The organism is Streptomyces sp. A0592 (assembly GCF_004795115.1).
In the GTDB taxonomy this organism is placed as follows: domain Bacteria; phylum Actinomycetota; class Actinomycetes; order Streptomycetales; family Streptomycetaceae; genus Streptomyces; species Streptomyces erythrochromogenes.
This window is the reverse complement of the sequence record NZ_SSBM01000004.1, coordinates 1-115,343: the sequence shown is the minus strand read 5'-3', so window position 1 is coordinate 115,343 and position 115,343 is coordinate 1. Positions and strand designations below refer to the sequence as shown.

The 115,343-nt window shown below is 72.5% G+C and carries 91 protein-coding genes, 1 tRNA gene and 1 rRNA gene; 34 read left to right on the top strand and 59 right to left on the bottom strand.

What is annotated here, in order from left to right; translation table 11 throughout:
• Window positions 1–30: 30 nt before the first annotated feature.
• Together E6U81_RS39700 and E6U81_RS08085 are read left to right on the top strand one after the other, a co-directional pair.
• On the top strand, window positions 31–186 hold the full coding sequence (locus E6U81_RS39700) for a hypothetical protein (RefSeq protein ID WP_168714583.1): 156 nt from the start codon (window positions 31–33) through the stop codon (window positions 184–186).
• A 140-nt stretch (window positions 187–326) separates the two neighbouring features.
• Window positions 327–1,238: a CAP domain-containing protein gene (locus E6U81_RS08085; RefSeq protein WP_136229409.1), complete on the top strand. Its 912-nt coding sequence runs from the start codon at window positions 327–329 to the stop codon at window positions 1,236–1,238.
• A 29-nt stretch (window positions 1,239–1,267) separates the two neighbouring features.
• On the opposite strand, the gene E6U81_RS08080 is transcribed toward E6U81_RS08085, so the two are convergent.
• Together E6U81_RS08080 and E6U81_RS08075 are read right to left on the bottom strand one after the other, a co-directional pair.
• Window positions 1,268–2,371 carry a GTP-binding protein gene (locus E6U81_RS08080; protein WP_136229408.1) on the bottom strand — a complete coding sequence of 368 codons (1,104 nt, stop codon included), beginning with the start codon at window positions 2,369–2,371 and terminating at the stop codon, window positions 1,268–1,270.
• Between the two features lie 24 nt (window positions 2,372–2,395).
• Window positions 2,396–3,556 carry a citrate synthase/methylcitrate synthase gene (locus E6U81_RS08075; protein ID WP_136229407.1) on the bottom strand — a complete coding sequence of 387 codons (1,161 nt, stop codon included), beginning with the start codon at window positions 3,554–3,556 and terminating at the stop codon, window positions 2,396–2,398.
• An 80-nt stretch (window positions 3,557–3,636) separates the two neighbouring features.
• On the opposite strand from E6U81_RS08075, the gene E6U81_RS08070 reads away from it, so the two are divergent.
• The 3 genes from E6U81_RS08070 (at window position 3,637) to E6U81_RS08060 (ending at window position 7,344) form a co-directional block, all read left to right on the top strand.
• Window positions 3,637–4,878 carry a citrate synthase gene (locus E6U81_RS08070; protein ID WP_136229406.1) on the top strand — a complete coding sequence of 414 codons (1,242 nt, stop codon included), beginning with the start codon at window positions 3,637–3,639 and terminating at the stop codon, window positions 4,876–4,878.
• A 166-nt stretch (window positions 4,879–5,044) separates the two neighbouring features.
• A complete protein-coding gene (locus E6U81_RS08065) occupies window positions 5,045–6,646 on the top strand; it encodes a sensor histidine kinase (RefSeq protein WP_240803711.1) in 1,602 nt (533 codons plus the stop codon).
• The gene (locus tag E6U81_RS08060; protein ID WP_136229404.1) at window positions 6,643–7,344 is read left to right on the top strand and encodes a response regulator; all 702 of its coding nucleotides are present in this window, start codon (window positions 6,643–6,645) and stop codon (window positions 7,342–7,344) included. Before E6U81_RS08065 ends, E6U81_RS08060 begins: the two co-directional genes overlap by 4 nt.
• A 55-nt stretch (window positions 7,345–7,399) precedes the next feature.
• Here the strand turns inward: E6U81_RS08060 and E6U81_RS08055 are convergent, their stop codons facing one another.
• The 3 genes from E6U81_RS08055 to E6U81_RS08045 all read right to left on the bottom strand — a co-directional run bounded on the left by E6U81_RS08055 (window position 7,400) and on the right by E6U81_RS08045 (window position 11,771).
• Window positions 7,400–8,992, bottom strand: coding sequence for a cation acetate symporter (locus E6U81_RS08055; protein WP_136229403.1), 1,593 nt, complete (start codon window positions 8,990–8,992; stop codon window positions 7,400–7,402).
• A complete protein-coding gene (locus tag E6U81_RS08050; protein WP_136229402.1) occupies window positions 8,989–9,474 on the bottom strand; it encodes a DUF485 domain-containing protein in 486 nt (161 codons plus the stop codon). The genes E6U81_RS08055 and E6U81_RS08050 overlap by 4 nt, the downstream gene beginning before the upstream one ends.
• 176 nt (window positions 9,475–9,650) lie before the next feature.
• Entirely contained in the window at window positions 9,651–11,771 is a 2,121-nt protein-coding gene (locus E6U81_RS08045) for a DNA topoisomerase IV subunit B (RefSeq protein ID WP_136229401.1), read from the bottom strand.
• A gap of 447 nt (window positions 11,772–12,218) precedes the next feature.
• Here E6U81_RS08045 and E6U81_RS08040 point away from each other — a divergent pair, with 447 nt between their 5' ends.
• Entirely contained in the window at window positions 12,219–12,452 is a 234-nt protein-coding gene (locus E6U81_RS08040) for a hypothetical protein (RefSeq protein WP_030028922.1), read from the top strand.
• Between the two features lie 183 nt (window positions 12,453–12,635).
• Here E6U81_RS08040 and E6U81_RS08035 read toward each other — a convergent pair whose 3' ends face one another.
• From E6U81_RS08035 to E6U81_RS08005, 7 genes are all read right to left on the bottom strand, one after another.
• Window positions 12,636–13,562 carry a serine protease gene (locus tag E6U81_RS08035; protein ID WP_136229400.1) on the bottom strand — a complete coding sequence of 309 codons (927 nt, stop codon included), beginning with the start codon at window positions 13,560–13,562 and terminating at the stop codon, window positions 12,636–12,638.
• A 136-nt stretch (window positions 13,563–13,698) separates the two neighbouring features.
• Window positions 13,699–15,282, bottom strand: coding sequence for an RNA polymerase sigma factor (locus tag E6U81_RS08030; RefSeq protein WP_276615798.1), 1,584 nt, complete (start codon window positions 15,280–15,282; stop codon window positions 13,699–13,701).
• Window positions 15,283–15,668: 386 nt separating this feature from the next.
• Window positions 15,669–16,610: a FadR/GntR family transcriptional regulator gene (locus E6U81_RS08025; protein ID WP_276615797.1), complete on the bottom strand. Its 942-nt coding sequence runs from the start codon at window positions 16,608–16,610 to the stop codon at window positions 15,669–15,671.
• Between the two features lie 137 nt (window positions 16,611–16,747).
• Window positions 16,748–18,535, bottom strand: coding sequence for an ABC transporter ATP-binding protein (locus E6U81_RS08020; RefSeq protein WP_136229397.1), 1,788 nt, complete (start codon window positions 18,533–18,535; stop codon window positions 16,748–16,750).
• A 188-nt stretch (window positions 18,536–18,723) separates the two neighbouring features.
• Window positions 18,724–19,470 carry an NUDIX domain-containing protein gene (locus E6U81_RS08015; RefSeq protein ID WP_136229396.1) on the bottom strand — a complete coding sequence of 249 codons (747 nt, stop codon included), beginning with the start codon at window positions 19,468–19,470 and terminating at the stop codon, window positions 18,724–18,726.
• Between the two features lie 168 nt (window positions 19,471–19,638).
• Window positions 19,639–21,627 (bottom strand): glycogen debranching N-terminal domain-containing protein, encoded by a 1,989-nt coding sequence (locus E6U81_RS08010; RefSeq protein WP_136229395.1) that lies wholly within the window; start codon window positions 21,625–21,627, stop codon window positions 19,639–19,641.
• A 209-nt stretch (window positions 21,628–21,836) separates the two neighbouring features.
• Window positions 21,837–23,102 carry a DUF4192 domain-containing protein gene (locus E6U81_RS08005; RefSeq protein ID WP_136229394.1) on the bottom strand — a complete coding sequence of 422 codons (1,266 nt, stop codon included), beginning with the start codon at window positions 23,100–23,102 and terminating at the stop codon, window positions 21,837–21,839.
• Window positions 23,103–23,225: 123 nt separating this feature from the next.
• On the opposite strand from E6U81_RS08005, the gene E6U81_RS08000 reads away from it, so the two are divergent.
• Window positions 23,226–25,385 (top strand): RecQ family ATP-dependent DNA helicase, encoded by a 2,160-nt coding sequence (locus E6U81_RS08000; RefSeq protein WP_136229393.1) that lies wholly within the window; start codon window positions 23,226–23,228, stop codon window positions 25,383–25,385.
• A 215-nt stretch (window positions 25,386–25,600) separates the two neighbouring features.
• On the top strand, window positions 25,601–26,230 hold the full coding sequence (locus E6U81_RS07995) for a hypothetical protein (RefSeq protein WP_136229392.1): 630 nt from the start codon (window positions 25,601–25,603) through the stop codon (window positions 26,228–26,230).
• A 234-nt stretch (window positions 26,231–26,464) separates the two neighbouring features.
• On the opposite strand, the gene E6U81_RS07990 is transcribed toward E6U81_RS07995, so the two are convergent.
• The 3 genes from E6U81_RS07990 to E6U81_RS07980 all read right to left on the bottom strand — a co-directional run bounded on the left by E6U81_RS07990 (window position 26,465) and on the right by E6U81_RS07980 (window position 28,591).
• Window positions 26,465–27,103, bottom strand: coding sequence for a hypothetical protein (locus E6U81_RS07990; RefSeq protein ID WP_136229391.1), 639 nt, complete (start codon window positions 27,101–27,103; stop codon window positions 26,465–26,467).
• A 59-nt stretch (window positions 27,104–27,162) separates the two neighbouring features.
• Window positions 27,163–27,873, bottom strand: coding sequence for a ribonuclease HII (locus E6U81_RS07985; protein ID WP_136229390.1), 711 nt, complete (start codon window positions 27,871–27,873; stop codon window positions 27,163–27,165).
• Window positions 27,874–27,988: 115 nt separating this feature from the next.
• Window positions 27,989–28,591, bottom strand: a complete 603-nt coding sequence (locus tag E6U81_RS07980; RefSeq protein ID WP_136229389.1) for a TetR/AcrR family transcriptional regulator — start codon at window positions 28,589–28,591, stop codon at window positions 27,989–27,991.
• Window positions 28,592–28,733: 142 nt separating this feature from the next.
• Between E6U81_RS07980 and E6U81_RS07975 the strand changes: the two genes are divergently transcribed.
• Complete coding sequence (locus tag E6U81_RS07975) at window positions 28,734–30,287, top strand: MFS transporter (protein WP_136229388.1); 1,554 nt, start codon at window positions 28,734–28,736, stop codon at window positions 30,285–30,287.
• Between the two features lie 97 nt (window positions 30,288–30,384).
• Here the strand turns inward: E6U81_RS07975 and E6U81_RS07970 are convergent, their stop codons facing one another.
• The 5 genes from E6U81_RS07970 to E6U81_RS07950 all read right to left on the bottom strand — a co-directional run bounded on the left by E6U81_RS07970 (window position 30,385) and on the right by E6U81_RS07950 (window position 35,464).
• Window positions 30,385–32,097, bottom strand: a complete 1,713-nt coding sequence (locus E6U81_RS07970) for a DUF4173 domain-containing protein (RefSeq protein ID WP_136229387.1) — start codon at window positions 32,095–32,097, stop codon at window positions 30,385–30,387.
• A 222-nt stretch (window positions 32,098–32,319) separates the two neighbouring features.
• Complete coding sequence (locus tag E6U81_RS07965; protein WP_136229386.1) at window positions 32,320–33,234, bottom strand: ADP-ribosylglycohydrolase family protein; 915 nt, start codon at window positions 33,232–33,234, stop codon at window positions 32,320–32,322.
• 11 nt (window positions 33,235–33,245) lie between these two features.
• Window positions 33,246–33,905: a histidine phosphatase family protein gene (locus E6U81_RS07960; protein ID WP_136229385.1), complete on the bottom strand. Its 660-nt coding sequence runs from the start codon at window positions 33,903–33,905 to the stop codon at window positions 33,246–33,248.
• A gap of 72 nt (window positions 33,906–33,977) precedes the next feature.
• Window positions 33,978–34,583 (bottom strand): YdbC family protein, encoded by a 606-nt coding sequence (locus E6U81_RS07955; protein ID WP_063838155.1) that lies wholly within the window; start codon window positions 34,581–34,583, stop codon window positions 33,978–33,980.
• Window positions 34,584–34,615: 32 nt separating this feature from the next.
• On the bottom strand, window positions 34,616–35,464 hold the full coding sequence (locus E6U81_RS07950) for an arylamine N-acetyltransferase (RefSeq protein WP_346766133.1): 849 nt from the start codon (window positions 35,462–35,464) through the stop codon (window positions 34,616–34,618).
• An 85-nt stretch (window positions 35,465–35,549) separates the two neighbouring features.
• Between E6U81_RS07950 and E6U81_RS07945 the strand changes: the two genes are divergently transcribed.
• Entirely contained in the window at window positions 35,550–36,509 is a 960-nt protein-coding gene (locus tag E6U81_RS07945) for a DUF1152 domain-containing protein (RefSeq protein ID WP_136229384.1), read from the top strand.
• A 142-nt stretch (window positions 36,510–36,651) separates the two neighbouring features.
• On the opposite strand, the gene E6U81_RS07940 is transcribed toward E6U81_RS07945, so the two are convergent.
• Both E6U81_RS07940 and nrdR read right to left on the bottom strand, forming a co-directional pair.
• Window positions 36,652–39,543 (bottom strand): vitamin B12-dependent ribonucleotide reductase, encoded by a 2,892-nt coding sequence (locus E6U81_RS07940; protein WP_136229383.1) that lies wholly within the window; start codon window positions 39,541–39,543, stop codon window positions 36,652–36,654.
• 145 nt (window positions 39,544–39,688) lie between these two features.
• The gene (gene nrdR / locus E6U81_RS07935; RefSeq protein ID WP_030838121.1) at window positions 39,689–40,201 is read right to left on the bottom strand and encodes a transcriptional regulator NrdR; all 513 of its coding nucleotides are present in this window, start codon (window positions 40,199–40,201) and stop codon (window positions 39,689–39,691) included.
• Between the two features lie 468 nt (window positions 40,202–40,669).
• Between nrdR and lexA the strand changes: the two genes are divergently transcribed.
• Window positions 40,670–41,464 carry a transcriptional repressor LexA gene (gene lexA / locus E6U81_RS07930; RefSeq protein ID WP_136229382.1) on the top strand — a complete coding sequence of 265 codons (795 nt, stop codon included), beginning with the start codon at window positions 40,670–40,672 and terminating at the stop codon, window positions 41,462–41,464.
• A 74-nt stretch (window positions 41,465–41,538) separates the two neighbouring features.
• Here the strand turns inward: lexA and E6U81_RS07925 are convergent, their stop codons facing one another.
• The 5 genes from E6U81_RS07925 to E6U81_RS07905 form a co-directional block, all read right to left on the bottom strand.
• Complete coding sequence (locus E6U81_RS07925; protein WP_136229381.1) at window positions 41,539–43,509, bottom strand: ATP-dependent DNA helicase; 1,971 nt, start codon at window positions 43,507–43,509, stop codon at window positions 41,539–41,541.
• A gap of 54 nt (window positions 43,510–43,563) precedes the next feature.
• On the bottom strand, window positions 43,564–45,453 hold the full coding sequence (locus tag E6U81_RS07920) for an IucA/IucC family siderophore biosynthesis protein (protein ID WP_136229380.1): 1,890 nt from the start codon (window positions 45,451–45,453) through the stop codon (window positions 43,564–43,566).
• Window positions 45,454–45,551: 98 nt separating this feature from the next.
• Window positions 45,552–46,259, bottom strand: coding sequence for a GNAT family N-acetyltransferase (locus tag E6U81_RS07915; protein WP_136229379.1), 708 nt, complete (start codon window positions 46,257–46,259; stop codon window positions 45,552–45,554).
• A 33-nt stretch (window positions 46,260–46,292) separates the two neighbouring features.
• The gene (locus E6U81_RS07910) at window positions 46,293–48,644 is read right to left on the bottom strand and encodes an IucA/IucC family protein (RefSeq protein WP_136229378.1); all 2,352 of its coding nucleotides are present in this window, start codon (window positions 48,642–48,644) and stop codon (window positions 46,293–46,295) included.
• 21 nt (window positions 48,645–48,665) lie between these two features.
• On the bottom strand, window positions 48,666–50,117 hold the full coding sequence (locus tag E6U81_RS07905; protein ID WP_136229600.1) for a diaminobutyrate--2-oxoglutarate transaminase family protein: 1,452 nt from the start codon (window positions 50,115–50,117) through the stop codon (window positions 48,666–48,668).
• Window positions 50,118–50,285: 168 nt separating this feature from the next.
• On the opposite strand from E6U81_RS07905, the gene E6U81_RS07900 reads away from it, so the two are divergent.
• Complete coding sequence (locus E6U81_RS07900) at window positions 50,286–51,455, top strand: hypothetical protein (protein ID WP_136229377.1); 1,170 nt, start codon at window positions 50,286–50,288, stop codon at window positions 51,453–51,455.
• Between the two features lie 143 nt (window positions 51,456–51,598).
• On the opposite strand, the gene hflX is transcribed toward E6U81_RS07900, so the two are convergent.
• The 6 genes from hflX to miaA form a co-directional block, all read right to left on the bottom strand.
• The gene (gene hflX / locus E6U81_RS07895; protein WP_136229376.1) at window positions 51,599–53,104 is read right to left on the bottom strand and encodes a GTPase HflX; all 1,506 of its coding nucleotides are present in this window, start codon (window positions 53,102–53,104) and stop codon (window positions 51,599–51,601) included.
• A 133-nt stretch (window positions 53,105–53,237) separates the two neighbouring features.
• On the bottom strand, window positions 53,238–54,740 hold the full coding sequence (locus tag E6U81_RS07890) for a M1 family metallopeptidase (protein WP_136229375.1): 1,503 nt from the start codon (window positions 54,738–54,740) through the stop codon (window positions 53,238–53,240).
• 122 nt (window positions 54,741–54,862) lie between these two features.
• On the bottom strand, window positions 54,863–56,944 hold the full coding sequence (locus tag E6U81_RS07885) for an HD domain-containing protein (protein ID WP_136229374.1): 2,082 nt from the start codon (window positions 56,942–56,944) through the stop codon (window positions 54,863–54,865).
• A 140-nt stretch (window positions 56,945–57,084) separates the two neighbouring features.
• Window positions 57,085–57,960, bottom strand: coding sequence for a diaminopimelate epimerase (dapF, locus tag E6U81_RS07880; RefSeq protein WP_136229373.1), 876 nt, complete (start codon window positions 57,958–57,960; stop codon window positions 57,085–57,087).
• 52 nt (window positions 57,961–58,012) lie between these two features.
• Complete coding sequence (locus E6U81_RS07875) at window positions 58,013–58,525, bottom strand: hypothetical protein (protein WP_031146421.1); 513 nt, start codon at window positions 58,523–58,525, stop codon at window positions 58,013–58,015.
• 132 nt (window positions 58,526–58,657) lie between these two features.
• Window positions 58,658–59,596 carry a tRNA (adenosine(37)-N6)-dimethylallyltransferase MiaA gene (gene miaA / locus E6U81_RS07870; RefSeq protein ID WP_031146418.1) on the bottom strand — a complete coding sequence of 313 codons (939 nt, stop codon included), beginning with the start codon at window positions 59,594–59,596 and terminating at the stop codon, window positions 58,658–58,660.
• Window positions 59,597–59,771: 175 nt separating this feature from the next.
• Between miaA and E6U81_RS07865 the strand changes: the two genes are divergently transcribed.
• Both E6U81_RS07865 and E6U81_RS07860 read left to right on the top strand, forming a co-directional pair.
• Entirely contained in the window at window positions 59,772–59,981 is a 210-nt protein-coding gene (locus E6U81_RS07865) for a hypothetical protein (RefSeq protein ID WP_031146416.1), read from the top strand.
• Window positions 59,982–60,004: 23 nt separating this feature from the next.
• Window positions 60,005–60,250: an antitoxin gene (locus E6U81_RS07860; RefSeq protein ID WP_136229372.1), complete on the top strand. Its 246-nt coding sequence runs from the start codon at window positions 60,005–60,007 to the stop codon at window positions 60,248–60,250.
• Window positions 60,251–60,397: 147 nt separating this feature from the next.
• On the opposite strand, the gene E6U81_RS07855 is transcribed toward E6U81_RS07860, so the two are convergent.
• Together E6U81_RS07855 and miaB are read right to left on the bottom strand one after the other, a co-directional pair.
• Window positions 60,398–61,120, bottom strand: coding sequence for a hypothetical protein (locus E6U81_RS07855; protein ID WP_136229371.1), 723 nt, complete (start codon window positions 61,118–61,120; stop codon window positions 60,398–60,400).
• Window positions 61,121–61,177: 57 nt separating this feature from the next.
• Window positions 61,178–62,701 (bottom strand): tRNA (N6-isopentenyl adenosine(37)-C2)-methylthiotransferase MiaB, encoded by a 1,524-nt coding sequence (gene miaB, locus E6U81_RS07850; RefSeq protein WP_136229370.1) that lies wholly within the window; start codon window positions 62,699–62,701, stop codon window positions 61,178–61,180.
• A gap of 175 nt (window positions 62,702–62,876) precedes the next feature.
• Between miaB and E6U81_RS07845 the strand changes: the two genes are divergently transcribed.
• The gene (locus tag E6U81_RS07845) at window positions 62,877–63,872 is read left to right on the top strand and encodes a TAXI family TRAP transporter solute-binding subunit (RefSeq protein WP_136229369.1); all 996 of its coding nucleotides are present in this window, start codon (window positions 62,877–62,879) and stop codon (window positions 63,870–63,872) included.
• Window positions 63,873–63,878: 6 nt separating this feature from the next.
• On the opposite strand, the gene E6U81_RS07840 is transcribed toward E6U81_RS07845, so the two are convergent.
• Both E6U81_RS07840 and E6U81_RS07835 read right to left on the bottom strand, forming a co-directional pair.
• On the bottom strand, window positions 63,879–64,904 hold the full coding sequence (locus E6U81_RS07840) for an ROK family protein (protein ID WP_136229599.1): 1,026 nt from the start codon (window positions 64,902–64,904) through the stop codon (window positions 63,879–63,881).
• An 84-nt stretch (window positions 64,905–64,988) separates the two neighbouring features.
• Entirely contained in the window at window positions 64,989–66,125 is a 1,137-nt protein-coding gene (locus tag E6U81_RS07835; protein WP_206309874.1) for a LacI family DNA-binding transcriptional regulator, read from the bottom strand.
• A 408-nt stretch (window positions 66,126–66,533) separates the two neighbouring features.
• Between E6U81_RS07835 and E6U81_RS07830 the strand changes: the two genes are divergently transcribed.
• Window positions 66,534–67,787 carry a glycosyl hydrolase gene (locus E6U81_RS07830; RefSeq protein ID WP_136229367.1) on the top strand — a complete coding sequence of 418 codons (1,254 nt, stop codon included), beginning with the start codon at window positions 66,534–66,536 and terminating at the stop codon, window positions 67,785–67,787.
• 63 nt (window positions 67,788–67,850) lie between these two features.
• Window positions 67,851–70,004 carry an endo-beta-N-acetylglucosaminidase gene (locus E6U81_RS07825; protein WP_136229366.1) on the top strand — a complete coding sequence of 718 codons (2,154 nt, stop codon included), beginning with the start codon at window positions 67,851–67,853 and terminating at the stop codon, window positions 70,002–70,004.
• A gap of 17 nt (window positions 70,005–70,021) precedes the next feature.
• On the opposite strand, the gene E6U81_RS07820 is transcribed toward E6U81_RS07825, so the two are convergent.
• A complete protein-coding gene (locus E6U81_RS07820) occupies window positions 70,022–71,434 on the bottom strand; it encodes a HAMP domain-containing sensor histidine kinase (RefSeq protein WP_136229365.1) in 1,413 nt (470 codons plus the stop codon).
• A 12-nt stretch (window positions 71,435–71,446) separates the two neighbouring features.
• On the bottom strand, window positions 71,447–72,151 hold the full coding sequence (locus E6U81_RS07815; protein ID WP_031146393.1) for a response regulator transcription factor: 705 nt from the start codon (window positions 72,149–72,151) through the stop codon (window positions 71,447–71,449).
• 299 nt (window positions 72,152–72,450) lie between these two features.
• Here E6U81_RS07815 and E6U81_RS07810 point away from each other — a divergent pair, with 299 nt between their 5' ends.
• From E6U81_RS07810 to E6U81_RS07780, 7 genes are all read left to right on the top strand, one after another.
• The gene (locus E6U81_RS07810) at window positions 72,451–73,236 is read left to right on the top strand and encodes an amino acid ABC transporter ATP-binding protein (RefSeq protein WP_136229364.1); all 786 of its coding nucleotides are present in this window, start codon (window positions 72,451–72,453) and stop codon (window positions 73,234–73,236) included.
• Window positions 73,237–73,354: 118 nt separating this feature from the next.
• A complete protein-coding gene (locus E6U81_RS07805; RefSeq protein ID WP_136229363.1) occupies window positions 73,355–74,206 on the top strand; it encodes a glutamate ABC transporter substrate-binding protein in 852 nt (283 codons plus the stop codon).
• A gap of 83 nt (window positions 74,207–74,289) precedes the next feature.
• A complete protein-coding gene (locus tag E6U81_RS07800) occupies window positions 74,290–74,964 on the top strand; it encodes an amino acid ABC transporter permease (RefSeq protein ID WP_136229362.1) in 675 nt (224 codons plus the stop codon).
• Entirely contained in the window at window positions 74,961–75,854 is an 894-nt protein-coding gene (locus E6U81_RS07795; RefSeq protein WP_136229361.1) for an amino acid ABC transporter permease, read from the top strand. Before E6U81_RS07800 ends, E6U81_RS07795 begins: the two co-directional genes overlap by 4 nt.
• 185 nt (window positions 75,855–76,039) lie before the next feature.
• Window positions 76,040–77,626, top strand: a complete 1,587-nt coding sequence (locus E6U81_RS07790) for an FAD-dependent monooxygenase (RefSeq protein WP_136229360.1) — start codon at window positions 76,040–76,042, stop codon at window positions 77,624–77,626.
• Window positions 77,627–77,823: 197 nt separating this feature from the next.
• Window positions 77,824–78,363, top strand: coding sequence for a cysteine dioxygenase (locus tag E6U81_RS07785; RefSeq protein ID WP_136229359.1), 540 nt, complete (start codon window positions 77,824–77,826; stop codon window positions 78,361–78,363).
• Window positions 78,360–78,761: a rhodanese-like domain-containing protein gene (locus E6U81_RS07780; RefSeq protein ID WP_346766132.1), complete on the top strand. Its 402-nt coding sequence runs from the start codon at window positions 78,360–78,362 to the stop codon at window positions 78,759–78,761. The genes E6U81_RS07785 and E6U81_RS07780 overlap by 4 nt, the downstream gene beginning before the upstream one ends.
• Before the next feature lie 295 nt (window positions 78,762–79,056).
• Here the strand turns inward: E6U81_RS07780 and recX are convergent, their stop codons facing one another.
• Both recX and recA read right to left on the bottom strand, forming a co-directional pair.
• Entirely contained in the window at window positions 79,057–79,623 is a 567-nt protein-coding gene (gene recX / locus E6U81_RS07775) for a recombination regulator RecX (RefSeq protein ID WP_031146376.1), read from the bottom strand.
• A gap of 3 nt (window positions 79,624–79,626) precedes the next feature.
• Entirely contained in the window at window positions 79,627–80,745 is a 1,119-nt protein-coding gene (gene recA / locus E6U81_RS07770; RefSeq protein WP_136229357.1) for a recombinase RecA, read from the bottom strand.
• 237 nt (window positions 80,746–80,982) lie between these two features.
• On the opposite strand from recA, the gene E6U81_RS07765 reads away from it, so the two are divergent.
• Both E6U81_RS07765 and E6U81_RS07760 read left to right on the top strand, forming a co-directional pair.
• The gene (locus tag E6U81_RS07765) at window positions 80,983–82,053 is read left to right on the top strand and encodes a PP2C family protein-serine/threonine phosphatase (RefSeq protein WP_240803710.1); all 1,071 of its coding nucleotides are present in this window, start codon (window positions 80,983–80,985) and stop codon (window positions 82,051–82,053) included.
• 65 nt (window positions 82,054–82,118) lie between these two features.
• A complete protein-coding gene (locus E6U81_RS07760; RefSeq protein WP_136229355.1) occupies window positions 82,119–83,162 on the top strand; it encodes a S66 peptidase family protein in 1,044 nt (347 codons plus the stop codon).
• Here the strand turns inward: E6U81_RS07760 and E6U81_RS07755 are convergent.
• Window positions 83,152–83,835: a class I SAM-dependent methyltransferase gene (locus tag E6U81_RS07755; protein WP_206309873.1), complete on the bottom strand. Its 684-nt coding sequence runs from the start codon at window positions 83,833–83,835 to the stop codon at window positions 83,152–83,154. The two genes, E6U81_RS07760 and E6U81_RS07755, sit on opposite strands and share 11 nt — an antisense overlap.
• Before the next feature lie 84 nt (window positions 83,836–83,919).
• Here E6U81_RS07755 and E6U81_RS07750 point away from each other — a divergent pair, with 84 nt between their 5' ends.
• Entirely contained in the window at window positions 83,920–84,675 is a 756-nt protein-coding gene (locus E6U81_RS07750; RefSeq protein ID WP_136229354.1) for a Clp protease N-terminal domain-containing protein, read from the top strand.
• Here the strand turns inward: E6U81_RS07750 and E6U81_RS07745 are convergent.
• Together E6U81_RS07745 and E6U81_RS07740 are read right to left on the bottom strand one after the other, a co-directional pair.
• Complete coding sequence (locus tag E6U81_RS07745; RefSeq protein WP_136229597.1) at window positions 84,629–85,924, bottom strand: AI-2E family transporter; 1,296 nt, start codon at window positions 85,922–85,924, stop codon at window positions 84,629–84,631. The two genes, E6U81_RS07750 and E6U81_RS07745, sit on opposite strands and share 47 nt — an antisense overlap.
• A 152-nt stretch (window positions 85,925–86,076) precedes the next feature.
• The gene (locus tag E6U81_RS07740; RefSeq protein WP_037929867.1) at window positions 86,077–86,271 is read right to left on the bottom strand and encodes a DUF3046 domain-containing protein; all 195 of its coding nucleotides are present in this window, start codon (window positions 86,269–86,271) and stop codon (window positions 86,077–86,079) included.
• A gap of 243 nt (window positions 86,272–86,514) precedes the next feature.
• On the opposite strand from E6U81_RS07740, the gene E6U81_RS07730 reads away from it, so the two are divergent.
• Window positions 86,515–87,417, top strand: coding sequence for a hypothetical protein (locus E6U81_RS07730; protein ID WP_168714590.1), 903 nt, complete (start codon window positions 86,515–86,517; stop codon window positions 87,415–87,417).
• Here E6U81_RS07730 and E6U81_RS07725 read toward each other — a convergent pair.
• From E6U81_RS07725 to E6U81_RS07715, 3 genes are all read right to left on the bottom strand, one after another.
• Window positions 87,386–87,694: an AzlD domain-containing protein gene (locus tag E6U81_RS07725; RefSeq protein ID WP_030773269.1), complete on the bottom strand. Its 309-nt coding sequence runs from the start codon at window positions 87,692–87,694 to the stop codon at window positions 87,386–87,388. The genes E6U81_RS07730 and E6U81_RS07725 overlap by 32 nt on opposite strands.
• Window positions 87,691–88,413 (bottom strand): AzlC family ABC transporter permease, encoded by a 723-nt coding sequence (locus E6U81_RS07720; RefSeq protein ID WP_346766131.1) that lies wholly within the window; start codon window positions 88,411–88,413, stop codon window positions 87,691–87,693. Before E6U81_RS07720 ends, E6U81_RS07725 begins: the two co-directional genes overlap by 4 nt.
• A 163-nt stretch (window positions 88,414–88,576) precedes the next feature.
• Window positions 88,577–89,410, bottom strand: a complete 834-nt coding sequence (locus tag E6U81_RS07715; RefSeq protein WP_136229353.1) for an AraC family transcriptional regulator — start codon at window positions 89,408–89,410, stop codon at window positions 88,577–88,579.
• Window positions 89,411–89,490: 80 nt separating this feature from the next.
• On the opposite strand from E6U81_RS07715, the gene E6U81_RS07710 reads away from it, so the two are divergent.
• Window positions 89,491–94,080 carry an ATP-dependent helicase gene (locus E6U81_RS07710; RefSeq protein ID WP_136229352.1) on the top strand — a complete coding sequence of 1,530 codons (4,590 nt, stop codon included), beginning with the start codon at window positions 89,491–89,493 and terminating at the stop codon, window positions 94,078–94,080.
• 5 nt (window positions 94,081–94,085) lie between these two features.
• Here the strand turns inward: E6U81_RS07710 and E6U81_RS07705 are convergent, their stop codons facing one another.
• Window positions 94,086–94,793 carry an NAD(P)-binding domain-containing protein gene (locus tag E6U81_RS07705; RefSeq protein ID WP_136229351.1) on the bottom strand — a complete coding sequence of 236 codons (708 nt, stop codon included), beginning with the start codon at window positions 94,791–94,793 and terminating at the stop codon, window positions 94,086–94,088.
• Between the two features lie 211 nt (window positions 94,794–95,004).
• On the opposite strand from E6U81_RS07705, the gene E6U81_RS07700 reads away from it, so the two are divergent.
• The 3 genes from E6U81_RS07700 (at window position 95,005) to E6U81_RS07690 (ending at window position 97,493) form a co-directional block, all read left to right on the top strand.
• A complete protein-coding gene (locus E6U81_RS07700) occupies window positions 95,005–95,442 on the top strand; it encodes a TetR family transcriptional regulator (protein ID WP_136229350.1) in 438 nt (145 codons plus the stop codon).
• A 395-nt stretch (window positions 95,443–95,837) separates the two neighbouring features.
• Entirely contained in the window at window positions 95,838–96,632 is a 795-nt protein-coding gene (locus tag E6U81_RS07695; protein ID WP_136229349.1) for a DNA-formamidopyrimidine glycosylase family protein, read from the top strand.
• 63 nt (window positions 96,633–96,695) lie between these two features.
• On the top strand, window positions 96,696–97,493 hold the full coding sequence (locus E6U81_RS07690) for an SDR family NAD(P)-dependent oxidoreductase (RefSeq protein WP_206309872.1): 798 nt from the start codon (window positions 96,696–96,698) through the stop codon (window positions 97,491–97,493).
• Here the strand turns inward: E6U81_RS07690 and E6U81_RS07685 are convergent.
• From E6U81_RS07685 to E6U81_RS07645, 9 genes are all read right to left on the bottom strand, one after another.
• Entirely contained in the window at window positions 97,441–97,794 is a 354-nt protein-coding gene (locus E6U81_RS07685; protein WP_240803709.1) for a hypothetical protein, read from the bottom strand. The two genes, E6U81_RS07690 and E6U81_RS07685, sit on opposite strands and share 53 nt — an antisense overlap.
• A gap of 143 nt (window positions 97,795–97,937) precedes the next feature.
• Complete coding sequence (locus E6U81_RS07680) at window positions 97,938–98,315, bottom strand: helix-turn-helix transcriptional regulator (RefSeq protein WP_030664971.1); 378 nt, start codon at window positions 98,313–98,315, stop codon at window positions 97,938–97,940.
• A gap of 109 nt (window positions 98,316–98,424) precedes the next feature.
• A complete protein-coding gene (locus E6U81_RS07675) occupies window positions 98,425–98,943 on the bottom strand; it encodes a CinA family protein (protein WP_136229593.1) in 519 nt (172 codons plus the stop codon).
• Between the two features lie 44 nt (window positions 98,944–98,987).
• Window positions 98,988–99,644, bottom strand: coding sequence for a CDP-diacylglycerol--glycerol-3-phosphate 3-phosphatidyltransferase (gene pgsA, locus E6U81_RS07670; protein WP_076046833.1), 657 nt, complete (start codon window positions 99,642–99,644; stop codon window positions 98,988–98,990).
• Window positions 99,641–101,146 carry a 30S ribosomal protein S12 methylthiotransferase RimO gene (gene rimO / locus E6U81_RS07665; RefSeq protein ID WP_136229347.1) on the bottom strand — a complete coding sequence of 502 codons (1,506 nt, stop codon included), beginning with the start codon at window positions 101,144–101,146 and terminating at the stop codon, window positions 99,641–99,643. The genes pgsA and rimO overlap by 4 nt, the downstream gene beginning before the upstream one ends.
• A 126-nt stretch (window positions 101,147–101,272) precedes the next feature.
• A complete protein-coding gene (locus E6U81_RS07660) occupies window positions 101,273–102,169 on the bottom strand; it encodes a RodZ domain-containing protein (protein ID WP_136229346.1) in 897 nt (298 codons plus the stop codon).
• Window positions 102,170–102,387: 218 nt separating this feature from the next.
• The gene (locus E6U81_RS07655) at window positions 102,388–105,177 is read right to left on the bottom strand and encodes a DNA translocase FtsK (RefSeq protein WP_136229345.1); all 2,790 of its coding nucleotides are present in this window, start codon (window positions 105,175–105,177) and stop codon (window positions 102,388–102,390) included.
• A gap of 115 nt (window positions 105,178–105,292) precedes the next feature.
• Entirely contained in the window at window positions 105,293–105,976 is a 684-nt protein-coding gene (locus E6U81_RS07650) for a response regulator (RefSeq protein ID WP_030821150.1), read from the bottom strand.
• 274 nt (window positions 105,977–106,250) lie between these two features.
• Entirely contained in the window at window positions 106,251–111,779 is a 5,529-nt protein-coding gene (locus tag E6U81_RS07645; RefSeq protein ID WP_206309871.1) for a HAMP domain-containing protein, read from the bottom strand.
• A gap of 168 nt (window positions 111,780–111,947) precedes the next feature.
• Between E6U81_RS07645 and E6U81_RS07640 the strand changes: the two genes are divergently transcribed.
• Together E6U81_RS07640 and E6U81_RS07635 are read left to right on the top strand one after the other, a co-directional pair.
• The gene (locus tag E6U81_RS07640) at window positions 111,948–114,533 is read left to right on the top strand and encodes a SpoIIE family protein phosphatase (RefSeq protein WP_240803708.1); all 2,586 of its coding nucleotides are present in this window, start codon (window positions 111,948–111,950) and stop codon (window positions 114,531–114,533) included.
• 42 nt (window positions 114,534–114,575) lie between these two features.
• Window positions 114,576–115,088 carry a DinB family protein gene (locus E6U81_RS07635; RefSeq protein WP_136229342.1) on the top strand — a complete coding sequence of 171 codons (513 nt, stop codon included), beginning with the start codon at window positions 114,576–114,578 and terminating at the stop codon, window positions 115,086–115,088.
• A gap of 49 nt (window positions 115,089–115,137) precedes the next feature.
• On the opposite strand, the gene E6U81_RS07630 is transcribed toward E6U81_RS07635, so the two are convergent.
• Window positions 115,138–115,213: transfer RNA gene (locus tag E6U81_RS07630), tRNA-Thr, on the bottom strand.
• 5 nt (window positions 115,214–115,218) lie between these two features.
• A 5S ribosomal RNA gene (gene rrf, locus E6U81_RS07625) occupies window positions 115,219–115,335 on the bottom strand.
• Window positions 115,336–115,343 lie beyond the last annotated feature (8 nt).

Below are 115,343 nucleotides of genomic sequence, written 5' to 3'. Positions count from 1 at the left end.
ACGCGCGGCTTCGCCACGGCGGACCATGCGGTGGACGCCGCCGCGGTGCTGGAGCGGTACGCGCGCCAGTACCGCGCCGAGACGGCGCCGTGGAGTCCGCATCCGGACCGCTGTCCGTGTCACGCCTGCCTCACCGGCGAGGCCGGGTACGCGGACCACTCGGACGGGCCGGCCGCCGCCGGGTAGGCGCGGGTCGGGCCGGACAGCGGGATCGGGCCCGATCCGGCCCGACCAACCGGGTCACGCGGAAAAGTGTTATCGCCGCCCGCCCCGCGGGTCTCCCCAGTGTCAGGCCAAGTGGGCCGTCACACCTCTGAGGAGATGCGATGCAGTTGCGCGACGACGAGTTCGGGCAGGGCGTGGACAGGGCGGAGCCGGACCGGTCTTCCGGGCCGCGTCACGCGGGCCGGGTGGCGGGCGGCCGCCGCCGGACCCGCAGGAAGCTGCCCGTGCCGGCAGCGGTCGCCACCGTGGTCCTGCTGACCGGAGCCGGGAGTGCCTACACGCTCATATCCGGCGAGGCTCCTTCCCGCACCGCGGCGACGGCTTCCTCCTCGGCCTCTTCCTCCGACGCCGTCGGCCCCGCCCCTCTGGGCGGCGGCCCGTCGGCCGGCCCGGCCTCACCCACCGCCGGGGCGGGCGCGGCGGAGGAGACCCCCACAACCGGGGCGACACCGAGCGCGAGCGCCACCGCCGCCTCCCCCTCGCGTACGGCGGCGTCGGCCGAACCCGCGTCCAAGCAGTCCGCGGAGAATGACCGGCCCGCGCAGCCGACCCGCGGCCCTGCGGGCAGCGGTCCGGTGGGACCGGACCCGAAGGTGCCCGGGGTCCGTATCGCGACGCAGGAGGTCCGAACGGCCCAGTCGTTGTCGCTGCAGCTGCTGAACAGCGAACGGGCCACCGTGGGCAGGCCTCCGCTCGTGCTCAAGCAGGACCTCAGCGACTTCGCCCGCAAGTGGGCCGAGCACATGAAGAAGAACGGGTTCGGCCACTCCTCCCACGAGGAACGCGCCTACCTGAACACCGGCTCGCGTACCTGGACGGGCGAGAACATCGTGTGGTGGAGCGATGCCTCGATGACTGCCCAGGAAGCCGCCGAGAAGTTCCAGTCGATGTGGCGCCACAGCCCTGGCCACTACAAGGCCCAGGTCAGCGCGGAGTTCACGGAGGTCGGCGTGGGCCTCCACCACGACGCCTCCGGCTGGTGGGGCGTGCACAACTTCTCGGACGGCAAGTAGGGGGCCGGGCCGCACCCGGCACTCGGTGATCAGTACGCCGGGGGCATCGGAGGTGTCTCGGACGTGTCCGCCTCGGGGGCGTCGACCCAGTCCTCCGCGGGCCGGTCGACGTACCGCAGCACGCCCCACATGCTCTCGGGGCTCGCGTCCTGGGGGGCCTCCTCGCGGCAGGCGTCCAACTCCCGCAGCAGGCCCTCGCGGTCGGTGCCCGAGCCGATCAGGACCAGTTGCGTCAGGCGGTCTTCGCCCCTCCCCCAGGGCTGCGGGGCGAAGCGGAGAAAGCGGCCGACCGCCTGGATCTCGTAGCGCTCCTCGTGTCCGGGGACCCCGAACCGTACGAAGCCCTTGATCCGGTAGAGCCCGGCCGGGCGCCGGTCGAGGAAGTCCATGAACCGGCGCGGGGAGAGTGCCTGCTGCGAGGTGAACTCGATGCTCTCGTAGGCGGTGTGCGCGTGGGTGCAGTGGTCGTGGCCCTCGGCCTCCGCGAGCAGGTCCTCGAAGGACAGCTGCCCCCGGGTCTCGGTCCAGGGCCGGCGGTCGAAGAGCAGCTCCGGGTCGATGCGGCCGTGATCGGCGGCCACGACCGGGGTGCCCGGCGCGCAGAGCGCGGCGAGTTCGGTCTCGATCCTGGCCCGTTCGCCCGGGGCGACCCGGTCGATCTTGTTGAGCACCACCAGGTCCGCGACGGCGAGGTGGCGGTCGGTCTCCGGGTGCCGGGCCCGGGTGGCGTCGAATTCCGCCGCGTCCACGACCTCCACCATGCCGCCGTACCGGACGGCCGGGTTCTCGTTGGCCACCAGCATGCGGATCATCTCCTCGGGCTCGGCCAGGCCGCTCGCCTCGATGACGATCACGTCGATCCGGTGGACGGGCGCGGAGAGCTTCTCCAGGTACGCGTCCAGCTCGCTGCCGTCGACGGCGCAGCACAGGCAGCCGCCGCCGAGGGAGACCATCGAGTCCCCGACCTGGCCGGCCACCGACATCGCGTCGACCTCGATGGAGCCGAAGTCGTTGACCACGACCCCGATGCGGGTGCCGCCGCGGGCGGCGAGGAGGTGGTTCAGCACGGTGGTCTTCCCGGATCCGAGGAATCCGGCGAGGACGACGACGGGGATGGGCTGCCTGCTGTTCACCCGATCGATCGTAGCCAGGCCCGGTCAGTCCATCGGCGGCACCGGCTGCGGAGGGGTGGGTCCCGTGTACCGTGCGGCCGGTCGGATGATCTTCGAGTCGGTGGCCTGTTCCAGGATGTTCGCGCTCCAGCCGACGACCCGGGCCGCGCAGAAGGTCGGGGTGAACATCTCGCGCGGCAGCCCGCACAGCTCCATGACCACGCCCGCGTAGAACTCCACGTTGGTGTGCAGTTCGCGGCCCGGCTTGAGTTCGGCGAGGATCTCCTCGACCTGCCGTTCGACCTCCACGGCGAAGTCCACGAGGGGGCCGCCGAAGCCGAGGGCGATCTCGCGCAGCATGCGTGAGCGGGGGTCCTCGGTGCGGTAGACGGGGTGCCCGAAGCCCATGATCCGGTCGCCGGCCAGGACGCGTTCGCGAATCCACGGCCCGATCCGGTCCACGGTGCCGATCGCGTCGAGGGTGTCCAGGGCCCGGCTGGGGGCGCCCCCGTGCAGCGGTCCGGAGAGCGCGCCGACGGCCCCGGTCAGGCAGGCGGCGACGTCGGCGCCGGTGGAGGCGATCACCCGGGCGGTGAACGTCGAGGCGTTGAAGCCGTGGTCGACGGTGGATATCAGGTACCGCTCGACCGCGCGGGCCCGGGCGGGGTCGGGCTCCTCGCCGGTCAGCATGTAGAGGTAGTTGGCCGCGTACGGAAGGTCCGCGCGCGGCTCGACCGGCTCCAGGCCCTGGCCCAGCCGGTGCAGGGCGGTCAGCAGGGTAGGCACCGCGGCGCAGGCCGCCAGCGCGTCCGCGGCGCGGCGCTCGGGGGTGAGGTCGTACACCGGGCGGAAGCCGGCGGAGGCGCCGAGCAGCGAGAGGGCGGTGCGCAGTCCGGCCAGCGGGCCGGAGAGCCGGGTGGCGCGGGCCAGGTCCGGCAGGACCGCCCGCACCTCCTCGGGGAGCCGGCGCAGCGCGGCGGTCTCGGCGGCGAAGGCGGCCCGTTCGGCGGCGTCCGCCGGGAGGTTACCGCGGAACATCAGGTGCCACACGTCCTCGAAGCTGCGGCCGGCGGCGAGCTCCACGGCCGAGTACTGGCGGTAGTGGTAGAAGCCCTCGCGGCCCCGGACGTCGCCCAGCTCGGTGTCGGTGACCACGACTCCCGCGAGGCCCCGCGGTCCTTCGATGGTGCTGTCGGTGGTGTTCATGCATCGACCATCCATGATGGATTCAATCGCTGTCAATATTGATTGAATCAACATTTCAATGCATCTGTAGGGTGTTCGGCATGAGTGACCAGACGGACGGCGGCGGCAGCAGCAGGCTCAGCACGCAGGAGGCGGCGCGGGTGCTCGGCGTGAAGCCGGCGACGGTGTACGCCTATGTCAGCCGGGGCCAGCTCGCCAGCCGCCGCGATCCGGCTGGGCGGGGCAGCAGTTTCGACGCCGCCGAGGTGGAGGCGCTGGCCCGGCGCAGCCGCCGCGAGGCGGCGGCTCCCGCCGCCGGTGAGCTCACCGTCCGCACGGCGCTCACCCTGATCGAACCCGACCGGTTCTCCTTCCGGGGCGTCGACGCCGTGGCCCTGGCCTCGCGGTACCGCTACGAGGAGGTCGCCGAGTGGCTCTGGACGGGGACCCTGACCCGCGGGGCCCGGTTCACCGCTCCGGCGGAGGTGCTGGAGGCGGCCCGCCGGGCGGTGGACGCCCTGCCGGCGCACAGCGGCCCGGTCGACCGGCTGCGGGTGGCGGTCGCCGCCGCCGCGGTGGCGGACCCGCTGCGTTTCGACCTGTCGGAGGATGCCGTGCTCGGCTCCGCGCGCTGCCTGATCCCGACGCTGGTCGGCGCCCTGCCCGCGGCGGGCAGCGGGTGGGCCGGCGACGACCGCATCGCCCGGCAGCTGTGGTCCCGGCTGACGCCGCGGAAGCCGGACCCGGACGCCCTCGCCGTACTGGACCTGGCCCTGGCGCTGCTGGTCGACCACGACCTGGCCGCCTCCACACTGGCCGTACGGGTTGCCGCGTCGGCGCGCGCGCACCCGTACGCGGCGGTGTCGGCCGGGCTCGGCGCGCTCGAAGGACCGCTGCACGGCGCCGCCGGACGGCTCGCGCACCGGATGCTGGTGGAGGTGCTGGAGCAGGGCGGTGCCGCACCGGTGGTCGCCGAGCACCTGCGGGCGGGACGCCGGGTCCCCGGCCTGGGCCACCGCCTCTACCAGGGCGAGGACCCCCGGGCGGGGGCGCTGTTCGCACGGCTGGAAGGGCTGGAGCAAGCCGCCCCCGCCCTGGCGGCGGCCCGTGAGGTGGTGGCGGTGATGGCCCGTCAGGGCGGGCTGCACGCCAACGTGGACCTGGCGCTGGCGGTCCTGTCGGTGTCCTGCGGCATGGCCGCCGAGGCCGGTGAGACGGTCTTCGCGGTGGCCCGCACGGCGGGCTGGATCGCCCACGCGCTGGAGGAGTACCAGGAGCGCCCGCTGCGCATGCGGCCGAGCGGCCAGTACCACGGCCCCCGCCCGCCCCAGCCGATGCCTTAGCGGGCCGCGCCTCGTCCTCCCGGCCGAGCAGCACGGCCGGTTCACCCGCAGTGACGCGGGGAACACGGCCCGGGCAGGACGGGAGTGGGGTACCCGACAAGCGGGGCGCAAATGTTCCGCTTGTGCCGGGGCCGACCTACCGTTGCTGTCCATGCGGTTCCCCCTCATGAGCGCTCGGCGCCTCGGGCTGCCCAGACGGGCGGTCTCGCAGATCCTGCTGACCCAGCTGGCCATCGCGGCCGGGGTCGTCGTCCTGGCCACGGGACTGTTCCTCGCACCGCTCAGCGCCCAGCTCGACGACCAGGCCATGCGCCGTGCCCTGGCCATCGCGCAGAGCGCCGCGGCGGACCCCGCGATCGCTTCTGGCCTCCTGGACTCCGGTGCCTCGGCGGACAGCCCGGTGCAGGCCTCGGCCGAGCGGATCCGCCGGGCGACGGGCGCCGAGTACGTCGTCGTCCTCGACCTGGACGGCATCCGCCGCTCGCACCCGAGCCCCGACCGGATCGGACTGCCCGTCTCCACCGACCCGAGCGACGCCCTGGCCGGCCGCGAGGTCATGGAGATCGACGACGGCACCCTGGGGCGCTCCGCACGCGGCAAGGTCCCGCTCGTCGCCGCCGACGGCGAGATCGTCGGCGCGGTCTCGGTCGGCATCGCCTACGACAGCGTCCGCGACCGCCTGCTCGGGGCGATACCGGGCCTGCTCGCCTACGCCGGCGGCGCCCTGGCCGCGGGCGCCCTCGCCGCCTACCTCCTCTCCCGCAGGATCCAACGCCAGACCCACGACCTGGCCTTCTCCGACATAGCCGGCCTGCTCGCCGAACGCGAGGCCATGCTGCACTCCATCCGCGAAGGCGTGATCGCCCTCGCCCCGGACGGCCGGGTCCGGCTGGTCAACGACGAGGCCGCCCGCCTGCTGGGCCTCACCCCGGACTCCACCGGTACCTTCGCCGGACGCCCGCTGGACGACGTCCTCGGCGCCGGCCGCACCGCCGACGTGCTCTCCGGCCGGGTGACGGGCCGGGACCTGCTCACCGTCCAGGGCCCGCGGGTCCTCGTCGCCAACCGGATGCCCACCGCAGACGGAGGCGCCGTAGCCACGCTGCGCGACCGCACCGAGCTGGAGCACCTGGGCCGCGAGCTCGACTCCACCCGTGGTCTCATCGACGCCCTGCGCGCCCAGGACCACGAACACGCCAACCGTCTCCACACCCTCCTCGGCCTGCTGGAGCTGGGCCTGCACGAGGAGGCGGTGGAGTTCGTGACGGAAGTCGTCGGCGTGCACCGCACGACCGCCGAGCAGGTCACCGAGAAGGTCCACGACCCTCTGCTGGCCGCCCTCCTCGTGGGCAAGGCCACCGTTGCCGCCGAGCGCGGCGTCCCCCTGCGGCTGGCGGCCGCCACCCTCCTTCCCGACCGCCTGGTCGACCCCGGCGGGCTCGTCACGATCGTCGGCAACCTGGTGGACAACGCCCTGGACGCCGCCGCCGGCGGAGCGGCGCCCCTGGTCGAGGTGGAGCTGCGTGCGGAGGGCCGTACCGCCGTGCTGCGGGTGCGCGACAGCGGCCCCGGGGTCCCCGCCGCGCGCCGCGAGGACATCTTCACGGAGGGCTGGTCGACCAAGCAGCCCCGGGCCCACCGCGAGCGCGGGCTGGGCCTCGCCCTCGTACGCCGCCTCGCGGAGCGGCAGGGCGGCAGCGCCCGGGCCGGTGAAGCAGCGGACGGAGGGGCGGAATTCTCCGTCGTACTTCCGGAGGCCCTGCGGTGAACGAGACCCCGATCCACGTATTGGTCGTCGACGACGACATGCGTGTTGCCCGGATCAACGCGGCGTACGTGGCGAAGGTTCCCGGTTTCCAAGTCATCGCGCAGGCCCATTCGGCCGCCGAGGCCCTGGACTTCCTCTCCGCCCATCCGGTGGACCTGGTCCTCCTTGACCACTACCTCCCCGACGAGAACGGCCTGGACCTGGTCCGCCGCCTGCGCCAGCGTGGCGACGGGACCGATGTGATCATGGTCACCGCCGCCCGCGACCTCGCCACCGTGCAGGCCGCCATGCGCCTGGGAGCCCTCCAGTACCTGGTCAAGCCGTTCACCTTCGCCGGGCTGCGCACCCGGCTGGAGGCGTACGGCTCGCTGCGCCGCGCCCTGGAGACGGGCGGTGAGGCCGAACAGGCCGAGGTGGACCGGATCTTCGGCGCCCTCGCCGGCGCGGCGTCCGTGAACGAGCTGCCCAAGGGCCACTCCCCCACCACGGCGGAGCTGGTCCGCCAGGTGTTGCGCTCCGCCGAAGGCCCCCTGTCCACCCAGCAGATCGCGGACCGCGCGGGCATCAGCCGCCAGACCGCCCAGCGCTATCTGAAGCTCCTGGAACGCTCCGGCCGCGTCTCCCTGGCCCTGCGCTACGGCGAGACCGGCCGCCCGGAGCACCGCTACGCCTGGCTCCCGTCGGAGGGGCGGGCCTGACGCCCCCGACCTGCCCCTCCAGGCCCGTCCCTCCGGTCCGGTCCGGTTTCTCCGGTCAGACCGCTCCCGCGCCGGTCAGCGAACGGACTTCCGTCTCCGCGTGCTTCGTCTCGTCCGGCTCCTCGCCCGAGGTGACCGTGCCGAGCCAGCCGGCCAGGAAGCCCAGCGGGATCGAGACGATCCCCGGGTTCTGCAGCGGGAAGAACTGGAAGTCGACTCCCGGGAACAGCGACTCCGCGCTGCCGGACACCACCGGTGAGACCAGCACCAGCAGTACCGCCGGGACCAGCCCTCCGTACACCGACCAGACGGCTCCGCGCGTGGTGAAACCGCGCCAGAAGAGCGAGTACAACAGCACCGGGAGGTTGGCCGAGGCCGCCACAGCGAAGGCCAGCCCCACCAGGAACGCCACGTTGAGGTTCTGCGCGAGCAGCCCGAGGGCAATGGCCACCGCGCCGATACCCACGGCGGCGGCCCGGGCCACCGAGACCTCGCTGCGCTGCCTGGCGTGCCTGCGCTTGAGCGAGGCGTACAGGTCGTGGGCGACGGACGCGGACGAGGCCAGGGTGATGCCGGCCACCACGGCCAGGATGGTGGCGAAGGCGATGGCGGCGACGAAGGCGAACAGGACCGCTCCGCCGGTGGTTTCGGCGCCACCGCCGAGGAAGGCCGCGAGCAGCGGGACGGCCGTGTTCCCGGAGGCGTTGGAGGCCCGCACCTCGTCCGGCCCGACGAGGGCCGCGGCCCCGAAACCGAGGACGATGGTCATCAGGTAGAAGCTGCCGATCAGGCCGATCGCCCACACCACGGAGCGGCGGGCCGCCCGGGCGGTGGGCACGGTGTAGAAGCGCGACAGGATGTGCGGCAGTCCGGCGGTCCCCAGGACCAGCGCGAGACCGAGGCTGATGAAGTCGAAGCGGGCGGTCCAGTCCCCGCCGTACTTGAGTCCGGGGCTGAGGAACGCGAGGCCGTGCCCGCTGCGTTCGGCGGCGCTGGTGAGCAGCCGGTCGAAATCGCCGTGGAAGCGCAGCAGCACCAGCACCGTCAGCGTGATCGCCCCGCCCATCAGCAGCACGGCCTTCACGATCTGGATCCAGGTGGTGGCCCGCATGCCTCCGAAGGACACGTAGACCACCATCAGGGCCCCCACCCCGATCACGGTGAGGGTCCGGGCCGCCGCGCTCGAGTTCCCGAGCAGCAGCCCGACCAGGCTGCCCGCGCCGACCATCTGCGCGACGAGGTAGAGCACGGAGACGACGACCGAGGAGGTACCGGCGGCGATCCGCACCGGGCGCTCGCTCATCCGGGCGGCGACCACGTCGGCGAGGGTGAAGCGCCCACAGTTGCGCACCAGTTCGGCGACGAGGAAGAGCACCACCAGCCAGGCGACGAGGAATCCCACCGAGTAGAGCAGGCCGTCGTAGCCGAACAGGGCGATCAGGCCGGAGATGCCGAGGAAGGAGGCGGCGGACATGTAGTCGCCCGCGATGGCGAAACCGTTCTCCATCGGGGAGAAGAGCCGCCCGCCGGCGTAGAACTCCTCGGCCGAGCCGTGCCGGTTGCGGCTGACCCAGGTGGTGATGCCCAGGGTCACCGCGATGAAGAGGCTGAACAGCATCAGCGCCAGGGTCTGGTGCTCGGTGGTCACCGGCCCGCCCTCCTCGCCCGGTCCCGCTCCTGGCCGCGTTCCTGCTCGAAGACGGTCCAGCGCAGGTCGAGGGCGGCTCGGTCCCGGCGCAGCCGCGCATGCCGGGCGTAGGCCCAGGTGAGCAGGAAGGTGCTGAGGAACTGGCCGAGCCCCGCCAGCATGGCCACGTTGACCGCGCCCAGGACGGGCCGGGCCATCAGACCGGGCGCGGCCGTGGCGGCGACCACGTAGGCGACGTACCAGAGGAAGAACCCGGCGGTCGCAGGGACGACGAACCGGCGATAGCGGCTGCGGACCTCCTGGAAGGCGGCGCTGCGCTGCACTTCCAGGTAGATGTCGGATGCGCCGGGCGCCGGACCCCCGACCGGGGCCGGCCGCGGCGGGGACGGTTCCGCGCCCTCGCCCCAGCCGACGGCCAGTGCGTCGTACCAGGGGTCGTCCAGCCGGATCGTTCCGGCATCACGACCTTCGTACTTGTCCACCGAACTCTCCTTGTCCGCTGCCGCATTGGCCGCGTGCCCACAAGGATGTGCGGAATGGACGGTTTCCGGACTGGTGTACCGGTGCTCTTCACTCCAACAGGTGATGGAGCGAAGGGCACCGGTGTGCCGTGGCGCCCGCCTGTGTCAGGCGTCGCCGGCCACCGGTGCCCTTGTGCTCAGGCGTCGATGCGCGAGCGGTCCAGCGTCGCCGCGGAGCTCGTGATGAACTCCTTGCGCGGGGCCACCTCATTGCCCATGAGCAGGTCGAAGACCTGCTCGGCGGAGTCCAGGTCGCCGATGTTGATCCGGCGCAGGGTACGGAAACGGGGGTCCATGGTGGTCTCCGCCAGCTGGTCCGCATCCATCTCGCCGAGGCCCTTGTAGCGCTGGATCGCGTCCTTGTACCGGATGTTCTTGCGCTGGTACTCCAGAAGGGTCTGGCGCAGTTCGTTGTCCGAGTACGTGTAGACGTACTTGTCCTGGCCCTTCTTCGGCTGGACCAGCTCGATCCGGTGCAGCGGCGGGACGGCCGCGAAGACCCGGCCGGCCTCGACCATCGGCCGCATGTACCGCTGGAAGAGCGTGAGCAGCAGGCAGCGGATGTGCGCGCCGTCCACATCGGCGTCGACGAGCAGCACGATCTTGCCGTAGCGGGCGGCGTCGATGTCGAAGGTCCGGCCCGAGCCGGCCCCTATGACCTGGATGATCGCCCCGCACTCGGCGTTCTTGAGCATGTCCGAGACCGAGGACTTCTGGACGTTGAGGATCTTGCCGCGGATGGGCAGGAGTGCCTGGAATTCGGAGTTCCGGGCGAGCTTCGCGGTACCGAGGGCGGAGTCGCCCTCGACGATGAAGAGCTCGCTGCGGTCCACGTCGTCACTGCGGCAGTCGGCCAGCTTGGCGGGCAGGGAGGAGGTCTCCAGCGCGGTCTTGCGGCGCTGCGCCTCCTTGTGCTGGCGGGCCGCGATCCGGGTCCGGGCGGCCGCGACGATCTTCTCCATCACGGCGCGGGCCTGCTGCTTGTCGTCGCGCTTCGTGGAGGTCAGGAAGGCCTTGAGCTCCTTGGCGACCACGGCGGCGACGATCCGGGTGGCGGCCGAGGTGCCGAGCACCTCCTTGGTCTGACCCTCGAACTGGGGTTCGGCCAGGCGGACGGTGACGACGGCCGTCATGCCCTCCATCGCGTCGTCCTTGACCACGTCGTCCTCGGCCACGCGCAGCAGCTTGGCCGAGCGCAGCACCTCGTTGACGGTCTTGGTCACGGAGCGTTCGAAGCCGGCGACGTGGGTGCCGCCCTTGGGGGTGGCGATGATGTTCACGAAGGACTTGACGTTGGTCTCGTAGCCCGTGCCCCAGCGCAGGGCGATGTCCACGCCGAGCTCGCGGGTGACCTCGGTGGGGGTCATGTGGCCGCGGTCGTCGAGGACCGGGACGGTCTCCTTGAAAGTGCCCGATCCGGTCAGTCGCAGCACGTCGCAGGCGGCCTTGTCCTGGGCGAGGTACTCGCAGAACTCGCTGATGCCGCCGTCGAAGCGGAAGGTCTCCTCGGTCTTGCCGGCGCCGTCGATGCCCCGCTCGTCGCGGACGACCAGGGTCAGGCCGGGAACCAGGAAGGCGGTCTGGCGGGCGCGCTGGTAGAGCGTCTCCAGGGCGAGGCGGGCATCCTTGAGGAAGATCTGGCGATCGGACCAGTAGCGGATCCGGGTGCCGGTCTTGCCCTTGGCGATGCGCTTGACCTTGCGCAGGCCGTTCGCGGGGTCGAAGGGGCTGTCCGGGCCCTGCTCGGTGAACATGCCGGGGACGCCGCGGCGGAAGCTGATGGCATGGGTGGAGCTGCCCCGGTCGACCTCGACGTCCAGACGGGCGGAGAGGGCGTTGACCACCGAGGCGCCGACGCCGTGCAGGCCGCCGGAGGCCGCGTACGAGCCGCCGCCGAACTTTCCGCCCGCGTGCAGCTTGGTCATGACGACCTCGACACCGGACAGGCCGGTCTTGGGCTCGACGTCCACGGGGATGCCGCGGCCGTTGTCCCTGACCTCGACAGAGGAGTCCTCGTGGAGGATCACTTCGATGTGGTCGCAGTAGCCGCCCAGGGCCTCGTCGACGGAATTGTCGATGATCTCCCACAGGCAGTGCATGAGGCCCCGGCTGTCGGTCGAGCCGATATACATGCCGGGACGCTTGCGGACGGCCTCCAGCCCTTCGAGGACGAGCAGGTGCCGCGCGGTGTAGTTGGAACCGTCCCGGTCTGCTCCGGACAGCAGCGCGCTGGAAGGCACGGACGTGTCGGCGGTCACGCAGTTCGCTCCTCGCTGAATTTCTTTTCTGGCCCTGTCGGGCGCAGGGGTGGCTCGGGTACCCGTCGAAGGGTACCGAGGCCAGGTAGAGCCGATGCAACGCCACCCTCGCGCTTTCCTCAGCCTAGTCCAGATCCGCACGCATGTTCGATCCCCCGGGCGGGTGAAGGAAACATCACGTTCCCTTCCGCGCATGAACCATTTAGGGTTCGGGCACGTCCTCATGAACAACCTGGCACTCTCGCCGGGGAGGATGGAACTGCAACAAGCACACGACTGACAACGCGAAACCGTAAAGCAACGCAATACGGCTCCTTCGCCGCCAACCGGCAACAGCCGGCCAGCTTCGGAAGGAAGTTTCGAGGAAAAGCCGCGAGCGGGAACGTTTTCGGCCTGGTTGGATGTTGACCCTGGTACGACAGCTCGTCGAGCTAGAGAAGAGGCGACGTGACTACTGTTCTGACACCCGCGACCCCGCTGACGGCCGCTGACCGATGCGACCGTTGCGGCGCCCAGGCATATCTGCGCGTCGTCCTGCTGAGCGGCGGTGAACTGCTCTTCTGCGCCCACCACGGTCGCAAGTTCGAGCCGGAACTCAAGAAGATCGCCGCGGAAATACAGGATGAGACCGAGCGGCTCACGTCCGCTCCGGCTGCCCATGCCGAACCCGAGGACCGCTGACACACAGGCCTACCCTCGCATCCGACGAGCCAGGACCGGCCAGGCCGGTCGACGGGCGGCACCTCTGAGACCCAGGGGTGCCGCCCGTCCTCACATCCGCGGCCGCCCGCCCACGGGAAGGGCGGCGGCACGGGGCTTCACCGGCGCGTCGCGCCCGGCGGCCGGGACATCGCCCGACCGCCCCTAACCCGCACGATGGCCTTGCACGACCCCTGTGCGCGCCCCGGAGCCCCTCTGGGGCCCCCACGCGACGCTGCGTCCCCCGTCCTGCTGTTCGGCCCTCTCCGGGGCCGTCACGAAGCCGGCCAGCGGGGCGATGCGCGTGTACACACCCGGGCTGTCGGCCCGCCCGCAGCCCCGGCCCCACGAGACCACGCCGATGAGCCGCCCCTGGGCCACCAGCGGCCCGCCGCTGTCGCCCTGGCAGGCGTCCTTGCCGCCCCCGCCGTCCCCCGCGCACACCATGGATTCGGCCCGGTACTGTCCGTCCGCGTCCCCGGGGTAGGCGCGCCCGCAGACCTTGTCCGCGAGCACCGTCACGCGCGCGGCCCGCAGGGCGTACGCGTAGTCACCGAAGCCGCTCGTGTCCCCCCAGCCGTAGACCTCCGCCTGGGTACCCGCCCCGTACGCGGGGTGACCCGCCTCCGCCATGGGGAGCACGTGGTGCGCCGGCACGGCCTCCGCCAGCTCCAGCACGGCGAGGTCGCCGGCGTTGCTCTGGGGGTCGTAGGCGGGGTTCACCCGTGCCCCGCGCACCGCGATCTCCCGGCCGTCGGCCGCCCGGAGCTCCGTACGGCCGGCGATCACCCGGAAATCGGACACGGACTCGACGGGTCCGCCCAGCACCTGCCGGCCCAGGCAGTGCGCCGCGGTGACCACCCTGGTCGGAGCGACGACGACACCCCCGCAGAACTGCCCGTCCCGCGTACCCCCGAACCGGTCACGGCTGGCCAGGGCCACGACCCAGGGGCTGTCGGCCACCTTGACCGGCTTCCCGCCGATCACCACGCTGTCCGCGGCCGCCTGAGGCATCTGGGCGAGCGGCGCCGCGGCCGCTCCCGCCGCCAGGGTCAGCGCGCCCGCCAGGACACGGGCAAAGGGACGACGCATGAGGCCTCCTGACTCCGAGTGTGCATGACTCCACCCAGAGTGGGATGCCCGGTGGCCGAGCGCACCCGCGCGGCCACCGCCACGGCCTTCGTCGCCGGGCCTCGGCACCTTCCGCCGCCGAGGCCCGCCTGCCTGCTCAGTCCAGGTAGTCGCGCAGCACCTGGGAGCGGGACGGGTGGCGCAGCTTCGACATCGTCTTCGACTCGATCTGGCGGATGCGCTCACGCGTGACCCCGTAGACCTTGCCGATCTCGTCGAGGGTCTTCGGCTGCCCGTCGGTGAGACCGAAGCGCATGGAGACGACGCCGGCCTCGCGCTCGCTCAGGGTGTCGAGCACCGAGTGCAGCTGCTCCTGCAGGAGCGTGAAGCTCACGGCGTCGGCCGGGACGACGGCCTCGGAGTCCTCGATGAGGTCGCCGAACTCGCTGTCGCCGTCCTCGCCGAGGGGCGTGTGCAGGGAGATCGGCTCGCGCCCGTACTTCTGGACCTCGATGACCTTCTCGGGGGTCATGTCGAGTTCCTTGGCCAGCTCCTCCGGGGTGGGCTCGCGGCCCAGGTCCTGGAGCATCTGGCGCTGCACGCGGGCGAGCTTGTTGATGACCTCGACCATGTGGACGGGGATGCGGATGGTGCGGGCCTGGTCGGCCATGGCACGCGTGATCGCCTGCCGGATCCACCACGTCGCGTAGGTGGAGAACTTGTAGCCCTTGGTGTAGTCGAACTTCTCGACCGCACGGATGAGACCCAGGTTGCCCTCCTGGATCAGGTCCAGGAAGAGCATGCCGCGGCCGGTGTAGCGCTTGGCCAGGGAGACCACGAGACGGAGGTTGGCCTCCAGGAGGTGGTTCTTCGCGCGGCGGCCGTCCTCGGCGATGATCTCCAGCTCGCGCTTGAGCTTGGGCGCCAGCTTGTCGGAGTTCGCCAGCTTGTCCTCGGCGAACAGACCCGCCTCGATCCGCTTGGCGAGCTCGACCTCCTGCTCGGCGTTGAGGAGGGGGACCTTGCCGATCTGCTTGAGGTAGTCCTTGACCGGGTCGGCGGTGGCGCCGGCCACCACGACCTGCTGGGCCGGGGCGTCGTCCTCGTCGTCGGAGATGACGAAGCCCTTGTTCTCCCCGCCCTCGTCCTCTTCGTCGCCCTCGGCCTTGACCGCGTCGGGCCCCTCGTCCGGGCTCTCGTCCTCGCCGCCATCGTCCGCGTCCTTCTTGGCCGCGGTCTTCTTGGCTGCGGTCTTCTTCGCGGCCGTCTTCTTGGCGGGCGCGGCCTTCTTCGCGGCCGTCTTCTTCGCCGCCGCCTTCTTCGCGACGGGCTCCGCCGCCGCCTCCTCGACAAGGGCGTCCGGTGCCTGCGGGTCCGCCGCCTCGGCCGACGGGACCGCGGGAGCCGCGGGCTGCGCCGCCGTCGTCCTGGCCGCCGTCTTCCTGACGGGCTCGGTGGCCGTCCGCTTGGCCGGGCTCTTCGCTGCGACGCTCTTGCGGGTGGTGCGCTTGGGCGACTCCGCGGCACTGACCATCAGCGTCACACCCTCTTCCTCGAGGATCTGGTTGAGGCTGCGCAGAACATTCTTCCACTGGGTCGCAGGAATCTGGTCAGCCTCGAAGGCCCGACGCACGTCATCGCCGGCGATCTGCCCCTCGGCCTTGCCCCGCTCGATGAGCGCCATCACAGACTCGGAATCGGCGATCTCCGGCGGGAGCGTACGGGATGTGCTGGCCGACACGAACAACCTCTCGGAACGATGGAAACGGCTTCCGACCCCGGGCCTGGTGGTGCTGGACCGGAGCCGACGACCACCGACCGGGGATGGGCCGGCGGCGCGGGCAGGGGCCGGGGAGCTGCACAGCACCCCCAAGGGCTGCTGTCTTCCCTCCGTCGGCCATCACCTCTTAAGTCATCGCGCGACCTCGCGGAGCGTTACGCCCAATCTTCGTGGCCCGAGTCACACCCCGTATGCGCGGATGCCGGTCATACGGTCGCACCCCTCGGTTCCGGAAGGGCCGCGACGGCTCCGCAAGGGGCTCCGGAAGAGGGACGGGACCCGCACGCCGGTGTCGCCGGGCCCGGCCGGGCCCGGCGACGTGTCGCACACCCCTGCGCGCCCGCCCGTCAGTGCTCGCGCGGGGCGGGAACCACGCGCTCGACCTCCGGATGAACCGTCAGGAGCTGGCGCATCGCGTTCTCGGCGCCCACCGCGTCGCCCGCGGCGAGGGCCTCGACCATCCGTGCGTGGTGCGCGACGCAGGTCTCGCTCGGGCGGTCGCAGGAGGTCATCGGGCTGCCGGAGACCTGGAGGGCGGCCGAGACGATGCCGGAGAGGTGCTCCAGCATGCGGTTGCCGGCGACCTGGATCAGGAGCGCGTGGAACTCGTTGTCGGCGCGCGCGAAGGTGATCGAGTCACCCTGGCCGAGGGCGTGGCCCATGATCTCGACCATGTCGGCCAGGCGCTGCTGGATGTCCGGCCGGCCGTGGCCGGCGGCCAGGCGGGCGGCGAGCGGCTCGATCGTCCAGCGGAGCTCGCCGAGCTCGCGGCGCTGGTCGTCGCGCTGGGGCCCGAAGGCGCGCCACTCGATGATGTCGGGGTCGAGCAGGTTCCAGTCGGCGACGGGGCGGACCCGGGTGCCGACGTTGGGGCGGGCGCTGACGAGGCCCTTGGCCTCGAGGACCCGCAGGGATTCGCGGACGACCGTACGGGAGACCTCGAAGCGCTGGCCGATCTCCTCGGGGACCAGGGGGCGGTCCGCGCCGAGGTCGCCGGAGACGATCATCTGGCCGAGCTGCTGGACGAGTTGGCCGTGCAGTCCGCGGCCGCGGCTGCCTGCGGCGCGGCGGCCCACGCGGCTCAACTCGACGTCGGCGCCGTCCCAGTGGGGTGCTCCGACGCGGTCGGACCCGGGGGCCTCCGCATAGGGGTAGCGGTCGAGTTCGCCCGCGCCGGCGAGGCCGGAGTCGGCATGGCGGGCGGCGGTCATCATGGTGTGCGCAAGGGTACTCACGAATCCTTTGTCGGTCGCGCCTCCATGACCCTTGAGGTCTTTGGTGAAAAGCACACGAAAGGGTGATCGGTGCCACCTACGCAATTGACGACTTATCGTAAAGAACCGGGCCTATTGCGTGGAGTTGCGGTCCGCTTGACGCGACACGGACTGCAACGGTCCCGTCCGTGACCGCTCCGGCACCGGAACGATCACCAACGGACCCTGCTGCGCAGTCCGGTGAACCCATAGGCGCACAACAGGACCATCAGCGACAACACCAATGCGGTGGCGACGGGTTGGCTGATCACCCGCAGGGCCGCCACCAGCAGCCGGTCCACCTCGGGCGGCCACTGCACCCAGGGCAGGCCGCGCAGCCTGGGGCCCAGCCCGGTCACCGGGTACGCGGACGAGCCTTCCAGCGCCTTGCGCACCAGCGGAACCACTCCCACGGGTACGGCGAGCACCGCGGCCAGTCCCGCGGCGGCGGACCGGAAGACGCCGGAGGCCAGTACGCCGGCCCAGGCGCAGCCGATCAGCAGGCCGGCCCAACTCGCCGCGGGGGCAAGCCACTCCGCCGGGACGCGCAGAGGGCCGCTGTCGAAAACGAGTGCCAGGGCGGCGGCGTCGGCCGTCACCACCAGGGCGCCCAGCACGAGGGCGAGGGCGGCGCAGACGCCGAGTTTCGCAGTGAGCAGCCCCAGTCGGCGGGGCACGGTGCCGCGGTCGGCGGCGAGGGCGGGATAGCGGTACTCCTCGCCGAAGGCCAGTGCGCCGAGGAGTCCCGCGCCCAGGGCGGCGGGCGGCAGGGGCAGCAACGCGGGCCAGGCGGCGAGAAGCCGGCTCTGCGGGGTCTGACCGGCCCGGGCGAGCACGAGGGCGGTGAGGACGGAGACCACGACGACGAGGGCGGCGGTCAGGGCGGGGGTGGCGGTGCCGAAGACGCGGAGCAGCTCGTAGCGCAGGGGCCGCAGGGGTCCGCCCACGCGCCGCACGGCCGAGGCCGGCGGCTGGGAGCGGGTGCGCCGGGCAGAGCCGCCGGAGTCCTCGGCGCGCTCCGGTGCCGCGCCGGCGGTCACCGCGGTGGCGGCCGCGGCCCGGGCGTGCGGGACCGGCACCGTCGACGCACCGGCATCGCCGGTCTCGTCGGCGAGCTGGTGGACCAGTACGCCGTGGCGGAACGCCGCCTCGCCGACCTCCGCGCAGTTGCTGCCGTACACCGACAGCCGGCTGCCGCTCTCCTCGACGATCTCCACCGCTCGCTGGGCCGCGCGGGCCTCCCGTCCCAGTACGTCGGCCAGCCGGGCGGCATGCGGGGTGCGCACGGCGACCCGCGGCCTCAGCCGGGTCCGCGCGAACTCCGCGGCCTCCTGGTCGGCGACGAGGCGGCCCGCCTCGATACTGACGACCCGGTCGGCGCTCCGGGCCGCCTCCTTGGCGTCGGCGGTCGTGAAGAGCACGGCTCCCCCGAGGGAGGCGTGGCCGCGCAGCAGCCCGTACAGCCAGCCGCGTTCGCGGGGGGAGAGTCCTGCGGCGGGCTCGTCGAGGAGCAGAGTGCACGGATCGCCGAGCAGTGCCGAGGCCAGGGCGACCCTGCGCTCCATGCCGAGCGAGAGCGAGCCGAGGCGCTGGTCGCGCAGGCCCGCGATGCCGACGACCTCGAGCATGGTGTCGGCCCGGGAGGCAGGTACCCCGGCGGCGGCGCAGAGCATCCGCAGCTGGTTGCGGACGGTCCGTGCCGGGTTGCCGGGGACGTCTCCGAGCACTACTCCGACCTCACGGCCGGGGTGCGCAATCCGGTGCAGCGGCCGGCCGCGGAAGTAGGTGACGCCGCGGCCCGGTTCGAGTTCGAGCATGAGCCGAAGGGCGGTCGTCTTGCCCGATCCCGGCTCGCCGAGCAGGGCGGTCACATGCCCCGGGCGGGCCTCGAGGGTGAGGTCGTCCACAAGGGGCGGGGCGTCGGAACGTGGTTTGCTGGTGAGTCCGATGGCCTGGAGCATCGCTTCCCTCGCGGGGTGTGAGACCGCTTTGCGGCAGCGTGGGTACCGCAAGCAAGATAGCGCGATATGTCCGATTTTCGGCGCAACCGGTCCGATGGAATGCCGATCGTTCTGCCAGACTCGCCCCCGTCCGGCAGCGCGGTGCGGTAGCCGGCGGGTTCAGCACCGGCGGCGCGTGTGGCGCGGCGTCAGACCTCCGGGCGCAGCATCGGCGGGTTGAGCAGCGTCGCCCCGCCCGCGCGGAACAGCTGGGCCGGGCGGCCGCCCTGACGGGTCGTCGTTCCGCCGGCCGGCACCAGGAAGCCGGGGGTCCCGGTGACCTTGCGGTGGAAGTTGCGCGGGTCCAGCGCCACCCCCCAGACGGCCTCGTACACCCGCCGCAGCTCGCCGACGGTGAACTCGGGCGGGCAGAAGGCGGTGGCCAGCGAGGAGTACTCGATCTTCGAGCGGGCCCGCTCCACACCGTCGGCGAGGATCTGCGCATGGTCGAAGGCGAGTCCTGCGGAGCTCTCGTCGCCGACGGCCAGCACCTCGTCGACCGAGGCCCAGCGTGCGCTGTTGGCGTCGCCGCCGGCCCGGGGCGCGGGGAGGTCCGGAGCGAGCACCAGATGCGCCACGCTGACGACCCGCATCCGCGGATCCCGCTTCGGGTCGCCATAGGTGGCCAGCTGTTCGAGGTGCGCCCCGTTGCCCGCGCCCGGCATGGCGGGGTCGTGCGCGCACAGGCCGGTTTCCTCGGAGAGCTCTCTGGCGGCGGCCGCCGCGAGGTCCTCGTCCCCGCGGACGAACCCGCCGGGCAGGGCCCAGCGCCCCTGGAACGGCTGCTCACCCCGCCGGACGACCAGCGCGCAGAGCGCGTGGCGCCGCACGGTGAGCACGACCAGGTCGACGGTGACTGCGAAGGGCGGATAGGCCGACGGGTCGTAGGGCGACATGCCGCGATCATAGTCGTCTGCCTGACGATAAACAGCGCTTTGGTGACCTTGAGGGCAACAGCCCGCAGGCCGGCCGGTGCGCCGGGCGGGCGCGGCCCTCGATGTGCGCCGCCTGCGAGCCCGAGTCGGCAGAGCACAGCTCGTAGGGGGCGCGGGCCGCGGCCCGGCTCACCCTCCCAGTTGGAGCGCATCCGCGGCCTCCTCCACCATGCCGAGGCCGAGTCGGCTGATCCGGACGGCGAAGGGTTCGCCCGCCACCCGCAGGCCCGCGAGCCGGATCGCGCCGAGGGGAGCGCCGGGAAGGGGAGCGAGGGCGACGGTACCGGCGGGGGCGTCGGGGCGGACTCCGGCGAGGGCCGTCAGCACGTGGACCCCCGCGGCCGCGGCCACTGCGGCGGGGCGGCAGGCCGCCGGGTGCGGGATGGGGACGCTGCCCGCGGTCCGCTGCTCGGCGGCGAACATCTCCGGCAGCCGGTACCCGAAGGCCTCAGCCGCGTCCAGGAGGCCTCGGAGCAGGCCGGCCGCCTCCTTCTCGAAGCCCGCCGCGGCCAGGCCGGACACGGCCACCGCACTCTCGTACGCCCGTACCGCGCCCGAGCGATGGCCGAACGGGTTGTGTCCCGGTTCCTTGAGGGCCATGCTCCGCAGCCCCCATCCGCAGTCCATGGCGGGGGCTCCGAACAGCCGGGCCAGCTGCTCCGTGCGGATCCGGTCTAGGAGCCCGGGGGCGAGCCGGCCGCCGCCGAGCAGCCCGGTGTCGAGCAGATGGGCGGCGGCGCCGGTCAGCCGTGGCAGGGGCCGCCCGTCGGGATGCAGGGCCGACGCCGGCCGGCCGCCGTCCGGGCCGTCGATCCAGAACCTCTCGCGGAACCGCTGCCGCAGCGCGGCAGCCCGCTCCTGCCACTCCTCGGCTCCGGGTCGTCCGCAGCCGGCGAGGAGGTCCGCGCCGAGCACGGCGGCCCGGTGCGCGTGGGCCTGGGTCTCGCAGCGCCGCGGACCGGGCTCGGGATCGGCCAGGAAGCCGTCCTTCCCGAAGGCGCCGCGCAGCCAGTCGAGGCAGCGTTCGGCGGCCGGGAGCAGTCGAGCGACGTCCTCCTCCGGCATGCCCCAGAGGCGGGCTTCGGCAAGCACCGCGGGGAAGGCGAGGGTCGCCTCGGTACCGGTGCACGCGGGCGGCAGCTGCGGGCCCGCTCCGCGCAGGGGCCCCGGGATCCTCCCGGCCTCGGTCCCTGACCCCTCGGTCTGTGTCCGGGCGAGGATGCGCAGCGTTGCGGCGGCGAGCCCGGTCCCCAGCGGCAGTGCCATCCGGGCGGCCCACAGCGACTCCGCAGGTGCCAGGCCCAGCCGCCAGGGCACCCCGGCCGCCGCGAAGGCGTCGCCCGGCTCCTCGGGGTCTCGCGAGAGCAGCGCGCCCAGATCCTCGACGCTGGTGCGGAACCACGCCTCGGCCCTCGGGTCGTCCCCCTCGGCCCGGGCGTCGGCCAGCGGGTTGGCCACCTGGCCGACGGGGGCCCGAACCACCCGGTCGTGCGTGGTCCGCAGCTCGATGGTGCGGGATTCGCCGGGGCCCAGTTCGAGCTGCCAGCGCAGCAGGCCGGCCGCGGCCACGGCGTCGTCGGGCGCGGGGTCCGCCGCGGTGACGGCCTGCGCACCGCCGGTGCTCCAGCGCAGGCCGGCCGCGTGTACTCCGGCAGGCAGTTCGGGGCCGGCCCGGCCGGCGGCGACTTCGGCCAGTTCCGCCAGGTCGGTGCCGAGCAGTACCTCCACGGGGAGTCGCACCGGCCGGCCCGTGAAGCTGCGCAGGGTGATCCGTTCGGTGCCGTCGGCGTGGCGGACGCGTTCCACCCCGATGTCCGGGTCGGGTCCGGGTTCGGCTCCGGTGCGCACGGTGGCGGTGAAGGCGGCCCGGTCCGCACCGAGGCTGCGCCCCTGGACGGCGACGGGGTCACGGCCGCCGACGCGCAGCACGCACCGGGAGAGCAGCCTGCGCCCGGCGCGGTAGATCCCGTCGATCCCCCGCCCGGTCAGCTGGCCGTGTTCCGGCGAGATGACCAGACAGGGCGCGGCGACGCAGATGACGGCGCCGTGCACGGGCGGCAGCTCGGGCCTGCGGGCTGCGGGCACGCCGGTCGGGCGGGGAGGTGCGGGGTGAGACATGTGTCGCCTTGTCTGCGCTCCGGTGGGTTCAGCTGGGCGGCGGCGCGGCCGGGACGGCACCTCCCCCCAGCTGAACGCCCCCGCCCCCGCCCGGGTCACGGGCCGCTGCTCCGGCCGGGCGCGGCGGGGAGGGAGCCCGCTGCGCCGGGCCGGGGTCAGGGAGCCTGGGACCGGCCGCACGGGACGGCCATACGACGGCCGGCGCGCGCTCACTGCCCGCTCCCCGCGGTGCGGCGGGAGCCGCGGCGCGGCGCCGTGCGGCCCCGGCGGCCGGGCGGCCGGGTGGCGGCTGAGGAGCGGCTGCGCCGGGGTTCCCTGCGCCGCCGCTCCTGCCGGAGGCACTGCCGCAGCCCCTCGGGGTCGATCCCCTCGTTGCAGGCGTGGTGGAGCAGTTGGGCGAAGCGGTATTCGGCGTCGGCCCGCAGGGCCAGGCCGAGGATGATCCGGGCGGTCGGCTCGTCCCCAGTGGACCAGGAGACCCAGCCGGCCAAAGTGAGAGGGGCCGCGGCGTGCTCGCCGTAGGCGCCGACGCAGCGGCGGGCCAGTGCCCGCCACAGACGCAGGGCGGGGGCCGCCTCCTCGCCCTCCATCCACTCGGCCGCGATGTCCCGGACCTCGCGGTCCTGGAGGCCGAGGATCAGCGAGGCGGCCTCGTCGTGGCCGAGCAGCGCGTCGTCCCAGTCGTCGCCCTGGACGCCGCTCTCGACGGGCGGCGCCAGGGTCATGCGCCGCATCAGGGCCTGCGCCAGCGTGATGGTCTCGGTGCCGACCTCTTCGCGGGTGGCACCGTGGAGGATCCTCGGCATCAGGGCTGCGGCCGCCCGGTCCAAGGCCCGCTCCGCCTCCTCCGCCACAGCCCCGCGCAGTGGCGCCAGCCTGCGCTCGATCTCTTCGAGGGAGCCCCGGATCTGGAGCCCGGCGAAGGTCGCGGCCGCGGCCATCACCGAGGTGCCGACCGGGGTCAGCGGGCTGCCCTCGGCCGGGCAGCACCGCTCGTCGGGGCAGACGTAGGACCAGAAGCGGCCGTCCGACAGGCACAGGGCCTCCAGCACCGGCACGTCCAGCGCACCGCAGGCCAGCCGGATCCGCTGGGCGAACGGCCGCAGCCGGGTCATCACGCCCCGGCCGCTCTCCTCTGCGCGCGGCTCCTGGCAGAGGTAGACGACGATGCCGTCGGGCTTGGGCCCGCGTCGTTCGCTGCCCCGGATGAGGCAGTCCGCGACCTGCCGGGCGGTGTCCTCCCATTCGGCGGGAGCGGTGGGGATGCCGACGCGTAGCCGGCCGCCGAAACGCCCGCCCCCGCCGTGCACGGCCACCATGACGAGGGAGTCGGACGGGTGGAAACCGAGCATGTAGGGCAGCGCATCGGCCAGTTCGGCCGGGCTGCGCAGGGTGATCTGTGGTTCGCCGGCGGTTCCGGCCGGGGTGATGAAGGACCGGTCGGACGGGCGGCGGGATTCGCTGTTGTTCGTCATGCCACGAAGGTCCCGCGCATGATCCGATCCCGAAAGCCCTGTGGATAAGTGTTGACGCTTCAACTTCCACACGACTGGGGGCAGCATTGGCGCGATGTCGGAGGCATCGGGTTGCATGGGGGCATGAACGCAGACCTGAGGTCCTCGGCCGACTCCGTACTCGCCCGCCTCGTGGGGGACCCCACGGGCACCGCCCGGCTGCGCGAGGACCAGTGGCTCGCGATCGAGGCCCTCGTCGCGCACAAGCGGCGGGCGCTCGTGGTCCAGCGCACGGGCTGGGGCAAGTCCGCCGTGTACTTCGTCGCGACGTCGCTGCTGCGCGCGGCGGGCGCCGGCCCGACCGTAATCGTCTCCCCCCTCCTCGCACTGATGCGCAATCAGGTCGAGGCCGCGGCCCGGGCGGGGATCCGCGCCCGCACCATCAACTCCGCCAACCCCGAGGAATGGGAGGGGATCCAGGCCGAGGTCGCGGCGGGCGAGGTCGACGTCCTGCTGGTGAGCCCTGAGCGGCTCAACAACCCGGACTTCCGCGACCAGGTCCTGCCCAAGCTCTCGGCGGCCACCGGCCTGCTCGTGGTGGACGAGGCCCACTGCATCTCCGACTGGGGACACGACTTCCGCCCCGACTACCGCCGGCTGCGCACCATGCTGGCCGACCTCCCGCCGGGCGTCCCCGTCCTCGCCACGACCGCCACGGCCAACGCCCGCGTGACCGCGGACGTCGCCGAGCAGCTGGGCACCGGCGCGGGCACGGACGCGCTGGTGCTGCGCGGCCCGCTGGACCGCGAAAGCCTCAGCCTGGCGGTCCTGACCCTGCCCGACGCGGCCCACCGGCTGGCCTGGCTCGCGGACCACCTCGGCGAGCTGCCCGGGTCCGGGATCATCTACACGCTGACGGTCGCGGCGGCCGAGGAGGTCACCACGTACCTGCGACACCGCGGGCACACGGTGTCCTCGTACACCGGCAAGACGGAGAACGCGGACCGCCAGCAGGCCGAGGACGACCTGCAGGCGAACCGGGTCAAGGCCCTGGTGGCCACCTCCGCCCTGGGGATGGGCTTCGACAAGCCCGACCTGGGCTTCGTCGTGCACCTGGGGTCTCCGTCCTCGCCGATCGCCTACTACCAGCAGGTCGGCCGCGCGGGCCGTGGCGTGGAGCACGCGGAGGTCCTGCTGCTGCCCGGCCGGGAGGACGAGGCGATCTGGCAGTACTTCGCCTCGGTCGCCTTCCCGCCGGAGGAGCAGGTGCGCCGCACCCTCGACGTCCTGGCCCAGGCGGGGCGCCCGATGTCGCTGCCCGCCCTGGAGCCGCTGGTCGACCTGCGCCGCACCCGGCTGGAGACCATGCTCAAGGTCCTCGACGTCGACGGCGCCGTGCACCGCGTCAAGGGCGGCTGGACCTCGACGGGTGAGCCGTGGGCCTACGACGCCGAGCGCTACGCCTGGGTGGCCCGCCAGCGGGCCGCCGAGCAGCAGGCCATGCGCGACTACGCAGCGACCACGGGTTGCCGGATGGAGTTCCTGCGCCGGCAGCTCGACGACGAGGAGGCCGCGCCCTGCGGCCGCTGCGACAACTGCGCCGGGGCCCGGTTCGCGGCCGAGGTCTCCACCACCGCACTGGACACCGCGCGCGGCGAGCTGGGCCGTCCCGGTGTGGAGTTGGAGCCTCGCAAGATGTGGCCGACGGGGCTCGCCGCGGTCGGTGTCGACCTCAAGGGGCGCATCCCCGCCGGGGAGCAGGCCTCGACGGGCCGGGCCCTGGGGCGGCTGTCCGACATCGGCTGGGGCAACCGGCTGCGCCCGATGCTCGCCCCGCAGGCTCCCGACCAGCCGGTTCCGGACGACGTCACCCAGGCCGTGATCGCGGTGCTCGCCGACTGGGCCCGGGGACCTGGCGGTTGGGCCTCCGGAGCCTCCGACGCACCGGAACGGCCGGTGGGTGTGGTCGCACTGCCCTCGCGCAGCCGCCCCCAGCTGGTCGCCTCGCTGGCCGCGCGGATCGCCGAGGTGGGGCGAATGCCCCTGCTCGGCACGGTCGCCTACACCGATCAGGTACCAGAGTTCGGGCTGGCCTCCTCCAACAGCGCGCAGCGGGTGCGCGGTCTCCACCAAGCCCTGGCCGTACCGCAGGAGCTGGCGGCGGCACTGGCCGAGACCCCCGGCCCGGTGCTCCTCGTGGACGACCGCGCGGAGAGCGGATGGACACTCGCCGTGGCCGCACGCCTGCTGCGGCGCGCAGGCGCAAAGGAGGTGTTCCCGCTGGTGCTGGCGCTCCAGGGGTGACCCGATGCGTCATTCTCGGCGTGGCGGGGCAAGGATATGAACGGCATACCGGCGAATTCCGGTCGGCGTCGTCAATTGCTCGTTGCCGCATGCTCGGAAGCCACGCGAGAATTGGAGTGCTCCCGCTCGGCTCCTCGGCACCCTCCTGGGCCGCGCTGCGGCGCGCCCTGACTCCAGCCGTGCCCGTTCGCGGGCGTGTACCCGAAGGGAGGAACGTGACCTTCGGATTCACGCCGCCTTCGACCTCGTCTCTGGCAACGGCCACCGGCGGCGCGAGCCGGCACGGCAGACTGCTGGAACCGTCCGAGTGGATGTCGGCGGGCATTCCCCTGCTGCGCAATCCGCGCGAGGTCGTCAGCGGGCTGCACTCCCGGCACAGCCCGGTTCCTGCGACCGCCGTGATCGCCGTACTCGGACCGGAGGAACAGCTCGTGGCGAGCGCTTCCTTCGTGCAGCGCTCGGCGTCGGCCGACGGCTGGGAGTACCGCAACGCCCTGCTGTCCCGGCTGCGCCGGGTCCTCCCGCACGACCTGCGGCGACGGACCCCGGTGCGGACGGCGGTCCTCCTCTACTGCCGCGAGGGCGACGAGCGGTGGACCCCGGAGGACGGTGCCTGGATGTGGGGACTGCGGGACGCCTGCACCCTGCACGGGCTGCGCTGCGGCGCGTACATCACGCTCACCCGGGACGGCTGGCAGGTCCTGGGCGAGGGCCGTGGTGGCCGGCGGCCCAGTTCGGACTCCCGGCCGCAGCGGCTCGGCGACACCGTGGCCGAGTTCGCTCCGCTCGCCCTGCACACCGGTGGCGGCGCGGTCGAGGCCCTGCGCCGGACCGCCGCGCGCTGAAGCCGAAGCCGGCACCCGGGCCCGTTCGCCCCTCGTTCACGACGCGCAGCCCGCCCGCGGGCAGGCCTCACGGCCGTACACCCGGGACCGGGCGTACGGCGGCTCAGGCTTCGGGCACCCGCGCGGGCGTCGGTTCGGGCCACGGCTCGAACCTCGGCCCAGGTCCCGGTCCGGGCTTCAGCGGGGCCGGCTCGAAGCCCGCCCCGCCCCTCGCCCGTGCCGGGGTACAGGGCGTCAGACGCCCGCACCCAGCACAGAGTTGATCTGGTTCGCGTCACCGCACACGATCAGCAGCGCACCCGCCCGGGTGAGCGCGACCGGCAGGGAACCCAGGACGGTGTCGACCGGACCGCCGTTGGCCGCGAAGACCACGACGGGACGGCCGGCGGCACGCTCGACCTGCGCCGCGTCCGCGTAGAAGACGTCGTCCCCGGCGTCGTGCAGGGCCCAGTACGCGGCCTCGCCGAAGGACAGCTCGTGAGCGGCCCACGGGTGCGGGTCGCCGGTGGTGAGCACCAGGATGTCGCCGGGCGCGCGCCCGGTGTCGAGCAGCAGGTCCACGGCCTCTTCGGCCGCGTCCAGCGCACCCTCGGCGGACGCCGGGATCAGCTGGATCTGCGGCACCGACGCGGAGACGGACGGTGCGGTGGGGGCAGGGGCTGCGGGAACGGGTCCGGGGGTGGCCTGCGCCGCGCGCTGCGCGGGGGGTGCGGGCCGGGCGGGACCGGGGCGACCGGGCCGCGGGACGGCGGCGGGACGCGGACCAGGTACGGGGCGGGGGGTCTGCGCGGTGCGGCTCGCGGCCGGCGTGACGCGGGGACCCTGGGCACTCTCGTGAATCTGAGGCTCCTCGATGGCGGGGGTGAGAGGCATGAGTTGACATCTATCAAACACCGGTACGAAACGTACCGGTCGGTGGCACATGGGTGCGATCAGAAATCGAAGCCGAGTTGGCCTCCGTTTTCCAGCTCCATCGACTCCTCGCTGCGGCGCACCTTCTTCAGGTGGCGCCATCTGGGCAGCGCGTCGAGGTACGACCACGAGAGCCGGTGGTAGGGGGTGGGCCCCCGCTCCTCCAGGACCGCCCGGTGCACGGGCGAGGGGTATCCGGCGTTGGCGGCGAAAGCGAAGTCCTCGATTCCACCGCCCCGTTCGCCGAGTTCGGCCATCATGCGGTCGCGGCGGACCTTGGCGATGACCGAAGCCGCGGCGACGGCGATGCAGGACTGGTCGCCCTTGATCACCGTACGAACCCGCCAGGGCGGGCCGAGATAGTCGTGCTTGCCGTCGAGTATCACCGCGTCGGGCCGCACCGGCAGGGCCTCCAGCGCGCGCTCCGCGGCGAGCCGGAGGGCGGCCGTCATCCCCAGTTCGTCGATCTCCTCGGGCGTGGAGTGCCCGAGCGCGTACGCGGTGACCCAGTCCTCCAGGACGTCGAGCAGGGCGTCACGTCGCTTGGGGGTGAGCAGTTTGGAGTCGGTGAGCCCGGCGGGCGGCCGGCGCAGGCCCGTGATCGCCGCGCACACGGTGACGGGACCGGCCCAGGCCCCTCGTCCGACTTCGTCGACCCCGGCGATGACCTTGGCGCCGGTGGTTGCACGGAGGGAGCGCTCGACGGTGTGGGTGGGTGCTTCGTACGGCATGGCGCCAGCAAGGTTACGCCGCCCCGAGCCCACTGCACACCCCCACCCCGGTGCGACCGGCCTGCGATCGGCCACGGACCCCGCCCGGCCCCTCCCGCAGCCACCCCTCCCCGTCTCACACCCTGAGCAGCGGCACCATCACCTGGTCGATCAACTCGGCGATGTCAGCGTCCCCCCATTCGCTTCCGCACACCTTGGCGCGGTACATCAGCATCGCCGGAATGACATCCACGACAAACGGACCAGTAGCGTCCGGTCGCACGTCCCCCCGCCCGATTCCGCGCAGCACAAGCTCCCTGATCAGGCGCTGGGCGGGCTCCTGCAGCCCTGACCAGATGACCCCGTGAAACCGCTCCGCGGTCGAGTGATCGCATTCGTGAAGCACCGACCAGAGAGCCTGCCCGGCACGCGAGTGCATGACGTCCCTCGTGCGGGTGCACAACAGGTAGAGGTCCTCGCGGATCGAGCCGGAGTCGGGAATCTCACCGATCTCCGGCAGGCCGGTCCGCAGCGCGTCGGCCACGAGGTCCGCCTTCGAGGGCCAGCGCCGGTAGAGCGCGGCCTTGCCGGTCTGCGCACCGGCCGCCACACCTTCCATCGTCACCGCGTTCCAGCCGACCGTACTCAGCTGCTCCAACGCCGCGTCGAGGATGGCCCGTTCGAGTTCGGGACCCCGCCTGCGCCCTGGCGACGCCGATGACCAGCGCGAACCCACCATCTCCCCACCTCCGACCGGCCCGAGACGCCGTGCTGCATAGATTTTCAGCCTTAGTGAACGCTTGCGTGCACTAATTCCGGCTCCTACCGTGGATCCCGTAGTGAACGACAACGTTCACTATTTCACTTTGGGGGGATCCTCAGTGACAAGCTCTCAACTCGCCGCGCCCCGGATACCGGGGGCGGCGCGGCGGGAGGGACGCCCCGGTGTGGCGCTCGCCGTCATCGCCGCCTGCCAGCTCATGGTCGTCCTCGACGCGACCATCGTGAACATCGCGCTCCCGCAGATCCAGACCGCGCTCGACTTCAGCACCACCGACCTCTCCTGGGTGCTCAGCGCCTACACCCTCACCTTCGGCGGACTGCTGCTCCTCGGCGGCCGGGCCGGCGACATCCTCGGCCGGCGCCGGGTGTTCCTGGCCGGAATCCTGCTCTTCACCCTGGCCTCGCTCCTCGGCGGCTTCGCCCAGGAACCGTGGCAGCTGCTCGCCGCCCGGGCCCTCCAGGGCGTCGGTGGCGCGATCGCCTCCCCGACCTCGCTCGCCCTGATCACGACGACGTTCGCCGAAGGACCGGAACGGAACCGGGCGTTCGGAGTGTTCGCAGCCGTCTCCGCGGGCGGTGGCGCGATCGGCCTGCTGGCGGGCGGCATGCTGACCGAGTGGCTCGACTGGCGCTGGGTGCTCTTCGTCAACGTGCCGATCGGCATTCTGATCGCGGTGCTCACCCCGCTCTACATCAGCGAGTCCGAGCGCCATCCCGGCCGTTTCGACATCGCCGGAGCCCTCACCTCCACCGGCGGCATGGCCTCGCTCGTCTACGGCTTCATCCGCGCCTCGGAGGAGGGCTGGCGCGACCCGCTCACCCTCGGGTCGTTCACCGCCGCCCTGGTCCTGCTGGCGCTCTTCGTCGTCATCGAGTCACAGGCCCGCGAACCGATCATCCCGCTGCGCATGTTCGCCGACCGCAACCGAACCGGCACCTACGTCATCATGCTCGGCCTCGCCGCGGCGATGTTCGGCATGTTCTTCTTCATCGTCCAGTTCGTGCAGAACGTACTGGGCTTCTCCCCGATCCAGTCGGGGCTCGGCTTCCTGCCCGTCACCGTCGCCATCGTCACCGCCGCCGGCCTCTCGCAGCGCTTCCTGCCGCGTTTCGGCCCCAAGCCCTTCATGGTCATCGGGTCCGCGCTCACCGGCACCGGGCTGGCCTGGCTGACCCTCCTGCGGACCGACAGCTCGTACCTCTCCGGTGTGCTCGGGCCGATGCTCCTGTTCGGCTTCGGCATGGGCCTCAACTTCGTGACGCTGACCCTGACCGCCGTCTCCGGGGTGGACCCGAAGGAGGCCGGGGCCGCCTCCGGCCTGCTGAACGCCAGCCAACAGGTCGGCGGCTCGCTCGGCCTGTCCATCCTCGTCACCGTCTTCGGCACCGCCAGCCGCGAGGAGGCCACGAAGCAGGTACCGGCCTTCCTCGCCCAGGCGGACCCCCAGGCCGCGGCCGCCTTCGGGGAGACCGGACGGCTGCCCGATCCCTGGGGAGACCTCGTCCTCGCCCAGGGCATCTCCACGTCGTTCATGGCCGCCGTGGCGATGGCCGGCCTCGCCCTGGCCACCGCCCTGCTGGTGATCCGCGTGCGCAAGAGCGACCTGGAAGCCCTGGCCGGCGCCGCCGCGAAGGCCGGTCCGGCCGCCTGACCGGCCCCGGCACGTACCGGGCCGGACGCGGGGAGGCGGTGCCTCGCGTCCGGCCCGGTCGAGCGGCGCCCCGGTACGCCGGGGCCCCGGGGCGCGACTAGTACTCGGTCCGGCTGCCGAAGGTGCCCAGCCGCGAGCAGACCTCGTACGACGCCGTCACCGGGCGCTCGCGCAGGATCTGCCGGGCCCGGTACTCGCCCATGCTCAACGCGTGCCAGGGGACGTCGCCGGCCCGGGACAGGTTGTCGTTGATCCCGCGCAGGGCGCAGGACCGCTGGGGCTCGGGGAGCCGGTCCAGGGCGGGGACGGCGTCCGCCGACAAGGACTGGAAGTAGGCCAGGTCGATCTTCTGGTCCTTCTCGAAGCGGGCCACGTTCCGCTCGGCGACCATCCCGTCCGGCGACAGCAGGCCGAAGGCCAGGACCGCCGCGGCGGCGCTGCCCGCGACCGCCCGGGGCAGCCACCGCGCGCCGAACACCCCGGCCGCCATGATCAGTACGATGACCAGCCCGAGCCACAGCTCCATCGCGGCCACCGAGACGCGCAGCCTGGTCAGCCCGTACGCATCCACGTAGAGGTCCATGCGGCGCAGCGCGGCCGCCACCACGACGAGCGTCAGCGCGCACAGGACTCCGAGGACGATCCGGACGAAGCGTCGGTCGCCGGCCCCCGAGCGCGGGGCCCAGCGCAGGGCGAGCGCGATCACCGCGAGGGTGAGCAGGGTGGCCCACAGCAGTTGCCAGAATCCCTGTCGGGCGTACTCGGCATAGGTGAGGCCGGTGCTCTCCAGGACCTTGTCGTAGCCGCCGAACAGGACGGCCAGCTGCACGGCGTTGAATCCGGCGAAGAGCAGGTTGAGCACGATGAGCGGAAGGGCCCATTCGACCCGGGAGCGCGGCGTGCCCGGGGCCGTGCGGATCCGGTCCCAGCGCAGTGGGGCGGCCGCGGTGCGGGCAGCGGCGATCGCGATCACCGCACCGAGGACGAAGAGCATGAACCGGATCGGCCCGTCCTCGACCGACACGTCGGGTATCAAGCCGCCCAGGAGATCGGCGAAGGCGGCGTCCGCGGAGGCGAACAGCGCTCCGAAGAGGACGAGCAGGGCCACGGCCACGGCGGCCGCCTTGGCGACGGGCAGCCAGCGGTCCTTGCCGACCCCTCCGCGCGAGCGCAGCCCCTTGAGGACCCAGGCGACGCCGGACACGGTGGAGTCGACGAAGCCGAGCGGGCTGAGGAAGACCCCGGGCCAGGTGCGGCTGCCGTGGAGGGCGAGCGCCCCCAGCAGCAGGGCGGCCAGGATCGCGAGCGTGGAGGGCCAGGCGGAGTCGCGCAGGGCGGGTATCGCAAGGAGTGCGAGGCAGCCGATCACCCAGGCCAGCGTCCAGGGCCGGGCGGTACGGCCGGCCACGCGGGCGGCGACGTACGCGGCGACGACGGCGGGCACCACCGCGAGGAGCAGACCGGGGCCCATGCCGTCTGCCAGGAGGAGCGCGGCCGCGAGGCCGGATGCGAGGACGGCGACCAGGGTCGCGGTCCGGACGGGGGCGGCTTCGGCGGGGCGCACCAGCGTGGCCCAGGAGGGCTTCGCGGGCGACTTCGGGGGCGGCGGCCCCCAGGGACGCGGTTGCTGCGGGTGGTGCTGCGGCTGCCAGCCGGGCCGGCCGGCGTGGGCGCCCGGCTGGGGCCCGGCCGCAGCGGCGGGCGGGTTCCCGGCCGGGGCCGGCTGTGTGGGCGAAACCCCTGACGCGGGCTCTGCGTCGGCCGCCGCCTCGGTCCGGGCTTCGTCCGCCCCGCCGGTGTTCTCTGACATCGGGTCCCCTCCCCTGTCGGCCGCCCCGGCGTACACGTTGGGGCGGCGATGTGGACAGAGTAGGCCGATCACAGGAGGTTTTGAACAGGATCAAAAGCATGTGTGGCAGGACCGTGACAATCGGAACGCGGGCTCTCACCCACGCATATGAGGACCGCCGGGCACAGCTCCGCACGGCACACGTCCGCCGTGCACACGTCCGCTGTGAAGGGCTACGCCGGGCTACGCCGCCGTCTCCGGCAGCCAGGCAGGCAGCGCTTCGGTGCGCGCCAGCCACTCGGCCGGCAGCACCGCGTCGCCGCGCGCGCCCAGCACTCCGCCTACGATCGCGCAGGTCGTGTCGACATCTCCGCCCACCTGCGCGGTGGTCCAGAACGCCCGCTCGTAGTCGTCCAGCGCCCGCGCCGCCGACCACAGGGCGAACGGCACCGTGTCGTGGGCGCTCGTGCGCCGTCCGCAGCCCAGTACGGCGGCGACGGTGGTCGCGTCGCCGTAGTCCAGCATGTCCCGGGCGCGCCGCAGCCCGGCACCGACCGCGCTGCGCGGCACGAGGGCGATCACCCCGTCCAGCAGGTCGGCCGCCTTCGGCGGGGCCTCCGTACCGGCGGCCAGCGCGGCCGCAGCGGCGACGGCCATCGCCCCGCACACGGCTTCACGGTGCTGGTGGGTCGTGTAGGCGGAGATCTCCGCCTGGTGAGTGGCCTGCTCCGGGTCGTCTGCGTACCAGGCGCCCAGCGGTGCGATCCGCATGGCGGCGCCGTTGCCCCACGAGCCCTGCCCGTTGAACAGTTCGGCGGCCAGCGTGCGCCAGTCCTCGCCCTCCCGCACCAGACGCAGCATCCGGTTGACCGCGGGCCCGTAGCCCCGGTCGAAGTCGTGGTGGTGGGCGAAGGAGCCGGCGAGCGCGTCCTGGTCGATCCGCCCGTGGCCGGCCAGTACGGCCACCACCGAGCAGGCCATCTCGGTGTCGTCGGTCCACTGCCACGTCTCGGTGCCGGACGGCAGCTCGCGCCGCTTGAGCAGCGGGTAGTTCACGGGTACGAAGTACTGGGAGCCGAGGGCATCACCCAGCGCCAGCCCGCGGAGGCTGGCCATGGCGCGTGCGTAGCGCCGTTCGGGAGTGGAGTCAGGCGTCATCGCGGGCCACTCTAGCCGTCCAGGTCGTAGGGCTCCGGTGTGGTCCACCGCTCAAACGGGCGGTCCATCCGGTACCGGCCATCGGGCCCCAGCAGGAGCATCCGGAAATCGCCGTTCCCCGGATTGGACAGGGACTCGAATTCAGCCACGGACCAGTGGAACCAGCGCATGCAGAAGAGCCGCATCGTCAGGCCGTGCGTCACCAGCAGCACGTTCTGGGGATGGTCGGGGGCTTCGAAGCTCCGGTACAGGCTTTCCAGGAAGGACCCGACCCGGTCGTACACGTCGGCGCCCGACTCGCCCTGCGCGAAGCGGTAGAAGAAGTGCCCGTAGGCATCCCGGTACGCCTTCTGGAGCTGGACGTCGTCCCGGTCCTGCCAGTTGCCCCAGTCCTGCTCGCGCAGGCGCGGCTCCTCGCGCATCCGGACCCGCCTGGGGTCGAGCCCGAGCTCCCGGAAGGTCTGGAGGGTCCGCCGGTAGGGGGAGACGTACGCGCTGATCGTCTCGTTGCCGAAGATCTCGCGCAGCCGGACGCCGGACGCCGCGGCCTGCTCGCGGCCGTTCCGGGTCAGCCGCAGGGCGTGGTCGGGTTCCCTCTCGTACACCGTGTCGTCGGCGTTCCCCTCCGATTCCCCGTGTCGGACAAGGACGATGCGCCGTGGTCGAACCATCCCATGACCCTATTCGGCCACCGCCGGGCCGACCGACCGGGCACGCCGGTCGGCCTGGCGCTCGTCATACGGTCACACCGTCCAGGACGGTTCGAGGTCGACGACGTCACCGGTGAGGGCTTCGACGTCCGCCTGGATCTGGGCGCGCAGGGACAACCGCTCGACCCGCTCCTGGCGGTACTTGCCGTGCTCGGCGGCGGCGTGCCACATGGAGAGCACCAGGAACTCCCGGCCCGGTGCCTCACCGAAGAGGCCCCGGACCATCCCGGGCGAGCCCGCCATGGCCGGGTTCCAGACCTTTTCCTGCATGAGGGCGAAGTGGTCGACCCGGCCTTCCCGGACACGGGTGTGCGCCACCCGGACGACGTCGGCGTCGGTGAAGCGCGGCTCGAAGCCGGTCTTCACATCGAAGCGGTGGTCGAAGAGGGTGACCCGCAGATCCGTGTAGGTGCCGTGCTGCGCGGCGGCCAGTCTGTCGTGCGAGCGCGCCATGAAGGAGTCGTAGAAGGACCGGCTCTCCCAGAACGCGAAGACATGCGCCACCCCCTGCCGGCCTCTGCTCCAGCCGCCGCCCTGCCCCCGGAAACCCGGCTCGCCCGGCAGCCCCGCCCATTTTCGCTGCCCCCGCTCGAACCCGCGTCGGTCCGTCACCGTGCAGCGAATCCACTTGACCAGCACTGCGCCATCGTACGGGCCAGGCACGGCCCCGGTCAGTCCTCGGCGAGGTACATCCCCACCAGTTCCGCAGCATCCCGTTCAGGCAGCCGAACCTCGAACTCCTGGTCGAGCACGGCGAGGAGCTCCGCCGGGTCCACGAGCCGCTGCTCGGTCGTCCCGTCGGGGTGCAGCGTGGTCAGCTCCCGCCCGACGAGCGCCCGGCGGACGTCGTCACCCGGGCGCTGGACGATGGCCCGCCCGACGAAGGAGGAGCGGGGGTGCCCGGAGCTGTAGTGGTTGAGCACGACGTAGTCGACCGGGTGGTAGCGCTGCGGGGAGAAGGCGTACAGGTCCCGCCAGCTCTCTCCGCGCAGCAGGCAGAGCGCGAGGACCCCGTCCGCCTCCTCACGGATGCGGTACGTCCACTTACCCTGCTTCACTTCCGCTCCGGGGCGCGCCAGAGGCACCGGTTCGCGGGGCCCCTGGTGGCCGAACCCGGCATCGCACAGCCACTCCTCGCCGTCGACCGTGACGACGAGGACGGCATGTGTCACGGCCAGCAGGGAGTCCCCGCGGGTGCGGTTGCGGGCACCGCGCCCGGTGACCTCGAAGCCGATCCGCTCCAGGGCGGCGGCCAGCAGCGAGTTCTGCTCGTAGCAGTAGCCGCCGCGGCGGCCGTGCACGAGCTTGTCCTCGATCGACTTGACGTCCAGCGCGACGGGGCGGCCGAGCAGGACGTCCAGGCTCTCGAAGGTGATGGCGGCGGTATGGGCCCGGTGCACTGCGTACAACGTCGGGAGGTCCGGCCGGAGTTCCCCGCCCGCCCCGGGTTCCTCTCGAAGACCGATCCGCTCCAGATACGCGTCCAGGTCCAGCTCGTCACCGCTCCACATGAGCCCCATCTCCCCTGTTCCCCCGCTGCCTCCGGCATCGCACGGCCCGGAAATCCCGGGCAGGGACACGTCCGCGCCCCGCACAATGATCGCCATGACCGCCTTGCACACCAACCCGCTCTTCGCCCGCCTCGCCGATGCCGAACGCATCCTCGTGGCAGGCGCGGGCGGCGGTTTCGACATCTACGCCGGCCTGCCCGTCGCCCTCTCCCTCATGCACCAGGGCAAGTCGGTCCACCTGGCGAACCTCTCCTTCAGCCATCTCGCGGGGCTGCCCGTGGAGGACTGGGCAGCCCCCGACCTCGCCGCCGTCACCCCGCAGACCGCGCCCCACCAGGCCTATTTCCCCGAGCGGACGCTGGCCCAGTGGCTGGAGACCCACGGCTACCCCTCCACCGTGTACGCCTTTCCCCAGACCGGCGTGCAACCGCTGCGCGCCGCCTACCGCGCCCTGGTCGACCTCCACCGCATCGACGCGATCGTCCTGGTCGACGGCGGCACCGACATCCTGATGCGAGGTGACGAAGCGGGCCTCGGCACCCCCGAGGAGGACATGACCAGCGTCGCGGCGCTGGCCGCGCTGGACGACGTACCGCAGCGCCTCGTCGTGTCGGTCGGCTTCGGCGTGGACGCGTACCACGGGGTCAGCCACGCGCTGGTGCTGGAGAACATCGCCGCGCTGGAGCGCGAGGGCGCCTACCTGGGCGCGTTCTCCATACCGCGCGCCACCCGCGAGGGCGCGCTCTTCCTCGACGCGGTGGCCCACGCCCAGGACAACACGCCGGAGCGGCCCAGCATCGTCAACGGCTCCATCGCCGCGGCCCTGCGGGGGTCCTTCGGCGATGTCCGGTTCACCACCCGCACCCAGGGCAGCGAACTCTTCGTGAACCCGCTGATGTCCCTGTGCTTCGCCTTCGACCTGCCGGGGCTGGCCGCGCGCTGCCTCTACCTGGACCGCATCGAGGACACCCACCTGCTGCGCCAGGTCCACTCCCGGATCGCGGAGTTCCGCGAGGACCTCGTCACACGCCCCGCCCGCCGCATCCCCCACTGACGGCCGACACCAGCAGGGCGACAGCGATCCGGCCACGGAACGCCGAAGGGGCGCCGGCCCATGGCCGGCGCCCCTTCCTACCGGAGATCAAACTCCGGGTTCAGCCACGTCGGGATGCGCATCCGACGCGATCGCGCTGGTGTCAGCTGCAGCCGCTGGTGGAGCCGCAGCCCTCGCAGATGTAGCAGGAGCCGGCGCGCTGCATCTTCGTACCGCAGGAGAAGCAGAGCGGGGCGTCCGCGGAGACACCGAGCTGCATCTCGACCAGTTCGGCGCTGCTGTGGGCGGCCTTGCGCTCCGGAGCCGGGACGGCGACCGGCGCCGGCTTCGGGGCCGACGGCACTGCGGCCAGCGGGGCCGACTGAGCCAGCGACTCGGTGTCGAGCTCCTCCTCGAGCGGCTCGTAGGAGCCGGTCTCCAGGTGGCGCTGACGCTCGTCGGCGGTGTGGATGCCGAGGGCCGAGCGGGTCTCGAAAGGCAGGAAGTCCAGCGCCAGGCGACGGAAGATGTAGTCGACGATCGACTGCGCCATCCGCACGTCCGGGTCGTCCGTCATGCCCGCCGGCTCGAAGCGCATGTTCGTGAACTTCGAGACGTAGGTCTCCAGCGGCACGCCGTACTGGAGGCCCACCGAGACGGCGATCGAGAAGGCGTCCATCATGCCCGCGAGGGTCGAGCCCTGCTTGGACATCTTCAGGAAGACCTCGCCCAGACCGTCGTCCGGGTAGGAGTTCGCGGTCATGTAGCCCTCGGCACCGCCCACCGTGAAGGAGGTGGTGATGCCCGGGCGGCCCTTCGGGAGACGCTTGCGGACGGGACGGTACTCGATGACCTTCTCGACGGCGGCGCGGATGGTCTCCTCCGTCTTGGCGGTGACCTCCTCCTTCTCCTCTTCCTTCTTCTTGGCGGAGAGGGGCTGGCCGACCTTGCAGTTGTCGCGGTAGATCGCGAGCGCCTTCACGCCGAGCTTCCACGCCTCGAAGTAGATCTCCTCGATCTCCTCGACGGTCGCCGACTCCGGCATGTTGACCGTCTTCGAGATCGCGCCGGAGATCCAGGGCTGGATCGCGGCCATCATGCGGACGTGGCCCATCGCGGAGATGGAACGCTCGCCCATGGCGCAGTCGAAGACCTCGTAGTGCTCGGTCTTCAGGCCCGGGGCGTCGACGACCACGCCGTGCTCGGCGATGTGGGCGACGATCGCCTCGATCTGCTCCTCCTGGTATCCCAGACGGCGCAGGGCCTGCGGAACGGTGCCGTTGACGATCTGCATCGAGCCGCCGCCGACGAGCTTCTTGAACTTGACCAGGGCCAGGTCCGGCTCGACACCGGTGGTGTCGCAGGACATCGCGAGACCGATGGTGCCGGTCGGCGCGAGGACGGAGGCCTGGGAGTTGCGGAAGCCGTTCTTCTCGCCGAGGCGCAGGACGTCCTGCCAGGCCTCGGTGGCCGCGGCCCAGATCGAGTTGTCCAGGTCCTCGGTGCGCGGCGCGACGGTGTTGGCGTCGGCGTGCTGCTTCATGACGCGCTTGTGCGCCTCGGCGTTGCGGGCGTAGCCGTCGTACGGGCCGACGATGGCGGCCAGCTCGGCGGAGCGCTTGTACGCGGTACCGGTCATCAGCGAGGTGATCGAGGCGGCGAGGGTGCGGCCGCCGTCGGAGTCGTACGCGTGCCCGGTGGCCATCAGCAGGGCGCCGAGGTTGGCGTAGCCGATGCCCAGCTGGCGGAAGGCGCGGGTGTTCTCGCCGATCTTCTGCGTCGGGAAGTCCGCGAAGCAGATGGAGATGTCCATCGCCGTGATGACGAGCTCGACGACCTTGGAGAAGCGCTCGGCGTCGAAGGACTGGTTGCCCTTGCCGTCGTCGTTCAGGAACTTCATCAGGTTGAGCGAGGCGAGGTTGCAGGACGTGTTGTCCAGGTGCATGTACTCGCTGCAGGGGTTGGACGCGGTGATGCGGCCGGACTCGGGGCAGGTGTGCCAGTTGTTGATCACACCGTCGTACTGGATGCCCGGGTCGGCACAGGCCCACGCGGCCTCGGCGAGCTTGCGGAAGAGCGCCTTGGCGTCGACCTTCTCGATGACCTCGCCGGTCATGCGGGCCCGCAGGCCGAACTCGGTGCCGTTCTCGACGGCCGTCATGAACTCGTCGTTCACGCGGACGGAGTTGTTGGCGTTCTGGTACTGGACGGACGTGATGTCGTCGCCGCCCAGGTCCATGTCGAAGCCCGCGTCACGCAGGGCGCGGATCTTCTCCTCCTCCTTCACCTTGGTCTCGATGAAGGCCTCGACGTCGGGGTGGTCCACGTCCAGGACGACCATCTTGGCCGCGCGGCGGGTGGCGCCGCCCGACTTGATCGTTCCCGCGGACGCGTCGGCGCCGCGCATGAAGGAGACCGGGCCGGAGGCGTTCCCGCCGGAGGAGAGGAGCTCCTTGGAGGAGCGGATGCGGGAGAGGTTCAGGCCGGCGCCGGAGCCGCCCTTGAAGATCATGCCCTCTTCCTTGTACCAGTCGAGGATCGACTCCATGGAGTCGTCGACGGCCAGGATGAAGCAGGCGGAGACCTGCTGCGGCTGGGGCGTGCCGACGTTGAACCACACCGGGGAGTTGAAGCTGAAGATCTGGTGAAGGAGGGCGTAGGTCAGCTCGTGCTCGAAGATCTCCACGTCGGCGGGCGACGAGAAGTAGTCGAAGTCCTCGCCGGCCTTCGTGTACGTCTTCACGATCCGGTCGATCAGCTGCTTCAGACCGGTCTCGCGCTGCGGGGTGCCGACCGCGCCGCGGAAGTACTTGCTGGTGACGATGTTGACCGCGTTCACCGACCAGAAGTCGGGGAATTCGACGCCGCGCTGCTCGAAGTTGACCGAGCCGTCGCGCCAGTTGGTCATGACGACGTCACGGCGTTCCCAGTTCACCTCGTCGTAAGGGTGCACGCCGGGGGTGGTGTGGATGCGCTCGATACGCAGGCCGCCCTTGGCAGCCTTGGTCCCCTTGGCGCGGGAACCACGTGCCGAGCTGCTCGCCGTCTCTGTCATGCCGCTGCCTCCCATATGCGGGCAAAAACGCCCTAAAGTGCCAGCGATATTCCGCGGCACAGTGCTGTGTCTCTGTATCTACGTCTCTTCGCACGGCCGACCGGCCACGACCCGGTGCGCGAGCACCGCGCCGCGGGCAGCCCGGTCAGTCGGCGGCGGAGGCGGGCACGGGGACCGGAGCGGTCCCGCCGTGCTCGCACTCTTCAGGGTGAGGCCGCGGCTCGCGCAGTTCCGCGATGGCGGTCTCGAAGTCTTCGAGGGTGTCGAACGCTTTGTAGACGGACGCGAACCGCAGGTACGCGACCAGGTCGAGCTCCTGCAACGGGCCGAGTATGGCCAGACCCACGTCGTGGGTGGTCAGCTCGGCGCTTCCGGTGGCGCGCACCGCCTCCTCGACCCGCTGGCCGAGCTTGGCGAGGGCGTCCTCGGTGACCGGCCGCCCCTGGCACGCCTTGCGCACGCCCGAGATGACCTTGGTACGACTGAAGGGTTCGGTCACCCCGCTGCGCTTGATCACCATCAGCGAGGCCGTCTCCACCGTCGTGAAACGACGGGAGCAGTCGGGGCACTGACGGCGCCGGCGGATCGACGTGCCGTCGTCCGTGGTGCGGCTGTCGACGACGCGGCTGTCGGGGTGCCTGCAGAAGGGGCAGTGCATGGTTCCCTCACCCTCCTTCTCGGCACGACTGAATCACCCCACAGAGCCCCTCAACGACGGAGACTGGCTCTGTCGGGGGCTCGCGGAGCACCACCAGCATATGCGATCCCGGGAGCCTCAGCGGACCCAGGGACCACAACTTCTGGGTGGCCGCGCTCATCCAACCACTAGATCTTGGGTTGTGGTGGATTTGGACGCCTCTGCGTGTCGCGGCGTCCGATAGCCGGATACAGGGCCTCTCGGTGCCACACTGGGCGCAGGGCCGAACGGCGGCTACCCGACCGGGAAGGGTACCGTAAGCAGCGGAGGCCGAGCCGAACTCGCGTTCGCCGATCCGATCGCCCATACACCCCGCGAATTACCCACGTAGAGCGATCTGCGATTTTTCACTCGAACGTGTGTTTGGCGCAACCTTTCGAAAGCAACTACCGTTGTCCAGCTAGGGAGAACATTTCGAGAGGGGCCGACGTGACCACCACCGCAGACAGTGCCGCCATCACTGCCCAGAACCGCTCCCAGAACCGACTCGAGCCGGTGCATGCCATGAACGACGCAAACCTGAACCCGGAAGCGGACGCCGCAGTGCGCCCCGCACGCTCGCTGCCAGGTCGACCTCCAGGCATCCGCGCCGACAGCTCCGGGCTCACGGACCGGCAGCGGAGGGTCATCGAGGTCATTCGCGACTCCGTGCAGCGCCGGGGCTACCCGCCGTCGATGCGGGAGATCGGCCAGGCGGTCGGCCTGTCCAGCACTTCGTCGGTGGCGCACCAGCTGATGGCCCTGGAGCGCAAGGGCTTCCTGCGTCGCGACCCGCACCGGCCCCGGGCCTACGAGGTGCGCGGCTCGGACCAGCCCAGCTCGCAGCCCACGGACACCACTGGCAAGCCCGCCGCCTCCTACGTTCCCCTGGTCGGCAGGATCGCGGCCGGCGGCCCGATCCTCGCCGAGGAGTCGGTCGAGGACGTGTTCCCGCTCCCCCGCCAGCTCGTCGGCGACGGTGAGCTCTTCGTCCTCAAGGTCGTCGGCGACTCGATGATCGAGGCCGCCATCTGTGACGGCGACTGGGTCACCGTGCGCCGCCAGCCCGTCGCCGAGAACGGCGACATCGTCGCCGCGATGCTGGACGGCGAAGCCACCGTCAAGCGCTTCAAGCGCGAGGACGGCCACGTCTGGCTCCTCCCGCACAACGCCGCCTACCAGCCGATCCCCGGCGACGAGGCAACCATCCTCGGCAAGGTGGTCGCGGTTCTGCGTCGGGTCTGACCCCGCCGCTCCCTAGCCAGCCCCCGGGACCCACTGCGCCGGTCCCGGGGGTTGTTTTGTCTTCTTTCTCTTCTCTACTTGCCGTCGGCCTTGGCCGTGGCGTCGATCGCGGCGAGCGAGCGGCGGACCTGGTTGCGGTCCGTCGTGTACCAGAAGTCGGGCAGCGTGGCCCGCAGGAAGCTTCCGTACCGGGCCGTGGCCAGACGGGGGTCCAGGACCGCGACGACACCGCGGTCGCCCGAGGCCCGTACGAGTCGGCCGGCGCCCTGGGCCATCAGCAGGGCGGCGTGCGTGGCGGCGACGGCCATGAAGCCGTTGCCCCCGTGCTCCTCCACCGACTTCTGGCGGGCGCTCATCAGTGGGTCGTCGGGGCGCGGGAAGGGGATCCGGTCCATGACCACGAGCTGGCAGCTGGGTCCGGGCACGTCCACGCCCTGCCACAGTGACAGCGTCCCGAACAGGCAGGTCTTCGGGTCGGCGGCGAAGTTCTTGATCAGCTCGCCGAGCGTCTCCTCGCCCTGGAGCAGGATCGGGTTGTCGAGCCGGCCGCGCAGCTCCTCGGCGGCCGCCTTGGCGCCGCGCATGGAGGAGAACAGTCCGAGGGTGCGACCACCCGCCGCCTCGATCAGCTCGGCGAGCTCATCCATCATGTCACCGCGGGTGCCCTCACGGCCCGGCGTGGCCAGGTGCTTGGCGACGTAGAGGATGCCCTGCTTCGGATAGTCGAAGGGAGAGCCGACGTCCAGGCCCTTCCACAACGGCACGTCGTCACCCTCGACACCCTCCGGGGACAGCCCCAGGGACGCGGCGACCCCGTTGAAGTCGCCGCCGATCTTCAGGGTGGCGGAGGTCAGGACCACCGAACGGTCCTCGAAGAGCTTCTCGCGCAGCAGGCCGGACACCGACAGCGGAGCGACGCGGAGGGTGGCGCCGAAGCGGTCGTGGCGCTCGTACCAGACGACGTCGTACTCGGATCCGATCGTGATCCGCTCCGCCACCGCGTGGATGTTCTCCACCGCCGCCAGGGCCTGCTTGCGTACCGCGTCCTCGTCGTGGACGGACTTGTCGCGGGTGGCGCCGATCGCCGAGATCACATTGCGCGCGGCGTCCCGCAGGGACATCAGGGCGTAGCCGAGGTCCTCGGGAACCTGTTCCAGGCGGCCCGGGAGCGCCAGCTCCATGACGCGCTCGAAGGACTCGGAGGCGGTCTGCAGCGCGTCCGCGACCTTCTCGTCGACCAGCTTGGCGGCGCGCTTCACGGCGCGGTTGACCTGGCCGGGAGTGAGCTCGCCGGTGGCGACCCCGGTCACCCTGGAGACCAGCTCGTGGGCCTCGTCGACGATCAGCACCTCGTGCTGCGGCAGCACCGGCGCGCCCTCGATGGCGTCGATGGCGAGCAGCGCGTGGTTGGTGACGACCACGTCCGCGAGCTTGGCCCGCTCGCGCGCGGCCTCGGCGAAGCACTCGGCTCCGTACGCGCACTTCGTCGCGCCCAGGCACTCGCGGGAGGAGACGGAGATCTGTGACCACGCCTTGTCCGACACGCCCGGTGTCAGGTCGTCGCGGTCGCCGGTCTCCGTCTCGTCGGCCCAGTCCCGCAGGCGCAGCAGGTCCTGGCCGAGCTTGCTGGTGGGTGCGGCCGCCTCGAACTGGTCGAAGAGGCCGTCCTCCTCGTCCTGCGGAGCGCCCTCGTGCAGGCGGTGCAGGCAGAGGTAGTTCGACCGGCCCTTGAGCATGGCGAACTGCGGCCGGCGGCGCAGCTGCGGATGCAGCGCGTCCACCGTCCGGGGCAGGTCACGCTCGACGAGCTGCCGCTGGAGGGCGAGGGTCGCGGTGGCCACGACCACGCGCTCGCCGTGGGCGAGGGCCGGCACCAGGTAGCCGAGGGACTTACCGGTGCCGGTACCCGCCTGGATGAGCCGGTGGGAGTTGTCGTCGATCGCTTCGGCGACTGCTTCGGCCATGGCCACCTGGCCGGGGCGCTCCGTGCCGCCGACGGCGGAGACGGCGGCGTGCAGCAGGTCGGGGAGGGAGGGCTTCGTCATAGCACTGCCAACCCTACGGGGCCCCGCTGACAGCAGGCGCACACCGACGGGGATTCATGGCCGGTGGAGGGGGTTGGGCACGGTGCCGTACTGCACGGCGTGCGGGCGGTCGGGGCGGTCGCGGTAGCCGTCCTCGTACAGCCGGTTCCTGTTCAGACACAGCCTCGCGATGCGCTCGCCAAGCAGGTCGAAGAGCTCGTAGCGGTCCTTGAGCTCGGGGAAGCGGGCCTGGTGACGCAGGATCTCGGCCCGTGCGAGCGACCAGAAATCGCCCTCCGGGACGCCGAGCCGGTCCTCGCACAGGGCCGAGAGATAGCGGAAGACTCCGATGAACAGCCCGGAGTGGATGAACTGCGGCAGGAAGTCGGCGGGCTCGGTCAGCAGGACGGCCCGGACCTCCTCGGGCACGGAGGCCAGCTCGGGCAGCGGCTCGTCGCTGATGTTGACGTCGTCCACGAAGTCCTTGATCGCGAGCCGGACCGGGACGTCGTGCTCGTCGAAGATCACGACGGCGTTCTCGCCGTGGGGGGAGAAGACGGTGCCGTAGCGGTAGAGGAAGTGCAGCAGCGGGGGCAGGACGGCGGCGAAGAGCCGCTGCAGCCAGACGGCGGGTGTCAGGCCGGAGCGGGCGACGAGCTCGGCGGTGAAGGACCGGCCCCGGGGGTCGGTGTGGAGCAGTGAGGCGAGCGTGCGGGCGCGTTCCCCCGCCGCGAGGAGACCGGTGAGGGGTTCGCGCCAGATCGCGCCGAGGAGCTCCTTGTACTGGTACGGGACCTCGGGGAGCCGGTCGTACACGGGGTGGCGGACGGTGACGGAGGCGACCTCGCCGAGCAGGATGACCCGGCACTCGTCCCGCAGGAAGGGGTCGGAGTCGCGGAGGGAGTGGATCCAGGCGGTGACGGCGGGGGCCGCGAGGGCGAGGTCGGAGGGCAGTCCGCGCCAGACCATGGTGTTGAAGACGGAGAGCGGGAGCTTGACGCTGTGCCGGTCGGGACGGCTGAGGTTGAGGAAAGTGCGGATCGACTGCTGGGGCAGGCGGACGTCCGGATCGGCGGGGAGCGGGACGAGGTCGCCGGAGGCGAGCGCCGGGGCGAAGAGGGGGACGACGACCTCGTCCCACTGCCAGGGGTGCACGGGGAGGTAGAGGTAGCGCAGCGGGTCGAGGCCGCGGTCGCGGAGGGTCTGGTCGAAGGCCGCGCGGGTGACCGGGTCGAGCTCGGCGGAGTAGAGGCGGGCTGGGTCCTCCAGGCCGGCGGTGCCCCGGTAGGCGGCGAGCGAGGTGTGGGCGGCCAGCCAGGGCAGCCGCTGGCGGTTGCGGGCTTCGGGGGCCCAGGCGGCGGTGTCGGAGGCGGACAGTCCGATGCGGCCCTTGTTGAGGACGAGCCAGGGGTGGCCGGTCTGGTGGCCTTCGAGGTCCGCGTAGTCGAGGTCGGCGAGGACGTCGGCGGTGAGGGCGGTGTGGTCGATCCGCGCGTCGGCGGCCAGGGTGGCGCTGAGCTCGCGGACGAGGTGGCCGAGGGTGGCTCCGTCGAGTCCGAGGAGGGTGCGTGCGCGGACGAGGAAGGCGTACGGGTCTCCGAAGGAGGCCGGGGCGGCCGGGGCGGGCCCGGGTGGTGCGGGCGTTGAGGGCGGTGCGGGCGGGGGCGGTGTGAGGGTGATCGTGTCGGGTGCGACGTGCCAGCTGCCGTAGGAGCGGCGGCGGGCCCGGAAGCCGAGGCTGCTGCCGTCGTCGAGGGTCAGGGTCCAGGCGTCGCCGGCGGCGGCCGGGGCGGGGACGGGGCGGACGATCTCCTCGTAGGCGAATTCGGCGAGCATCTTGGCGAGGAGTCGGCGCGCGGCGGATTCCCAGGTCGGGAGCGTGAGTTCGGGCGGCGTGCAGGGGTGCTGGGGCGACGGCGGCAGGAGCGGATCCGTCGGGTCGGCGGCTGCTGGGAGGTTCGGCACGAGACTCCTCGAAGGTCGGGAACTTTGCTGCGCGACGCAGAGTTTTCGAAGGGAGAGGTGCGAAGCGACGACGACGGTCGGGGCGTGCGGGGCAGGGATCAGAGGAGATTGCGCAGGGCCCGCTCCCGGACCATCAGGGCGGCGCGCTTCTCGGGAAGGTCGATTTCCGCATGGCAGCGGAAGCCTGAGCTGAGGAAGGCCGATACGGAGGGGGTGTTGCGGATGTCCGGCTCCGCGACGATGCGTGTGCAGCGGGGGCGGTTGCCGAGGACCAGGTCGGCGACGGCGCGGAGCAGGGCCGTGCCCAGCCCGCGGCCGCGGTTCGTACCGTCTCCGATGAGCAGGTGGATACCCGCGTCGTGGGGGCGCGCCGGGTAGTGGCGGGAGAGCGGGTCGAGGTCGGCCCGATAGATCTCCCAGTAGCTCATCGGCGTGCCGTCGAGGAGGCCGAGGCAGGGGATGCTCCGGCCCTCGCCGTCGAGTTGGGACCGCAGGTGGGCCGCGGTGACGGCGGCGGGGCCGGCGAGCTCCCAGTAGGCGGCCACCTCGGGGTCGTTCATCCAGCCGGTGAGGAGTTCCAGGTCTCGGCCCGGCCGTACGGGTTCGAGGCGGAAGGATCCGGCCCGGGTGGTGACGCTGCCCCAGGTGGCCGGTGAGTCGAGCAGGTCTGCCTCGGCGAGCAGGGGCAGCAGGCCGGCGTTGAGGCGCGGTGCGGCGGTGGGCCGGGCGACGCCGAGGGCGTACAAGGCGTCAGGGGCGTCGAGACCGGGTCCGGCGGTATCGACGGCGGTGTCCGTGAGGCGCATCGGGGGCTCTCCTCCGCGTCGGGCGCCGACGCGTCAATCGTGAAGGGGGTTGGTGATGGTGACGTAGACGGACTGGGTGTCGACGGGGCCGACGAGTTCGTCGAGGCCGCCCAGGCGGGTGAGCAGGTTCGCCTTGCAGCGCAGGGTGGGCGAGTCGAGCAGCCGGGTGGGGAGCGGGCCGAGGCCCGCGGCCTTGGCGAGGAAGCGTCGGAAGGCGGCGAGGAGGACGCGTTCGTCGGCGAGGCGCTGGGACCCGAAGGAACCGATCAGGCCGAGCACGTTGTTGATGCCGAGGTAGTAGGCGAAGCGTTCGTCGGTGACGGAGTCGGAGACGAAGGTGTCGCTGCGGGCGCCGATTCCGGGAAGCCGCTGTTCCAGCTCGGCGCGGCGGGATTCGCGGAAGTAGTAGCCCTGGTTGTCGCGGTAGCGGCCCCCGGTCGGCCACCCGACGGGGTCGAGGAGGACCAGGGTGTTCTGCTGGTGCGCTTCGAGGGCGATGCCGGCGAGGGCGTCGAAGGCGAGCACCGGCAGGACCACGTGGTCGAGGTAGCGCAGGAACCACTCGGCGGCGACGGCCGAGGTGCTGTGCCCGGTGGCGGAGGCAAGGCCGGAGACGATCTCGGCAAGGCGGGAGCTCATGGTGGTCCGGCCGGGCCACGGGCCGGGAGAGGTGAGCGCGGCGATGCAGACGGCGTCGTCGCCCGAGCGGAAGGGGTTGTGACGGAGCAGGGCGTCGAGGCCGGGAACGGGGGTGCCGTCCGGGGCGTCCACGGCTACCCAGGCCGGGTCGCGGACGATGTCGAAGCCGGGGTGGGCCGACTGCCACTGCTCGGTGAGGCCGGTGCGGAGCAGCCGGTGGACCTCGACGCCGCGGTGGAGTTCCTTGCGGAGGTTCTCACGGCGGGAGTTGGTGATGCGCAGGCCCAGCGAGAGCTTGAGCATCGCGGGGGCGCCCGGCCGGTGGACGGTGCGGACGGAGGAGGTCGGGTGCCAGGCCTCACCGTGCGGGCCCAGGTCGTGCAGGAGTCCGGCGTCCCGGAGGGCGGTGACGGCGGGGCGTTGGAGCAGTTCGCGGGCCTGCCAGGGGTGCAGGGGAAGGGGGGTGGTGCCGGCGGGCAGCGGAAGTCCGGGGGCGAGCCGGCCGAGGAGTTGTGGTGCGGTGACGGGGCGGCCGCGCTCGGTCCAGGCGGATTCGGTGGCGAGCGCGGAGGGGGCGACCGCGAACCAGTGCAGGGGGAAGGAGCCGTGGAGTTCGGGTGAGTAGCGACGGGCCTCGGCCTCGGAGAGTCCTTCGCGGCTCTTCGGGTCGGGCTGGAGGGGGTGGCCGAGGAGGAGTGACTGTTCGGCGGTGAGGAAGCGGTCCACGCAGGCGGGGGCCGGGGCGGTGGGGCGCTCTCGCCGGTCGGCGATGAACTCGGTGGTACGGCGCACCGAGTCGGCGACCCGGCCGACGAGGTCGGCGCTGCCGCGGCTCTCGCTCGCACCCTCGCGGGCGATCAGCGCGGCGAGGGTGACGGCGTCCAGGCACGGCGCGGTGGCGGCGGTGCCTTCGAGGCGGGCCGGGCCGAAGCGGTGCCAGCCGGTGTGGGACCAGTGGCGGACAGCGACCAGCGCGGCGGTGCCGGATGCGGGAAGGGGGATGCGCAGCGGGCTCCCGGTGGGGCCGTCGGGCCGGTGGAGCCCGGACTCGCGGACCCAGCACCGGAGCAGGTTCTCGACGGCCGCGGCCTCCGCGGCGAGGGCCGGGTCGGGGTGGTCCAGCGGGTCGGGGCCGGCGGTCGGCACCGGTCGGATGAAGTCCGGCCGGCCGGTGCGGGCTCTGGGCGTGCCGTCCTTCTGGCGGGGCACGGTGGCGGTCGTCCCGGCGCCGGCCGCGGCGGGCTGCGGGAACGGCTCGCCCGGGGTGGCCTCCGGGGCCAGGGGGTGCTCGGCCGTGTTCCCGTCGGAGTCGGCGGCGGCGGAACGGTGCCCGGGGGCCGGTTCGGCCGAGGGTGCCTGCGGGTCGGACTCGCCGGGCGCCGGGTCGGCGACCTGCGGGTGTGCCGCGCTACGGGGCGTGGCAGCGGCGGGTGGTGCCGGCGCGCCGGTGGCCGCTGCGGGCGTGGGGGGCAGCCCTGGCCGGGCAGGTTCCGATACCGGCTCGGCGGCCGCCGCGGGTGCGGGATCGGGCACCGGCGACGGCCGTGCCGGGGCGGCGGCTTCGGGCTCGGGGCGCGGAGCCGCCGTGCGGGCCGGGTCAGGCAGGGGTTGCGGCTGGTCCGGCCCTTCCGGGGCGGCTGGGGGCGGGGAGGTGGCGGAAGCCGGGTTGTCCGGAAGGGGGTTGGGGCGCAGCGGTGCGGCCGGGGTGATGGGGGTGGTCGGAGTGGACTGGTGCGGGTCGGGCATCGCGGGTCCTCGGGGTGCGGGTCAGCGGGTCCGGCGGGCAGCGGCCGGGATGGCGTCGGCCAGGCGGTCGAGGACCGCCGCGGCCTGCTCGTCGGTCAGGGTCAGCGGTGGGAGCAGGCGGACCACGGCGCCGTGGCGGCCGCCGAGTTCGACGATCAGACCGCGTTCCAGGCACTCCTGGCGGACGGCCGCGGCGAGGGCCGGTGCGGCGGCCCCGGTGTCGGGGTCGACGAGTTCGAGGCCGATCATGAGGCCGCGGCCCCGGACGTCCCCGATGCAGGGGTGGCCGGAGGCCAGCCCTCGCATGGCCGCCAGCATCCGGTCGCCGAGGACGGCGGCGCGTTCCGCGAGCCGGTTCTCGCGGACGAAGGCGAGCGTGGCGGTACCGGCTGCCATGGCGAGCTGGTTGCCGCGGAAGGTGCCGGCGTGGGCACCGGGGGTCCATACGTCCAGGCCCGACCGGTACACGATCACCGCGAGGGGCAGGCTGCCGCCGATCGCCTTGGACAGGACCATCACGTCGGGCACCACCCCGGCGTGGTCGACGCCCCAGAAGGCTCCGGTCCGGCCGACTCCCGTCTGGACCTCGTCGGCGATGAGGGGGATCCCCCTGGCGGCGGTGATCTCGCGCATGCGGCGCAGCCAGGCGTCCGGGGCGGGGTTGACCCCGCCCTCGCCCTGTACCGGTTCGACGATCAGGCCTGCGGGCAGGGGCACACCGCCCTTGGGGTCGTCGAGGAGGTTCTCCGTCCAGCGGGCGGCGAGTTCGGCTCCCTCGGCGCCCCCGACGCCGAACGGGCAGCGGAAGTCCTGCGGGTAGGGAAGCCGTGTCACCCGGACCTCGGAAGCGCCTCCCGAGGCGTCCAGGGCGCCGGCGCTCATGCCGTGGTAGGCCCCGGTGAAGGCGAGCAGTCCGGAGCGTCCGGTCGCGGTGCGGACCAGTTTGAGGGCGGCTTCCACGGCGTCCGTGCCCGCGGGCCCGCAGAACTGGATGCGCGCGTCGGCGGCCAGGGCCGGCGGCAGGTTGGCGAACAGCTCCGTGGTGAAGGCGTCCTTGACCGGTGTCGCGAGGTCCAGCACGTGGAGGGGGGCACCCGAGTCGAGGACACCGCGGACGGCTTCCAGCACCACCGGGTGGTTGTGTCCGAGCGCGAGGGTGCCGGCGCCGGAGAGGCAGTCGAGGTAGCGGCGGCCGTCGGCGCCCTCGATGGTCAGCCCGCGGGCCCGCACCGGGACGATGGGCAGGGAGCGGGCGTAGGTCCGGGCGGCGGACTCCCGCTGCGCCTGCCTGCGCAGAATGCCGTCGTGGCCTGCTGCGGCGCGGGGTCCCTGCGGCGGCACTTGGGGCTTCGCTTGCGGCGGGGTCTGTGTCGCGGCCGCCGCCCCGACCGGCTCGCTGAAAGCCACGAGTGTCGCTCCTCCCGCACTGGGTGCACTTACGGATTGCCCTTCGAACACCAACGCTCCCCCCATCCCCCGTACGTACCAACGACGGTGACGGCGGCGGATCACGGGTGGACCCAAGATCCTTGTCAAGAAGTGAGCAAGAGGAACCACTGACCCGGGCTAGGTCGTCCAAGACGGCAGCGGCATAGTGGGGGGCTCCACTCCACGCCTCGATCCTCCAGGGGGACGAACGACATGCGACCGAACCGACCGGTCACCGCGACGCTGTGCGCGGCCGCCCTCGTGCTGACCGCCGCCGCCTGCGGCTCCGGTGACGGGGAGGCCGGCGGCGACGCCAAGCCGACCGTGGCGGCGAGCCTGCCGAGCACGGACGGGATCAAGATCCCGGACCAGCTCAAGGAGAAGCTCAAGGAGCGCGGCATCGACGTGGAGAAGTGGAAGGGGGGTGAGTGGAAGAACTGGAAGCAGGAGGACTGGCTCCGCGAGGCGGGCGACTACATCAACCCGATCATCGAGGACCTGTGGAACCCGGACCGCATGCGCGACGCCGAGCAGCCGCAGCGTCCGTCCGTCGACCCGGACGCGGGCAAGGACCAGGGCGTCACCGACCCGACCCCGGCACCGGTCGCTGCCAAGCCGGCCGCCGCGCCCTACCACCAGAGCGTTCCGGAGTCCGGCAAGGTCTTCTTCGACGGCCCCGAGGGCTCGATGGTCTGCTCGGCGACCGTGGTCAAGGACCCCGCGCACCCCGGCAAGTCGAACCTGGTCTGGACCGCGGGCCACTGCGTGCACGCGGGCAAGGCCGGCGGCTGGTACCGCAACATCGCCTTCGTCCCCTCCTACAACAACGCGGGCAAGCCCTCGGCCCAGCTCAAGGGCGCGCCCCGCGAGCAGGTGGCCCCGTTCGGCGTGTGGTGGAGCGACTGGGCACAGACCTCGGACCAGTGGATCGCGACCGGCGGTCCGACCGGCGGCGCGGGTGCTCCGTACGACTTCGCCGTGCTGCACGTGACGCCCGAGAAGGGCAGCGGCAAGTCCCTTGAGGAGACGGTCGGTTCGGCGCTCCCGGTGGAGTTCAACGCGCCCGCAGTGCCGAAGGTCGCGGGCCTCACGGCGACGGGCTACCCGGCGGCGGCGCCGTTCGACGGCCAGAAGGCCTTCCAGTGCACGGACAGGCCGGGACGGCTGACCCTGAAGGCGAACGAGCCGGTGATGTACCGCATCGGCTGCACCATGACCGGCGGCGCCTCCGGCGGCGGCTGGGTCGCGACGGGCGCCAACGGCAAGCCGGCGCTGGTGTCGAACACCTCGATCGGCCCGGCCAAGGCGGGCTGGCTGGCCGGACCGCGGCTCGGCCCGGAGGCGAAGGGCATCTTCGACGCCGTCAGCGGCAAGTTCAAGTAGCCCACGTCCCGAGCCCCCGGGCCTCCGGCTCCGGAGCGGGAACGAACGACCGAGGGCCCCCTGCGTACCGCAGGGGGCCCTCACTCGTCGGACGGGCACGGCCGTCATGCCGTCACCGGCAGGCGACCGGCGCGCCGGTCCGGCTACTGCTTCGCCAGCGCGTACGGCGCCAGGTCCGCCGCCAGTTCCTGATGGACACGTGCCTTGAGCAGGGTGCCCTCCGCGGTGTGCTCCTCGGAGATCACCTCGCCCTCGGCGTGCGCCTTGGCGATCAGCGAGCCGAGCGTGTACGGCACCAGGGCCTCCACCTCGACCTCGGGCCGCGGCAGCTCGGAGTCGATGAGCGCGAGGAGTTCCTCGATGCCCAGGCCCGTCCGCGCCGAGACGGCGATGGAGTGCCGCTCGATCCGCAGCAGCCGCTGCAGGACGAGCGGGTCCGCGGCGTCGGCCTTGTTGATCACCACGATCTCGGGCACGTTCACCGCACCGACCTCGCGGATCACCTCGCGCACCGCCGCCAGCTGCTCCTCCGGCGCCGGGTGCGAACCGTCGACGATGTGCAGGATCAGGTCGGAGTCGCCGACCTCCTCCATCGTGGAGCGGAACGCCTCGACGAGGTGGTGGGGCAGGTGCCGGACGAATCCGACCGTGTCGGCCAGGGTGTAGACCCGGCCGCTCGGCGTCTCGGCCCGGCGCACGGTCGGGTCGAGGGTGGCGAACAGTGCGTTCTCCACCAGCACGCCCGCGCCCGTGAGGCGGTTGAGCAGCGAGGACTTGCCTGCGTTGGTGTAGCCGGCGATGGCGACCGAGGGCACCTTGTTGCGGCGCCGTTCCTGCCGCTTGATGTCACGGCCGGTCTTCATCTCCGCGATCTCCCGGCGCATCTTCGCCATCTTCTCGCGGATCCGGCGCCGGTCGGTCTCGATCTTGGTCTCACCGGGGCCTCGGGTGGCCATGCCGCCACCGCCGCCGCCACCCATCTGCCGGGACAGCGACTGACCCCAGCCACGCAGTCGCGGCAGCATGTACTGCATCTGCGCGAGCGCGACCTGCGCCTTGCCCTCTCGGGACTTGGCGTGCTGGGCGAAGATGTCGAGGATCAGGGCGGTTCGGTCGACCACCTTGACCTTGACGACGTCTTCGAGGGCGATGAGCTGACCGGGGCTGAGCTCACCGTCGCAGACGACGGTGTCGGCGCCGCTCTCCATGACGATGTCACGCAGCTCGCGGGCCTTGCCGGAACCGATGAAGGTGGCCGGGTCGGGCTTGTCGCGGCGCTGGATCACACCGTCCAGTACGAGAGCACCCGCCGTCTCGGCGAGGGCGGCGAGCTCCGCGAGGGAGTTGTCCGCGTCCTGCACCGTGCCGGAGGTCCAGACACCGACGAGCACGACGCGCTCCAGGCGGAGCTGTCGGTACTCGACCTCGGTGACGTCCTCGAGCTCGGTGGAGAGGCCGGCCACGCGGCGCAGCGCCGCGCGCTCGGAGCGGTCGAACTGGTCGCCGTCCCGCTCTCCGTCGATCTCGTGGCTCCAGGCGACGTCCTCTTCCATCAGGGCATCGGCCCGAAGGCTCTCGGTGAAGCTCTGCGAGTCACGCACGTCCTGTGCGTCCTGCGCGTCCTGGGAAGGGGAAGAAGAGGAGGTCATTGGATCCTTACGTCGATTCGAATAGCAGTGTCACGCCTGGCGGGGACACGGTAGCTGTCACGTCCAACGTGTCACACCGCCCGGGGATTCCCCGAACGGACCCGTCGATGGTGACATGCCCGTTCCTCGGCGGTCACACCCTTTTCCCGCCGGACACTGCCTTGCCCGGGGCCGCCTTGCCCGGCGCGGCCCTGTCCGCCGCCGCCGGGGCGCTCCACTCCGGGTGTCCCGGCATCGGCGGGGTCTTCGTCCCGTACAGCCACGGCTCCAGGAAGGCCGCCAGGTCGCGGCCCGCCTCCTGCGAGGCCAGGCGCACGAAGTCCGCCGTGCCCGCGATCCCGTCCCGGTACTGCGTGACCCAGCGCCGTTCGATCCGCTCGAAGGCCGGGGCGCCGATCTCCTGCCGCAGCGCGTACAGGATCAGTGCGGCGCCGTCGTAGACCACCGGCCGGAACAGCCCGATCTTCTCGCCGGGGGCGGCCGCCTTCGGGGCTGCCGGGGGGCCGCCCGCCGCCCGCCACTGGTCGGAGCGCTGGTACGCCTCGCGCATGCGCCGCTCCAGGGAGTACTTGCCGAGCCCGTCGGCGTACAGAGCCTCGTACCAGGTGGCGTGTCCCTCGTTGAGCCACAGGTCGGACCAGGTGCGCGGGCTCACGCTGTCGCCGAACCACTGGTGGGCGAGCTCGTGGACCATCACCGCCTCGACGTACCACTCGGGGTAGCCCTCGCCGGAGAACAGGCTGCTCTCGAAGAGCGAGAGGGTCTGCGTCTCCAGCTCGAAGCCGGTCGTGGCCCGCGCGATCAGCACTCCGTAGTTCTCGAAGGGATAGCGGCCGACCCGCTCCTCCATCCACTCGATGTGGCCGGCGGTCTTCTTCAGCCAGGGGTCGAGCCGCTGCCGGTCGGCGGCGGGCACCACATCGCGCAGCGGCAGCCCGTGCGGTCCGGTCCCGTGCACGACGGCGGAGCGGCCCACCGAGACCTGGGCGAGCTCGGTGGCCATCGGGTGCCGGGTCCGGTACGTCCACGTCGTGGAGGGGCCCGTACCTCGGGCAGGGGCCACCTGGAGCCCGTTGGCGACGGCCGTGAGCCCGGCGGGGGCGGTGATCCGGAAGGTGAAGACGGCCTTGTCCGCGGGGTGGTCGTTGCAGGGGAACACGCGGTGGGCGGCGTCGGCCTGGTTGGCCATGGCCAGACCGTCCTCGGTGGGTACCCAGCCGCCGTCCCCGCGGCCGCGCGGGTCGCTGGTGTGCCGGACCGTGATACGCAGGGCGCCGCCTTCCGCCACCGCGCGCGGCGGGGTCAGTACGAGGTCCTCCCCCACGCTCTCGAAACGTGCGGGCTCCCCGTTGACCTCGGCGGACGCCACCTTGCCATGGGTGAAGTCCAGGTTGATGCGCTCCAGCGGCTCCAGCGCCCGGGCGTCGATGACGGTGACCGCGTCGAGCGGGGTCAGGTTGTCCTTGTAGGTGAAGGACAGGTCGTACGCGAGCACGTCGTAGCCCGGGTTGCCGAGCTCGGGGAAGAGTCGGTCGCCGATGCCCAGGGGCTTCGGCGGGGGCAGTACCGCGGCGACGAGGGTGAGGGAGGCCGCGGCGAGCAGGGCGGCGCGCAGGCGGGGGGAGGAAAGCTGCATCCACCACCGCTTACCAGCGTCCGCCGCGGCGCCGCGTGCGGCGCGCGCCGGGTCCACCCGAACGGGACCTTCCGGCGCCGTACGGGCCTAGGGAGTGTCCGGCCCGGGCGGCGGGGCACCCGCTACGCGCGGCCGACGTCGTAGACGCCCGGCACGTCCCGCATGGCGCGCATCAGCGCGGGGAGCCCGGCCGCGTCGGGCAGCTGGAGGGTGTAGGTGTGCCGGACCCGCCCCTCGACCGGGGGTTCGACGGTCGCGGAGACCACCTCGACGCCCTCGCGGGCGATGGCCTCGGTCAGGTCGGCCAGCAGGTGCGGGCGGCCGAACGATTCAGCGAGCAGGGTGACCCGGCAGTCCGCCGTGGCCCGCCAGTGCACGGCGACGGAGGTGCGGCCCACGGCGCGCATCTGCGCGACGGCCGCGCACTGGATGCGGTGCACGGTGACGGCGCCGCCGCGGACCAGGAAGCCGGCGACGGCGTCCGGCGGGACCGGGGTGCAGCACCCGGCCAGCCGGACGGTGGCGTCGGGCAGGTCGGCCACGGCGTTGGCCCCGCCGCCCCGGGCTCCGACGACCGACAGCGGCGCCCGCGCGGCCGTCGTGGTGGCCATGGCGCGGTCGGGATGGGACTCGAGCCACCTGCTGATGGCGATGCGGGCGGCGGGCGTGCGGGCGTGGTCCAGCCACTCGGCGGAGGGTCCGGAGGAGGCGTCCTGTGCGAGCAGGAGCTGGACGGTGTCCCCGTCGGACAGCGCCGAGGACAGGGAGGTGAGGCGCCCGTTCACGCGGGCGCCGATACAGCCGTGGGCCGCCTCGCCGTGCTGCGCGTAGGCGGCGTCGATGCAGCTGGCCCCGGCCGGGAGGCCCAGCGTGCCCCCGTCGGCCCGGAACACGGTGATCTCCCGGTCCTGTGCCAGCTCGGCGCGGAGCACGGTCCAGAAGGTGTCCGGGTCGGGGGCGGACTGCTGCCAGTCGAGCAGCCTGGACAGCCAGCCGGGGCGGGTGGGGTCCACGCGCTCCTCGTCCGGGTCGGCGGCGGCGTCCGGTGTCGCGGTGGCGTACGGGTTGCCGAGCGCCACCACGCCGGCCTCGGCGACGCGGTGCATCTGCCGGGTGCGCACGATGACCTCGGCCACGAAACCCTCGGGTGTGGCCACGGCGGTGTGGAGGGACTGGTACAGGTTGAACTTCGGGGTGGCGATGAAGTCCTTGAACTCCGAGACGACCGGGGTGAAGCAGGTGTGCAGCTCGCCGAGCACGCCGTAGCAGTCGGCGTTCTCGCCGACGAGGACGAGGATGCGGCCGAAGTCGGAGCCGCGCAGTTCGCCGCGCGTACGGGCGATGCGGTGCACGGAGACGAAGTGCCGCGGCCGTACCTGCACTTCGGCGCCGATGCCCGCCTCTCGCAGGACGGTCCGTACGGAGTCGGCGATGCCGGGCAGCGGGTCGCGTTCGCCGGCGTGGGCCGCGATGAGGGCGCGGGTGCTCTCGTACTCCTCGGGGTGCAGGATCGCGAAGACGAGGTCTTCCAGCTCGGTCTTGAGGGCCTGTACGCCGAGCCGTTCGGCCAGTGGGATCAGGACGTCGCGCGTGACCTTGGCGATGCGGGCCTGCTTCTCGGGGCGCATCACGCCCAGGGTGCGCATGTTGTGCAGCCGGTCGGCGAGTTTGATGGACATCACGCGGACGTCGTTGCCGGTGGCGACGAGCATCTTGCGGAAGGTCTCCGGTTCGGCGGCGGCGCCGTAGTCGATCTTCTCGACCTTGGTGACGCCGTCGACGATGAAGCAGACCTCGTCGCCGAACTCGGCGCGGACCTGATCGAGGGTCACGTCGGTGTCCTCGACGGTGTCGTGGAGCAGAGAGGCCGTCAAGGTGGTGGTTTCGGCGCCCAGTTCGGCGAGGATCAGGGTTACGGCCAGCGGATGTGTGATGTACGGCTCACCACTTTTTCGCATCTGGCCGCGGTGGGAGCTCTCCGCGAGGAGATAGGCGCGTCGCAGAATGGACATATCGGCGTCCGGATGGTGGGCGCGGTGAGCCTCTGCGACGTGGCCGATCGCGTCCGGGAGCCGGTCCCGGGACGTCGGCCCGAGCAGTGCGGCGCGCCCGAGGCGGCGCAGATCGAGCCTGCTCCGGCCCCGTCTGCGGAGCTCAGGGCGCGCTTCGGGGTGTGCTTCGGGGTTCGTGGCCTCTGCACTCATGGGCACCTCCGGCGGCTTCGACCGGCGGTGGTGGGCATGGGGTGAGCCCTCAGGGCCGGTGCCTGATGTTACCGACCCCACCACGTGGCGCAGTCCACCTCTCGCACAGCGTGAAACGGATCACCCATTAGAGGGAAGCTTCAGGAGAAAGCCGTTTCGGTGAGCCAGGCTTCGTCGAACGCACCGGCGGCCACGATGACGGCCGGTCCGGTCATGTCGATGTGCCCGTCGGGGTGTTCGGTGATGACGAGCGTTCCGCCGGGGAGGTCGACGGTGTACGTGGCCGGTTCGCCGGTGGCGGCGGGGTCCACGCCGTCGCGGCGGATGGCGGCCACGGCGACGGCGCAGGCGCCGGTGCCGCAGGAGCGGGTCTCGCCGGAGCCGCGCTCGTGGACGCGCATGGCGACGTGCCGGGGGCCGCGGTCGACGACGAACTCGACATTGACACCCGTCGGGTAGGCGGACGCCGGGCTGAACGGCGGGGCGGTGTACAGGTTCCCTGCGTCGTCGAGGCTTTCAACGAACGCGACCGCGTGCGGGTTCCCCATGTTCACGTTGCGGGCGGGCCAGCTGCGCGGTCCGACGCTGACGGTGACCTCGCCCTCGGGGAACGCGGCACGGCCCATGGAGACGGTGACGTCGCCCCCCTTGTCGAGGTGCACGCGCTTGACGCCGCCGCGCGTGGCGACGGCGAGGTCCCCCGGCTCGACGTGGCCGGCGTACTGGAGGTAGCGGGCGAAGACGCGCACGCCGTTGCCGCACATCTCGGCGACGGAGCCGTCGCTGTTGCGGTAGTCCATGAACCACTCCGCCTCGTCGGCCAGGTGCGCCGCCTCGGGGTGTGCGGCGGACCGGACGACGTGGAGGACCCCGTCGCCGCCGATGCCGGCGCGCCGGTCGCAGAGCTTCGCGACGGCGGACGCGGGCAGCTCGATGGCGTTGTCCGGGTCCGGGACGATCACGAAGTCGTTCTCGGTGCCGTGGCCCTTGAGGAAGGAGAGGGTGGTCTGCGTCACCCGCCCATCGTACCGATCCCCTGCTCAGAGGCGTCGGGCGACCCGGCGGCGGTCAGCGGAGCCGGGCGACCCGGTACACGGCGAGTCCTACGACGACCAGTGCGACCACGGCGTACAGCGCGGCCATGCGCCAGTCGGGGCGGCGGCCGCTCCCCCTGGCCGGGAGGCCGGGCCAGGTGTAGCCGACCCGTCGGGCGGCCATCATCCCCCAGCCTCCGGCGCAGCAGCTGATGAGGAAGCCGAGCATCGCGACCACGGCTCCGCCGTCGCCGAACTCGAAGGCGAGGGGGAAGGCGAACATCAGCGAGCCGGCGGCGGCGAGCATCACGATGGGGGCGATCTGCCAGACGCGCAGACGGCGCTGCGGTCGCAGCTCGACCTCGAACTCGGGTCCGGCGGCAGCCTCGGCCTCGGCGGTGTCCGGGGCGTCAGGGCCGTCGGGGCTCAGCCGAGCGGGGTCGGCGGGCAGCCCGAGGCCCGCGGTCCCGTCCGTCCCGCCGAGAAGCATCGGGTCCGCTTCCCGCCGGGTGTCGTCCCGCCCGGTGTCACGAGGGCCGGCCTCCATCGCCACGCGCCCTCCCCACTCGGACTCAGTACGCCGCCATGCATCGCAGGTGATCGCACCCGCTGGAGTTTGATGATGGCACGCCCTCGACCCCGCTACGGGCGCCCGGGGCGTCCCGATGCCATCACGTGATCAGGCTGTAACCGCTCGTTCGACCAACGACTCGGCGAGTCCGGGGAGTTCCGCCCGGTCGGCGGCGGCCCCGCTGAGCCAGTGGACGCGCGGATCGCGGCGGAACCAGGAGTCCTGGCGGCGGGCGAACCGCTTGGTCGCCCGGACGGTTTCGGCCCTGGCCTCGTCCTCGGTGCACTCGCCGGCGAGCGCGGCCAGCACCTGCTGGTAGCCCAGCGCCCTGGAGGCGGTGATCCCGTCGCGCAGCCCGCGGGCCTCCAGCGCGCGGACCTCGTCCACCAGCCCGTCCTCCCACATCCGGTCGACGCGCAGCGCGATCCGCTCGTCGAGCTCGGGCCGGGCCACGTCGACGCCGATCTGGACGGTGTCGTAGACGGACTCGTGGCCGGGCAGGTTCGCGGTGAACGGCTTGCCGGTGATCTCGATGACCTCCAGCGCGCGGACGATGCGCCGGCCGTTGCTGGGCAGGATGGCGCGGGCGGCCTCCGGGTCGGCGGCGGCGAGGCGGGCGTGCAGGGCGCCGGGGCCGCGCAGCGTGACCTCCTCCTCCAGCCGGGCACGGACCTCGGGGTCGGTGCCGGGGAACTCCATGACGTCCAGGGCTCCGCGGACGTACAGGCCGGATCCGCCGACGAGGACGGGGGTGCGGCCCTCGGCGAGCAGTTTGTCGATCTCCAGGCGGGCCAGCCGCTGGTACTCGGCGACGTTGGCCGTGTCGGTGACGTCCCAGATGTCGAGGAGGTGGTGCGGGACGCCGCCGCGCTCCTCGGTCGTCAGCTTGGCGGTGCCGATGTCCATCCCCCGGTACAGCTGCATGGAGTCGGCGTTGACGACTTCGCCGTCGAACCGGCGGGCCAGGGCTACGCCCAGGTCGGACTTTCCTGCCGCGGTGGGACCGACGACGGCGATGACCCGCGGGGCGGGGGCTGCTTTCCTCACTGCCCCAGTCTCGCAAACGCCCGGGCATGTACCCGATCGAGCTACGTGACGGGGTGGGAGCGGGGTCGTTGCCCTGGCGGGGTTCCGGCCGGTGGTGCGCCGTGCGCAAGACCGGCGCAGGCCGGTTCGGTCACCGCGGAACTTCACTCACACGAGTAACGTTACGGGAGTAGACATGGGCGTTTTTGATCGGTTTTTTCGTCGTAAGGACGAGGCCGTGACCGAGGAGGTCGCGGCCCCGGCTCCGGCGGCGGAGTCCGGTGTGGCCGAGGAGGCCGAGCCTGCTGTTGCGGAGAGCGAGCCGGTGGAAGCCGTGGAGATTCCGAAGCAGCAGTCGGCGGAGGTGGCCGCGGACAGCGAGGCCGGCGAGGGCGCCCGTACGTAGGACACGCCAACGGAAGGTGACCCATGGGCCTGCTGGACAATCTGAAGGCCAAGCTCGCTCCGGCGAAGGACAAGGTCGGCGGTCTCGCGCAGCAGCACGAGGGCAGGATCGGCGAGGGTCTCGACAAGGTCGCCAAGGCCGTGGATGCCAAGACCAAGGGCAAGTACAGCGGCCAGATCACGAGTGGGACGGGCAAGGCGAAGGACGCCCTGGGGAAGATCGCGCACAAGGACGCCCCCGGCGGGCCGACGCCGCCGGCAGCCTCCTGACGCTGTCACGGAAGGGGCGCGGAACCAGCTGATGCCGGTTCCGCGCCCCTTGGGCGTTCCCGGGCCCGCGGACCGCCCGTGGCCGTCCGTTGGCAGCCCGTGCGCGCGCCCGTACGCGCGCCCTGAGACCTGCCGACGCGGCCGGCGCTACGACCAGGTGGCGACGAAGTACCCGACGCCGTACGGGGCGTCCTCGTACAGCAGCCGTCCGGCGAGGTCCGCGCCCTCGGCGGCGCCGGCCAGCACCTGCCAGGGGGCCCGTCCGGCGGCCTGGAGCTCGCCCGCGAGCCCGGCGTCGATCGCGGCGAGCGCGGCCGTGTCGGCGGCGCCCAGCGCGCCTGCGGCGGCTGCGTCGAAGCCGGCGGCGCGCTCGTCCAGGTAGCCGGGGGCCTTGAGGGTGCGGCAGGCGCTGCCGTCCCCGAGGACCAGCATGGCCACGCGATCGGCGGATCGGCCCAGGTCCGCGCCCAGGAGGCCGCAACCGCTCGGGGGCAGGTCCTCGGCGACGGCCACGCCGGCGACCGGGGCGGCCGCCCATCGGGCCTGCCCCAGCAGCCAGCCGGCCACCGCGAGGGACGCCGGGAGGGCGTCCCCGGTGGCGTGGCCGCTCGGGGGTTCGCCCAGGTCGGGGCCGAGGGTGACGGTCAGGTCCACTCCGAAGCCGGCGAAGCTGCCGGGGGTGCCCTGGTCGTATCCGCCGCCCTCGGCGGCGGCTCCGACCACGACCAGCAGGTCGGGCCGGGAGGCGGCGAGCACCGCGAGCGCGTCGGAGCAGGCGGTGCGGGCGTCGCCGAGTTCGGCGGCGGCGCCCGCGGCGACCTCCGGCACGAGCAGCGGCGGGGCGGGGCAGACGGCGGCGGCTACGAGCATGATCCGCAGCCTAGCCGGACCGCCGCCCCGCAGCCTCGGCAGGAGGCGGGCGCAGCCTCAGGAGGAGGCGGGCACCGCGCAGCCGGAGGCGACGGCCGGCAGGGGTGCCGGGACGCCCAGGGTCGGGATGCCGAGCATGACGCCCGCAGGCTGGGCCGGAGCGGCGTTGCGCTTCTCCCAGGCGTCGCCGGCGCGGGTGCGGCGCACCGTCAGCGTCGGGCCTTCGGCCAGCAGGTGGTGCGGGGCGGCGTAGGTGATGTCCACGGTGACCACGTCGCCGGGGCGGACCTCCTGCTCCGGCTTCGTGAAGTGGACCAGGCGGTTGTCGGGCGCGCGGCCGGAGAGGCGGTGCGTGGCGCCGTCCTTGCGGCCCTCGCCCTCCGCGACCATGACCTCCAGCGTGCGGCCGACCTGCTTCTTGTTCTCGTCCCAGGAGATCTCCTCCTGCAGGGCGACCAGGCGCATGTACCGCTCCTGGACGACCTCCTTGGGGATCTGCCCCTCCATGTCGGCCGCCGGGGTGCCGGGCCGCTTGGAGTACTGGAAGGTGAAGGCGTTCGCGAAGCGGGCCTCGCGCACCGCGTGCATCGTCTGCTGGAAGTCCTCCTCCGTCTCACCGGGGAAGCCCACGATGATGTCGGTGGAGATCGCGGCGTGCGGGATCGCGGCGCGGACCTTCTCGATGATGCCGAGGAAGCGCTCCTGGCGGTACGAGCGGCGCATGGCCTTCAGGATCGGGTCCGAGCCGGACTGCATCGGCATGTGCAGCTGCGGCATCACGTTCGGGGTCTCGGCCATGGCCGCGATCACGTCGTCCGTGAAGTCGCGCGGGTGCGGGGAGGTGAAGCGGACCCGCTCCAGGCCCTCGATCTCGCCGCAGGCGCGCAGCAGCTTGGAGAAGGCCTCGCGGTCGCCCAGGTCCGAGCCGTACGCGTTCACGTTCTGGCCGAGCAGTGTGATCTCCGAGACCCCCTCGGCGACCAGGGCCTCGACCTCGGCGAGGATGTCGCCGGGCCGGCGGTCCTCCTCCTTGCCCCGCAGGGCCGGGACGATGCAGAAGGTGCACGTGTTGTTGCAGCCGACGGAGATCGAGACCCAGGCGGCGTACGCGGACTCGCGGCGGGTGGGGAGCGTGGAGGGGAAGGCCTCCAGCGACTCGGCGATCTCGACCTGCGCCTCTTCCTGGATGCGGGCGCGCTCCAGCAGCACGGGGAGCTTGCCGATGTTGTGCGTACCGAAGACGACGTCGACCCAGGGGGCCCTCTTGACGATCGTGTCGCGGTCCTTCTGCGCGAGGCAGCCGCCGACGGCGATCTGCATGCCCGGGCGCTTGGTCTTCATCGGGGCCAGCCGGCCGAGGTTGCCGTACAGCTTGTTGTCGGCGTTCTCGCGGACCGCGCAGGTGTTGAAGACCACGACGTCGGCGTCGCCGTCGGAGCCCTCGGGCGCGCGGACGTAGCCGGCGTCCTCCAGCAGACCGGAGAGCCGCTCCGAGTCGTGCACGTTCATCTGGCACCCGTAGGTGCGCACCTCGTAGCTTCGCTTCTCGTCCACTGCCTGGCTCCGGTCGCTGCTGGTCATGCAACAAGGGTAGGCGGTGGACGGGAGCCCTCCGGTCGCTGTGCGCCCGGTCACCGGGCGGGACCCGGCCGAATCGGACGAGCTGCAGGTCAAGGGCGTCGGCGGCGGTCGCGGGCGGGGGCTGCGGACAGCCCGCGCCGTGACAGGACGGCGGCCGGGTGGCAGGATCGCGCCCATGCCTCTCGTACCGCCCCGGATCAGCAGGCGCCATGCCCTGCGGGTCCTGGTGGCCGTACTCGCCGTACTCGGCATCCTCACGTGGTGGCTCAAGCCCTTCGGGGAGTCGGAGCCGGAGGGCGAGCTGACCATCAGCACGGGCGCGCGGACCGGTGTCTACCACCGGTACGGACAGCTCCTGCAGCAGGCGCTCGGGCAGGACATGCCCGGGGTGGGCGTCACGCTCGTGACCAGCGAGGGCTCGCAGGAGAACCTGAAGCGGCTGGCCACCGGGGAGGCGGACTTCACCGTGGCCACGGCGGACGCGGTCGCCAAGTACCGCCTCGACGGGAAGCCCGGCGCGGACCTGCTGCGCGGATGCGCGCGGCTCTACGACGACTACGTGCAGCTGGTGGTGCCGGCCGGGTCCCCGGTGCAGTCGGCGCGGGACCTGCGGGGCAAGCGGGTGGCGATCGGCCAGCCCGGTTCCGGGGTGCGGCTCGTCACGGAGCGGCTGCTCACCGCGGCCGGCATCGACCCCGTCCTGGACCTCACGCCGGTGTCCATCGGCATCGACACCATGCCGACCGAGCTGGAGGCGGGCCGGATCGACGCCTTCTTCTGGTCGGGCGGACTGCCGACGAACGCGGTGAAGGAGCTGTCCGAGCGCTTCGACATCCGGCTCGTGCAGCTCGGCGACCTGGTGGAGCAGCTCCAGGAGAGCGGCAGCCCGGCGCGGTACTACCGGACGGCCGTCATGCCGCAGGACGCGTACAGCCGGGCGCGCAACACCAGCGCGGTGACCACCCTGGCCGTGCCGAACCTGCTGGTGACCACGGCCAAGACCGACCCCGGGCTGACCGAGCAGCTGACCCGGACGGTGATCGCCAGCCGCGACAAGGTCGGACGCGCGGTGCACGCGGCACAGCTGGTGGACCTGCGCACGGCGATCTACACCGATCCGCTGGAACTCCACGAGGGAGCCGGCCGGTACTACCGGTCCGTCAAGCCCTGACGACGCTCACCCGGCGGGGGCGGGTCCGGACGAGGGCTCCAAGGACACGGACGGGGTCAGCAGCATCGTCGCCGCCGCGGCCGCGCCGATCAGGCCCGCGTGGGTGCCCAGGGTCGCCGGCACCACCTGGAGTTCCTGGACGAAGGAGAGCGTGGCGTACTGCGCGAGGTGGGTGCGGATCGGGCCGAAGAGGGTGTCCCCGGCAGCGGCAACTCCGCCTCCGATGACCGCGATGTCCGTTTCCACGAGGGTGGCGCTCGCCGCGATAGCGGCGGCCAGGGCGCGGCCGGCGCGGTCGAAGGCGGCCCGTGCGATCGGGTCGCCCTGCGCGGCGGCCGCGGCCACGCCCGCCGCCGTGGCATCGCGCGCGGTGCCCGGGCCGGCGGTGCCGTTCGCGCCGACGGAGCCGCCCGTACCGGAGCCCGCCGAGGGGGTCCAGCCCTGATCGCGGGCCCAGCGGGCGATCGCCGTGCCGGAGGCGATCGACTCGACGCAGCCGCGGCCGCCGCAGACGCACGGCTCGCCGTCGAAGGCCACGCTGATGTGGCCGATGTGGCCTGCGTTGCCGGTGGGTCCGGGGTGGAGCTGGTTGTTCAGGACCAGGCCGCCGCCGACACCCGTGGAGACCACCATGCACAGGGCGTTCGCGTAGCCGCGGGCCGCACCCAGCCAGTGCTCGGCCGCGGTCATCGCCACGCCGTCACCGGCCAGTACGGTCGGCAGATCGGCCCCGCGCGCCGCGAGCTCCGCCGCGATCCGCTCCTGGACGGGGAAGTCCCGCCACGCCCCGATGTTGACCGGGCTGACCGTGCCCCGGGAGGTGTCCACGGGGCCGGCGCTGCCGATTCCGCAGCGGACCGCGGAAGACCACAGCGGTGACGCGGACAGGTCGGCGACGACCTCCGCCACAGCCGCCATGACACCGTCGGCGTCCACTCCGCGCGGGGTGGGGCGACGGGTGGTGGCCGTCATCGTGCCGTCGGGGTGCACCAGCGCCCCGGCGATCTTCGTGCCGCCGATGTCGATCGCCACCGTCGGTCCGGCCGCCGCTGCGGCGGCGCGCGGTGGGGCTGGCGGGGCGGTGGGGGTGATCACGGTGGCGGCTCCAGGAAGGGGTCAGGAATCAGTATGCGCCGGGGGCGGCGCCGTGCTCTCGCGGGGCTCCAGCCTCGGCCGCTCGCTCTCGCGGACCCCGGGCGGACCGCCGGCGAGTACGGCCAGCAGTTCCTCGGCGGCCAGCCGTCCGAAGCCGGCCGTGTCGCGGACGAGGGCGGTGAGGCGGGGGTGGGTGACCCGGCACAGCGCGGAATCGTCCCAGGCGACGATCGAGAGCCGGTCCGGCACGGGGATGCCCAGCTCGGCGGCGACCGCGCTGCCGGCGACGGCCATCACGTCGTTGTCGTAGACGAGCGCGGTCGGGGCCTGCGGCTCGGCGAGGACCCGGCGGGTGGCGGCCGCGCCCTCGGCGTCGGAGTAGTCGGTGACCACCGAGCGCACGTGGTCGGGGCCCAGGCCGCGGCGCTCGGCCTCGGCCCGCAGGGACTCCATCCGGCGGACCGTGTGCGCGAGGCCGGGGAGCCCCGCGATGTGGACGATCCGGCGGTGGCCCAGCCCGTGGAGGTGCTCCAGGACCTGCGCCATCGCACCCGCGTCGTCGGCCCGTACCGAGGACAGGGGCGGAGGGAGCGCGAGGGCCGGGGATCCCGGGACCGGCGCGGGCTCGGGGACCGGCGCGGGCTCGGGGACCGGCGCGGGCTCGGGGACCGGCGCGGGCTCGGCCGGGGGGCCGGGCTCCCCGATGGTGACCGCGGGCAGGCCCAGCTCCGCCAGGAGCGCGGGGCGCGGGTCCCCCGTGCGCGGGTCGACGACGAGTACGCCGTCCACCCGCCGTTCGGCCCACCAGCGGCGGTAGACCGCGCATTCGGCGTCCACATCCTCGACGACCTGGAACAGCAGGGCGGTCCGGGCCGCGGCGAGGACCTCCTGGATGCCGGAGACGAGCTGGAGGAAGAAGGACTCGACGCCGAGGGTGTGCGCGGGGCGGGCCAGGACGAGCCCGACCGCACCGGAGCGTTCGCCGGACAGGGCGCGGGCCGCACTGTTGGCCTGCCAGCCGAGTTCCTCGGCGACGAGGCGGATCCGGGCCCGGGTGTCCTTCGAGACGCCCGGCCGGCCGTTGAGCGCGAAGGAGACGGCGCTCTCCGACACTCCGGCCCGGCGGGCGATGTCCTTGATCGTGGGTCTGCGGGCCATGGCCTGCCTCATCCATCCTTCGGGCGGTACGGGTTGCGGACTGCGGACTGCGGACTGCGGACTGCGAACGTACGGACTGCGGACGGCACTGGCCGGACCGTACGCGATCCGGCCGCGGCGGACAGCCCCGGTCACCGCACCCGGCGAGGGTCCCGGCAGGGCCGAAGGGCCGCTGGGGCCGGCCGCCCATGACCGGAAATCCGCTGTCCATTTCTGCACACTTCCCTGATATCCACCAGCACTAAACCGCATTACCTGCCAAGGCAGTTCAGAAAAGACCCCTTGCGGCGACTGGACTGAAGCGCATAAGTAGGCGACCTTGAGGCCCTGTTGACTTTCCGCATCCGCACCGGCAGTTTGTGGGCCGTCCGGTGAATTCGTGCAGACTCCAGAACCCCAGGACGCCTTGTGCAGGATCACGCGCTCCGCTTCGGTGCCAACTACACGCCGGCCCAGGGCTGGTTCCACCACTGGCTCGACTTCGACCTCGACGCGGTCAGGGCCGATCTCGACGCGATCGCCGCGCTCGGGCTGGACCACGTCCGCGTGTTCCCGCTGTGGCCGGTCTTCCAGCCGAACCGCACGCTGATCCGGCCGCGCGCCGTGGAGCAGCTCGTCGCGCTCGCGGACGCGGCCGCCGAGCGCGGGCTCGACGTCAACGTGGACGGTCTGCAAGGGCACTTGTCGAGCTTCGACTTCCTGCCCGCATGGACCCGGACCTGGCACCGGCGCAATATCTTCACCGACCCCGAGGTGGTCGCCGGGCAGGAGGAGTACCTGCGCACCCTCGCCGCCGCGCTCGCCGACCGGCCGAACTTCCTCGGCATGACCGTCGGCAACGAGATCAACCAGTTCTCCGGTGCCCCGCACCCCGATCCCGACCGCATCACCCCGGCGCAGGCCGCCGACTGGCTGGAGCGGATGCTCGCCGCCTGCGAGCGGGGGGCGCCCGGCCGCCTCCACCTGCACGCCGAGTACGACGCCGTCTGGTACCGGGACGACCACCCCTTCACCCCCGCCCAGGCAGCCGGGCTGGGCGGGGCCACCGCCGTCCACTCCTGGGTGTTCGACGGCACCGCGCAGCGGCACGGCGCCCGGGGCACGGCGACCGAGCACCACGCCGCGTACCTGATCGAGCTCTCCAAGGCCTGGGCTGCGGACCCGCGCCGGCCGGTGTGGCTCCAGGAGGCCGGCGCCCCGGCGCCGCTGATCGGGCCGCAGGAGGCGGCACGTTTCACCGGGGCCACGGTCGTGAACGCGCTGGACTGCCCTGACCTGTGGGGCGTGACCTGGTGGTGCTCGCACGACGTGTCCCGGGAGCTGGCCGACTTCCCGGAGCTGGAGTACGGCCTCGGCCTGCTCACCAACGACGGCAGGCCCAAGCCGGCCGGCGCCGCCCTCGCCCGGATCGCCGAGGAGTGGCGCGGACGGGCGCACCGGCCCGCTGTGCGCTCCACCGCGCTCGCCGTGGACGTGGGCGGGGCGGAACGCGCTCCCGGTCGTTCCGTGTGCGCCCCCGGCGGTGCCTTCTTCGACGCCTGGACCGAGCTCACGGCCCAGGGGGTGCGCCCCGCGGTGGTGGCGGCGGAGCGTGCCGAGGACCCGGCCCACCTGGCGGCGCGCGGTATCACCGAGGTACTGCGCGTACGCGACGTGCTGTGACCCGAACCGAACGGCTGCGCACCGACAGCCCCCGCCACAGACCCCCCTCGTGAGGAGCCCCGCATGTCCGAGACCGAGACCGAGACCGGCCACGGCGTCGATCCCCGTACGCCGCCCGACCGGTTACGCCCGACCCGGCGCAGAGTGCTGGCCGCCGGGGCCGGGGCCGCCGCGCTGCTGGGCGTGGCCGGCCGCGCGCGGGCGGCCGCCCCCGCCGCCGGGCCGTCGGTGCCCGCGTCCGGGCCCGCCCCGGGCGGCCTGGCCCCGTACGCCTCCTACTGGTTCCCGGACTCCCTCCCGGCCGGCGCCCCGGGCCCCGGGATCGTGTGGCGCTCGCTCAGCCGGTGGACCCCCGAGGGCGACCCCGATCTGGCCCACAACACCGCGACCGTGCCGCTCGCCGATCGGTTCACCCCGGTCCCGGCCAACGGGACCGCCCGCGCCGGCCAGGCCCGGATCGCCTCCCTCGTGGCCTTCGCGCCGACGGCCGGGAACCCCTCGCAGGGCTCCCCCACCGCCGACTACTACGCGCTCACGCACTGGGCGTACATCGACGAGCTGGTCTTCTGGGGCGGCTCCGCCGGCGAGGGGATCGTCCTGGCCCCGAACGCACCGGTCGTCGACGCCGCCCACCGCCACGGGGTCCGGGTGCTGGGCAACGTGTTCCTGCCGCCCGTGGCCTACGGCGGTGACCTGCGGTGGACCCGCGACCTGGTGCAGCGCGACTCCCTCGGCCGCTTCCCCGTGGCGGAGCAGCTCGTCCGGGTGGCGTGCGCGTACGGCTTCGACGGCTGGTTCGTCAACGCCGAGACCGACGGCGGCGACAGCGCCCTCGCCACCCGGATGCGGGAGTTCCTGCGGGCCCTGCGGGCGGCGGGCGAGCCGCACGGCCTGCGGATCACCTGGTACGACGCCATGAACAGCACCGGCCGGGTCGGCTGGCAGGGCGCCCTGAACGCCCTGAACCAGGAGTTCTACGAGGACCGGGCCGGGAAGGTCGCGGACACGCTGTTCGTGGACTTCCGCTGGACCCCGGACACGCTGGCCGCCTCGGGCGCGCTCGCCGACCGGCTGGGCCGCTCCCGCCACGAGCTGTGGGCGGCCGTGGACACGGAGTCCCGGGGCTGGAACGCCGACGTCCGCTGGGACGCGATCGTCCCGCGGACAGGCGACCACGTCGTCAGCTACGGCTTCTACCGGCCCGAGTGGACCCGCAACCACCTCACCGACCGCTCCCCCGGGGCCTTCCACCACGCGGACGACCGGTTCTGGACGGGTGAGTCCCTGGACCCGTCGCGGCCCGCCCCGGAGAGCTCCTGGCGGGCTCCCGCGACGGCCGTCGCCGACCGGTCCACCGTCAGCGGGCTCCCCTTCGCCTGCTCCTTCAACACCGGACACGGACTGCGCTGGTACGAGAACGGCCGGGTCGCCTCCGACACCCCCTGGAACCACCTCGGGCTCCAGGACCGGCTGCCGGGCCGCCGCTGGGTGGTGGACACCGCCGGGACGCGTCCGTCGGTCACCCTGGACTTCGCGGACGCCTGGCGCGGCGGCTCCAGCCTGCTGGTCTCGGGCGTCCTGACGGCTCCGGTCGCCGTCGGTCTGCACTCCACGCGGCTGCCGCTGACCCGGGCGAGCGTCGTGGAGCTGGTGCACGCGACGGGGTCGGGTCCGGTCACGGTCGAGGTCGGCGTGGCCACCCGCGAGCCCTCCGCCCCGGGCGGGCCGGTCCCGTACGCCTGGCTGCGGGCCGGGAGCACGGATGCCGGGGCGGGCTGGCGTACGGCACGGGCCGCGCTCGCACCGCTGGCGGGCAGGACCGCGTACGCCCTGGCCGTACGGATCACCGCGCCCGGGGGGGAGCCGGTGGTGTGGCGGCTCGGCGCCCTGGCGGTGCACGACGGCGCCGGCGCCCGGCGCCCGGCCCCGCCCACCGCGGCGGCCGTGGACGCCGCGGCCTTCCAGGACGGCAGGGCCTGGCTCCGCCTGTCCTGGCGGGCGGCGGGTACGGGCGGGCGGCCGCGCCACCACGAGGTGCACCGGGTGCTCCCCGACGGCGTCCGCCGCTTCCTCGGCGGGACCTGCGGCACATCCCTCTACCTGCCCGAGGTACCGCGCGCAGGCCGGGAGCGGGCGGCCGTCTTCGAGGTACGGGCCGTCGACGAGCTGTACGCGGCGTCCGCGCCGGCCCGCGCGGTCCTGCCCTGGGATGCCTAGGGCACCAGGGTCAGGGGTCAGGGGGCTTCGGGGCCGGTGCGCGGGACGGTCACGGTCACCCGCAGCCCGTGCGGCGGGTTCGTCTCGTAGGAGAGGGTCCCGCCGCCCGCGGCGAGCAGGGTCCGGGAGATCGACAGGCCGAGCCCCGAGCCCTTGATGTTCTGGTGGCGGCCGCTGCGCCAGAACCGGTCTCCGACGCGCTGCAGCTCGTCCTCCGTGAGGCCGGGGCCGCGGTCGGCGACGACGACGCGGGCCGAGCGGCCCTCGGCCGAGACCGACACCTCGACCGCCTCACCGGCGGGCGTGAACTTGAGGGCGTTGTCTATGACGGCGTCGAGCGCGCTGGACAGGGCGATGGGATCGGCCCAGCCGGTGACGGCGCTCCGGCCCGTCTCGGTGAGCCGCACGCCCTTCTCCTCGGCGTACGGGCGCCAGGCGGCGACCCGTTCCGCCGTGAGCGCGCCGATGTCGGTGAGGCTGATCTCGGCGGAGGCGTGCTCGGCCAGCGCGAGGTCGAGGAGGTCGTCCAGGACCTGGGTCAGGCGCTTGCCCTCGGTCCGGACGGAGGCGATCTCCGCATTGCCCTCGGGCAGTTCGAGGGCGAGCAGCTCGATGCGCAGGAGCAGCGCCGCCAGCGGGTTGCGCAGCTGGTGCGAGGCGTCGGCGACGAACGCCCGCTGCTGCTCCAGTGCCTCTTCGACATTGTCGGCCATCTCGTTGAACGAGTGGGCGAGGCGCTGGAGTTCCGGCGGACCGCTGGCGGCCGCGACACGGGAGTTCATCCGCCCGGTGGCGATGCCGTGGGCGGCGGCGTCCAGGGTCTGTACGGGCTTGAGCACCCAGCTGGTGAGCCGCAGGGCGGCGCCGAAGGCGACCAGCATGGCGGCGGCGAGGCCGCCGGCGATGAGCAGCCAGCCCCTCAGGATCCGGCCGCGCATGAGGTCGGTCGGCGATTCGGTGGCGACGACCGCGACCACGTCGCCGTCGAGGACGACCGGGGAGACGACGAGCAGCCTTCCGTCGGTCTGCCAGGGCCACACCTGCGGCGGGTCGTGGCTGCGCCGCCCGGCGAGCGCCTCTTGGAGGGCTTTGTGGCCCTCACCGGACCGCGGGAGCTGCCACCAGCCCGGGGAGCGCGCCAGGGCGTGGTCGTCGCGGAGGAAGACCCCGACCCGGATGCCGTACAGCTCCTGGTAGCGCGCGAGTTCGAGCTGGAGCAGGTCCCGGCGCGCGTCGGCGCCGGTGGAACCGGAGCCCTGGGCGTCGATGACGAACTGGGCGAGGGCGGCGAAGCGGGCGCTGTCGTCGATGCGGTCGACCACGACCCGCTGCTGCTGCCCGGCGGCGAGGGACACCGCGAGCGGGAAGCCGAGCGCGAGGAGCGTGCCCGCCATCAGGATGACGAGCAGCGGGAGCAGACGTGCGCGCACAGCAGGGGTTCCCTAGGGGGCGGTCGGGGCGACGAGCCGGTAGCCCACCCCTCGGACGGTCTCGATCAGGGCGGGCATGCGCAGCTTGGAGCGCAGCGAGGCGACGTGGACCTCCAGGGTGCGCCCGGTCCCCTCCCAGCTGGTGCGCCACACCTCGCTGATGATCTGTTCGCGGCGGAAGACGACGCCGGGCCGCTGCGCGAGCAGGGCCAGCAGGTCGAACTCCTTGCGGGTGAGGGGTACGTCGGTGCCGTCCACGCTGACCCGGCGGGTGGGCAGCTCGATGCTGACGGGGCCGAGGCGGACGACGGTGGGGGCACCGGTTCCGGTGGCGGCCGCCTCCTCGGAGGCTCCGGTGCGCCGGGCGACGGCGTGGATGCGGGCGAGGAGCTCGCCGGTGTCGTAGGGCTTGACGACGTAGTCGTCGGCGCCCATGTTCAGGCCGTGGATGCGCGAGCGTACGTCGGCCCGCGCGGTGACCATGATGACGGGCGTGGCGGTGCGCTTGCGGATCCTGCCGCACACCTCGTAGCCGTCCTGGTCGGGCAGGCCGAGGTCGAGCAGGACCACACCGAAGGGCGGGGCGCCGGCGGGCAGCAGCGCCTGGAGGGCCTCTTCGCCGTTGCGGGCGTGGGTGACCTGGAAGCCGTGCCGGGCGAGGATCGCGGACAGGGCGGCGGCGACGTGGTCGTCGTCCTCGACGAGCAGCAGTCTCATGTCGTCCCCCTCTCCTCTTCTCTCGACTCCCGCGGGCCGGTCAGTGCCGCGCGCATGGCCGCAGAAAAGGCCACCCTGCATCCACGCCCATGCGGAGTCCCACGTCAAGAGGGTTCCGCCGCGGCGCGCCTTCCGTTATGCACCCGGTACGCGCACATGATCGACCACACCGGTGCCGCGCACGGAGCGTATCCGGGGGAGGCCGGATCGTTATGCTCAATTCTCCCTCAGATGTGATGACGTTGTGCGCGAGACGTCACTACTGTCCTCCCAACCGAGGAGGACGGAGCTAGAAGCCGATGAGCGGAGTATCAGTGACCAAGGACGTTCAGGACGCGGCCGGTACCGCGGACGACCTGGTCGTGCTGAGCAACGTCAACAAGCACTTCGGCGCGCTGCACGTGCTTCAGGACATCGATCTGAGCATTGCCCGCGGCGAGGTGGTCGTGGTGATCGGTCCTTCGGGATCGGGCAAGTCCACGCTGTGCCGGACCATCAACCGCCTGGAGACCATCGACTCGGGCACCATCACGCTCGACGGCAAGGAGCTGCCCTCCGAGGGCAAGGAGCTCGCCCGTCTGCGCGCCGACGTCGGCATGGTGTTCCAGTCGTTCAACCTCTTCGCGCACAAGACGGTGCTGGAGAACGTCATGCTGGGCCAGCTCAAGGTCCGCGGGATCGACCAGGCCACGGCCCGCGCGAAGGCGGTGTCCCTGCTGGAGCGGGTGGGCGTCGGCACGCAGGCCGACAAGTACCCGGCGCAGCTCTCCGGCGGCCAGCAGCAGCGCGTGGCGATCGCCCGGGCGCTGGCGATGGAGCCGAAGGTGATGCTCTTCGACGAGCCCACCTCGGCCCTCGACCCGGAGATGATCAACGAGGTGCTGGAGGTCATGCAGCAGCTCGCCCGCGAGGGGATGACCATGGTCGTCGTCACGCACGAGATGGGCTTCGCCCGCTCCGCGGCGAACCGGGTCGTCTTCATGGCCGACGGAAAGATCGTCGAAGAGGCCACCCCCGAGCAGTTCTTCAGCAACCCGCGCAGTGATCGGGCGAAGGACTTCCTGTCGAAGATCCTGCACCACTGAGGTTTACGTCTGGTAGTCATCCGTATGCGGATCACTCCCGGAACGGTTCCTGTCGGCCGTGCGTGCGCCGTAAGCGTCGCTCGTCGTTCAACAACGTCTCATCCGAGGGAAGTTCACCATGAAGATCTCCAAGGCCGCTGCGGCCGCGGCCGTCGCCGTCGCCCTGTCCCTGACCGCGACCGCCTGTGGCGGCAGCAAGCAGGACGCCGCCGCTGACGGCGGTGCGTCCGGTGGCGCCAAGGACAAGCTCGTCGTCGGCATCAAGTACGACCAGCCCGGCATGGGCCTGAAGACCCCGGACGGCAAGTTCACCGGCTTCGACGTCGACGTCGCGACCTACGTCGCCAAGGAGCTCGGCTACCAGCCCGACCAGATCGAGTTCAAGCAGGCCGTCAGCGCCGAGCGCGAGAACCTGATCTCCAACGGCGACGTCAAGTTCGTGGTCGCGACCTACTCGATCAACGACAAGCGCAAGGAGAAGGTCGACTTCGCCGGCCCCTACTTCCTCGCGCACCAGGACCTGCTGGTCCGCGCCGACGACACCTCGATCACCAAGGCCGAGGACCTGAACAAGAAGAAGCTCTGCTCGGTCACCGGCTCCACCTCGGCGCAGAACGTCAAGACCAAGCTGGCCCCCGAGGCCGACCTGCTGGAGCAGGGCGGCTACTCCGAGTGCCTCACCGGCCTGGAGAACAAGGCCGTGGATGCCCTGACCACGGACAACTCGATCCTGGCCGGCTACGCCGCGCAGGACAAGAACAAGGGCAAGTTCAAGCTGGTCGGCCTGAACCTGAGCAACGAGAACTACGGCATCGGTCTGAAGAAGGGCGACAAGGAGCTCCAGACCAAGATCAACGCCGCGCTCAAGAAGATGGTCGAGGACGGCAGCTGGCAGAAGGCCGTGGACAAGAACCTCGGCCCGGCCAACTTCAAGAGCGAGCCTGCCCCGCAGATCACCGAAGGCAGCTGATTCATCGGTGAGGGGCGTCGCCGCCCGCCCGTCGCGGGCGGCGGCGCACCTCACCGGCCATCCTGGGGAGAGCGCAGGGCATCGTGTTCGATTTTCTTGATTCCGGGCAGTACGACGTGCTCGGAGCCTTCTGGGTGACGGTTCAGCTCACCCTCTACTCGGCGGTCGGGTCCCTGATCTGGGGCACCGTCCTGGCGGGGATGCGGGTCAGCCCGGTCCCGCTGCTGCGCGGCTTCGGTACCGCGTACGTCAACCTGGTGCGCAACACGCCGCTGACCTTGGTGGTCATCGGCTGCTCGCTGGGCCTCAGCCAGACCCTCGGCATCAGCCTGGGCGGCGAGACGTTCAAGGAGACGGGCTTCCGGCTCGCGGTGCTCGGGCTGATCGCCTACACCGGCACCTTCGTGTGTGAGGCCCTGCGCTCCGGCATCAACACCGTGCCCGTCGGCCAGGCCGAGGCGGCCCGCGCCCTGGGGCTGAGCTTCTTCCAGGTGCTCACCCTGATCGTGCTCCCCCAGGCCTTCCGGGCGGTCGTCGCACCGCTGGCCAACGTACTGATCGCGCTCACCAAGAACACCACGGTGGCCGCGACCATCGGCGTGGCCGAGGCGGCGCTGCTGATGAAGGAGATGCTGGAGAACGAGGCCCAGGCCGTCTTCGCCGTCTTCGCGGTCTTCGCCCTCGGTTTCGTCCTTCTGACCCTGCCCACCGGCCTGCTGCTGGGCTGGGTGTCCAAGCGAGTGGCGGTGAAGCGATGAGCTCCGTGCTGTACGACACCCCCGGCCCCCGGGCCAAGGTGCGCAACTGGATCTACAGCGGGATCTTCGTCGTCCTGTTCGGGCTCTTCCTGTGGTGGGCCCTGTCCCTCATGGGTGAGAAGGGCCAGCTCGACGCCGACAAGTGGACCCCCTTCGTCACCGACAGCCAGGTCTGGACCACATACCTGCTCCCCGGCCTGATGGAGACCCTCAAGGCCGGCGCGCTCGCCATGGTGATCGCGCTGCCGCTCGGTGCCCTTCTCGGCATCGGCCGGCTGTCCGACCACGCCGGTGTCCGGGCAGCGGTCGGCGCGTGGGTGGAGTTCTTCCGCGCCATCCCCGTGCTGATGCTGATGCTGTTCAGCAGCGCGCTCTACGCACCGCAGCTCATGGACGTCCCCTCCGACACCCGGCCGTTCTGGGCCGTGGTCACGGGCCTCGTCCTCTACAACTCGGCCGTCATCGCCGAGATCGTCCGGGCGGGCGTGCTCTCCCTCCCGAAGGGGCAGGCGGAGGCCGCGAAGGCGATCGGCCTGCGCAAGGGCCAGACCATGACCCACGTGCTGCTGCCGCAGGCCGTCACGGCCATGCTGCCGGCGCTGGTCAGCCAGCTCGTCGTGATCCTCAAGGACACCGCGCTCGGCGGCGCCCTGCTGGGCTTCGCGGAACTGCTCTCCATGAACCGGCAGATCGCGGCGAACTACAGCAACACCATCGCGACCATGTTCGTGATCGCCCTGATCTACATCGTGGTCAACTTCGCCCTGACGACCCTGGCCTCCCGGCTGGAGAAGCGACTGCGGGGGTCGAAGAAGAGCACCGGTGCGGTGCTCGGCGCGGAAGAGGTCGACGACCCGGTCCCCGGGGCGAACACCGCGGCCGGAGCCTGACGGCGGCCTGACCGACGCCCCCCGGGGTCTGACATACGGTCAGTCATAGTGCGTGTCCAGCGTGGTGCGGCGGAACACATCCGCCGCACCACGCTGCGTTGCGCCCTCGGGTGTCACTTGACGCAGACACCTCCAATGGGTTGCATACCTTCTGTGATCACATACCGGACATCGGGAGCCGCGCCATGGACCCGGTGATCGTCGTCGGCGCGGGGCCCGTCGGGCTGTCTCTGGCCCTCGCCCTGGCCGGCCAGGGCGTGCCCTCCGTCGTGCTCGACGAAGGGCCGGGCAAGGACGAGGCCCGGCCGGCCCGTACGGTCGTCCTGCACGCGGACACGGCGGCCATGGCGCACCGGCTGGGCTGTACGACGCTGCGCGACGAGGGCGCGTACTTCGCCGCCTGGCGCACCATGCGGCGCAGCCGGGACACCCACCGGCTCACCTTCGAGGACCACCCGGCCCCCCTGCACGTCCCGCAGCACGCGCTGGCGCGCGGACTGCGTGACTCCGCCGCCGCCCACCCCCTGATCCAGCTCGTCCAGGACAGCAGGCTGGACTCCCTGGAGCAGGACGACCGGGGCGTCACCGCGCACACCCGGGGCGCCGAGACCACCTGGTGGCGCGGGAGTTACGCGGTCGGCTGCGACGGAGCCCGCTCCACGGTGCGCAAGCTGCTCGGCATCCGCTTCCCGGGCCGTACCGCCGTCGAGCGCCACGCCGTGGCCGCGCTGCGCACCGAACTGCCCTGGCCCGGCGAGGCCCTGCTGCACCGCGGCGCCCCGCACGAGGCCACCTCTCGGCCGCTGCCCGACGGGGTCTGGCGGCTGGACTGGCTGCTCCCGGCCCGCGGCGAGCTGGTGACGCCCGACGCGCTGGTCACCCTGATCCGCGACACCCTCGCGCAGTGGTGCGGCGGCACGACTCCCCCGTACGACCTGCTCGACACCGGCGTGCACACCCTGCACCACAGGCTGGCCCGGCGCTGGCGCGACGGGCGGGCCTTCCTCGCCGGCGACGCCGCGCACCTGCTGGGCGCACTCGGTACCCAAGGGGTCGAGGAGGGGCTCCGGGACGCCGAGAACCTGGCGTGGAAGCTCTCCCTGGCCTGGCACCAGGGGGCCTCCGAGGCCCTGCTCGACAGCTACGAGGGCGAACGGCGCACCGCGGTGGCCTCCCGGCTGCGCGCGGCCGACCAGGCGATGCCGACCCTGCGGTCCGGGGGCGGCCTGCGCAACTACCTTCCCGGGGCCTCGCGTTCCGCCGAGGCCCTCCTCACCGACGGCCACCTGGGCCGGGGGCCGCTGGGCGCGGAGCCGACGTACGCCCCGCCCGTCGCCGTACGCGAGGTGCCGACGGCCACGGAACCGGGCGGTCCGGTGGCGAACGTCCCGGTCACCGCGCCCGACGGGGCGACCGTGCCGCTGCGCGACCTGCTGGGTCAGGGCCGGCTGCTGGTGGTCCTGGTGGCCCCGGGCACCGGGGTCTGGGACCGGCGCCACTGGCTGGGCGCCGGGCTGATGCCCCGACTGGCCGCCGCGGTCAGCGCCCTGCCGGTCCGCACCGACCTGCTGGTCGCCGACAGCTACCCGGGCGCTCCGGCGCACACCGTCCTGCTCGTGCGGCCGGACGGACATCTGGCGGCGACCTTCGCAGGGGTCCGCCCGGCGGAGCTGTACGAGGCGGCGGACGCCGTCCGGGCCGGCGCTCCCGCGTCCCGGGTGCCCGCGCCCTCCACGAAGCCGAAGCCGACGCCGACCGTGGTGATCGATTGACCGTGCGCGGGCCCGCGTGGTTGACTCGCGAAATGACCGGCAACGACGTACGCCTGTGGCGGAGGGTCCATATGGACCTGCTCCGCTACGCGGGCTGCGTGTGTCGCCCTTCCTGCTGATTCGCCCTTTCCTCCGCGCGCCCCGTGCCGTCCGCCGGCCTGCGCGCATTTCCGCGAACCCAGGAACGGTCACCTTCCATGTCTGTACCCGCACCCGCGTACACCCCTGAGCCCGTACGGGCCGGGGGCCCCACGGCCACCGAGCTCCTCGACTTCGCCCTCCGTACCGCGGCCGACCCCGAGATCACGGCCTCGCTGCCGCTCGATCCCGAGGGCCGCACCTGGATCCGCCTCGACGGGCCCGGCGGCAGCGAGGCCTGGCTGATCGGCTGGCCTCCGGGCACCGGCACCGGCTGGCACGACCACGCCGAATCCCTCGGCGCGTTCGCCACCGCCCGCGGCCGGCTCACGGAGCGCTCGCTGGCCGTACGCCTGCCCTCGGAGGGCTGGCGGTCGCTGGAGCTGGCGCCGGGCGTCGACCGCAGCCGCACGCTCGCGGCGGGCGGCGGTCGGGCCTTCGGGCGCCACCACGTGCACGAGGTCCTCAACGAGTCCCCGGACGAGCACGCGGTCTCGGTGCACGCCTACTACCCGCCGCTGCCGCTGATCCGCCGGTACAGCCGCAGCGGTCCCGTGCTGCACCTGGAGCACGTCGAGCGTCCGGCGGACTGGCAGTGAGCGCCCCGGTCGGTATCGACGCGCTGCTGGAGGGCGTCCGGGCGGGATACACCCGCGTCGACGCGCAGGAGGCGTACGAGGCCTCGTACGCCGGGGCCCTCCTGGTGGACATCCGCTACCAGGCCCTGCGGGAGCGGGACGGGCTGATCCCGGGGGCGCTGGTGGTCGAGCGCAACGAGCTGGAATGGCGCCTGGATCCGACGGGGAGCCACCGTGCCGCCGAGGCCACGGGCCACGACCTGCAGGTGGTGGTGATCTGCAACGAGGGCTACGCGTCCAGTCTCGCCGCGGCCTCGCTGCACGCCCTGGGCCTGCACCGGGCAACGGACCTGACCGGGGGCTTCCAGGCGTGGAAGTCGGCCGGGCTCCCCGTCGTACCGGATCCGTCCCGGCAGTGATCGTGCCCGGGGCACGCCGGCGCTGCGGAGTTTCAGGCGTGCCCGTACGCGGACCCGGGGTCGGCGGAGACGAGGAGCGGGGCCGCTGCGCAGCGCCCGGTGCGGGTCCTTACCGCGGAGTCCCGTGTGGAGAAGGGTCGCAGGCGGTGGCGAGGGCGGTCGCGCACAGCAGGACGACGAAGGGTGTGACGCAGCATCATGGCGTCAACTCTGGTGCGCGGTGCTCCCCTTGGCAGGGGAGTCGCAGTCGCCCGGCGTCCCGGCCCGGGGGCTGCCCCCACCCGGGCCCTGCGGCTCACTCCCCCGGATACCCGAGGTCGTCGGCTTCCTCGCCCTCCGCCTCCAGGGCGCGGCGGACCACTCTCAGGGCCATGCCCTCCGGGTACCCCTTGCGGGCGAGCATCCCGGCCAGGCGCCGGATCCGCTTGTCCCGCTCCAGGCCCCGGGTGGAGCGGAGCTTGCGCTCCACGAGCTCACGGGCCGTCTGCTCCTCCTGGTCGGAGTCCAGCTGTCCCAGGGCCTCCTCCACGAGGGTGGCGTGCACCCCTTTGGTCCGGAGCTCCTGGGCGAGCGCCCGGCGGGCCAGGCCCCGGCCGCGGTGGCGGGACTCGACCCAGGCTCCGGCGAAGGCCGCGTCGTCGATCAGGCCCACCTCCTCGTACCGGGAGAGGACCTCCTGCGACACCTCGTCGGGGATGCCCCGCTTGTGCAGGGCGTCCGCGAGCTGGCGCCGGGTGCGCGGGCTCCCCGTGAGCAGGCGCAGACAGATCGCCCGCGCCTGCTCCTCGGGGCTCTGGGGCGGCAGCTCCTGGCGGCCCTCACGGCCTCCTCGGCTCCCGCCGCCCCCTTCCTGCTCGCGCACGGGTCAGCTCTTGGCCACGGCGGCCTTGGCCGTCGTCTTGGCCTTCGACGCCGGCGCGGGCACTGCCCCGGCATCGGCGGGCGCGGCAGCAGTGGCGGTGGCGCCCGCCGCGTCGTCGCCGTCCTTGCGGACGCCCACGCCCAGCTTCTCCTTGATCTTCCGCTCGATCTCGTTCGCGAGATCGGGGTTGTCCTTGAGGAAGTTGCGGGCGTTCTCCTTGCCCTGGCCGAGCTGGTCGCCCTCGTAGGTGTACCAGGCACCGGCCTTGCGGATGAAGCCGTGCTCCACGCCCATGTCGATCAGGCCGCCCTCGCGGCTGATGCCCTGGCCGTAGAGGATGTCGAACTCGGCCTGCTTGAAGGGCGGCGCGACCTTGTTCTTGACGACCTTGACGCGGGTGCGGTTGCCGACCGCGTCGGTGCCGTCCTTGAGGGTCTCGATGCGGCGGATGTCGAGGCGCACCGAGGCGTAGAACTTCAGCGCGCGGCCACCGGTCGTGGTCTCCGGCGAGCCGAACATCACGCCGATCTTCTCGCGGAGCTGGTTGATGAAGATCGCGGTGGTCTTGGACTGGTTGAGCGCACCGGTGATCTTCCGGAGCGCCTGGCTCATCAGACGGGCCTGCAGACCCACGTGCGAGTCGCCCATCTCGCCCTCGATCTCGGCGCGCGGCACGAGGGCCGCCACGGAGTCGATGACGATCAGGTCGAGGGCACCGGAGCGGACGAGCATGTCCACGATCTCCAGCGCCTGCTCACCGGTGTCCGGCTGCGACAGGATGAGGTTGTCGGTGTCGACGCCGAGGGCCTTCGCGTACTCGGGGTCGAGCGCGTGCTCGGCATCCACGAAGGCGACGGTGCCGCCGGCCTTCTGCGCGTTGGCCACGGCGTGCAGGGTCAGGGTCGTCTTGCCGGAGGACTCCGGACCGTACACCTCGACCACGCGGCCGCGGGGCAGCCCGCCGACACCGAGGGCGATGTCCAGCGCGGTCGACCCGGTGGGGATGACGTCGATGGGGTCGTTCGGCTTGTCGCCGAGGCGCATGACCGCACCCTTGCCGAATTGCCGTTCAATCTGTGCGAGCGCGGCGTCGAGAGCCTTCTCGCGGTCGGTGCCTGCCATGGGTTCCACCCGGTTTGCTTGAGTCGATCGCTTCACGCCATTGACGCTAATGCCTGCCACTGACAATGCGCCTCCACGACCGGTTCGGCTGTGGATAACCCATCAGAATGGATGTTCGATTTTCCTGTCAAGCTCGCCACGCTCAGAGCGCTATGCCCCCATTACGTAGATATCCTATGAAGTGTGATCGAGTCTGGACGGCCGCGACTTCGTAGGCGCCCCGGCCCGGGAAGGCTTGTGCGGCTGTCACCGGTCATCCTGACCATCGTCATCGCCAGCCTGGCATACAACACTCCGCCGGAGATGGCCTTCAGCCGCCTCCTGCCCGCGGCGCCGGCCCTCGCCGCGGCCATGTGGCCGGTGCTCCCCACCGTCCTGCTCGGGACCGTCTGCCTCATCCTGATGATCGGCCTCAGCCTCGTCTTCCCGGACCTCGGGACGTGGTGGACGGCCGCGGGGATTATCGCGGTCACCGTGGCCGCCGCGTACGGAAGCCACGTAAGGCTCCAGCGGGAGCGCACGCTCTTCCAGGTGCGGCTCGTCGCCGACGCGGCCCAGCAGGTGGTCCTGAGCCCCATGCCGCGCCTCCTCGGCAGGATCGAGATCGAGTCGCTGTACCTCGCGGCCGCGGCGGAGGCCCGCATCGGCGGGGACTTCTACGAGGTGGTCGACACCCCGCACGGGGTGCGGCTGCTCATCGGCGACGTGCGCGGCAAGGGGCTGCCCGCGGTGGGGGCCGCCGCGGCGATCGTCAACGCCTTCCGGGAGGCCGCCTACGGCGAGACCGACATGGTCGAGGTAGCGCGCCGGCTGGACGCCAGCAGCACCCGGTACAACGCCGCCTTCCCGCCGGAGGGGCCGATGGAGCGCTTCGCCACCGCCCTGCTCGTCCAGATCCCGCACGAGGGCAGACGCATCGACATCCTCAACTGCGGACACCCCCCGCCACTGCTCCTGCACCGCGGCGAGCTGCGCACCCTCGAGTCGGTCACCCCGTCGCCGCTGCTCAGCCTCGCGGACCTGATCGGCGACCGGTACAGCATCGACAGCTTCGACTTCGCCCCCGACGACCTGCTGCTGCTCTACACCGACGGGATCGCCGAGGCCCGTGCCCGCGACGGCGAGTTCTTCCCGCTGGCCGCCTGGATGGGCCGCCAGCCCCCGTCGCCGCCCCACGAACTGCTCGCGGCACTCCACCGCGACCTCCTGCGCTACAGCAGGGGCCGCCTCGACGACGACATCGCGGCCCTCGCCGTCCGCCTGCGCGGCTCCCTGACCACGGATCCGCTGGCCGCCGATCCGCCGTGAGCGCCCCGCGCCCCGCGCCCCGTGATTTCAGCGGCGCACGGGCGCCGGGCTCATACGATCGCCACATGGTCGAATTCACGTATCCCCCCAAGCCCCGTCCGGGGGACCGGATCGCGGTCCTGTCCCCCTCGGCCGGACTGCCCGGCGTCTTCCCGCTCCCCTACGAGCTGGGGCTGCGCAGGCTCCGTGACGACTTCGGGCTGGAGCCCGTGGAGTACCCGACCACGCGCAGGACGGGCGCGACGCCGGAGGAGCGGGCCGCGGACATCCACGCCGCCTTCGCGGACCCCGGCATCAAGGCGGTGATCGCCAGCATCGGCGGCGACGACCAGATCACCGTCCTCCCCCACCTCGACGGCGACCTCCTGCGCGCCAACCCCAAGCCGTTCATCGGCTACAGCGACAACACCAACCTCCTGCTGTTCCTGCGGAACCTGGGCATCGTCGGCTACCACGGCGCGTCGGTGATGGTCGAGCTCGGCCGGCCCGGCGCCATGCACCCGGCCACCGCCGACTCGCTCCGGGCGGCACTGTTCACCTCGGGCCCGTACGAGCTCAACCGGTCCGGCGAGTACGGGGACGTGAACCTCCCCTGGGAGGACCCGCTCACCTTCGAGTCCGAGCCTTTGATGGAACGCTCCTACGGCTGGACCTGGCACAACGACGACCGCGTGGTCGAGGGCGCCGGCTGGGGCGGCAACCTGGAGATCCTCGCCTGGATGATGGCGGCCGACCGCGCGGTGCTGCCCGCCGACGCGTACGCCGGCGACGTGCTCTTCCTGGAGACCTCCGAGGAGATGCCGCGCGCGGAGGAGGTATACCGAATGCTCCGGAACATGGGCGAGCGCGGCCTGCTGCGGCAGTTCCCCGCGCTGCTGATGGGCAGGGCGAAGAGCTGGTCGTTCGAGAACCCGTTCGACGCCGGGCAGAAGGAGCGGTACCGCGAGGAGCAGCGCGCGGCCGTCCTGCGCGCGCTGCGGGAGTACGCCCCCGACACCATGGCGGTCTTCGACGTGGACCTCGGCCACACCGACCCGCAGCTGGTGATCCCCGTGGGCGGGCGGATCCGGGTGGACGGACCGGCCCGGCGGATCACCGTCACCTACTGAGCCGGCCCCCGCCGGGCCCTGGCCCGGGCGCGAGTGCGACGCCGAGCGAGTCCGCGGCGAAGGGCTTCGGCGCGCCCTCCTGGTAGAAGACGTCGAGTTCCGTGACCGTGAAGCCGGCGGCGGTCAGCAGCTCGACCGTCGGCCGGGTGAGGTGGCACCCGCCGCAGAGCCGCTTGTGCAGCGGCTCGATCAGCCGCTGCGCGCGGCGCACGCGCGGGTCCCCCTCCGGCGCCAGGCCGTGCTCGATGAAGTGGAGGCGGCCCCCGGGCCTGAGCACGCGCCGCACCTCGCGCAGGGCCGCCAGGGGATCCGGGATGGTGCACAGCGTCCAGGTGGACAGGGCGACGTCGAAGGTGCCGTCCTCGAAGGGCAGCGACCGGCCGTCCGGGCCGGCCCGCCGCACCGGGACCGTCGAGGCCCGAACCCGGTCGGCGGCGAGCCTCCACCCCAGGTCGGAGGGCTCGATCGCGGCCACGCCGGTGACGCCCGGCGGGTAGAAGGGGACGTTGTGGCCGGATCCGAAACCGATCTCGACGACCTCCCCGGCCAGGCCGGCGCAGACGCGCCGCCTGAGCGGCCGGGTCGTCCGCGCCCCGCACGCGAGGTCGACGATCCGCGGAACGATCCGTTCGGCGTAGAAGCCCATCGCCACCTCCGAGTCCGTTCCCAGCATGGCACCGGCGGGACGGAAGGGCCGCCCCTTCGAGTGACAACCCAAGGTTGACACCCTTCCGACTGTCAACCTAGGGTTGCACCCATGACGAACCCTTCGGTGGAACCCGTTCGCATGACCAATCCGGTACGCCTCGACGACCTGATCGAGGCCATCAACAAGGTCCACACCGATCCCCTGGAGCAGCTCAGCGGCGCCGTCGTCGCCGCGGAGGCCCTCGGGGACGTCGCGGACCACCTCATCGGCCACTTCGTCGACCAGGCCCGCCGCTCCGGCGCCTCCTGGACCGACATCGGCCGCAGCATGGGCGTCACCCGCCAGGCGGCACAGAAGCGCTTCGTGCCCAAGGCTGACAAGGAGGGCACCGGCGCCCTCGACCCGAACGCGGGCTTCGGCCGCTTCACCCCCCGTGCCCGCAACGTGGTCGTGACCGCGCAGAACGAGGCCCGCGCCGCCGGCAACACCGAGATCCGCACCGAGCACCTGGTCCTGGGCCTGATGGCCGAGGCCGACGGCCTCGCGGGGCTCGTCCTGCGCGCCCAGGAGGTCTCGCCGGACGAGGTACGGGCCGCCGCGGCCGCCGCGCTCCCGCCGGCCCAGGACGATCTCCCCGCCCTCGTCCCCTTCGACGCCTCGGCGAAGAAGGCCCTGGAGCTGACCTTCCGTGAGGCCCTGCGCCTGGGCCACGACTTCGTCGGCACCGAGCACATCCTGCTCGCGCTCCTGGAGCTGGAGAACGGCGAGGGCCTGCTGAGCGGCCTCGGCCTGGACAAGGCCGCCGCCGAGGCGACCGTCAACGAAGCCTTGGCAGCCGTACTCGGCGACGCGGACGGGAAGTAGAGGAGTCCGCGTCCCGCGTCAGCTCGTAGCGCTTGACGTACGCGCCGAGGAAGGCCTGCAGCGTGGCGACGGCCGGGATCGCGATCAGCGCCCCGACCGCGCCCAGCAGGGCGGTACCCGCGATGACCGATCCGAAGGCCACCGCCGGATGGATGTCGACGGTCTTCGAGGTCAGCTTCGGCTGGAGCATGTAGTTCTCGAACTGCTGGTAGACCACCACGAACACGAGGACGTACAGCGCGTACCAGGGGTTGACGGTGAAGGCGAGCAGGACCGGCAGCGCGCCCGCGAGATAGGTGCCGATGGTGGGGATGAACTGCGAGACCAGCCCCACCCACACGGCGAGCGCGGGCGCGTACGGCACTCCGAGGACCGCCAGCACCACGTAGGTCGCGACACCCGAGATCAGCGCCATCAGTCCGCGGGAGTAGAGGTAACCGCCCGTCTTGGCGACGGCGATCTCCCAGGCGCGCAGCACCTCGGCCTGCTTCGCGGGCGGCAGCACGGAGCACAGCGCCCGCCGCAGCCGCGGCCCGTCGGCGGCGAAGTAGAAGGAGAACAGCCCGATCGTCAGCAGCTTGAAGAGCCCTCCGAGCACGGTGGCGGACACGTCGAGCACGCCGGACGCGCTGTTCTGCACGTACTTGCGCAGCCAGTCGGAGCGCAGCACGCTCTCCTGGATCTCCAGCCGGGACAGATCGGTGTGGAAGGTGGAGTTGATGAAGTTGATCACCGAGTCGATGTAGCCCGGGAAGCCCTCCACCATGGCCACGATCTGCCCGGCGAGCAGGGAGCCGAGCAGGGCGAGGAACCCGACCGACACGACGAACACCGCCATGAACATCAGGAAGGTGGCGAGCCCCCGGCGCATGCCGCCCGCCGCCATCCTGGCCACCGCGGGCTCGATCGCGAGCGCGAGGAAGAACGCGATCAGGATGTTGACGAGCAGCCCGATCAGCTGGTGGAAGGCCCAGCTGCCGAGCTGGAAGCAGGCGACGAGGCCCAGTACGAGGACCACCGCACGCGGCAGCCAGCGCGGCATGCGCTCGTCACCACCGGCGGGCGGAGCGCCGGCCGGTGGCCTGCCGGGGCCGGCGGGACCCTGCGGCGAGGCGGGATCGGCGGGCCAGGCCGCCCCCGTGCCCGCCGCGGCCGCGTCCGCCGCGCGCGGGTCGGGCTCCGGCTCCGGGCCGGAGGCGGCAGGTGCGGCGGGGGCGGCACCCGGGTCGGCCGCCCGGGGCGGCGGCAGCGCGCCCTGGACGGCTGCGGGCTGCTGGTCGGTCGTGTCTTCGGTGGCTCCCACGCCGCCAAGTCTGTCCCACCGACGGCCTGTGCCGCGAAAAAGCGCTGCCCGCCCGCGCTTCCGGCACGGCGCGACACCGCACGGCTGCCCGGCGCGCGTCAGCGCAGCGAGGCCGGCACGTCCATGGCCGAACACACCGCGCGCCACACGTCCTTGGTCTCCCAGCCCGCTTCCAGCGCCTGGTGGACGGTCAGGCCGCCCAGCTCCGCCATGACGTGGTCCCGCGCGAAGGAGTCGGCATAACCGGCGCCGAAGTGCTCGGCCATCCGCTCCCAGAAAATCGTCAACCGCATGCCCCCAGTATCCCGCCCCGGGAGAGTGCACCGGCGGCGTTCGCCCCGCACCCCCGCGTCACCGCGTCCTACGTTGCACGCATGCCCGGAGACGAAGCTTCCCCGCAGACCCCGCAATCCCCGCGATCCCCACAGGCACCGCACCCCCCGCACCCCCCGCAGCCCCCGTCGGACCCGCAGTCCCCGTCGGCCCCGTCGGCCCCGTCGGCCCCCCAGCCCGCCCTGGCCCGTGCCGAGCGGTTCATGTGGCTCACGGCCCGTGTGCTGGAACAGCGGCGGTTCGCGTTCCACTTCCTCGGCGGGGACGCCGACCCGGTGGACACCGCCCTCGGTTCGTACCTCAACCCCGACGGCGGCTACGGGCACGCCCTCGACCCGGACCTGCGCGGCCCGCTGAGCCAGCCCCTGCACACCGCGCACGCGCTGCGGGTGCTGGACAGCCTGGGCCGCTGCGCCGGGCAGCGGATCGAGCGGCTCTGCCGCCACCTGACGGGGGTCTCCACTACGGAGGGCGCGCTTCCGGTGGTCTTCCCGGCCCCGCACGACTACCCCGCGGCCCCGTACCACCCGATGCACGACGACCCGCCGGGCGAGCTGCTGACCACCGGCCCGGTCGTCGGCCTGCTGCACCGCAACCGCGTCTGGCACGCCTGGCTCTTCCGGGCCACGGACTTCTGCTGGGACCGGGTCGAGCACCTGCACCGCACGCATCCGTACGAGGTCCAGAGCGCCGTGGCCTTCCTCGACGGCGTCCCCGACCGGGCGCGCGCGGCGACGGCCGCGGACCGGCTCGGACGGCTGGTGCGCGAGCAGCGGCTCGCCGTGCTGGATCCGCGCCGGCGGGCGGAGTTCCCGCCGGCTCCGGGCTACGCACCGGGCGAGCAGCTGTTCCCGCACGACTTCGCGCGGCGGCCCGAGTCGCTGGCCCGCGGCTGGTTCACGGACGAGGAGATGCGCCGCTCGCTGGACTTCCTGGCCGACGCGCAGCAGCAGGACGGCGGCTGGCCGGTCCGCCGCGAGGCCTGGGCGCCCGGGAGCTCCCTGGAGCGGCGGCCGATCGCGACGCTGGAGGCCCTGCTGACGCTGCGGGCGTACGGGCGGCTGCCGGCACAGGTCAGCCGCCCAGGGCCCGTACCCCCGCGGTGACGGCGACGGCGGCCGCGACCACGACCAGGAACGGGGCCCGCAGCAGCAGCGCGAGCCCGGCGGCGGCCAGCCCGGCAGCGCGGGCGTCGACGACGAGCGCGGACCCGGTGCTGAAGGTCTGCTGGGCCGTGAGCGCGGCGAGCAGCGCGACCGGCAGCAGCGCGGCCAGGCGGCGGACCAGGGGCCGCTCCAGGGCCCCGGCGGGTACGAGCAGTCCCGCGTACTTCACGGCGTAGCAGCCGACGACGGTGAGCCCGATGGCGATCCAGACGTTCACGAGCGGCGTCCCTTCATCCACAGCACGACGGGGGCGGCCAGGGCCGCGATCAGCACGGGCACCCCGGCCGGCAGCACGGGCAGGAAGCCCAGCCCGAGGACGAGCGCGAGGGCGGCGACCGCCCGTTCGGTGGCCGTCTTCAGCATCGGCGCGAGCAGGGCCAGGAACACGGCGGGTCCGGCGGCGTCCAGCCCCCAGGCCCTGGTGTCGCCGATGGCCTCGGCACCGAGCGCGCCGAGCAGGGTGGTGACGTTCCACAGCACGTAGAGGGTGAGCCCGGTGACGGTGAAGCCGAGCCGGGCCGACTTCCGGTCGGGCTGGGCCAGCGCCACGGCGGTGGTCTCGTCGATCACCCAGTGCGCGGCGAGCGGTCGTACGGCGCGCGGCAGCCGCAGCAGCTCCGACAGCCGCAGCCCGTAGAAGGCGTTGCGGGTGCCGAGGAAGAAGGCCCCGGCGGCCGCGGTGAACGGGTTCCCGCCCGCGGCCAGCGCCCCGACCAGGGCGAACTGCGAGGCTCCGGTGAACACGAGCAGGCTCAGCACGCAGGCCTGGAGGGTGCTGATGCCGGCTCCGGCCGCCGTCACCCCGAAGGCGAACCCGGACAGGCCGACGGCGACGCCGACCCCGAGCGCGTCCCGTACGACCGCGGCCCGCGGCCGCCCGTCGGGCGCCGCTGTCTCTCGTATCTCTGGCGCTGTGACCAGCTGCTTCTCTCCCACACCCCGAAAGTACGCGGGGCCGGGCCGGATGGTCTTGTACGTTCTTGCGCGCCCGGTGCCGGTCCCGGCGCGGCAGCGGCTCCCCGAGGACGGTCAGGGCCTCTCCCGGGGGTGCCCGAAGGTTGCGCACGCCTGCCCACCCCCGGTGCCCATGATCGACGGCCTAGACGGCCCGCCCGCGCCGGTACGCGCCCGGTGGGACCCCCACGATGCGGGTGAAGTGCCGGTTCAGGTGGGGCTGGTCCGTGAAACCGACGGCGAGGGCCGCCTCCGCCGGCGGGGTGCCCGCGTCGAGCAGTCGGCGCGCCCGCCGGACCCTGGCGTCGGTCAGCCAGGTGTGCGGCGGCATCCCGTACCGCTCCCGGAAGGCCCGCAGCAGGGCGAACGGGCTCGTGCCCAGCTCCGCGGCGAGCTGTTCCAGCGACGGCGGGTCGGCGAGGCGCTCCTCCAGTACGGCCCGGGCGGCGGCCGCCTCGGCGCCGCCCGTGCCGCGGACCGTACGGGCGGGCAGCGGTCCGGCGTACCGGGTCAGCATCCGGGCGACCACACCCCGCAGGAGGGTGTCGGCGGCGAGCGCGTTCCCGGCCTCGGCGGCCCGGTGCACCTCGGTGATCGTGCGCGAGGCCTGCGGGTCGGCGACGATGTCGGCGGTGAAGCCGGGGGTGCCTCGCAGGGTGCCGACCTCGGCGGCGACCTCGGCGATCAGGGCGCTGGAGGGGTAGAGCGTGGCGTACGCCCAGCCCTCGGGCGCCCCGGCGCGCGCCGTGTGGGGCACCTCCGGGTTGATCAGGACCACGCTGCCCGGTCCGGCGCGCACGATGTGGCCGGGCAGGCCGACCTCCTCGATGCCGCCGGTGACGGCCGCGATGACGTAGCCGTCGTGCGCGTGGCGCGGGAAGGTGTGGCGTACGTAGTGGGCGCGCAGCAGGTCCAGCCCGGGCAGCTCCGGGTACTGCCAGTGCCGCGCCCACTCCCGGTGGCCGTCTTCCGTCCCCATCCCCCCATTCTGCGCCCCCTGGCGGACGCGTGTTTGCCCACGTCCGGGGCGTTGTCAGTGGGCGGGTGCACGATGGGGGCATGGCAGGCGCTGCGCTCGACTCGTTCTCCCCCGCGACCCGCTCCTGGTTCACGGGGGCCTTCGTCACGCCCACGAGCGCGCAGGAGGGTGCCTGGCGGGCCATCGGGGAGGGCTCGGACGTGCTGGTGGTGGCGCCCACCGGCTCCGGGAAGACGCTGGCCGCGTTCCTCGCCGCCCTCGACCGGCTCGCCTCGGCCCCGCCGCCCGCCGAGTCGAAGAAGCGCTGCCGGGTGCTGTACGTGTCTCCGCTGAAGGCCCTGGCCGTCGACGTCGAGCGCAATCTGCGCAGCCCGCTGACCGGGATCCGGCAGGAGTCCGTCCGCCTCGGGCTGCCCGAGCCGGACATCCGGGTCGGGATCCGCTCCGGCGACACCCCGGCTGCGGAGCGGCGGGCGCTGGCCACGCGGCCGCCGGACATCCTCATCACCACCCCCGAGTCGCTGTTCCTGATGCTGACCTCGGCCGCGCGCGAGGCGCTGACCGGGATCGAGACGGTGATCCTGGACGAGGTGCACGCGGTCGCCGGGACCAAGCGCGGCGCGCACCTCGCCGTGTCCCTGGAGCGGCTGGACGAGCTGCTGCCGCGCCCGGCGCGCCGGATCGGGCTGTCGGCGACGGTCCGCCCGGTGGACGAGGTGGCCCGCTACCTCGCGCCGCGCGGCAAGGTCGAGATCGTCCAGCCGCCGTCGGCGAAGGAGTTCGACCTGTCGGTGGTCGTCCCTGTGCAGGACATGGGCGAGTTGGGCGGCTCCCCCGCCACGGAAGGCCGGGAGGGCGGCGACAGGCCGTCGATCTGGCCGCATGTGGAGGAGCGGATCGCGGACCTGGTGCAGGCGCACCGCTCGACGATCGTGTTCGCCAACTCCCGCCGCCTCGCCGAGCGGCTGTGCAACCGGCTCAACGAGATCGCGTACGAGCGGGCCGTCGGCGAGAAGCTGCCCGAGCACGCGTCGCCGGCCGAGGTCATGGCCCAGTCGGGCGCGGCCCTGGGGGCCCCGCCGCTGCTGGCGCGGGCGCACCACGGCTCGGTGTCCAAGGAGCAGCGGGCGCTGGTGGAGGAGGATCTGAAGGCGGGCCGGCTGCCGGCCGTGGTCGCCACCTCCAGCCTGGAGCTGGGCATCGACATGGGCGCGGTGGACCTGGTGGTGCAGGTGGAGTCCCCGCCCTCGGTGGCGTCCGGGCTCCAGCGGGTGGGCCGGGCCGGACACCAGGTGGGCGCGGTCTCCACCGGGGTGGTCTTCCCCAAGTACCGGGGCGATCTGGTCCAGGCGGCCGTGGTCACCGAGCGGATGCGGACGGGGGCGATCGAGTCCCTGCGCATCCCCTCCAACCCGCTCGACGTCCTGGCGCAACAGCTGGTCGCCATGGTCGCGATGGACACCTGGCAGCTGGACGACCTCCTCGCGCTGGTGCGGCGGGCAGCGCCGTTCGCGGCGCTTCCGGAGTCGGCGTTCACGGCGGTGCTCGACATGCTGGCCGGCCGCTATCCGTCGGACGCGTTCGCCGAGCTGAGGCCGCGCGTGGTCTGGGACCGGGTGGCGGGGACGGTCACGGGCCGACCGGGGGCCCAGCGCCTCGCGGTCACCTCCGGCGGCACCATCCCGGACCGCGGCCTCTTCGGGGTCTTCCTGGCCGGCTCGGACCCGAAGAAGGGCGGCGGGCGGGTCGGCGAGCTCGACGAGGAGATGGTCTACGAGTCCCGTGTCGGGGACGTCTTCACGCTGGGCACCACCTCCTGGCGCATCGAGGACATCACCCGCGACCGGGTCCTGGTCACACCCGCCCCCGGGGTGCCGGGCAGGCTGCCGTTCTGGAAGGGCGACCAGCTCGGCCGCCCTCTGGAACTGGGCCGCGCGGTCGGCGCGTTCCTGCGCGAGCTCGGCGCCCTCTCCGCGGAGGACGCCCGGCTGCGGCTGGTGGCGGCCGGCCTGGACGCCTGGGCCGCGGAGAACGTGCTGGCGTACCTGGCCGAGCAGCGCGAGGCCTGCGGCCACGTCCCGGACGACCGGACCATCGTGGTGGAGCGGTTCCGCGACGAACTGGGCGACTGGCGGGTCGTGGTCCATTCGCCGTTCGGCGCGCAGGTGCACGCCCCGTGGGCGCTGGCTCTGAGCGCCCGCCTCGCGGAGAAGTACGGCATGGACGCGCAGGTGATGCACGCCGACGACGGCATCGTGCTCCGCCTCCCGGACGCCGACCTGCTGTCCATGGACCTCCTGGACCACGATCCGGCGGGGCCGCCCGCCTTCGAGTTCGACGACGAGCAGGCCCCGCTGGGCGCGGCCGACGTCGCCTTCGACCGCGGGGACGTCAACCGGATCGTCACCGACCAGGTGGGCGGCTCCGCGCTGTTCGCCTCCCGTTTCCGCGAGTGCGCGGCCCGCGCCCTGCTGCTGCCGCGCCGCAGTCCGGGCCGCCGCACCCCGCTGTGGCAGCAGCGCCAGCGCGCCTCGCAACTGCTGCAGGTGGCGTCGGAGTTCGGCTCCTTCCCGATCGTGCTCGAAGCGGTGCGCGAATGCCTCCAGGACGTCTTCGACGTGCCCGGACTGACCGAGCTGATGGGCGACATCGAGGCGCGCCGGGTCCGGCTGGTCGAGGTCACCACCCCGGAGCCGTCCCCGTTCGCCCGTTCCCTCCTCTTCGGCTACGTCGCCCAGTTCCTCTACGAGGGCGACTCCCCGCTGGCCGAGCGCAGGGCGGCCGCACTGTCGCTGGACTCGCGGCTCCTGGCCGAGCTGCTCGGCCAGGCGGAACTGCGCGAGCTCCTCGACGCGCAGGTCCTGGAGGAGCTGGAGCGGGAGCTGCAGTGGCTCACCGAGGACCGGCGGGCCAAGGACGCCGAGTCGGTCGCCGACCTGCTGCGCCTGCTGGGCCCGCTGACGCAGGACCAGCTGACGGCGCGCGGGGCGGATCCGGCCTGGGCCGACGAGCTCGCCGCCGCCCGCCGCGCCATCCGGGTCCGGATCGGCGGCGCGGACCACTGGGCGGCGATCGAGGACGCGGGCAGGCTGCGGGACGCGCTGGGCACCGCGCTGCCCGTCGGGGTCCCGGAGGCGTTCACCGAGCCGGTCAAGGACCCGCTGGGGGATCTGCTGGCCCGGTACGCCCGCACCCACGGGCCGTTCACCACGGCCGCCGTGGCTGCCGCCTTCGGCCTGGGCGCGGCGGTGACCGAGGGCGCCCTGAACCGTCTCGCGGCGGCGGGGCGGGTGGTGCAGGGCGAGTTCCACCCGGCGGGCATCGGCCAGGAGTGGTGCGACACGACGGTGCTGCGCAGGCTCCGCCGCCGCTCCCTCGCCGCGCTCCGCCAGGAGCTGGAACCGGTCCCGCCGACCTCGCTGGCCACCTTCCTGCCGCAGTGGCAGCACCTGGGCGGGGCCCTGCGCGGCCTCGACGGCCTGGCCCGGGCGGTCGAGCAGCTCCAGGGCGCCCCGGTCCCGGCCTCGGCGCTGGAGCGGCTGATCCTTCCGTCGCGGGTGGCCGGCTACTCCCCCGGCCTGCTGGACGAGCTGACCACCACCGGCGAGGTGGTCTGGGCGGGGGCCGGAGCCCTCCCGGGCAAGGACGGCTGGGTGTCCCTCTACCTGGCGGAAGCCGCCCCGCTGCTCCTGCCGCCGCCCCACCCCCTGGAGCCGAGCCCGCTCCAGCAGGCGGTCCTGACGGCCCTCTCGGGCGGGTACGGCCTGTTCTTCCGGCAGATCTCGCAGGCGGTGCGCGCCGAGTTCCCCGAGGTGTCGGACATCGCCCTGTCCGATGCGGTGTGGGACCTGGCCTGGTCGGGCCGGCTCACCAATGACACCCTCGCCCCGCTGCGCTCACTGCTCGGCTCGGGCCGCACGGCGGGCTCCACGGCCCACCGGGCCCGGCGCACCGTCCCGCGCGGCCGCTACGGCACGCTCAGCGCGACCGCGTCCCGTACGGGCCCGCCCACGGTCTCCGGCCGATGGTCGCTGCTGCCGTCCCCGGCGCCCGACCCGACCCACCGCGCCCACGCGCTGGCCCGCACCCTGCTGGACCGGCACGGGGTGGTGACCCGCGGCGCGGTCGCCGCGGAAGGCGTGGAGGGGGGCTTCAGTGCGGTCTACCGCGTCCTGTCCGCCTTCGAGGACAGCGGCCAGGCCCGTCGGGGCTATGTGGTCGAGGGGCTGGGCGCGGCCCAGTTCGCGATGGACGGCGCGGTGGACCGGCTCCGGGCCGCCGAGCGGACACCTCCCCCGCTGGCGGCGGTGGTGCTGGCCGCCGCCGACCCGGCGAACGCGTACGGCGCGGCCCTGCCCTGGCCCGAGCCCCCGGCCGGGTCCACCCACAAGCCGGGCCGCAAGGCGGGCTCCCTGGTGGTCCTGGTCGACGGGGAGCTCACCCTGTACCTGGAGCGCGGCGGCAAGACCCTGCTGGCCTGGCCCGGCCCGGAGGACCCCCGGCTGACGGCCGCGGTCGCCGCCCTCGCCGCCGGCTGCCGTGCCGGCACCCTGCCGGCGCTGACGGTGGAGCGGATCAACGCCGCGGCCGCGCTCACCTCACCCCTCGGGCCCCCGCTCGAATCGGCCGGGTTCCACGCCACCCCCCGGGGGCTGCGCCTGCGGCAGTGACAGCGTCAGCGCATCACCTTCACGCCGAAGCGGGCCCCGCCGAGCGCGAACTGGATGGCGCTGTGCAGGTGGGCGTACATCTCCATGCCGCGGGAGGCGACCAGCGGGCCCAGGTCGAGGACGTCCCGCCAGCCGTAGGACCGCAGCAGCTCGGTGACCTCCGCCTTCGCTTCGGCGTGCTCGCCCGCGATGAACATGGTGTGGTCGCCGCCGGCCACGGCCCGCGGGTCGACCACTGTCTCCTGCTCCTGGGTGACGCCCGCCTTGACCACCTTGGCCTGCGGCAGCGCGCGCTGGATCCGCTCCCCCAGGCTGTCGTGGTCGACCGGGTCCAGGGTCGGCATCACGCCCCACGGGGTCGGCCAGGGATGGGCCTGTTCGGGGTGGTAGACGTACGGGACGGCGTAGTCCATCAAGGTCTTGCCGGCCAGGTGTCCGGCGATGCCGGTGAGCACACCGACCGCGCTGGCCCCGTCGATCCCGTTGATGACGAAGTCGGCGGCCGCGGCGGCGTCGCCGAAGTTCCGCAGTTCGATGCCGGGGTAGTCGGCGAGCCACTGGCCGAAGGGCTCGACGCCCATGAAGTCCGGCTCGGTGCGGCCCAGGGTGGCCTGGGAGTCGCGGGTGCCGACGTACACCTCGTGCCCGAGGCTGAGCAGCTTGGCGGCGTGCGCTCGGCCGCCCGCGCCGGTTCCGAGGACTGCGATCTTCATGGTGGTGCTCCGTTCTCGCTGATGCGTGTCATCCCCACCCGCCTACTCATCCACCACCCGGAAGGAGCCTGACCACAGTGCCCGGGAAAGCCCGCAGGACCCGCCGACACGACCCGAACCGGCGGGAGCGCATCGCCGAGGTGGCCGAGGAACTGATCACGGAGCGAGGCCGGAGGGCCTGACCCACCGGGCCACCGCCGAACGCGCCGATGTGTCGCTCTCCTCCACCACCTACCACTTCGCCGACCGAGAGGCGCTGATCCGGGCCGCCCTGGAGCGTGCGGCGGAACGCTTCGCCGCCTTCGTGCGCCACTGGGCCGAGGAACACTCCGACGCCACCCCGCAAGAGGCTGTCGGAGCACTGGCCGACGGCGTCATGTCCTGCCTGGGCGAGGGCCGCACCGCCATGGTCGTCGAGTACGAACTGCACGCCGCCGCCCTGCGCCGCCCGGAGCTGAGGGAGGCGGCGAGCCTGCCCGCACGGACCACCACCGAGGCTCTGGCGCGGCTGCTCGGACCGACGGCCGCCGCGACGGCGGCCCCGCTGATGACCGGCCGCTGCCTGCACGCCATGAACGCCCCCATCGCCCCGACCCGCGACGAGATCCTGACCGTCCTCACCCACGCCCTGCTCCCGCACGGGGGATAACAGCCCCTCTCGGCCGGTCAGGCCATCCCTTCCGGATCGCACCGCCGTCCCACCGGCCGGCCCCTCCGCACCGACCGGGGACGCCGACGGATTCCGGCCCCGAGGGGCCCACGGCACGGTGCACGCGACCGATGCGATCCGCACAGGCCGTCGGCGGGGCGGCCCGCACCGCCCGGTCCTGCCGGAAGCCGCACGCGCCGAAGGCGGGCGACGCCACACAGCCCGCAGCCGTCGATACGAGCGGGCGGATCGGCATCACCCGCCGTCCGTCCCACGTCATCCGTCGGCGGTCCCGGCGACACCGGCCCGGGCACCGCCACTGGCCCGGTCGCACCGACGGGGCCCGCCCCCACAACGCCTCGCCGCACATCCGAACCGCGGGCCACAATGGGCCCATGCCCGAAGGCGACAGCATCCGGCGAGCCGCCACCCGCCTGCACACGGCACTGGCGGGCCGCGAGCTCACACGCAGCGACCTGCGGGTGCCCCGGTTCGCCACCGCCGACCTCACCGGCCGCCTCACCCTCGACGTCACCCCCCGCGGCAAGCATCTGCTGCACCGCGTCGAGGGGGGCCTCACCCTGCACAGCCACCTCCGCATGGACGGCGCCTGGCACGTCTTCGCCGTCGGCCAAAGGTGGCGCGGCGGCCCGGACCACGAGATCCGCGCCGTCCTCGGCACGGCCGACCGGACGGCCGTCGGCTACCGCCTCCCCGTCCTGGAACTGATCCGCACCGCGGAGGAGGACCGCATCGTCGGCCACCTCGGCCCCGACGTCCTCGGCCCGGACTGGGACCCCGACCGCGCCGCCGCCAACCTCCTCGCCGCCCCGGAGCGCCCCCTCGGCGAGGCCCTGCTGGACCAGCGCAACCTCGCCGGAATCGGCAACGTCTACAAGTCCGAGCTCTGCTTCCTGGCCCAGGTCACCCCCTGGACACCGGTCGGCGAACTCCCCGAGGCCAAACTGCCGCGGCTGGCCGCCGCCGCCCACCGCCTGCTGTCCGCGAACATCGGCGACCGACCGGGCCACCGCAACACCACCGGCATCCACCGCCCCGGCCAGGAGCTCTTCGTCTACGGCCGCGCGGACCGGCCCTGCCTGCGCTGCGGCACCCACGTCCGCAAGGCCTCCGAGGACGACCGTCCCACCTACTGGTGCCCGCACTGCCAGCCGGGGCCCACCCCCTGATCGGCTGCCCCGTACCGAGCACAATGATTGACGACCCGTCAGATCCGGTCGTACCGTCCCGGCATGCCCACACCCACATCCGCGTACGACCTCACCGGCCGCACCGCCCTGGTCACCGGAGCCGCCAGCGGCATCGGCCGCGCCACCGCCGTCCTCCTCGCCGCAGCCGGCGCCCACGTGCATTGCGCCGACCGCGACGAAAAGGGGCTGGCCGAGACGGCCGCCCTGGCCGCCGAAGCCGGGGGCGGTGGCGGGAGCGGTGGCGGGCGCGGTGGCGCCACCGTCCACCCCCTCGACGTCACCGACCGTGCCTCCATCCGGGCGGCCGTCACCGCGGCGGGCCCGCTCGACATCGCCGCCGCCATCGCCGGGATCATGCACACGAGCAGCGTCCTGGAGACGTCCGAGGAGGACCTCGACCGGGTCCTGGACGTCAATTTCAAGGGAGTCCTGCGCACCTGCCAGGAGGCCGCCCGCTCCATGATCGCGGCTGGCCGCCCCGGGTCCATCGTCACCATGGCCTCCGGCGCCGTGGACGCCGCCCAGCCCGGCCTGCTCTGCTACAGCGCCGCCAAGGCCGCCGTCGTCCAGCTCACGAAGACCCTCGCCACCGAGACCGGCCCGCACGGCATACGGGTCAACGCCGTCGCCCCCGGCTGGATCCGCACCCCGATGACCGGCCGCCACAGCCCCGAGGTCCAGGAGCAGACCGAGGCGGCCATGGTCCGCATGTCCCCCCTGCGCCGGGTCGGCGAGCCGGAGGACATCGCCCAGGCGGTGCTCTACCTGGCCTCGGACGCCTCGTCCTTCATGACGGGCCAGATCCTGCGTCCGAACGGCGGGGTGTCGATGCCCTGGTAGCCGCGCCGGCCGCTCCCACCGCCCCGGCCGCCCCGCCACCGCCGGGATCCGCGTCGCAGCCGTCCCGGACGTCCCGGCCGGTCCGCAGCCGGGCCCTGCGCAACGGCGCCGGCACGCAGTGCACCGGCAGCAGCCCCAGTCCCCAGCCGCCCACCGCCACCGCGCCCTCCACGGCCCCCGACTCGGCGGGCGCCAGGACCAGCCGCAGCACGGCCCACCACCACAGGGCCCCCACGGTCAGCGCGAGGGCCGACACCAGGGGCGGGCGCGACACCGCGGATATGCGCAGCGACGTCCGCACTGCCACCTCCAGGGGGCCGGAACCCGGACCGCCCCATCGTCTCGCACACGCCTCGCACCCGCACCCAGAACGGCCGGGAGCCCCGACCGGTGCTCCACGCACCGGCCGGGGCTCCGGCCAAGCTCAAACACGCACGTGCTCGCTCACGCGGCTACGACATTCACCGCTTCCGCAGGCGCCTTGATGGTCACCCGTTCCGGACCCGCGACCGAAGCCATCGAGACCGAATTGAGCATCGGGCGGACCGGTACGGTGACCGGTTCGCTTGCCGCGGCCGACTGTGCCAGCTCAGCGAGCGACAGTTCATCACTGACTTCGCGCATCAGCTCGGACATCCGTACGTCCAACGCGTCGCAGATCGCGGAGAGCAGCTCGGAGGATGCCTCCTTCTGCCCCCGCTCCACCTCGGAGAGATAGCCGAGCGAAACTCGGGCCGACGAGGAGACTTCGCGCAGAGTACGGCCCTGGCGCTGGCGCTGCCGACGCAGCACGTCACCCAGCAGGCGACGGAGCAGAATCATCGGTGGCTCCCTCCTCTGACCGTGTAGCCGCATCCTTCACGCCCCACCGTACCGCCTCGCGCCGCGGCCGTGCGGGGAGCGATGTCGTGTTCACTCAGGGCTGCAAACATCAAATCCCCCCGTTCTGTTCCGTATCCTGCCCCCGCGCATTCTCGCGGAGTTCGTCCGCGAGAAGCTCGAGCACTGTCCGTGCACTCTCCCTACGAATTTCCGCGCGGGAGCCGTTCAACCTCAGACGGACCGTTTTCCTGCCCCCCGGACCGTCCACGGCGATGAAAACCGTGCCCACCGGCTGTCCGTCCTGCGGGTCGGGGCCGGCCACTCCGGTCGTCGCGATCCCCCACGACGCGCCCATCACCCGGCGCACACCGGCGGCCATCTCCGCCGCGACCTCGGCGTTCACCGCGCCTTCGGCTTCCAGCAGGCCCGCGTCCACTCCCAGGACCCGGTGCTTGATCTCCGTCGCGTACGCCGTGACCGAGCCGCGGAACGACCGGGAGGCACCGGGGACGGCCGTGAACTCGGCCGCGACCATGCCGCCGGTCAGGGATTCCGCGACGGCGACGGTCTGGTCACTCTCCGCGAGGAGCTGGAGCGCATACGCGGCGGGCGCGCGCCCCCCGGTCACTCCGGCACGCCCCTGCGTCACCGGAGAATCGCCCGCCCCATCGGTCACCGCGCGGCCCGCTCCGCGGCAAGACCCTGGCGCCGGAGCACGATCGCCTGGCGGATGTAGTCCAAACCGGTGACGACGGTCAGCACGACCGCGATCGCCATCACCCAGAAGCGCATCGTCGCCAGCGCACCGGTCAGTGCGAGGACGTACATGCCCACGGCCGTGCCCTGGGCCAGCGTCTTCAGCTTGCCGCCGCGGCTGGCCGGAATCACGCCGTAGCGGATGACCCAGAAGCGCAGCAGCGTGATCCCGAGCTCCCGTCCGAGGATCACCCCGGTCACCCACCACGGGAGGTCGCCCAGCCACGAGAGGCAGATCAGTGCCGACCCCATGATCGCCTTGTCGGCGATGGGGTCGGCGATCTTGCCGAAGTCCGTGACCAGGTTGTAGGTCCGGGCCAGGTGCCCGTCGAAGATGTCCGTGATCATGGCGACGGCGAACGCCGCCCAGGCCCACGCCCGCCAGGCCGGGTCGTAGCCGCCGTCGGCGAGCAGCAGCAGGACGAACCCCGGCACCAGCACGAGCCGGATCATCGTCAGGATGTTGGCGATGTTCCACAGGCTGGCCTGATTGACCGCCGCGGCCCCCAGCTTCGCGCCGGGTACGGGCCGACGGCCGGTCCCGCCCGCCGCAGATGCCGGGACACCGGTCATCCGGTCGCCTCCTCAAAGTCCAGATCCAGGGGCTCGGCCACCAGGTCCACTCCCAGGGTGCCGACGACCTTTGCCGTGACGATACGCCCGGGGACCAGGCCGGTGCCGTCGGTGAAGACGACCTGGCCGTCGGTTTCGGGGGCCTGGTGCGCGGCGCGCCCGTAGGCTCCCTCGCCCTCCTCGGCCTCGTCGAACGGGACGACCGTCTCCACGAGCACCTCCAGGGTCTCGCCGATCCGCTCCTCCGCACGCTGGGCGGTGAGCTCCTCGGCGAGCCGCTGCATGTGCGCCAGGCGCTCGGCGATCGTGTCCTCGTCCAGCTTGTTCTCGTAGGTGACGGCCTCGGTGCCGTCCTCGTCGGAGTAGCCGAAGACGCCGATCGCGTCGAGGCGGGCGTGGGTGAGGAAACGCTCCAGCTCGGCGAAGTCGGCTTCCGTCTCACCGGGGAAGCCGACGATGAAGTTCGAGCGGACACCGGCCTGCGGGGCCTTGGAGCGGATGGTGTCCAGCAGCTCCAGGAAGCGGTCGGTGTCACCGAAGCGGCGCATGGCGCGCAGCACATCGGGGGCGGAGTGCTGGAAGGACAGGTCGAAGTACGGCACGACCTTGGGGGTCGAGGTCAGCACGTCGATCAGGCCCGGGCGCATCTCGGCGGGCTGGAGGTAGCTGACCCGGACGCGCTCGATGCCGTCGACGGCGGCGAGCTCGGGCAGCAGGGTCTCCAGCAGGCGGATGTCGCCGAGGTCCTTGCCGTACGAGGTGTTGTTCTCGGAGACCAGCATGACCTCCTTGACGCCCTGCTCGGCGAGCCAGCGGGTCTCGCCCAGCACGTCGGAGGGGCGGCGGGAGATGAAGGACCCGCGGAAGGACGGGATGGCGCAGAAGGAACAGCGCCGGTCGCAGCCGGAGGCCAGCTTGACCGAGGCCACCGGGCTCTTGTCCAGGCGGCGGCGCAGCGGGGCGCGCGGCCCGGAGGCGGGCGCGACACCCTCGGGCAGGTCCGCGGGGGCCTCGGCGGGCTCCTCGGCGGGCGCCTGGGCGTGCCCGGGGAGGGCCACGTCGGCGGCCTGGCGCGCTGCGGGGCTGATCGGCAGCAGCTGGCGCCGGTCGCGCGGGGTGTGGGCTTCGACGCTGCCGCCGCTGAGGATGAGCTGGAGGCGGTTGGAGATGTCGGCGTAGTCGTCGAAGCCGAGGACCCCGTCGGCCTCGGGGAGGGCTTCGGCGAGCTCCTTGCCGTAGCGCTCGGCCATGCAGCCGACGGCGACGACGGCCTGGGTCTTGCCGTGATCCTTGAGATCGTTGGCTTCCAGCAGGGCGTCTACGGAGTCCTTCTTGGCGGCTTCGACGAAGCCACAGGTGTTGACGACGGCTACGTCCGCGTCGGCGGCGTCCTCGACGAGCTCCCAGCCATCCGCCGCCAAGCGGCCTGCGAGCTCCTCCGAGTCCACCTCGTTACGGGCGCAGCCAAGAGTGACAAGGGCGACGGTACGGCGTTCGGGCATGGACTCAAGACTACTTCGTCCCGGCGCGGGCCCCTGCCGCACGTCCCCGCACAGCAAGATCCCCGGGGTGCGTGCAGCACCCCGAGGATCTTGGTTCACGCCTTCCGCCTACGGGCGGCCCCTCGGTCAGCCCGCCTGCGGCTGGCCCTGGGCGGGGTCTTCCTTGGTGTATGTGAGGCGTTCCACCTGACCCGGCTGGAAGTCGTCCTTGATCTCCTTGCCGTTCACGAAGAGCTTCACGACCCCGGCGTCGCCGAGCACGAGGTCGACGGACTCCTTGTCCGTGAAGGTCTTCGACTGGCCCTGGACGAGGGTTCCGTCGAAGAGGAGCCGGCCCGTGGAGTCCTTCGCGGAGATCCAGCTCTCGCCCGTGTCGGCCGTCAGGACGACCGTGACGAGGTCCTTGGGCGCGGCGGCGATGGCGCTGTCGGAGGGCTCCGGCTTGGCGGCCGGCGGGACCTGTGAGGGCTGCGCGGCCGGCTTGCCGCCGGTCTGCTTGGGTGCGGGCTTGGGAGAGGCGGATCCCTCCGCCACGGGGCGCTTCTCCTTCTCGGCGTCGCCGCTGAAGGCGGTGAAGCCGACGAAGCCGATCACGGCGACGATGGCGGCGACCATGGCCGCGGTCCAATTGGGCCGCTGCCGCTCGGGGCGGATCCGCTCGGCTTCGAACATCGGCGCGGCGGGGGTGGGTGCCGGCCGGCCGCCATGGGCCGCGTCGTAGCTCTCGACCAGGGGTGCCGGGTCGAGGTGGACGGCGCGGGCGAGCGTACGGATGTGACCGCGGGCGTAGACATCGCCGCCGCACCGCGTGAAGTCGTCCTCTTCGATCGCGTGCACGATCGGGATGCGCACGCGGGTGATGGAACTGACCTCGTCGACTGTGAGCCCGGCGGCGATCCGGGCCTTCTTGAGGGCCGTCCCGATGGACGGCTCTTCGACGGAACGTTCGACGAGACGGTCCTCGGACCGGTCGTCGGTCGAAGGCCGCTCTTCTTCGGGGGAGTTGGAGTTGCCGATGGACACAAGGGCGCCTTTCGAGCGTGTAGCCACCTGCTGGAAGTCCAGTCTAGGGGGGGTACGAAAGGGTGGAGCAACCGGAGGGTGCCCTTCCTACGCCATACGAATGGCGACGGGAGGTCCCCTTCGGCGTGGCGGCCCGACGCCGTACGCGCGTCGTGCGCGGCGCCGCCCCTCCGTTCAACTTGACGCGGGCCCATGGGAAACGGTTGCCCGCGATTTCACTACGAATCCGTCTCGCCGCGGATGACCGCGAGCACCTCGTCCAGCTCGTCGGCCTTCAGCAGGACGTCGCGGGCCTTCGAACCCTCGCTCGGGCCGACGATGCCCCGCGACTCCATGAGGTCCATGAGCCGCCCGGCCTTCGCGAAGCCCACCCGCAGCTTGCGCTGGAGCATCGAGGTGGAGCCGAACTGCGTGGTGACGACGAGTTCCGCCGCCTGGCACAGCAGGTCCAGGTCGTCGCCGATGTCCTCGTCGATCTCCTTCTTCTGCTTCTGCCCGACGGTGACGTCGTCCCGGAAGACCGGCGCCATCTGGTCCTTGCAGTGCTGGACGATCCCGGCGATCTCGTCCTCGGTGACGAAGGCGCCCTGGAGGCGGACGGGCTTGTTCGCGCCCATCGGCAGGAACAGCCCGTCGCCCTTGCCGATGAGCTTCTCGGCGCCGGGCTGGTCGAGGATGACCCGGCTGTCGGCGAGGGAGGAGGTGGCGAAGGCGAGGCGCGAGGGCACGTTCGCCTTGATCAGGCCCGTGACCACGTCCACCGAGGGCCGCTGGGTGGCGAGCACCAGGTGGATGCCGGCGGCGCGGGCCAGCTGGGTGATGCGGACGATCGAGTCCTCGACGTCGCGCGGGGCCACCATCATCAGGTCGGCCAGCTCGTCGACGATCACCAGCAGGTACGGGTAGGGGCTGAGCTCCCGCTCGCTGCCCGGCGGGAGTTTGATCTTCCCGTCCCGGATGGCCTGGTTGAAGTCGTCGATGTGCCGGTATCCGAAGGCGGCCAGGTCGTCGTAGCGCAGGTCCATCTCGCGCACGACCCATTGGAGCGCCTCGGCGGCCCGCTTGGGGTTGGTGATGATCGGCGTGATCAGGTGCGGGATGCCCTCGTACGCCGTCAGCTCGACCCGCTTGGGGTCGACGAGGACCATCCGGACGTCCTCCGGGGTGGCCCGGACCATGATCGAGGTGATCAGGCAGTTGATGCAGGAGGACTTTCCTGAGCCGGTGGCGCCGGCGACCAGCACGTGCGGCATCTTGGCGAGGTTGGCCATGACGTAGCCGCCCTCGACGTCCTTGCCCAGCGCGACCAGCATCGGGTGGTCGTCCTCGGCCGCGTCCGCGAGGCGCAGGACGTCGCCCAGGTTGACCATCTCGCGGTCGGTGTTGGGGATCTCGATGCCGACGGCGGACTTGCCCGGGATCGGGCTGATGATCCGCACGTCGGGGCTGGCCACGGCGTAGGCGATGTTCTTCGTCAGGGCCGTGATCCGCTCGACCTTCACGGCCGCGCCGAGGGTGACCTCGTAGCGGGTGACCGTCGGGCCCCGGGTGAAGCCGGTGACGTCGGCGTCCACCTTGAACTCGGTGAACACGTTGCGCAGGGAGGCGACCACGGCGTCGTTGGCGGCGCTGCGGGTCTTGCCGGGACCGCCCTTCTCCAGCAGGTCCAGCGAGGGCAGGGAGTACGTGATGTCGCCGCGCAGCTGGAGCTGCTCGGCACGGGGCGGCAGCGGCTGGGCCTCCGGCGCGGCCTTCGTCAGGTCGGGCACCGCCAGCGTCCCAGAGGCCGCGGCGGTGGTGGCGTGCGGCGGCTGCGCGGGCTCTTCGGGTGCTGCGGCGGCCGCGGGTGCGGCCGGCCGGGCGGAGCGCTCACCGCGGGCGGTCGGCACCGGAGCGGTGGCCTCGGCGCCGTCCCGTTCGGCGGCGATCCCCTGTGTGAGGTCGGCGACGAGCGGGGAGGGCGGCATGCCGCCGTAGACCGCCCCGTCCAGCGCGGCGGCGGCCGCCGCGGCCACGTCGACGGCGTCCATCTCCCGGTCGATGGCCGGCCGGGCGGCGGCCTTGCGCGGCCGGCGCCGCCGGGCCAGCGCCTCCTCCTCGGCGGCGTCCGCGGGGTCGCCGGAGCCCGCGCCGGCCCCCGAGCGGGCCCTCCACTGGTCCGGGTCGTGCCGGACGGCGGGGCCGCCCTCGGCCTCCCCGTAGCCCTCGTCGTACTCGTTCGGGGCGATGATCCCGAGCCGGATGCCGAGCCGGCGCAGCCGCTGCGGGATCGCGTTCACCGGGGTGGCGGTGACCACGAGCAGCCCGAAGATCGTCAGCAGCACCAGCATGGGCACGGCCAGCGGCGCACCCATGGTGAAGATCAGCGGTTTGGAGGCGCCCCAGCCGATGAGCCCGCCGGCGTTCTGCATGGCCGTGGTGCCCTCGTCGCGGCCGGGCGCACCGCAGGCGATGTGGACCAGGCCGAGGACGCCGATGACGAGGGCGGACAGCCCGATGCCGATCCGGCCGTTGGCGTCGGTCTGTTCGGGGTGGCGGATGAAACGTACCGCCATGACGCCGAGCAGTATCGGCACGAGCAGGTCCAGCCGCCCGAAGAGGCCGGTGATCAGCATGGTCACCAGGTCCCCGACGGGACCGCTCAGATTGGACCAGGTACCGGCGGCGACGATCAGCGCGAGGGCGAGGAGCAGCAGCGCGACGCCGTCCTTGCGGTGGGCGGGGTCGAGGTTCCTGGCTCCCTGGCCGATCCCGCGGAAGACCGCGCCGACCGCGTGCGCGCAGCCGAGCCACAGGGCCCGCACCAGTCGCAGCACGCCGCTCGTCGGCGACGGCACGGGCTTGGCCGCCGCCTTCCTGGCCGGGGCGCGCCTGGCGGCCGCGGCTTTCTTCGCCGGGGGCTTGCGTGCGGGGGCCGCCTTCTTGGCGGGCGCCGTCGTACGGCCGGTGCGGCCCTTCGCGGTGCCCGCAGCGCTCGGGGAACCCTTGCCGGACGTACTTGAGGCCATGGGCCCGAGGTTACCGGTGCGCGCGCCGGTGGACACGCGTGCCCACCCCTTCACCCGTTCGTGTCGTGGCCGGGGTAGGCACTTTGACGCTCCGCCAAGCCGGACGGCTGCGCGGTCAGTTCTGCGAGGGCAGCGCCGGAGCCCCTCCGGCGCTCCCGGGCTCCAGCGCGTCGAGTGCCCGCCGCAGTCCGGTGAGTTTGCGTTCCAGATGGGCCGCGGTCGCCACGACCCCGGCGTCGGCCGAATCCTCGCCGAGCTGCTTGGTCAGCGCCTCGGCCTGCTCCTCGACCGCCGCGAGCCGTGCGGAGAGCTCGGCCAGCAGGCCCGCCGTCTCCTTGCCGGCGTCCACGCCGTTCGAGCCGCCGCCCTCCAGCTGGAGCCTCAGCAGGGCGGCCTGCTCCCGCAGTTGGCAGTTCTTCGTGTACAGCTCCACGAAGACGGAGACCTTCGCCCGCAGCACCCAGGGGTCGAAGGGCTTGGAGATGTAGTCGACCGCACCCGCCGCGTAACCGCGGAAGGTGTGGTGCGGACCGTGGTTGATCGCGGTGAGGAAGATGATCGGGATGTCCCGGGTCCGTTCCCGCCGCTTGATGTGCGCGGCCGTCTCGAACCCGTCCATGCCCGGCATCTGGACATCCAGCAGGATGACCGCGAAATCGTCCGTGAGCAGCGCTTTGAGCGCCTCCTCCCCCGACGACGCCCGGACCAGTGTCTGATCGAGCGCGGAGAGGATGGCCTCCAACGCCAGCAGATTCTCCGGCCGGTCGTCGACCAGGAGGATCTTGGCCTTCTGCACCATGCCCTGTCCTCCTCGCCCCGGCATGGGGCCTCCCCGGCTCCTGGCACCGGCTGGTGCGCCGGGCCCCGCCCCAGAGGACGACACCCGTGCGCCGTCCGTCCTTGTGCCGGTCATCGTAGCCCCAGTCCCGAGATCGCCACACCCTGTCACCAGGATGTCACTGTGCACGAAGCAGAAACGCGGTGGGAGAGCAGAAGGTTCCCCGTTTACCGCCCTTCCACACCGCTACGGCCACAGTGTGTCAGCGGTCGGTTCCCTTCCGCTCTCCCTCCTGTCACTTGCCCCGCATCCACTGCTCCATGACCGACAACAGGTAGTCCGGGTCGACCGGCTTGGTCACATAGTCGGACGCACCGGAGTCGATCGCCTTCTCCCGGTCCCCCTTCATCGCCTTCGCCGTCAGCGCGATGATCGGCAGGCCGGCGAACTGCGGCATCCGCCGGATCGCCGAGGTCGTGGCGTACCCGTCCATCTCGGGCATCATGATGTCCATCAGCACGACCTTCACGTCGTCGTGCTGCTCCAGGACCTCGATGCCCTCGCGCCCGTTCTCCGCGTACAGCACCGCCAGCCCGTGCTGTTCCAGCACGCTGGTGAGCGCGAAGACGTTGCGGACGTCGTCGTCCACGATGAGCACCCGCTCGCCGCGGAAGTCGTAGGTCCGCGCCACCGTCGGAAGCTCCTCCTCCGCGGTGTCCCAGGCGTCCTCGGCCGCCGCCGCGTTCGGCTGGCCCGGCACCGCCGTACGCGGCTCCAGGTCGCTCAGCGGCTTGCGGCGCCGACGGAACAGCGCGGCTGCCCCGCCCTGTCCCGCTCCGGCGGCCGACGGCTCGGACCGCACGGGCTGGGGATCCGCCGCCGCCGGCGCGGCCGTCGGCCCGGCCGGCAGCACCGGCAGCCCGGGGCGCGCCCCGTCGAGGGACCGGCGGTACAGCTCGCCGCGGGCGCCCCCGGGCGTGGGCGGCGCGTACCCCTGCGGCGGCAGCTCGCTCGGGTGCAGCGGCAGGTACAGGGTGAAGGTGGAACCGCGGCCCGGCTCGCTCGCCGCATGGATCTCCCCGCCCAGCAGCCGGGCGATCTCCCGGCTGATCGACAGGCCCAGCCCGGTGCCGCCGTACTTGCGGCTCGTGGTCCCGTCCGCCTGCTTGAAGGCCTCGAAGATCACCAGCATCTTGCTCGCGGCGATCCCGATGCCCGTGTCGGTGACCGAGAAGGCGATCAGGTCCGCGTCCGCCTCCCGGAGCGATCCGGCCTCCAGCAGCTGCTCGCGGATCGCCGTCGGCACATCGGCGCCGGCGGGCCGGATCACCAGCTCCACCGCACCGGTGTCGGTGAACTTCACCGCGTTCGACAGCAGGTTGCGCAGCACCTGCAGCAGCCGCTGCTCGTCGGTGTGCAGGGTCGCGGGCAGCTCCGGGGAGACCCGCACCGAGAAGTCGAGGCCCTTCTCCGCCGTCAGCGGCCGGAAGGTCGCCTCGACGTAGTCCACGAGCTGGACCAGCGCGATCCGGGTCGGCGAGACGTCCATCTTCCCCGCCTCGACCTTCGACAGGTCGAGGATGTCGTTGATCAGCTGGAGCAGGTCCGAGCCCGCGCCGTGGATGGTCTCGGCGAACTCCACCTGCTTCGGCGACAGGTTCTCGTCCGCGTTGTCGGCGAGCAGCTTGGCCAGGATCAGCAGCGAGTTGAGCGGGGTGCGCAGCTCGTGCGACATGTTCGCCAGGAACTCGGACTTGTAGCGCATCGAGACCGCGAGCTGCTCGGCGCGCTCCTCCAGGACCTGCCGGGCCTCCTCGATCTCGGTGTTCTTCACCTCGATGTCCCGGTTCTGCTGGGCCAGGAGCTCGGCCTTCTCCTCCAGCTCCGCGTTGGCGGCCTGGAGGGCCTTCTGCCGGTTCTCCAGCTCGTCGGAACGCTCGCGCAGCTGCTCGGTCATCTCCTGCGACTGCTTCAGCAGCATCTCCGTCTTGGAGTTGACACTGATGGTGTTGACGCTCGTACCGATCATCTCGGCGATCTGGCTGAGGAAGTCCTTCTGGATCTGCGTGAACGGCGTGAAGGACGCCAGCTCGATGACGCCGAGCACCTTCCCCTCGAAGAGCACCGGCAGCACGATCACGTGCGCCGGCGGGGCCTCGCCGAGGCCCGAGGAGATCTTCAGGTAGCCGGGCGGGGTGTTCTCGACGAGGATCGTCCGCTTCTCCTCGGCGACCGCCCCGATCAGCCCCTCCCCCGGCCGGAAGGAGATGGGCATCTGCCCGCCGGCGTAGGCGTAGCTCCCGCGCATCCGCAGCTCGTACGAGCCGTCCGCGCCGCCTTCCGTCCCGATCTCGGTGGTACCGCCGGCCGGCACCGCCAGGAAGAAGGCGCCGTGCTGCGCGGAGACCACCGGCGTCAGCTCGCTCATGATCAGCGAAGCCACGTCGTCGAGGTCGCGGCGGCCCTGCATCAGCGCGGAGATCCGGGCCAGGTTGCCCTTGAGCCAGTCCTGCTCCTTGTTGGCCAGGGTGGTGTCGCGCAGGTTGACGATCATCGTGTTGATGTTGTCCTGGAGGACCTGGATCTCGCCCGCCGCGTCCACGTCTACCTTCAGGCTGAGGTCGCCGCGGGTCACCGCGGTCGCCACGGCCGCGATCGCGCGCACCTGCCGGGTGAGGTTCCCGGCCATCTCGTTCACGGACTCGGTCAGGTCCCGCCAGGTGCCGTCGACGTCGCGCACCCGCGCCTGGCCGCCCAGGATGCCCTCGGTGCCCACCTCGCGGGCCACCCGCGTCACCTGGTCGGCGAAGGAGGAGAGCTGGTCGACCATCGTGTTGATGGTGGTCTTGAGCTCCAGGATCTCGCCCCGGGCATCGATGTCGATCTTCTTCGTCATGTCGCCCTTGGCGATGGCGGTCGTGACCATGGCGATCTGCCGCACCTGACCGGTGAGGTTGGAGGCCATGAAGTTCACCGAGTCGGTGAGGTCCTTCCACGTCCCCGAGACCCCGGGCACGTGCGCCTGCCCGCCCAGGCGGCCCTCCGTACCCACCTCGCGGGCCACCCTGGTCACCTCGTCGGCGAAGGACGACAGGGTCTTCACCATCGTGTTGACGGTGTCGGCGAGCTGGGCGACCTCGCCGCGCGCCTCGACCGTCACCTTCTTCGTCAGGTCGCCGTTGGCGACGGCCGCGGAGACCTGCGCGATCCCGCGCACCTGGGCCGTCAGGTTGCCGGCCATCGTGTTGACGTTGTCGCTGAGGTCCTTCCAGATGCCGGTCACCCCGCGGACCCGGGCCTGGCCGCCGAGGATGCCCTCGGTACCCACCTCGCGGGCCACCCGCGTCACCTGCTCCGCGAAGGAGGACAGCTGGTCCACCATCGTGTTGACGGTCGTGACGAGTTCGAGGATCTCGCCCTTGGCGTCGACGGTGATCTTCTTGGAGAGGTCGCCCATGGCGACCGCCGTCGTCACCTCGGCGATGTTGCGCACCTGCGAGGTCAGGTTGTTCGCCATGAAGTTGACGGACTGGGTGAGGTCCTTCCAGGTGCCGGAGACACCCTTGACCTCGGCCTGACCGCCGAGGATGCCCTCGGTACCCACCTCCCGGGCCACCCGGGTCACCTGCTCGGCGAAGTTCGAGAGCTGGTCGACCATGGTGTTGAGGGTGTTCTTCAGCTCCAGGATCTCGCCCCGGGCGTCCACGTCGATCTTCTGCGACAGGTCGCCGCGGGCCACCGCCGTGGCGACCTGGGCGATGTTGCGGACCTGCGAGGTCAGGTTCCCGGCCATGCCGTTCACCGAGTCCGTCAGGTCGCGCCAGACACCGGCCACGCCGGGCACCTGCGCCTGACCGCCGAGGCGGCCCTCCGTACCCACGTCCCGGGCCACCCGGGTCACCTGCTCCGCGAAGGCGGAGAGCTGGTCGACCATCGTGTTGATGGTGTTCTTCAGCTCCAGGATCTCGCCCCGGGCGTCCACGTCGATCTTCTGCGACAGGTCGCCGCGGGCCACCGCCGTGGTCACCTGCGCGATCTGGCGCACCTGCGAGGTCAGGTTGCCGGCCATGAAGTTGACGGAGTCGGTGAGCTCCTTCCAGGTGCCCGAGACCCCCTCGACCCTCGCCTGGCCGCCGAGGCGGCCCTCCGTACCCACGTCCCTCGCCATCCGCGTGACCTGGTCGGCGAAGGACGACAGCTGGTCGACCATCGTGTTGACGGTGTTCTTCAGCTGGAGCATCTCGCCGGAGACGTCCACGGTGACCTTCTGGGACAGGTCGCCGTTGGCCACCGCCGTGGTCACCTGCGCGATGTTGCGGACCTGCCCGGTGAGGTTGCGGAAGGCGGTGTTCACCGAGTCGGTGAGGTCCTTCCAGGTACCGGCGGCCCCCGGCACCTGGGCCTGGCCGCCCAGCTCGCCCTCGACGCCGACCTCGCGGGCCACACGCGTCACTTCCGCACCGAAGGACTGGAGTTGGTCGACCATCGTGTTGACGGTGTTCTTCAGCTCCAGCATCTCGCCGGCGACGTCGACCGTGACCTTCTGCGACAGGTCGCCGTTGGCAACCGCCGTCGTCACCGTCGCGATGTCCCGCACCTGGGTGGTGAGGTTGCGGAAGACCGTGTTCACCGAATCGGTGAGGTCCTTCCACGTCCCCGCCGCCCCCGGCACCTGCGCCTGGCCGCCGAGCGTTCCCTTGGCGCCGACCTCGCTGGCCACGCGCGTGACCTCGTCCGCGAAGGTCCGCAGCGTCTCGGTCATCTGGTTGATCGTTTCGGCCAGCTGCGCGACCTCGCCGCGCGCGCTCACCCGGACCTTCTGCGACAGGTCACCATTGGCGACCGCCGTCGTCACCTGGGCGATCCCGCGCACCTGGGCCGTCAGGTTCCCGGCCATGGTGTTGACCGAGTCGGTCAGGTCCTTCCACACACCCGCGACGCCGGGCACCTTGGCCTGGCCGCCCAGCTCGCCCTCCGTACCCACCTCGCGCGCGACCCTCGTCACCTCGGAGGAGAAGGACGACAGCTGGTCCACCATGGTGTTCACGGTGTTCTTCAGCTGGAGCATCTCGCCGGCCACGTGCACCGTGACCTTGCGCGACAGGTCGCCCTTGGCGACCGCCGTCGTCACGAGAGCGATGTCACGCACCTGCGCGGTGAGCCGGTACGCCATCGTGTTGACGGAGTCGGTCAAGTCCTTCCAGGAACCGGACATTCCGCGCACCTGGGCCTGGCCACCGAGCTTGCCCTCGGTGCCCACCTCCAGCGCCACGCGCGTCACCTCGTCGGTGAACGCGGACAGCTGGTCGACCAGGTTGTTGACGGTACGGCCGACCTTCAGGAACTCGCCGCGCAGCGGATGCCCGGCCCCCTCGGCGGCCTGCGTCCGCAGGTCCATCCGCTGGTCCAGATCGCCCTCGGCCACCGCCGACAGCACCCGTCCCACCTCGGACACCGGCCGGGCCAGATCGTCGACCAGCTGGTTCGAGGCGTCGATCGCGGCCGCCCAGGAACCCTCACAGGCACCCGTTTCCAGCCGTTCGCTCAGCTTCCCCTCACGGCCCACCATCCGCCTCACCCGGGACAGCTCCCCGGTCAGGTGCAGATTGCGGTCGGCGACCTCGTTGTAGACGGCGGCGATCTCCGCCATCACGCCCTCGCCGGACACCGTCAGCCGCTTGCGGAAGTTACCGTCCCGCATCGACACCAGGGCCGTGAGCAGCCGGTTCAGAGCGGCGGTATCCACCTCTGTCGTGCCGCCGCGCCGGGACCGCCCGCCCTTCGGCCGCGTCCCCGTACGCCGCACCACTGCGCCAGACTCCACCGTGTCCCTCCCGAAAGGGTCGACCACTGTTCCACCGGACACCTGACTCATCACAAGCCGGCTCTGCAAGCCTGCCCAGTGTTTCACCCTGGCCGAACCCGGCCATAACACTTCGGCACCATCGCACACCCGCCGTACCCTGCGAGTGGATTCCCGGACGACGGCACCATGCCGTCCGCGAAGGTAAGTAACCTGGCAACCGATGTCCAACCGCGTCGAAGGAGATTCGTGATCACGGCACGGGCGGCTGCCAGCTTCGACCCCCTCGGGCGCTCGGTCGCCGCCGCTCGCGCGTTCGTCCGCGACACCCTGCAGGGCTGGGGCTTCGCGGACATCGTCGACGACGCGGTGGTCCTCACCAGCGAGCTCGTCACCAATGCCGTGGTCCACGCCGGCACCCGGGCGGAGGTCCTGTGCCTGCGCACCGAGGACGGCGCCCGGGTCGAGGTCGCCGACCGCTATCCGGAGCGCGAGCTGCCGCTGCGGCACCCCGGCGAACGCCCGTACGCCGACCCCGACCGCGAGAACGGCCGCGGGCTGATGCTCTGTGCCGCCCTGGCCACCCGCTGGGGCGTCGAGTACACCGCCACCCACAAGCACGTCTGGTTCCGCCTCGATCTGCCAGACCGGCCGGTCGGTACCCGCTCGGCGGGTCCCGTCGTCCCCGACCGGATGCTTCCCCTCGCCGACAGCCGGGTCCGCGTCGCCGTGCTCCAGATCGACTCGGCCGACACCGTCTCCGCCTGGAACGAGGACGCCGAGCACATCTTCGGCCACCCCGCCGAGAAGGCGGTGGGCCGCCCGCTCGCCGAGCTCGCCGCCTGGCCGCAGACCCCGGGCACCGGGACCGGCATCGCCGAGGCCCTGCGCCTGTCCCGCTGGGAGGGCAGCTACGGCGTCCGCGGAGCCGACGGCCGCGTCATCCCCGTCTACGCCTCCCACCTGCGGGTCCGCGACGCCCACGGCGAGCCGTCCACCGTCTGCCTCCTCGTCCACGACGACGAGCGGGCCCTGCTCCAGAGCCCCGTACGGGTGCCCTCCACCGACGGCGGCCACTTCGCCGAGCCCCGCGCCGCCGACCCGTTCGAGGTCTTCATCGGCTCGCCCGCCCCCGACGACCTCGACGGCCTGCTCCAGCGCACGGTCGAGCGGGCCCGCGACCTCCTGGACGCCGACGCCGCCTTCCTGCTGCTCGCGACCGACGACGAGACCGAGCTGGAGGTCCGTGCCACCACCGGCCTGCCCTCCACCCGCCAGCGCTTCGCCCGCGTACCCGTCGAGGCTGGCACCAACCGCTACGGCTCCGCCCGCATGCCCGCCGTCCACGACGACCTCGTCGCCGTCCCCGGGGCCGTTCCGCTCCTGGACGCCACCGGCATGCGCTCCGCCGTCACCGTCCCCCTCAAGGTCGAGGGCCGGCTCACCGGCTCCCTGGGCGTCGCCGCCGAGAGCCCCGGCCGCTACTCGAACGAGGAGGCGCTGCACCTCCAGTTCGCCGCCGACCGCATCGCCCTGGCGGTGGAGTCCGCCCGCCTCGGTGAACTGGAGCGGCTGCGCCGCGGCTCCCTGTCCTTCCTCGTCGAGGCCTCCGACCTGCTGGCCGGCACCCTGGACCGGGACCAGACCCTGGCCCTCATGGCCCAGATGACCGTCCCGACCCTCGCCACCTGGTGCGCCGTCTACACCATCGCCGACCAGTCCTCGGACCCGTACCTCAGCTACGTCCTCCACGAGGACGAGGACCGCATCGACGGCCTGAAGGCCCTGCTGTCGCGGGTCAGCCCGCCCGAACCGGTCCGCGAGGCCGGCGCCCGCCCGTGGCCCGAAGCCACCGTGGCGGTCGGCGGCGAGACGGTGGTCCTGCCCCTCCTCGCCCGCAACCGCGTCATCGGGATGCTCACCCTGGGCAAGCCGAGGGAGGAGCACTTCCGCCAGGAGATCCTCGAACTCGCCGAGGACCTCTCCCGGCGGGCCGCCCTCGCCCTGGACAACGCCCGCCTGTACTCCGAGCGCACCGCGATCAGCCGCTCCCTGCAGCGCAGCCTGCTGCCGCCCGGCTCCCCCGCCATCCCCGGTATGGAGGTCGAGGTCATCTACCGCGCCGCCGGCGAGGGCAACGAGGTGGGCGGCGACTTCTACGACGTCTTCCCGATCCGTGACGGCGCGTACGGCTTCGCCATCGGCGACGTCTGCGGCACCGGCCCGGAGGCCGCCGCCGTGACGGGCCTGGCCCGGCACGCGCTGCGCCTGCTGGCCCGCGAGGGCCTCGGCGGCCCGGCCGTCCTCGAACGCCTCAACGCGGCCATCCTCGACGAGGGGGCGCGCAGCCGGTTCCTCACCCTCCTCTACGGCGAGCTCCACCCGCAGCCGGACGGCGGCGCCCTGATGAAGGTCGTCTGCGCGGGCCACCCGCTCCCGCTGCGCCTGCGCCCGAACGGCCAGGTCGACGCTGCGGCGGAACCTCAGCCGCTGCTGGGTGTGATCGAGGACCTGGAACTGTACGAGCAGACCCTCACCCTCGACCCGGGCGACGTCCTGCTGTGCGTCACGGACGGCGTGACCGAGCGGCGCGAGGGAAGTCGGATGCTCGGCGACGACGGCCTCACGGAGGTCCTCACGACCTGTACGGGCCTGACCGCCGGCGCGGTCGCCTCACGTGTCCTGCGTGCGGTGGAGCGGTTCGCGGCCGAGCCCGCCTCGGACGACATGGCGATCCTGGCGTTCCGCGTGCCCCACCCGCGGGCGGGCGATTAATCACGGTGCGCGCGGCGGTGGTCTGGGCTAGCCTCGGCGCCCATGCCGACTCCCCGTACGCGCCCTGATTACACCGCCGACGAACGCACCCAGCTCCTGGGCTGGCTCGACATGCACCGCTCGATCATCCATTGGAAGTGCGAGGGCCTCTCCGACGAGGCCGCCCACCGCCCCGTCCTGCCGTCCTCTCCGCTGATGACCGCGGCGGGGCTCGTCTCCCACATGCGCTGGGTGGAGCACTGCTGGTTCGAGGTGATGCTGCTGGACCGGCCGACCGACGCCAATCCCCAGTTCGGGGACGTGGAGGACGCGGACATGCAGGCCGAGGGAATCCCTCTCGGCCGGCTCCTGAAGGAGTACGACCGCCAGTGCGCGGTGTCGAACGAGATCCTGGCCTCGCTCTCCCTGGACGACACGGGCCGCAACACGGAGTTCAAGGCGGGTGCCGCCTCGGTGCGCTGGGTCCTGCTCCACATGATCGAGGAGACCGCCCGCCACGCCGGCCACCTGGACGCGATACGTGAACTGCTGGACGGCGAGAAGGGCTACTACTGACCCCAGTAACGCAAAAAGGCCCCCGCCTGATGGCGGGGGCCTTTTCGTTTGGAGCCCTTTAACGGAATCGAACCGTTGACCTTCTCCTTACCATGGAGACGCTCTACCGACTGAGCTAAAAGGGCGGGTTGTTCGGCGGCGTCCTACTCTCCCACAGGGTCCCCCCTGCAGTACCATCGGCGCTGAAAGGCTTAGCTTCCGGGTTCGGAATGTAACCGGGCGTTTCCCTAACGCTATGACCACCGAAACACTATG

What these genes read in the sequence shown, in the direction of transcription:
- E6U81_RS08085 (WP_136229409.1), top strand. Translation starts at nt 327, where the DNA reads ATGCAGTTGCGCGACGACGAGTTCGGGCAGGGCGTGGACAGGGCGGAG.
- E6U81_RS08075 (WP_136229407.1), bottom strand. Translation starts at nt 3,556, where the DNA reads ATGAACACCACCGACAGCACCATCGAAGGACCGCGGGGCCTCGCGGGA.
- E6U81_RS08070 (WP_136229406.1), top strand. Translation starts at nt 3,637, where the DNA reads ATGAGTGACCAGACGGACGGCGGCGGCAGCAGCAGGCTCAGCACGCAG.
- E6U81_RS08065 (WP_240803711.1), top strand. Translation starts at nt 5,045, where the DNA reads ATGAGCGCTCGGCGCCTCGGGCTGCCCAGACGGGCGGTCTCGCAGATC.
- E6U81_RS08035 (WP_136229400.1), bottom strand. Translation starts at nt 13,562, where the DNA reads ATGCGTCGTCCCTTTGCCCGTGTCCTGGCGGGCGCGCTGACCCTGGCG.
- E6U81_RS08020 (WP_136229397.1), bottom strand. Translation starts at nt 18,535, where the DNA reads ATGCTCCAGGCCATCGGACTCACCAGCAAACCACGTTCCGACGCCCCG.
- E6U81_RS08015 (WP_136229396.1), bottom strand. Translation starts at nt 19,470, where the DNA reads ATGTCGCCCTACGACCCGTCGGCCTATCCGCCCTTCGCAGTCACCGTC.
- E6U81_RS08010 (WP_136229395.1), bottom strand. Translation starts at nt 21,627, where the DNA reads ATGTCTCACCCCGCACCTCCCCGCCCGACCGGCGTGCCCGCAGCCCGC.
- E6U81_RS08005 (WP_136229394.1), bottom strand. Translation starts at nt 23,102, where the DNA reads ATGACGAACAACAGCGAATCCCGCCGCCCGTCCGACCGGTCCTTCATC.
- E6U81_RS08000 (WP_136229393.1), top strand. Translation starts at nt 23,226, where the DNA reads ATGAACGCAGACCTGAGGTCCTCGGCCGACTCCGTACTCGCCCGCCTC.
- E6U81_RS07990 (WP_136229391.1), bottom strand. Translation starts at nt 27,103, where the DNA reads ATGCCTCTCACCCCCGCCATCGAGGAGCCTCAGATTCACGAGAGTGCC.
- E6U81_RS07985 (WP_136229390.1), bottom strand. Translation starts at nt 27,873, where the DNA reads ATGCCGTACGAAGCACCCACCCACACCGTCGAGCGCTCCCTCCGTGCA.
- E6U81_RS07980 (WP_136229389.1), bottom strand. Translation starts at nt 28,591, where the DNA reads ATGGTGGGTTCGCGCTGGTCATCGGCGTCGCCAGGGCGCAGGCGGGGT.
- E6U81_RS07970 (WP_136229387.1), bottom strand. Translation starts at nt 32,097, where the DNA reads ATGTCAGAGAACACCGGCGGGGCGGACGAAGCCCGGACCGAGGCGGCG.
- E6U81_RS07965 (WP_136229386.1), bottom strand. Translation starts at nt 33,234, where the DNA reads ATGACGCCTGACTCCACTCCCGAACGGCGCTACGCACGCGCCATGGCC.
- E6U81_RS07960 (WP_136229385.1), bottom strand. Translation starts at nt 33,905, where the DNA reads ATGGTTCGACCACGGCGCATCGTCCTTGTCCGACACGGGGAATCGGAG.
- E6U81_RS07950 (WP_346766133.1), bottom strand. Translation starts at nt 35,464, where the DNA reads ATGGGGCTCATGTGGAGCGGTGACGAGCTGGACCTGGACGCGTATCTG.
- E6U81_RS07945 (WP_136229384.1), top strand. Translation starts at nt 35,550, where the DNA reads ATGACCGCCTTGCACACCAACCCGCTCTTCGCCCGCCTCGCCGATGCC.
- E6U81_RS07940 (WP_136229383.1), bottom strand. Translation starts at nt 39,543, where the DNA reads ATGACAGAGACGGCGAGCAGCTCGGCACGTGGTTCCCGCGCCAAGGGG.
- nrdR (WP_030838121.1), bottom strand. Translation starts at nt 40,201, where the DNA reads ATGCACTGCCCCTTCTGCAGGCACCCCGACAGCCGCGTCGTCGACAGC.
- E6U81_RS07925 (WP_136229381.1), bottom strand. Translation starts at nt 43,509, where the DNA reads ATGACGAAGCCCTCCCTCCCCGACCTGCTGCACGCCGCCGTCTCCGCC.
- E6U81_RS07915 (WP_136229379.1), bottom strand. Translation starts at nt 46,259, where the DNA reads ATGCGCCTCACGGACACCGCCGTCGATACCGCCGGACCCGGTCTCGAC.
- E6U81_RS07910 (WP_136229378.1), bottom strand. Translation starts at nt 48,644, where the DNA reads ATGCCCGACCCGCACCAGTCCACTCCGACCACCCCCATCACCCCGGCC.
- E6U81_RS07905 (WP_136229600.1), bottom strand. Translation starts at nt 50,117, where the DNA reads ATGGGGGGAGCGTTGGTGTTCGAAGGGCAATCCGTAAGTGCACCCAGT.
- E6U81_RS07900 (WP_136229377.1), top strand. Translation starts at nt 50,286, where the DNA reads ATGCGACCGAACCGACCGGTCACCGCGACGCTGTGCGCGGCCGCCCTC.
- hflX (WP_136229376.1), bottom strand. Translation starts at nt 53,104, where the DNA reads ATGACCTCCTCTTCTTCCCCTTCCCAGGACGCGCAGGACGCACAGGAC.
- E6U81_RS07890 (WP_136229375.1), bottom strand. Translation starts at nt 54,740, where the DNA reads ATGCAGCTTTCCTCCCCCCGCCTGCGCGCCGCCCTGCTCGCCGCGGCC.
- E6U81_RS07885 (WP_136229374.1), bottom strand. Translation starts at nt 56,944, where the DNA reads ATGAGTGCAGAGGCCACGAACCCCGAAGCACACCCCGAAGCGCGCCCT.
- E6U81_RS07875 (WP_031146421.1), bottom strand. Translation starts at nt 58,525, where the DNA reads ATGGAGGCCGGCCCTCGTGACACCGGGCGGGACGACACCCGGCGGGAA.
- E6U81_RS07865 (WP_031146416.1), top strand. Translation starts at nt 59,772, where the DNA reads ATGGGCGTTTTTGATCGGTTTTTTCGTCGTAAGGACGAGGCCGTGACC.
- E6U81_RS07860 (WP_136229372.1), top strand. Translation starts at nt 60,005, where the DNA reads ATGGGCCTGCTGGACAATCTGAAGGCCAAGCTCGCTCCGGCGAAGGAC.
- E6U81_RS07855 (WP_136229371.1), bottom strand. Translation starts at nt 61,120, where the DNA reads ATGCTCGTAGCCGCCGCCGTCTGCCCCGCCCCGCCGCTGCTCGTGCCG.
- miaB (WP_136229370.1), bottom strand. Translation starts at nt 62,701, where the DNA reads ATGACCAGCAGCGACCGGAGCCAGGCAGTGGACGAGAAGCGAAGCTAC.
- E6U81_RS07845 (WP_136229369.1), top strand. Translation starts at nt 62,877, where the DNA reads ATGCCTCTCGTACCGCCCCGGATCAGCAGGCGCCATGCCCTGCGGGTC.
- E6U81_RS07835 (WP_206309874.1), bottom strand. Translation starts at nt 66,125, where the DNA reads ATGGCCCGCAGACCCACGATCAAGGACATCGCCCGCCGGGCCGGAGTG.
- E6U81_RS07825 (WP_136229366.1), top strand. Translation starts at nt 67,851, where the DNA reads ATGTCCGAGACCGAGACCGAGACCGGCCACGGCGTCGATCCCCGTACG.
- E6U81_RS07815 (WP_031146393.1), bottom strand. Translation starts at nt 72,151, where the DNA reads ATGAGACTGCTGCTCGTCGAGGACGACGACCACGTCGCCGCCGCCCTG.
- E6U81_RS07810 (WP_136229364.1), top strand. Translation starts at nt 72,451, where the DNA reads ATGAGCGGAGTATCAGTGACCAAGGACGTTCAGGACGCGGCCGGTACC.
- E6U81_RS07805 (WP_136229363.1), top strand. Translation starts at nt 73,355, where the DNA reads ATGAAGATCTCCAAGGCCGCTGCGGCCGCGGCCGTCGCCGTCGCCCTG.
- E6U81_RS07795 (WP_136229361.1), top strand. Translation starts at nt 74,961, where the DNA reads ATGAGCTCCGTGCTGTACGACACCCCCGGCCCCCGGGCCAAGGTGCGC.
- E6U81_RS07790 (WP_136229360.1), top strand. Translation starts at nt 76,040, where the DNA reads ATGGACCCGGTGATCGTCGTCGGCGCGGGGCCCGTCGGGCTGTCTCTG.
- E6U81_RS07785 (WP_136229359.1), top strand. Translation starts at nt 77,824, where the DNA reads ATGTCTGTACCCGCACCCGCGTACACCCCTGAGCCCGTACGGGCCGGG.
- recA (WP_136229357.1), bottom strand. Translation starts at nt 80,745, where the DNA reads ATGGCAGGCACCGACCGCGAGAAGGCTCTCGACGCCGCGCTCGCACAG.
- E6U81_RS07760 (WP_136229355.1), top strand. Translation starts at nt 82,119, where the DNA reads ATGGTCGAATTCACGTATCCCCCCAAGCCCCGTCCGGGGGACCGGATC.
- E6U81_RS07755 (WP_206309873.1), bottom strand. Translation starts at nt 83,835, where the DNA reads ATGCTGGGAACGGACTCGGAGGTGGCGATGGGCTTCTACGCCGAACGG.
- E6U81_RS07750 (WP_136229354.1), top strand. Translation starts at nt 83,920, where the DNA reads ATGACGAACCCTTCGGTGGAACCCGTTCGCATGACCAATCCGGTACGC.
- E6U81_RS07740 (WP_037929867.1), bottom strand. Translation starts at nt 86,271, where the DNA reads ATGCGGTTGACGATTTTCTGGGAGCGGATGGCCGAGCACTTCGGCGCC.
- E6U81_RS07730 (WP_168714590.1), top strand. Translation starts at nt 86,515, where the DNA reads ATGTGGCTCACGGCCCGTGTGCTGGAACAGCGGCGGTTCGCGTTCCAC.
- E6U81_RS07715 (WP_136229353.1), bottom strand. Translation starts at nt 89,410, where the DNA reads ATGGGGACGGAAGACGGCCACCGGGAGTGGGCGCGGCACTGGCAGTAC.
- E6U81_RS07710 (WP_136229352.1), top strand. Translation starts at nt 89,491, where the DNA reads ATGGCAGGCGCTGCGCTCGACTCGTTCTCCCCCGCGACCCGCTCCTGG.
- E6U81_RS07705 (WP_136229351.1), bottom strand. Translation starts at nt 94,793, where the DNA reads ATGAAGATCGCAGTCCTCGGAACCGGCGCGGGCGGCCGAGCGCACGCC.
- E6U81_RS07695 (WP_136229349.1), top strand. Translation starts at nt 95,838, where the DNA reads ATGCCCGAAGGCGACAGCATCCGGCGAGCCGCCACCCGCCTGCACACG.
- E6U81_RS07690 (WP_206309872.1), top strand. Translation starts at nt 96,696, where the DNA reads ATGCCCACACCCACATCCGCGTACGACCTCACCGGCCGCACCGCCCTG.
- E6U81_RS07680 (WP_030664971.1), bottom strand. Translation starts at nt 98,315, where the DNA reads ATGATTCTGCTCCGTCGCCTGCTGGGTGACGTGCTGCGTCGGCAGCGC.
- pgsA (WP_076046833.1), bottom strand. Translation starts at nt 99,644, where the DNA reads ATGACCGGTGTCCCGGCATCTGCGGCGGGCGGGACCGGCCGTCGGCCC.
- rimO (WP_136229347.1), bottom strand. Translation starts at nt 101,146, where the DNA reads ATGCCCGAACGCCGTACCGTCGCCCTTGTCACTCTTGGCTGCGCCCGT.
- E6U81_RS07655 (WP_136229345.1), bottom strand. Translation starts at nt 105,177, where the DNA reads ATGGCCTCAAGTACGTCCGGCAAGGGTTCCCCGAGCGCTGCGGGCACC.
- E6U81_RS07650 (WP_030821150.1), bottom strand. Translation starts at nt 105,976, where the DNA reads ATGGTGCAGAAGGCCAAGATCCTCCTGGTCGACGACCGGCCGGAGAAT.
- E6U81_RS07640 (WP_240803708.1), top strand. Translation starts at nt 111,948, where the DNA reads ATGCCGTCCGCGAAGGTAAGTAACCTGGCAACCGATGTCCAACCGCGT.
- E6U81_RS07635 (WP_136229342.1), top strand. Translation starts at nt 114,576, where the DNA reads ATGCCGACTCCCCGTACGCGCCCTGATTACACCGCCGACGAACGCACC.